At 69.1% G+C, this 100,105-nt stretch carries 85 protein-coding genes and 2 pseudogenes; 49 read left to right on the top strand and 38 right to left on the bottom strand.

Annotation, left to right across the window (positions count from 1 at the left end):
- Positions 1-427 (bottom strand): response regulator (locus AC07YS_RS17070; protein WP_492742477.1); only part of this gene is annotated, 427 nt, incomplete at its 3' end.
- Positions 428-1,047: 620 nt separating this feature from the next.
- Here AC07YS_RS17070 and AC07YS_RS17065 point away from each other — a divergent pair.
- From AC07YS_RS17065 to AC07YS_RS17035, 7 genes are all read left to right on the top strand, one after another.
- Positions 1,048-7,335: a tandem-95 repeat protein gene (locus tag AC07YS_RS17065; RefSeq protein ID WP_495267616.1), complete on the top strand. Its 6,288-nt coding sequence runs from the start codon at positions 1,048-1,050 to the stop codon at positions 7,333-7,335.
- A 61-nt stretch (positions 7,336-7,396) separates the two neighbouring features.
- Entirely contained in the window at positions 7,397-8,731 is a 1,335-nt protein-coding gene (locus AC07YS_RS17060; protein WP_495267615.1) for a TolC family outer membrane protein, read from the top strand.
- Positions 8,728-10,920: a type I secretion system permease/ATPase gene (locus tag AC07YS_RS17055; protein ID WP_495267614.1), complete on the top strand. Its 2,193-nt coding sequence runs from the start codon at positions 8,728-8,730 to the stop codon at positions 10,918-10,920. Before AC07YS_RS17060 ends, AC07YS_RS17055 begins: the two co-directional genes overlap by 4 nt.
- Complete coding sequence (locus AC07YS_RS17050; protein ID WP_390342608.1) at positions 10,917-12,164, top strand: beta-barrel domain-containing protein; 1,248 nt, start codon at positions 10,917-10,919, stop codon at positions 12,162-12,164. The genes AC07YS_RS17055 and AC07YS_RS17050 overlap by 4 nt, the downstream gene beginning before the upstream one ends.
- 66 nt (positions 12,165-12,230) lie before the next feature.
- Positions 12,231-12,674, top strand: a complete 444-nt coding sequence (gene bamE, locus AC07YS_RS17045; RefSeq protein WP_495267613.1) for an outer membrane protein assembly factor BamE domain-containing protein — start codon at positions 12,231-12,233, stop codon at positions 12,672-12,674.
- 23 nt (positions 12,675-12,697) lie between these two features.
- Positions 12,698-13,087, top strand: coding sequence for a hypothetical protein (locus AC07YS_RS17040; protein ID WP_369646371.1), 390 nt, complete (start codon positions 12,698-12,700; stop codon positions 13,085-13,087).
- 105 nt (positions 13,088-13,192) lie between these two features.
- Positions 13,193-13,363: a hypothetical protein gene (locus AC07YS_RS17035; protein WP_495267612.1), complete on the top strand. Its 171-nt coding sequence runs from the start codon at positions 13,193-13,195 to the stop codon at positions 13,361-13,363.
- 612 nt (positions 13,364-13,975) lie between these two features.
- On the opposite strand, the gene AC07YS_RS17030 is transcribed toward AC07YS_RS17035, so the two are convergent.
- From AC07YS_RS17030 to AC07YS_RS17020, 3 genes are read right to left on the bottom strand one after another with little or no spacing between them, the layout of a single operon-like run.
- Entirely contained in the window at positions 13,976-15,307 is a 1,332-nt protein-coding gene (locus AC07YS_RS17030) for a sulfatase family protein (RefSeq protein ID WP_495267611.1), read from the bottom strand.
- 22 nt (positions 15,308-15,329) lie between these two features.
- Positions 15,330-16,358 (bottom strand): Bug family tripartite tricarboxylate transporter substrate binding protein, encoded by a 1,029-nt coding sequence (locus AC07YS_RS17025; protein ID WP_495267610.1) that lies wholly within the window; start codon positions 16,356-16,358, stop codon positions 15,330-15,332.
- A 31-nt stretch (positions 16,359-16,389) separates the two neighbouring features.
- Entirely contained in the window at positions 16,390-17,406 is a 1,017-nt protein-coding gene (locus tag AC07YS_RS17020; protein ID WP_495267609.1) for a Bug family tripartite tricarboxylate transporter substrate binding protein, read from the bottom strand.
- A 153-nt stretch (positions 17,407-17,559) separates the two neighbouring features.
- On the opposite strand from AC07YS_RS17020, the gene AC07YS_RS17015 reads away from it, so the two are divergent.
- A complete protein-coding gene (locus AC07YS_RS17015; RefSeq protein ID WP_495267608.1) occupies positions 17,560-18,156 on the top strand; it encodes a MarR family winged helix-turn-helix transcriptional regulator in 597 nt (198 codons plus the stop codon).
- Here the strand turns inward: AC07YS_RS17015 and AC07YS_RS17010 are convergent.
- A complete protein-coding gene (locus AC07YS_RS17010) occupies positions 18,128-19,141 on the bottom strand; it encodes a tripartite tricarboxylate transporter substrate binding protein (RefSeq protein ID WP_495267607.1) in 1,014 nt (337 codons plus the stop codon). The genes AC07YS_RS17015 and AC07YS_RS17010 overlap by 29 nt on opposite strands.
- 137 nt (positions 19,142-19,278) lie before the next feature.
- Here AC07YS_RS17010 and pcaQ point away from each other — a divergent pair, with 137 nt between their 5' ends.
- The 5 genes from pcaQ (at position 19,279) to AC07YS_RS16985 (ending at position 23,199) form a co-directional block, all read left to right on the top strand.
- On the top strand, positions 19,279-20,208 hold the full coding sequence (gene pcaQ / locus AC07YS_RS17005) for a pca operon transcription factor PcaQ (protein ID WP_062479169.1): 930 nt from the start codon (positions 19,279-19,281) through the stop codon (positions 20,206-20,208).
- Between the two features lie 82 nt (positions 20,209-20,290).
- The gene (locus AC07YS_RS17000) at positions 20,291-20,902 is read left to right on the top strand and encodes a TetR/AcrR family transcriptional regulator (protein WP_307638635.1); all 612 of its coding nucleotides are present in this window, start codon (positions 20,291-20,293) and stop codon (positions 20,900-20,902) included.
- Positions 20,899-22,104, top strand: coding sequence for a DUF418 domain-containing protein (locus tag AC07YS_RS16995; protein ID WP_495267606.1), 1,206 nt, complete (start codon positions 20,899-20,901; stop codon positions 22,102-22,104). Before AC07YS_RS17000 ends, AC07YS_RS16995 begins: the two co-directional genes overlap by 4 nt.
- 40 nt (positions 22,105-22,144) lie before the next feature.
- Positions 22,145-22,807, top strand: a complete 663-nt coding sequence (locus AC07YS_RS16990; protein ID WP_307589002.1) for a suppressor of fused domain protein — start codon at positions 22,145-22,147, stop codon at positions 22,805-22,807.
- Between the two features lie 83 nt (positions 22,808-22,890).
- Complete coding sequence (locus AC07YS_RS16985) at positions 22,891-23,199, top strand: TfoX/Sxy family protein (protein ID WP_495267654.1); 309 nt, start codon at positions 22,891-22,893, stop codon at positions 23,197-23,199.
- Between the two features lie 4 nt (positions 23,200-23,203).
- Here the strand turns inward: AC07YS_RS16985 and AC07YS_RS16980 are convergent, their stop codons facing one another.
- Positions 23,204-23,827, bottom strand: coding sequence for a LysE/ArgO family amino acid transporter (locus AC07YS_RS16980; RefSeq protein WP_307589000.1), 624 nt, complete (start codon positions 23,825-23,827; stop codon positions 23,204-23,206).
- A gap of 107 nt (positions 23,828-23,934) precedes the next feature.
- Between AC07YS_RS16980 and AC07YS_RS16975 the strand changes: the two genes are divergently transcribed.
- The gene (locus tag AC07YS_RS16975) at positions 23,935-24,393 is read left to right on the top strand and encodes an Lrp/AsnC family transcriptional regulator (protein WP_062479155.1); all 459 of its coding nucleotides are present in this window, start codon (positions 23,935-23,937) and stop codon (positions 24,391-24,393) included.
- Positions 24,394-24,551: 158 nt separating this feature from the next.
- Here AC07YS_RS16975 and AC07YS_RS16970 read toward each other — a convergent pair whose 3' ends face one another.
- Positions 24,552-25,808, bottom strand: a complete 1,257-nt coding sequence (locus AC07YS_RS16970; RefSeq protein ID WP_447745919.1) for a porin — start codon at positions 25,806-25,808, stop codon at positions 24,552-24,554.
- 382 nt (positions 25,809-26,190) lie between these two features.
- On the opposite strand from AC07YS_RS16970, the gene AC07YS_RS16965 reads away from it, so the two are divergent.
- Complete coding sequence (locus tag AC07YS_RS16965; protein WP_070063166.1) at positions 26,191-26,577, top strand: hypothetical protein; 387 nt, start codon at positions 26,191-26,193, stop codon at positions 26,575-26,577.
- Positions 26,578-26,606: 29 nt separating this feature from the next.
- Here AC07YS_RS16965 and AC07YS_RS16960 read toward each other — a convergent pair whose 3' ends face one another.
- The 3 genes from AC07YS_RS16960 to AC07YS_RS16950 are packed head-to-tail and all read right to left on the bottom strand — an operon-like array spanning position 26,607 to position 30,987.
- Complete coding sequence (locus AC07YS_RS16960; RefSeq protein ID WP_495267605.1) at positions 26,607-27,692, bottom strand: mechanosensitive ion channel family protein; 1,086 nt, start codon at positions 27,690-27,692, stop codon at positions 26,607-26,609.
- A complete protein-coding gene (locus AC07YS_RS16955) occupies positions 27,692-29,932 on the bottom strand; it encodes an FUSC family protein (protein ID WP_095949132.1) in 2,241 nt (746 codons plus the stop codon). Before AC07YS_RS16955 ends, AC07YS_RS16960 begins: the two co-directional genes overlap by 1 nt.
- Entirely contained in the window at positions 29,932-30,987 is a 1,056-nt protein-coding gene (locus AC07YS_RS16950; RefSeq protein WP_307693475.1) for an inositol monophosphatase family protein, read from the bottom strand. Before AC07YS_RS16950 ends, AC07YS_RS16955 begins: the two co-directional genes overlap by 1 nt.
- A 132-nt stretch (positions 30,988-31,119) precedes the next feature.
- Here AC07YS_RS16950 and AC07YS_RS16945 point away from each other — a divergent pair, with 132 nt between their 5' ends.
- Together AC07YS_RS16945 and cysE are read left to right on the top strand one after the other, a co-directional pair.
- Positions 31,120-31,851, top strand: coding sequence for an RNA methyltransferase (locus AC07YS_RS16945; RefSeq protein WP_492684339.1), 732 nt, complete (start codon positions 31,120-31,122; stop codon positions 31,849-31,851).
- A gap of 67 nt (positions 31,852-31,918) precedes the next feature.
- Positions 31,919-32,710 (top strand): serine O-acetyltransferase, encoded by a 792-nt coding sequence (cysE, locus tag AC07YS_RS16940; RefSeq protein WP_223301446.1) that lies wholly within the window; start codon positions 31,919-31,921, stop codon positions 32,708-32,710.
- Between the two features lie 19 nt (positions 32,711-32,729).
- Here the strand turns inward: cysE and cadR are convergent, their stop codons facing one another.
- Positions 32,730-33,200 (bottom strand): Cd(II)/Pb(II)-responsive transcriptional regulator, encoded by a 471-nt coding sequence (gene cadR / locus AC07YS_RS16935; RefSeq protein ID WP_487848345.1) that lies wholly within the window; start codon positions 33,198-33,200, stop codon positions 32,730-32,732.
- Positions 33,201-33,270: 70 nt separating this feature from the next.
- On the opposite strand from cadR, the gene AC07YS_RS16930 reads away from it, so the two are divergent.
- On the top strand, positions 33,271-35,592 hold the full coding sequence (locus AC07YS_RS16930; RefSeq protein WP_495267604.1) for a heavy metal translocating P-type ATPase: 2,322 nt from the start codon (positions 33,271-33,273) through the stop codon (positions 35,590-35,592).
- 5 nt (positions 35,593-35,597) lie between these two features.
- Here AC07YS_RS16930 and AC07YS_RS16925 read toward each other — a convergent pair whose 3' ends face one another.
- A complete protein-coding gene (locus AC07YS_RS16925) occupies positions 35,598-35,840 on the bottom strand; it encodes a hypothetical protein (RefSeq protein ID WP_495267659.1) in 243 nt (80 codons plus the stop codon).
- A gap of 149 nt (positions 35,841-35,989) precedes the next feature.
- Between AC07YS_RS16925 and AC07YS_RS16920 the strand changes: the two genes are divergently transcribed.
- A complete protein-coding gene (locus AC07YS_RS16920; protein ID WP_070063158.1) occupies positions 35,990-37,243 on the top strand; it encodes a cation:proton antiporter in 1,254 nt (417 codons plus the stop codon).
- A 6-nt stretch (positions 37,244-37,249) separates the two neighbouring features.
- Here AC07YS_RS16920 and AC07YS_RS16915 read toward each other — a convergent pair whose 3' ends face one another.
- Both AC07YS_RS16915 and AC07YS_RS16910 read right to left on the bottom strand, forming a co-directional pair.
- A complete protein-coding gene (locus AC07YS_RS16915) occupies positions 37,250-38,578 on the bottom strand; it encodes a heavy metal sensor histidine kinase (RefSeq protein WP_492727764.1) in 1,329 nt (442 codons plus the stop codon).
- The gene (locus AC07YS_RS16910) at positions 38,575-39,252 is read right to left on the bottom strand and encodes a heavy metal response regulator transcription factor (protein WP_062481258.1); all 678 of its coding nucleotides are present in this window, start codon (positions 39,250-39,252) and stop codon (positions 38,575-38,577) included. The genes AC07YS_RS16915 and AC07YS_RS16910 overlap by 4 nt, the downstream gene beginning before the upstream one ends.
- A gap of 162 nt (positions 39,253-39,414) precedes the next feature.
- On the opposite strand from AC07YS_RS16910, the gene AC07YS_RS16905 reads away from it, so the two are divergent.
- The 5 genes from AC07YS_RS16905 to AC07YS_RS16885 all read left to right on the top strand — a co-directional run bounded on the left by AC07YS_RS16905 (position 39,415) and on the right by AC07YS_RS16885 (position 46,794).
- Complete coding sequence (locus AC07YS_RS16905) at positions 39,415-39,789, top strand: hypothetical protein (protein WP_495267603.1); 375 nt, start codon at positions 39,415-39,417, stop codon at positions 39,787-39,789.
- A gap of 104 nt (positions 39,790-39,893) precedes the next feature.
- Positions 39,894-41,249: a TolC family protein gene (locus AC07YS_RS16900; protein WP_495267602.1), complete on the top strand. Its 1,356-nt coding sequence runs from the start codon at positions 39,894-39,896 to the stop codon at positions 41,247-41,249.
- A 26-nt stretch (positions 41,250-41,275) separates the two neighbouring features.
- Positions 41,276-42,658 (top strand): efflux RND transporter periplasmic adaptor subunit, encoded by a 1,383-nt coding sequence (locus AC07YS_RS16895; protein ID WP_495267601.1) that lies wholly within the window; start codon positions 41,276-41,278, stop codon positions 42,656-42,658.
- 10 nt (positions 42,659-42,668) lie between these two features.
- The gene (locus AC07YS_RS16890) at positions 42,669-45,878 is read left to right on the top strand and encodes a CusA/CzcA family heavy metal efflux RND transporter (protein WP_495267600.1); all 3,210 of its coding nucleotides are present in this window, start codon (positions 42,669-42,671) and stop codon (positions 45,876-45,878) included.
- Entirely contained in the window at positions 45,868-46,794 is a 927-nt protein-coding gene (locus AC07YS_RS16885; RefSeq protein ID WP_495267599.1) for a cation diffusion facilitator family transporter, read from the top strand. Before AC07YS_RS16890 ends, AC07YS_RS16885 begins: the two co-directional genes overlap by 11 nt.
- 100 nt (positions 46,795-46,894) lie before the next feature.
- Here AC07YS_RS16885 and AC07YS_RS16880 read toward each other — a convergent pair whose 3' ends face one another.
- Positions 46,895-48,502, bottom strand: coding sequence for a hypothetical protein (locus tag AC07YS_RS16880; protein WP_495267598.1), 1,608 nt, complete (start codon positions 48,500-48,502; stop codon positions 46,895-46,897).
- 92 nt (positions 48,503-48,594) lie between these two features.
- Here AC07YS_RS16880 and AC07YS_RS16875 point away from each other — a divergent pair, with 92 nt between their 5' ends.
- Positions 48,595-48,846 (top strand): hypothetical protein, encoded by a 252-nt coding sequence (locus AC07YS_RS16875; protein ID WP_495267597.1) that lies wholly within the window; start codon positions 48,595-48,597, stop codon positions 48,844-48,846.
- Here AC07YS_RS16875 and AC07YS_RS16870 read toward each other — a convergent pair.
- The 3 genes and pseudogenes from AC07YS_RS16870 to yjgA all read right to left on the bottom strand — a co-directional run.
- Positions 48,828-49,022: pseudogene (locus AC07YS_RS16870) on the bottom strand (Ig-like domain-containing protein); the annotation flags it as partial. The gene AC07YS_RS16875 and the pseudogene AC07YS_RS16870 sit on opposite strands and share 19 nt — an antisense overlap.
- 377 nt (positions 49,023-49,399) lie before the next feature.
- Complete coding sequence (gene mog / locus AC07YS_RS16865; RefSeq protein WP_495267596.1) at positions 49,400-49,996, bottom strand: molybdopterin adenylyltransferase; 597 nt, start codon at positions 49,994-49,996, stop codon at positions 49,400-49,402.
- Positions 49,993-50,652, bottom strand: coding sequence for a ribosome biogenesis factor YjgA (yjgA, locus tag AC07YS_RS16860; RefSeq protein WP_062476481.1), 660 nt, complete (start codon positions 50,650-50,652; stop codon positions 49,993-49,995). Before yjgA ends, mog begins: the two co-directional genes overlap by 4 nt.
- 98 nt (positions 50,653-50,750) lie before the next feature.
- On the opposite strand from yjgA, the gene pmbA reads away from it, so the two are divergent.
- From pmbA to AC07YS_RS16805, 11 genes are all read left to right on the top strand, one after another.
- Positions 50,751-52,121: a metalloprotease PmbA gene (pmbA, locus tag AC07YS_RS16855; protein ID WP_095746093.1), complete on the top strand. Its 1,371-nt coding sequence runs from the start codon at positions 50,751-50,753 to the stop codon at positions 52,119-52,121.
- Between the two features lie 66 nt (positions 52,122-52,187).
- The gene (locus AC07YS_RS16850) at positions 52,188-53,132 is read left to right on the top strand and encodes a helix-turn-helix domain-containing protein (protein ID WP_062476487.1); all 945 of its coding nucleotides are present in this window, start codon (positions 52,188-52,190) and stop codon (positions 53,130-53,132) included.
- A 174-nt stretch (positions 53,133-53,306) separates the two neighbouring features.
- Positions 53,307-54,578: an ABC transporter substrate-binding protein gene (locus AC07YS_RS16845; RefSeq protein ID WP_307693458.1), complete on the top strand. Its 1,272-nt coding sequence runs from the start codon at positions 53,307-53,309 to the stop codon at positions 54,576-54,578.
- A gap of 2 nt (positions 54,579-54,580) precedes the next feature.
- Complete coding sequence (locus tag AC07YS_RS16840) at positions 54,581-55,450, top strand: carbohydrate ABC transporter permease (protein ID WP_307588960.1); 870 nt, start codon at positions 54,581-54,583, stop codon at positions 55,448-55,450.
- Positions 55,451-55,461: 11 nt separating this feature from the next.
- A complete protein-coding gene (locus tag AC07YS_RS16835) occupies positions 55,462-56,274 on the top strand; it encodes a carbohydrate ABC transporter permease (protein ID WP_307638643.1) in 813 nt (270 codons plus the stop codon).
- Positions 56,275-56,306: 32 nt separating this feature from the next.
- On the top strand, positions 56,307-57,413 hold the full coding sequence (locus tag AC07YS_RS16830) for an ABC transporter ATP-binding protein (protein ID WP_495267595.1): 1,107 nt from the start codon (positions 56,307-56,309) through the stop codon (positions 57,411-57,413).
- Positions 57,414-57,449: 36 nt separating this feature from the next.
- Entirely contained in the window at positions 57,450-58,499 is a 1,050-nt protein-coding gene (locus AC07YS_RS16825; protein WP_495267594.1) for an NAD(P)-dependent alcohol dehydrogenase, read from the top strand.
- Positions 58,500-58,607: 108 nt separating this feature from the next.
- A complete protein-coding gene (locus AC07YS_RS16820) occupies positions 58,608-59,435 on the top strand; it encodes an SDR family oxidoreductase (RefSeq protein ID WP_495267593.1) in 828 nt (275 codons plus the stop codon).
- Positions 59,432-60,763 (top strand): flavin-containing monooxygenase, encoded by a 1,332-nt coding sequence (locus tag AC07YS_RS16815; RefSeq protein WP_495267592.1) that lies wholly within the window; start codon positions 59,432-59,434, stop codon positions 60,761-60,763. The genes AC07YS_RS16820 and AC07YS_RS16815 overlap by 4 nt, the downstream gene beginning before the upstream one ends.
- Positions 60,764-60,789: 26 nt before the next feature.
- The gene (locus AC07YS_RS16810) at positions 60,790-61,692 is read left to right on the top strand and encodes a bile acid:sodium symporter family protein (RefSeq protein ID WP_495267591.1); all 903 of its coding nucleotides are present in this window, start codon (positions 60,790-60,792) and stop codon (positions 61,690-61,692) included.
- 61 nt (positions 61,693-61,753) lie between these two features.
- Positions 61,754-62,752, top strand: a complete 999-nt coding sequence (locus tag AC07YS_RS16805; RefSeq protein ID WP_495267590.1) for an SDR family oxidoreductase — start codon at positions 61,754-61,756, stop codon at positions 62,750-62,752.
- Here the strand turns inward: AC07YS_RS16805 and AC07YS_RS16800 are convergent.
- The gene (locus AC07YS_RS16800) at positions 62,739-63,650 is read right to left on the bottom strand and encodes a LysR family transcriptional regulator (RefSeq protein WP_495267589.1); all 912 of its coding nucleotides are present in this window, start codon (positions 63,648-63,650) and stop codon (positions 62,739-62,741) included. The two genes, AC07YS_RS16805 and AC07YS_RS16800, sit on opposite strands and share 14 nt — an antisense overlap.
- 101 nt (positions 63,651-63,751) lie before the next feature.
- Here AC07YS_RS16800 and AC07YS_RS16795 point away from each other — a divergent pair, with 101 nt between their 5' ends.
- Complete coding sequence (locus tag AC07YS_RS16795) at positions 63,752-64,513, top strand: sulfite exporter TauE/SafE family protein (RefSeq protein WP_495267588.1); 762 nt, start codon at positions 63,752-63,754, stop codon at positions 64,511-64,513.
- Positions 64,514-64,525: 12 nt separating this feature from the next.
- On the opposite strand, the gene AC07YS_RS16790 is transcribed toward AC07YS_RS16795, so the two are convergent.
- From AC07YS_RS16790 to AC07YS_RS16765, 6 genes are all read right to left on the bottom strand, one after another.
- Positions 64,526-65,017, bottom strand: a complete 492-nt coding sequence (locus tag AC07YS_RS16790) for an NUDIX domain-containing protein (protein WP_062476510.1) — start codon at positions 65,015-65,017, stop codon at positions 64,526-64,528.
- Between the two features lie 13 nt (positions 65,018-65,030).
- On the bottom strand, positions 65,031-65,480 hold the full coding sequence (locus AC07YS_RS16785) for a GatB/YqeY domain-containing protein (protein ID WP_062476513.1): 450 nt from the start codon (positions 65,478-65,480) through the stop codon (positions 65,031-65,033).
- A 111-nt stretch (positions 65,481-65,591) separates the two neighbouring features.
- The gene (rpsU, locus tag AC07YS_RS16780) at positions 65,592-65,804 is read right to left on the bottom strand and encodes a 30S ribosomal protein S21 (RefSeq protein WP_007833691.1); all 213 of its coding nucleotides are present in this window, start codon (positions 65,802-65,804) and stop codon (positions 65,592-65,594) included.
- 235 nt (positions 65,805-66,039) lie between these two features.
- On the bottom strand, positions 66,040-67,266 hold the full coding sequence (locus AC07YS_RS16775) for a BaiN/RdsA family NAD(P)/FAD-dependent oxidoreductase (RefSeq protein ID WP_495267587.1): 1,227 nt from the start codon (positions 67,264-67,266) through the stop codon (positions 66,040-66,042).
- On the bottom strand, positions 67,263-68,048 hold the full coding sequence (locus AC07YS_RS16770) for a YaeF family permuted papain-like enzyme (protein WP_495267586.1): 786 nt from the start codon (positions 68,046-68,048) through the stop codon (positions 67,263-67,265). The genes AC07YS_RS16775 and AC07YS_RS16770 overlap by 4 nt, the downstream gene beginning before the upstream one ends.
- A gap of 2 nt (positions 68,049-68,050) precedes the next feature.
- Entirely contained in the window at positions 68,051-69,175 is a 1,125-nt protein-coding gene (locus tag AC07YS_RS16765) for a sterol desaturase family protein (protein WP_070063138.1), read from the bottom strand.
- An 81-nt stretch (positions 69,176-69,256) separates the two neighbouring features.
- Between AC07YS_RS16765 and AC07YS_RS16760 the strand changes: the two genes are divergently transcribed.
- From AC07YS_RS16760 to AC07YS_RS16740, 5 genes are all read left to right on the top strand, one after another.
- A complete protein-coding gene (locus AC07YS_RS16760) occupies positions 69,257-69,643 on the top strand; it encodes a hypothetical protein (RefSeq protein WP_495267585.1) in 387 nt (128 codons plus the stop codon).
- A gap of 76 nt (positions 69,644-69,719) precedes the next feature.
- Positions 69,720-70,952: a TolC family protein gene (locus AC07YS_RS16755; protein WP_495267584.1), complete on the top strand. Its 1,233-nt coding sequence runs from the start codon at positions 69,720-69,722 to the stop codon at positions 70,950-70,952.
- Positions 70,949-72,415 carry an efflux RND transporter periplasmic adaptor subunit gene (locus AC07YS_RS16750; protein ID WP_495267583.1) on the top strand — a complete coding sequence of 489 codons (1,467 nt, stop codon included), beginning with the start codon at positions 70,949-70,951 and terminating at the stop codon, positions 72,413-72,415. The genes AC07YS_RS16755 and AC07YS_RS16750 overlap by 4 nt, the downstream gene beginning before the upstream one ends.
- Positions 72,412-75,579, top strand: coding sequence for an efflux RND transporter permease subunit (locus AC07YS_RS16745; protein ID WP_495267582.1), 3,168 nt, complete (start codon positions 72,412-72,414; stop codon positions 75,577-75,579). The genes AC07YS_RS16750 and AC07YS_RS16745 overlap by 4 nt, the downstream gene beginning before the upstream one ends.
- Positions 75,576-75,908 carry a copper-binding protein gene (locus AC07YS_RS16740; RefSeq protein WP_495267581.1) on the top strand — a complete coding sequence of 111 codons (333 nt, stop codon included), beginning with the start codon at positions 75,576-75,578 and terminating at the stop codon, positions 75,906-75,908. Before AC07YS_RS16745 ends, AC07YS_RS16740 begins: the two co-directional genes overlap by 4 nt.
- Before the next feature lie 11 nt (positions 75,909-75,919).
- On the opposite strand, the gene cobA is transcribed toward AC07YS_RS16740, so the two are convergent.
- The 6 genes from cobA to nirB are packed head-to-tail and all read right to left on the bottom strand — an operon-like array spanning position 75,920 to position 84,159.
- On the bottom strand, positions 75,920-76,726 hold the full coding sequence (gene cobA, locus AC07YS_RS16735; protein WP_495267580.1) for a uroporphyrinogen-III C-methyltransferase: 807 nt from the start codon (positions 76,724-76,726) through the stop codon (positions 75,920-75,922).
- Positions 76,723-77,628: a DNA-binding protein YbiB gene (ybiB, locus tag AC07YS_RS16730; protein ID WP_062476543.1), complete on the bottom strand. Its 906-nt coding sequence runs from the start codon at positions 77,626-77,628 to the stop codon at positions 76,723-76,725. Before ybiB ends, cobA begins: the two co-directional genes overlap by 4 nt.
- Positions 77,629-77,675: 47 nt before the next feature.
- Positions 77,676-80,477 (bottom strand): nitrate reductase, encoded by a 2,802-nt coding sequence (locus AC07YS_RS16725; protein ID WP_495267579.1) that lies wholly within the window; start codon positions 80,475-80,477, stop codon positions 77,676-77,678.
- 7 nt (positions 80,478-80,484) lie between these two features.
- On the bottom strand, positions 80,485-80,889 hold the full coding sequence (gene nirD, locus AC07YS_RS16720; RefSeq protein WP_062475470.1) for a nitrite reductase small subunit NirD: 405 nt from the start codon (positions 80,887-80,889) through the stop codon (positions 80,485-80,487).
- 35 nt (positions 80,890-80,924) lie between these two features.
- Positions 80,925-81,713 carry a type IV pili methyl-accepting chemotaxis transducer N-terminal domain-containing protein gene (locus AC07YS_RS16715; protein WP_495267578.1) on the bottom strand — a complete coding sequence of 263 codons (789 nt, stop codon included), beginning with the start codon at positions 81,711-81,713 and terminating at the stop codon, positions 80,925-80,927.
- A gap of 13 nt (positions 81,714-81,726) precedes the next feature.
- The gene (nirB, locus tag AC07YS_RS16710; protein ID WP_495267577.1) at positions 81,727-84,159 is read right to left on the bottom strand and encodes a nitrite reductase large subunit NirB; all 2,433 of its coding nucleotides are present in this window, start codon (positions 84,157-84,159) and stop codon (positions 81,727-81,729) included.
- 64 nt (positions 84,160-84,223) lie between these two features.
- Here nirB and AC07YS_RS16705 point away from each other — a divergent pair, with 64 nt between their 5' ends.
- Complete coding sequence (locus AC07YS_RS16705) at positions 84,224-85,942, top strand: bifunctional protein-serine/threonine kinase/phosphatase (protein WP_495267576.1); 1,719 nt, start codon at positions 84,224-84,226, stop codon at positions 85,940-85,942.
- A gap of 20 nt (positions 85,943-85,962) precedes the next feature.
- Here the strand turns inward: AC07YS_RS16705 and AC07YS_RS16700 are convergent, their stop codons facing one another.
- Positions 85,963-87,228 carry an MFS transporter gene (locus AC07YS_RS16700; protein ID WP_495267575.1) on the bottom strand — a complete coding sequence of 422 codons (1,266 nt, stop codon included), beginning with the start codon at positions 87,226-87,228 and terminating at the stop codon, positions 85,963-85,965.
- 260 nt (positions 87,229-87,488) lie between these two features.
- On the opposite strand from AC07YS_RS16700, the gene AC07YS_RS16695 reads away from it, so the two are divergent.
- On the top strand, positions 87,489-88,772 hold the full coding sequence (locus tag AC07YS_RS16695) for an ANTAR domain-containing protein (protein ID WP_495267574.1): 1,284 nt from the start codon (positions 87,489-87,491) through the stop codon (positions 88,770-88,772).
- A gap of 25 nt (positions 88,773-88,797) precedes the next feature.
- Here AC07YS_RS16695 and AC07YS_RS16690 read toward each other — a convergent pair whose 3' ends face one another.
- From AC07YS_RS16690 to AC07YS_RS16675, 4 genes are all read right to left on the bottom strand, one after another.
- Positions 88,798-89,607 carry an ABC transporter ATP-binding protein gene (locus AC07YS_RS16690; protein ID WP_319356511.1) on the bottom strand — a complete coding sequence of 270 codons (810 nt, stop codon included), beginning with the start codon at positions 89,605-89,607 and terminating at the stop codon, positions 88,798-88,800.
- A complete protein-coding gene (gene ntrB / locus AC07YS_RS16685; protein WP_495267573.1) occupies positions 89,604-90,527 on the bottom strand; it encodes a nitrate ABC transporter permease in 924 nt (307 codons plus the stop codon). The genes AC07YS_RS16690 and ntrB overlap by 4 nt, the downstream gene beginning before the upstream one ends.
- Before the next feature lie 13 nt (positions 90,528-90,540).
- Positions 90,541-91,788, bottom strand: a complete 1,248-nt coding sequence (locus AC07YS_RS16680) for a CmpA/NrtA family ABC transporter substrate-binding protein (protein WP_062475451.1) — start codon at positions 91,786-91,788, stop codon at positions 90,541-90,543.
- A gap of 320 nt (positions 91,789-92,108) precedes the next feature.
- Positions 92,109-93,374, bottom strand: a complete 1,266-nt coding sequence (locus AC07YS_RS16675; protein WP_062475447.1) for a nitrate regulatory protein — start codon at positions 93,372-93,374, stop codon at positions 92,109-92,111.
- A 100-nt stretch (positions 93,375-93,474) separates the two neighbouring features.
- On the opposite strand from AC07YS_RS16675, the gene tsaD reads away from it, so the two are divergent.
- The gene (gene tsaD / locus AC07YS_RS16670; RefSeq protein WP_492736350.1) at positions 93,475-94,536 is read left to right on the top strand and encodes a tRNA (adenosine(37)-N6)-threonylcarbamoyltransferase complex transferase subunit TsaD; all 1,062 of its coding nucleotides are present in this window, start codon (positions 93,475-93,477) and stop codon (positions 94,534-94,536) included.
- Here tsaD and AC07YS_RS16665 read toward each other — a convergent pair.
- Positions 94,472-95,230, bottom strand: a complete 759-nt coding sequence (locus AC07YS_RS16665) for an alpha/beta hydrolase (RefSeq protein WP_095949087.1) — start codon at positions 95,228-95,230, stop codon at positions 94,472-94,474. The two genes, tsaD and AC07YS_RS16665, sit on opposite strands and share 65 nt — an antisense overlap.
- A gap of 190 nt (positions 95,231-95,420) precedes the next feature.
- Entirely contained in the window at positions 95,421-95,789 is a 369-nt protein-coding gene (locus AC07YS_RS16660) for an Hsp20/alpha crystallin family protein (RefSeq protein ID WP_139702817.1), read from the bottom strand.
- A gap of 127 nt (positions 95,790-95,916) precedes the next feature.
- On the opposite strand from AC07YS_RS16660, the gene AC07YS_RS16655 reads away from it, so the two are divergent.
- The 4 genes and pseudogenes from AC07YS_RS16655 to AC07YS_RS16640 form a co-directional block, all read left to right on the top strand.
- Positions 95,917-97,200: a branched-chain amino acid ABC transporter substrate-binding protein gene (locus tag AC07YS_RS16655; RefSeq protein WP_493193871.1), complete on the top strand. Its 1,284-nt coding sequence runs from the start codon at positions 95,917-95,919 to the stop codon at positions 97,198-97,200.
- A gap of 30 nt (positions 97,201-97,230) precedes the next feature.
- A pseudogene (locus tag AC07YS_RS16650) lies at positions 97,231-98,400 on the top strand (pyridoxal phosphate-dependent aminotransferase); the annotation flags it as partial.
- An 11-nt stretch (positions 98,401-98,411) separates the two neighbouring features.
- Positions 98,412-99,206 (top strand): AraC family transcriptional regulator, encoded by a 795-nt coding sequence (locus AC07YS_RS16645; protein WP_495267572.1) that lies wholly within the window; start codon positions 98,412-98,414, stop codon positions 99,204-99,206.
- Positions 99,207-99,289: 83 nt separating this feature from the next.
- Positions 99,290-100,105: DMT family transporter (locus tag AC07YS_RS16640; RefSeq protein ID WP_492742442.1), on the top strand; the 816-nt coding region annotated here is incomplete at its 3' end.

Below are 100,105 nucleotides of genomic sequence, written 5' to 3'. Positions count from 1 at the left end.
GGGCAGGGGCGGTGCGCGCCCTGCGGGATTCCGCCAGCGCCAGGTGAATCTCGACGCGGGCCATCACCTCGGCCGGGTCGAAGGGCTTCACGATGTAGTCGACCGCGCCGGCCCGCAGGCCTGTCAGGCGCTCTTCCAGGCTGGCCGACGAGGTCACGAAGATCACCGGAATGTCCGCCGTGGCCGGGTCGGCCTTCAGCAGGCGACAGGCGGCAAACCCGTCGGTGCCGCCCAGGCGCACGTCCAGCAGCACCAGGTCCATCTGCAGCGTCGTCGCCCGCCGGTAGCCCTCCATCGCGTCGAAGGCGAGCGTGATGCGGTAGCCGGTGCCCCGCAGCGTTTCCAGCAAGAGCTTGAGTTCGTCAACGTTGTCGTCGACAACCAGCAGATGAGCTCTCCGGGGCTCCGGAGGTGACCAATAGGACATGGAAAGAGGGGGCGCCGGCACCGCGTTGAACGCCCTGTGGCCGAAACAATGTAACCAAGAAATTAATTTGGTAATCATTGTCACAAGAAATGCAAATTCATCCAATGACCGGTCTTCATTCCTGATCGATCCGCCCGCCATTGCCGCCCGAGGCCTTAAAAAAGGTGCCGCGGCGAGGGGGTCTGTCAGAGGGAAAACGGGGGGCTGGACAGGGCCCGTTCGGTATTGCAGGAAATAGCCGGGCCGATTCCGTCCATCAAAAGAATTGGACGCTCCGGCAAAAGCCCGTAAGCCAAAAGACCGCCAGCGCGTGCTTTCCCAACTTGCGAATTGCTGATTTTCTTTCGCCAATCGTGTGAAGTATTCGACATTCACACACGTTTGTGAACAGTTGTACGCCACGGCAAACGCCACGGCCTCTCCGGCAAAAGTCCGGACACCCCCCCGAACCAAGAATCCCGCCCCATGCAAGCGCAAGCCTGCGTGACCCGCACACCGGGTCGCGCCGGCGAGTCCTCGAGAGCCACCCACGGCCTTCGAGATTTCCCAACGTGCGACCCGGGCTGTTCGCTGAAAGCGAGGGCTCGCCCGAGGTCCGGAGTCAAGGAGAAAGACCAATCATGGAAGCTGTTTACAAGTCTGGTGGCGCGTCATCCCGCAAAGCGACGGCGGAAGCCCCTCTGGTTCTGGATCGCCCGTCGATCGTCACGCTGAAGATCGCGCCCGAGAGCGTGCTCAAGTTCGAGCGCCGCGGCGACGACCTCGTGCTCGTGCTGCGCGACGGCCAGGAAGTCGCCGTGCGCGGCTTCTTCGCCGAGTACCCCGACGCCGGCCGCAACGACCTCGTGCTCGAAGACGGCGCCGGCGTGCAGTGGTGGGGCCAGTACACCGCGCCCTGGAAAGACTTCCACTTCACCGAGATCGAATGGAACGACGCCGGCGGCGCCTTGCTGCCCGACGGCGTGCCGGGCTGGCTGCTGGGCGCGCTCGGCGTGCTGGGCGTCGGTGCCGCCGCGAGCGGTGGTGGCGGCGGCGGTGGTGGCCCGGCCTTCATCCCGCCGTTGCTTCCCGCGCAGAACCGTGGCCCCGAAGGCAAGGCCGACCCTGTCGTCACCGATCAGGACAAGCCCGTTAGCGGGCAAGTGCACGCGACCGACCCGGACCGCGACGCGCTGAACTACACCGTCGCCAAGGGCCCCGAGCACGGCACCGTCACCGTCGATCCGACCACGGGCCAGTTCGTCTACACGCCCAAGCCCGGCTATGAAGGGCCCGACAGCTTCGAGGTGACCGTCAGCGACGGCAAGGGCGGCACCACCACCGTCACGGTGCCCGTGACCGTCTCGCCCGTGAACGACGCGCCCACCGCGCCCGACTACACCGAGACCACGACCGAAGACACGCCCGTGAGCGGCCGCGTGACCGGCAGCGACATCGACAGCGGCGACACGCTGACCTACACGAAGGGCAGCGACCCGGCGCATGGCACGGTCACGGTCAACCCGGACGGCACGTACACGTACACGCCGAACCCGGACTTCCATGGGACGGACAGCTTCACAGTGACGGTGAGCGATGGCCATGGCGGTACGACGACGAGCACGGTGACGGTGACGGTCGATCCGGTGAACGATGCGCCGACGGCGCCGAACTACACCGAGACCACGAACGAAGACACGCCGGTCAGCGGCAAGGTTGTTGGTAGTGACGTGGACGGCGACACGCTCACGTACGTGAAGGGCAGCGACCCTGCACATGGCACCGTCACGGTCAACGCGGACGGCACCTACACCTACACCCCGGGTGCCAACTTCCACGGCACGGACAGCTTCACCGTCACGGTGAGCGATGGCCACGGTGGCACCACCATCAGCACCGTCAACGTGACCATCAACCCGGTCAACGACGCACCGACGGCGCCCAACTACACCGAGACCACGAACGAAGACACGCCTGTCAGCGGCCAGGTCGTCGGCAGCGACGTCGATGGCGACGCGCTGACCTATACCAAGGGCAGCGATCCAGCGCACGGCACCATCACGGTCAATCCCGACGGCACCTACACCTACGTCCCTGGAGCCAATTTCAACGGTACCGACAGCTTCACGGTGACGGTGAGCGACGGCAACGGTGGCACGACGACCAGCACCATCACGGTCACCGTCGACCCGGTGAACGACGCCCCCACGGTGCCTAACTACGCTCAGACCACGGACGAAGACACACCCGTCAGCGGTCAAGTGGTTGGCAGCGACGTCGATGGCGACACGCTGACCTACGTGAAGGGCAGCGACCCCGCGAACGGCACGGTCACGGTCAACGCGGACGGCACCTATACCTACACCCCGAACGCCAACTTCAACGGCACCGACAGCTTCACCGTCACGGTCAGCGACGGCCACGGCGGCACGACGACCAGCACCGTTACCGTGACGATCGACCCGGTCAACGACGCACCCACGGCACCCAACTACACCCAGACCACGAACGAAGACACACCGGTCAACGGCAAGGTGACGGGCACTGACGTCGACGGCGACACGCTGACCTACACCAAGGGCAGCGATCCGGCACACGGCACGGTGACCGTCAACGCCGATGGCACCTACACCTACGTCCCCGGCGCGAACTTCAACGGCGCTGACAGCTTCACGGTCACGGTGAGCGACGGTCACGGTGGCACGACCACCAGCACGGTGAACGTGACCGTCAACCCGGTCAACGACGCACCGACAGCGCCCAACTACACCGAGACCACGAACGAAGACACGCCGGTCAACGGCCAGGTCGTCGGCAGCGACGTCGATGGCGACACGTTGACCTACACGAAGGGCAGCGATCCCACGCACGGCACGGTGACCGTCAACGCCGATGGCACCTACACCTACGTCCCTGGCGCCAATTTCAACGGCACCGACAGCTTCACGGTCACGGTGAGCGATGGCCACGGTGGCACGACCACCAGCACCGTGAACGTGACCATCAACCCGGTCAACGACGCACCGACCGCGCCCAACTACACCGAGACCACGAACGAAGACACGCCTGTCAGCGGCCAGGTCGTCGGCAGCGACGTCGACGGCGATACGTTGACCTACACGAAGGGCAGCGATCCAGCGCACGGCGCCGTCACGGTCAATCCCGACGGCACGTACACCTACGTTCCCGGCGCGAACTTCAACGGTACCGACAGCTTCACCGTCACTGTGAGCGATGGCCATGGCGGCACGACCACCAGCACCGTGACGGTCACGATCGACCCGGTGAGCGACGCGCCGACGGTGCCCAACTACACCCAGACCACGGACGAAGACACGCCCGTCAGCGGGCAGGTCGTTGGCAGCGACGTCGACGGCGACACGCTGACCTACGTGAAGGGCAGCGACCCCGCGAACGGCACGGTCACCGTCAACACCGACGGCACCTACATCTACACCCCGAATGCCAACTTCAACGGCACCGACACGTTCACCGTCACGGTGAGCGACGGTCACGGTGGAACGACCACCAGCACTGTGACGGTCACGATCGACCCGGTGAACGACGCACCGACGGTGCCCAACTACGCCCAAACGACGGACGAAGACACACCCGTCAGCGGCCAGGTCGTCGGCAGTGACGTCGATGGCGACACGCTGACCTACGTGAAGGGCAGCGACCCCGCGAACGGCACGGTCACGGTCAACGCGGACGGCACCTATACCTACACCCCGAACGCCAACTTCAACGGCACCGACACGTTCACCGTCACCGTGAGCGACGGCCATGGCGGCACCACCACCAGCACCGTCACCGTGACGATCGACCCCGTCAACGACGCCCCCGTGTTCGTCGACGGCGGCGGCACGCCGGTCGACACGGCCACTGGCTACGTCTTCGGCTACGACGAAAACCGCCCCGCGGGCACCGTGCTCGGCACGGTCCACGCCACCGACATCGACAGCGCGAACGTCACCTACAGCATCCTCTCGGGCAACGACCAGGGCTACTTCGCCATCGACCCGGTCACCGGCGCGATCAACCTCACGCCGGCAGGCGCTGCGGCCTTCGTCAACGACTTCGAAGCAGGCGCCAACGCGCACGCGCTGGTGATCGGCGCGACCGATGGCACGGCCACGACCACCATCCCCGTCACGCTCAACGAGCAGAACATCAACGACGCACCGACGGTGCCCAACTACACGACGACGACGGACGAAGACACGCCCGTCAGCGGTCAAGTGGTCGGCAGCGACGTCGACGGCGACGCGCTGACGTACGCCAAGGGCAGCGATCCGTCGCACGGCACGGTCACGGTCAATCCCGATGGCACGTACACCTACGTCCCCGGCGCGAACTTCAACGGCACCGACAGCTTCACGGTGACGGTGAGCGACGGTCACGGCGGCACGACCACCAGCACGGTGAACGTGACCATCAACCCCGTCAACGACGCCCCGGTGTTCGTCGACGGCGGCGGCACGCCGGTCGACAGCGCCACCGGCTACGTCTTCGGCTACGACGAGAACCGCACTGCGGGCACCGTGCTCGGCACAGTCCGCGCCACCGACATCGACAGCGCAACCGTCACCTACAGCATCCTCTCGGGCAACGACCAGGGCTACTTCGCCATCGATCCGCTCACGGGCGAGATCAGCCTCACGCCGGCAGGCGCTGCAGCCTTCGTCAACGACTACGAAGCGGGCGCCAACGCGCACTCGCTGGTGGTCGGTGCGAGCGACGGCACCGTCACGACGAACATCCCCGTCACGCTCAACGAGCAGAACGTCAACGAGGCCCCAGAGGCTCCCGACTACACCAAGACCACGGACGAAGACACGCCGGTCAGCGGCCAGGTCATCGGCAGCGACGTCGACGGCGACACGCTGACCTACACCAAGGGCAGCAACCCGTCGCACGGCACGGTGACGGTGAACCCCAACGGCACCTACACCTACGTTCCCAACGCCAACTTCAACGGCACCGACAGCTTCACCGTCACGGTGAACGACGGCCACGGCGGCACGACCACCAGCACGGTGACCGTGACCGTCAACCCGGTGAACGACCCGCCGACGGCTACGGCGACCGACGCCGGCATCGTCTCCGAAGGCAGCCTGCCCGGCGGCATTCCGGCGGCGGGCGAGCCGCCGGTGCAATCGACCGGCAAGATCTCCATCGCGGACCCCGACAGCCTGGCGGGCGACCTGTCGGTGTCGCTCAGCGGCCCGGCCGGCGTCACCTCCGGCGGCCAGCCGGTGTCGTGGACCTGGGACGCGGGCACGCACACGCTCACGGGCAGCGTCACCGTCGGCGGCGTCACCACCCAGGTGATGACCGTGGCGGTGGGCAATGTCACCGCCACGGGCGCGGGGCAGTTCGAGGCGGGCTACACCGTCACGCTGAAGGCGCCGATCGACCACCCGGCGGGCAACGGCGAGGGCTTGTCGAACCTGCACTTCGAGGCCGTGGTGAGCGATGGCCAGCTCAGCGGCGCGCCGGTGGGCTTCAACGTGCCCGTCAAGGACGATGCGCCGGTGCTCGTGAACGGCGAGCAGTCCGTCGACGTGGCGCCGATCAACACGAACCTGATGGTGATCCTGGACCTTTCCGGGAGCATGAACGAGGAAACGCCAACGCGGCTCTCCCGTGCGAAGGCGGCCGTCCAGAACCTGATCGACGGCTACGACCTGTACGGCGAAGTCCGGGTGCAGCTTGTCACCTTCAGCACGACCGGGCAGGCGCAGCAGGCCTGGATGACGGCGGCCGAGGCCAAGGCGTTGGTGCAGACCCTGCAGCACGGGGGTAGCACCAACTACGACGCGGCCCTGGCTACGGCGATGAGCGGTTTCTCGGCCGGAGGCAAGCTGCAGGGGGCCCAGAACGTGTCTTACTTCCTCACGGACGGCGAGCCGACGCGGGGCGATGGCGACACAGGGCAGTTGTCGAACAGCAGCAGCAGCGGTTCAGCCGACTACGGTATCCAGGCGGCGGAAGAAGCGATCTGGAAGACCTTCCTCACCAACAACAAGATCAACTCGTTCGCACTGGGTCTCGGGTCCGACCTCTTGCCCGCGGCGCAGGGCATCATCGACCCCATCGCCTACAACGGCAACACCGGCACGAACACCAACGGCAAGATCGTCACCGACACGAGCCAGCTGAACGACATGCTGCAAGGCACGATCAGCGTGCCGCCCACGGTCAGCAACCTGCTGACCGGCGGCCTCGGTGGCTCGTCGGGCTTCGGCGCCGACGGCGGCCATGTGTCCACGCTGACCATCGACGGCACCACCTACACCTTCGACAGCGTAACGGGCGAGATGGCGAAGAGCGGCCCGGCCACCAGCAGCGACTACAGCTACAACCAGGCGACGCACCAGGTCACCATCGCCACCGACAAGGGCGGCAAGCTGGTGGTGGACTTCGACACGGGCGAGTTCAGCTACCAGGTGGCACCGCGCACCACCTCCTCGCACAACTACGACGAGACCCTCAGCTACCAGGTGGTCGACCGCGACGGCGATGCGAGCAACGTGGCCACGCAGACGCTGCACGTCAACTACACGCCTGCAGCGGGGGCGGCAGCGCTCTTCACCTCGGCAGACTCGCTGGGCCTGGCCGGCGTCGATGAAGTGACGGTGTCGATCGAGCAGCAACAGCAACCGCACGATGCGCCGCATTTCCCCTTCGGCGACGGCCCGGCGTGGGGCGGGCTGCAGCTGTCCGACATGCTGCAGGGCTTCGGCGCCGCGGAGTCGCTGCATGCGCTGCTGCAGGCCGCGTTCCCGCCGGCCTTCGGTGGCACGCAGGCGTCTCCTACGGTGCTGTCGCTGGCGTCGTCCGCCGATTCGCTCGCGGCCTACGCACCGCCCGTGGCGCCTTCGCTCGACGACGAGCTCCACATGGGCCTCGCGCTTCACCACTGACCGACCGGCGTGCCGGCGCCGCTTGCGGCGTCGGCACCTGGTGGTCTGCACGTCTTCACGCATGCTTGCTTCCCGTCATCTTTCGTCTGCTGCCGCGGGCCTTTTCTTCCTGTTCGCCGGATCGGCGGCGCTTGCGCAAGCGAGCACCGCCGCCCCGCTGGGCATGGCCGAGGCCGTGCGCCTGGCCGCCACCTCGCACCCGACCGTGCGCAACGCCGTCGGCCAGGCGCTGCAGGCGGGCGAGGGCATTGCGGCCGCGCGCTCGGGCTACTACCCGCAGGTCAGCGCCGGCCTCAGTGCGCGCACGGGCAACCGCCAGCTCCAGGCCGACGGTCGCCGCCAGGTGCACCAGGCCTCGCTGTCGGTGACCCAGCTGCTGTACGACTTCGGCAAGGTGTCGAGTGCCGTGAGCGAAGCCGAAGCCTCGGCCACCGCCGCGCGCGCCAAGCTGCTCGTGGCGGTCGACGACGTGGTGCGCGACACCGCGCAGGCATGGATCGAAGTGCATCGCCAGCAGGCGCTGGGCGAGATCGCGCAGGCCCAGGTGAAGGGCGTGCAGTCGCTGGCAGGCCTCGTGGGCGAGCGCCAGGCCAAGGGCGCCACCAGCCAGTCCGATGTGGCACAGGCGCAGTCGCGCCTGGAGGCCGCGCGCGCCCAGCAACTCAACACCGTGTCGCAGGCCGAGCGCTGGCGCCTGAACCTCATGCACCTGACCCAGGGCCGCGCGCCGGCCGGCATCGCCGGCGAAGCGCCCGCGCCGCTTGCGAGCGCCTGCGCCGCGCTGCCGCAGACGGCCTTGCCCGCGCCGGCCGTGCAGATGGCACAGGCCGAGCGCGACATGGCGCAGGCCGCGCTGCGCGGTGCCGATGCGCAGCTGCTGCCCACGCTGTCGCTCAACGCCGCCGTCAACCGGGGGCTCGAATCGGGCGCGCGGCCCGCCGGCCAGTCCGCCAACGAAAGCACGTTCACCGTCAACTTCACCGCGCCGCTGTACGAAGGCGGGCGCAGCCAGGCCCGCCAACGCGCCGCCGCGCACGCCGTCGAGGCGGCCGAGGCCGCGCTGGGCTATGCAGAACTCAGCGTGCGCCAGCGCCTCGAAGACGCGCGCGTGCAGTCGCAAGGCCACGCGCTGCGCCTGCCCGTGCTCGCCGCGCGCGTGCACAGCACGCAGCGCACGCGCGACCTGTACCGCGAGCAGTACCTGCAACTGGGCACGCGCTCGTTGCTCGACCTGCTCAATGCCGAGCAGGAGTTCCACGGCGCGCGCTTCGAGCAAGCCGAGAGCGCGCACGAAGTGCAGCGGCTCGCGGTCGAGTGCCTGTACCAGTCGGGCCGCCTGCGCGAGGCCTTCGGGCTGGTCGATGCGGGCGAGCTCGTCGCCGGAGGCCAGCCATGACCGCCACCACCGTGCCCGAACTGTCCGCCGCGCGCGGCCCCGAGCTGCTCGCCGGCTGGGTCGATGCGGTGCTCGCCGTGGCCGCCCACTACCACCTCGACACCTCGCGCGAGCGCATCCGCGGCGCCGCCGCGTGGAGCGACCATGAAGACATCGGCGAGCGCGTGCGCCAGATGGCCCGCCAGGCCGGGCTCACCGTGCGCCAGGTCGCGCCGCGCCTGGACGCCCTGAGCCCCTGGCGCCTGCCCGTGGTGCTGCAGCTGCGCGACGGGCAGGTGGCCGTGGTCACCGCCATCTCGGCGCAGGGCCTGCGCGTGATGCTCGGTGGCGACCAGGGCGCGGAAACCGTCTGCACCGTGGACGAGCTGCAACCCGCCCTCGAAGCCATGGCCGTGCTGCGGCCCGCGCAATCGGCACCCGACTCGCGCGTCGACGCCTACATCCGCCCGGTGGAGCCGCACTGGCTGCGCCAGATCGTGCTGGCCGACTGGCGGCCCTACGCGCACATCCTCGTCGCGTCGCTGGCCTACAACCTCATGGCGCTGGCCGGCACGCTGTTCTCCATGCAGGTGTACGACCGCGTCGTGCCCGCGCAGTCGCTGCCCACGCTGCATGTGCTGTTCGGCGGCGTGCTGCTGTCGATCGCGTTCAGCTGGGTCATGCGCGGCGCGCGCATGCGCATCACCGACGTGGTGGGCAAGCGCGCCGACCTGCGCATTTCGGACCGCGTGTTCGGCCACGCGCTGCGCGTGCGCGGCTCGGCACGTCCGCGCGCCACCGGCACCTTCATCTCGCAGCTGCGCGAGCTGGAGCCCGTGCGCGAAATGCTCACGTCGACCACCGTGGCGGCCGTGGCCGACCTGCCGTTCTTCTTCGTGTTCTGCGTGCTGTTCTGGTTCATTGCCGGCTGGCTCGTGCTGGTGCCGCTGGCCGCGTGCGTGCTGCTGATCGTGCCCAGCCTGCTGGCGCAGCCGCGCCTGCGTGCGCTGGCCCAGACGGGCATGCGCGAGTCATCGCTGCGCAACGCCATGCTGGTCGAGGCGGTGCAGGGCATCGACGACATCAAGGGCCTGCAGGCCGAGCCGCGCTTCCAGAACCAGTGGAACCACTACAACGCCGTCAACGCCGACTCGGGCCTGCAACTGCGCGCGCTGCTCAACACCCTGAGCAACTGGACGCAGACCGTGCAGGGCGCCGCCTTCGCCTTCGTCGTGTTCTTCGGCGCGCCGCTCGTGATGGACGGCCACATGAGCACCGGCGTGCTCGTGGCCGCATCGATTTTGTCGACCCGCATGCTCGCGCCGCTGGCCGGCGTGACGCAGGTGCTCAACCGCTGGCAGCAGGCCAAGGTGGCCGGCGAGGCGCTCGACCAGCTCATGAAGCTTCCGGTCGACCATCCGCCGAATGAGACCCGCGTGCACCGGCCCGCCGTGCAGGGCGACTACACGCTGCGCGACGCCGTCTTCAGCCACGACGGCCAGACCACCGCGCTGCACGTGAAGGCGCTGCACATCGGCGCCGGCGAACGCATTGCCGTGCTCGGGCGCAATGGCGCGGGCAAGTCGACGCTGCTGCAGGCGCTGTCGGGCCTCATCGAGCCGCGCGCGGGCAGCGTGCTGCTCGACGGCGTGTCGATGGCCCACATCGACCCCGCCGACGTGCGCCGCGACGTCGGCCTGCTCGCACAGGACGCGGGCCTGTTCCACGGCACCTTGCGCGAAAACCTGCAGATGGGCACGCCCCACGCCACCGACGCCGAACTGGTGGCGGCCCTGCAGGCCACCGGTGCCTGGGCCTTCGTGCGCCGCCTGCCCACCGGGCTGGACCATCCGCTGCTCGAAGGCGGGCGCGGCCTCTCGGGCGGACAGCGCCAGAGCCTGCTGCTCGCGCGGCTCCTGCTGCGCCGCCCCGGCGTGCTGCTGCTCGACGAGCCCACCGCCTCGCTCGACGAAGTGGCCGAACGCGAAGTGATCGAACACCTGCGTGCGCTGCCCGCCGGCCGCACGCTGGTGCTGGCCACGCACCGCCCGGCCGTGCTCGAGGCGGTCGACCGCATCCTCGTGGTGGACGGCGGCGCCGTCGTGCTCGACGGCCCGCGCGACCAGGTGATGGCGCGGCTGCGCCAGGGCGCGGTCGCCTCGCGCGAGGCGATGGCCTCCGCAGGCCGCAGCAAGGAGGGGCAGGCATGAACGCCGTGACATTGACCAAGGCGCAGGTGCAGGCCGCCGCGCAGGCACCGGCCGTATCCACCGCCACCGTGTGGGGCCCCGGCGGCGCCGACGACTTCGACGAAGCCCGCGCCAGCGGCTCCGCGCGTGTCGTGTGGTTCATCGCGCTCTTTCTGCTCGCCTTCTTCGTGTGGGCCTGGGTCTTCGAGATCGACGAGGTGTCCAGCGGCATGGGCAAGGTGATTCCCAGCTCGCGCGAGCAGCGCATCCAGTCGCTCGAAGGCGGCATCCTGGCCGAGCTGCGCGTGCACGAAGGCCAGATCGTCGAGAAGGGCCAGGTGCTCGCGCAGCTCGACCCCACGCGCGGCGAATCGAACGTGGAAGAAACCGCCGCGCGCTACCGCGCCGCCCTGGCCAGCAGCGTGCGCCTGCGCGCCGAGGTGCAAGGGCAGGGCAGCCTGCAGTTCCCCGCCGAGCTGAAGGCCTACGCGCAACTGGTCGATTCCGAAAGCGCGCTCTTCCGCTCGCGCCAGGGCAGCCTGCGCGACACCGTGTCCGGCCTGGGCCAGGCGCTTTCGCTCGTGCGCAAGGAGCTCGACATCACGCGCTCGCTGCAGGTGAGCGGCGCGGCCAGCAACGTCGAGCTCATCCGCCTGCAACGCCAGGCCGCCGACCTGGAGCTGAAGATTGCCGAGGCGCGCGCCAACTACATGGTGCGCAGCCGCGAAGAACTGGCCAAGGCCGATGCCGAGGTCAAGTCTTTGTCGTCCGTGGTGCGCGGGCGCGCCGACTCGCTCGAGCGGCTCACCCTGAACTCGCCCGTGCGCGGCATCGTCAAGAGCCTGCAGGTCACCACCATCGGCGGTGTCGTGCCGCCCAACGGGTCGCTGCTGACGCTTGTGCCGCTGGACGACCAGTTGCTGGTCGAGGCGCGCATCTCGCCGCGCGACATCGCCTTCATGCGGCCCGGGCAGGAGGCGCAGATCAAGATCACCGCCTACGACTACGCCGTGTACGGCGGCCTCAAGGGCCGCGTGGTGACCATCGCGCCCGACACCCAGCGCGACGAGGTCAAGCCCGAGATCGTGTACTACCCCGTGCTCGTGCGCACCGACTCCGACGCACTCACCGACAAGGCCGGCCGCCGCATGCCCATCGTGCCCGGCATGGTGACCACCGCCGACATCCGCACCGGCCGCAAGACCGTGTGGGACTACCTGACCAAGCCGCTGAACAAGGCGCGCGAAGCCATGCGCGAGCGCTGACCCGCGCGCGCCCATCTCTCCCCGCAAACCCATCCGACACCCATCCGACCCAAGAGGACGCTAGCCATGAAAACCACCCCGCACGCATCCCCCGCCGCTGCCGCCTTCGTGCTCGCCGCCGCGCTGCTCGGCGCCGCCGCTCCTGCGGTGGCCCGCGACAACCCCGTGGACCCCGTGAGCAACCCCGACAAGCTGGACTACCGCGACGTCGAGGCGCGCCGCCCCGACTTCAAGGAGCCCTTTCTGCGCGACGGCGTCGTGTCGCGGCCCGAGCGCTTTCGCGAGATCAAGCCCGGGCTCAACCAGGCCCAGGTGCTCGCCGTGCTCGGACTGGCCCTGAAGCAGCAGCGCGGCGCGCTCGGCACTGAGTGGGACTACCACTTCAAGTTCCAGATGCCCCAGTCGGCCAACTACCTCGTGTGCCAGTACAAGGTCGTGTTCGACGACAGTCAGGCCGTGCGCAGCGCCGTGTGGCGCCGCCGCCAATGCCTGGACCTGCTGCCGCGCTGAGCCGCAACGCCGGCCCGCAGCCCATGCCTCGCGATTCCACGCGCGCGCCCCGTCCCTACGAGGCCTTCGTGTACGGCAACTCCGCCGACGAGCCCACGCGGCTGGCCGAGCGTTGCCTGGAGGTGATCGAGGGCACGCTGAAAAGCGTCGACCGCGTCGTGGCCTGCCTGCGCGCGGCCGAGCTGGAACACGGCATCGGCATCGCGGCCATGACGCGCGCACAGATCGCCGACGCCGCCGAATGGCACCGCGCCAAGCTGCAGGGCCTGCTGGCCGTGAAGCTGCAGCTCACCAACCGCGGCGGCGACCTTCATCTGGTGGACGACCTGCACCTGGTCGTGCGGCTCAAGTCGCGCCTCACCGCGCCCGGCGGTTTTCTGCCGGAGCTGTACCACCTCATGCCCCATGGCTGACCTGGACGACGCGGCCCTCGCGGTGGATGCGGTCCGCTGCATGGGGCGTTGTCTTCTTCCTGCGTTGAACGACGACGCCCGCACGGCCGCCCCGGGAGGCGCGCCGTGATCCGCCGCACCAAGCGCTTTCGCAAGAACCTCTACCTGTTGAGCGACGTGGCGCTGTGGCTGCTCCTTGCGCTCTTCCTCGCGCTGGCGGCCGACGCACTGCCGGCGCGAGGTGTCAGCCAGGACCACCACGACAGCGAAGCCGAGCGCGCCACGCACGCGCACTAGCTGGCGGCCGGCCCCGAGCCGAGTCTTGCTTCGCCTCGTCTCGTCTCCGGCGAAGCGGAAAAACCGGGGCACTTCAGATATCTCGTCGATTCGAGAAATCGTCGACGAATTCTTTTCTCTTGCGCGGCTTCGCTTCTCTACAGTGAATGCCCCCGCGCCAAGACGGCCCGCTGTAGCGGCCGACGAACCCCGTGAAAGGAAACGCCTTCATCCCACGCATCCATTGATCGATTGACGAGCGAATGAACCGCTTGGCCTCACGGCGGGTGTCGATGCCTCTTTGCGGCGCAGCGACACGAATGTGAGGCGCAAAAGGCGACGGCCAGGGTGCGTGAACATCGAGATGATCGTTTCGGAGGAGGATGACCCTAAGAAGGCGCTCACGGATTTCCTTCAAAACTTAGTGGCCTGACTTTGAATGGTGCTGAGTAAGCGGAAGTAGCCTTTCGGGCACGGCGTCTCTCAGCCAGAAACTACCGAGGCATATGCAGTCGGCGACCGACAGGAGGCCGCCTGAAGCTGCCGCCTAAGCGCTGCTAGTGGCAGCGCTTAGGGAACGAGAAGTGATCGGAAATCAACGCTTTCTGGCGATGAGTTTCCGGCACTCGCGTTTCACCTCTGCGGCATATCCTTAACCGAATACCCAAGGCTCACAGTCGCATCCTCCGGAATCGCAGGCATCGTCGCATTCCATTCCTGCCACTGCGCCCGCATCGCCTCCAGCCGCTGCGGCTCCTTCTTCCCCAGGTTCGCGCGTTCGCGCTCATCGGCCGGAATGTTGAACAGGTACTCGTTGCCGTCGACCTTCAGGTACTTCCAGTCGCCGTCGCGCATGGCTTCCTGGCCGCGGTGGTTCATGCGCCAGTGCAGGGGGCGGCGGAAGGTGTGGGTGGCGTCTTTCAGCACGGGCATGAGCGACACGCCATCGAGCGGGTACGCCGCGTCGGCCTTCACGCCGGCGGCGTCGAGCATGGTGGCCGACCAGTCCATGGTCATGCACAGCTGGGTGCTCTCGCCGCCCTTGGCGATCACCTTGGGCCAGTGCGCGATCCATGGCACGCGGATGCCGCCTTCGGTCAGGTCCATCTTGCCGCCGACCAGCGGCCAGTTGTCCGAGAAGCGCTCGCCGCCGTTGTCGCTGGTGAACACGACGAGGGTGTTGTCGGCCATGCCGTGCTTTTCGAGCGCGGCCATGATCCAGCCGATGCCCTCGTCCATGTGATGGATCATGCGGCGGTACACGTGGATGTTGCCGCCCGACAGGTCGAACAGGTTGTCCTTCACGAGCGGCGCCTTGTCGGCGTCGTCGCGGGTTTCCCACGGCCAGTGGGGGGCGGTGTAGTGCAGGCTCAGGAAGAAGGGCGCCTCTTGCGTGGCCATGCGCTCGACGTAGTCGACGGCGCGCTTGGAGAGCACGTCGGTCAGGTAGCCCTCGTCGTCCTTGTGCTCTTCTTCGCCGTACCAGAGGTCGTGGCGGCCGGCCGAATCGCAGTGGGTGAAGTAGTCGACACCGCCCGACATGGGGCCGAAGAATTCTTCATACCCCGAGCGCAGCGGGCCGAAGCTGGGCGGGTAGCCCAGGTGCCACTTGCCGATGAGCGCGGTCTTGTAGCCGCTGTCTTTCAGCAGCGACGGCAGGGTGGGGTGCTCGGTGGGCAGGCCCAGCGTGGTGCTGCCGCGGCTTCGGCTGTTGATGGGCTCTTCGGCCGCGCCGCGCAGGCGGTACTGATACCGCGCGGTGATCATCGCGAAGCGCGTGGGCGAGCACACGGGCGAGTTCGAATAACCCTGCGTGAGCTTCAAGCCGTTGGCGGCCAGGCCGTCGAGCACGGGCGACACGCGACCAAAGGGCGCCTCGCGGCCGCCGTAGCAGCCGAGGTCGGCATAGCCGAGGTCGTCGGCCACGATGAAGATGATGTTGGGGCGGGTGCTGCGTGTCGTCATAGGTCGCTGAGAGGTTTTTCGATCAGGGCTGGTAGCCGGATTTCTGCACGACCGGCGCCCACTGCGCCTTGTAGGCCTTGAGCATCGCGGCGGTCTGCGCCTGGGTGCTCACCACCGGCGTCATGCCGGCGTCCTTGAACTTGCGTTGGGTGTCGGGGTCTTGCATCACGGCGTGGATGGTGGTGGCCAGGCGTTCGACTTTCTCCTTGGGCATGCTGGCCGGCGCGAAGAAGGTGTTCCAACCGGTGGCGGCGAGGTCGAGGCCGGCTTCCTTGAATGTCGGAATATTCGGCGCGAAGGGCGAGCGCTTTTCGCCCGACAGCGCCAGGATGCGCAGCTTGCCGGCGGTGTGCTGCGGCAGCACGACGTCTTCGGTGTCGACGGCAATGGGCACCTGGCCGCCGATCAGGTCATTCAGCAGCGGGGCGGAGCCGCGGTAGCCAATCACCTGGGTCTGCACCTTGGCCTTCTCGCCCACCATGAGGCCGAAGAAGTGCGGCAGGCTGCCGGTGGCGGGCACGCCCACGTTGGCCTGCTGCGGGTTGGCGCGCATCCATGCGAGCAGGTGGTTCAGCTCGCGCACGGGCAGGGTGGGCGACACGGCCAGCGCAAAGTCGTAGGCGTTGACGTGCGACACGGGCACGAAGTCGCGCTCGGCGTCGTAGCCGTTGTCCTTGAAGACGAGCGGCGCCACCACCATCACGGCGGGGTTGGCGAGCATCAGCACGTTCTGGTTGGCGGGCGTGGCCTTGGCCTGCTGCGCGGCCAGCCGGCCGCCCGCGCCGGGCTTGTTGTCGACGATGACGGGCACGCCGAGCTGGGCCGCGAGCTTGTCGCCCACGATGCGCGCCACGCGGTCGGTGGCGCCGCCGGGCGCGTAGCCGACGACGATGCGCAGCGGGCTGTCGAGTGCGGTTTGGGCGGCCTGTGCGCGCGCGAGCGTGGGGGCGGCGATGGCCGCCACGAGGCCGGCCATGGCCAGCACGGTGGCAAGGCGACGGCGTGCCGGGTTGAAGGAAGAAGCGAAAGCGGGGAGGGCGCGCGGGATCATGAAGGGTGTGTCCTTGTTGTCGATCGGTCGGTCAGTCGTTGGCCTGGAAGTTCACGGCCTTCATGATGCCGGCCCAGCGGGCAATGTCTTCGCGCATGGTCTTCACGAGCGCCTCGGGGCCGTCGGCCACGGGGTACATGCCGTTCTGCAGCAGCAGCTGGCGCACGTCGCGGCTGTTCACGGCGCGGATGATTTCGCTGCGCAGTTGCTCGGCGGTGGCGGGCGGCGTCTTCAGCGGCGCGTAGTAGGCGAACCAGGCGGTGGCCACCACGTCCTTGTAGCCGCTCTCCACGAAGCTGGGCAGCTGCGGCATGAGCGGCGAGCGCTTGTCGCCGCTGGTGGCCAGCACCTTCACGCGGCCGGTGGGCAGCATCTGCTGCGCGCCGCCGATGGTGTCGAAGTACACGGGCACGGTGCCGCCCATCACGTCCTGGCGTGCGGGCGTGGAGCCGCGGTAGGGCACGTGGACCATCTTCAGGCCGGCCGCGCGGTTGAGCATTTCGCCTAGGAAGTGCGAAGGCGTGCCGGCGCCGTACGAGCCGAAGCTCACCTTGTCGCCCTGCGCCTTGGCCCAGGTGATGAACTCGGCCAGGGTGTTGGCGGGCACGTCCTTGTGCACGGTGAGCGCCAGCTCGAAACGCGCGGCGTTCACCAGCGGCACGAAGTCCTTGATGGGGTCGTACGACAGGTTGCGGTAGGCGCTGGGGAACATGGTCATCATGCTCGCGGTGCCCAGCAGCAGGGTGTGGCCGTCGGGCGGCGCGGTCTTCACGGCGTCCACGGCAATGCGGCCGGCCGCGCCCGAGCGGTTGTCGATGATGAGCGGGCCCAGCGAGTCGCGCACCTGGTGGGCAATGGCGCGGGTCAGTACGTCCTGCGTGCCGCCGGCGGGCACGCCGATGAGCACCTTGATCGGCTGGCCGGGGGTGAAGGCGGCGGGTTGCTGCTGCGCGAACGCAAGCGGTGCGAAGGATGCAAGGGGGGCAAGGGCCAGCCCGCCAAGGGTGGTCAGGGTGCGGCGGCGGGTCGGGTCGGGAAGCTGGGGCATCGTCAATCTCTCCGGGGTCTCGTTCGGCGTTCGGCAGGGTCTGTGCGTGGCCGGGGCGGGTGGCCGCGGCTGCGGACGATTCTGGAGACGCTACATTCGATTGATCAAATCAACCATCGCCCGGATTTACCCGGCCTTTCGAGACCCCGCCCCATGACCGCCGAAGACGTCGCCACCCCGCCGCGCCGCCCGCTGGACGACCTGCTGCTGTACCGGCTGTCGCGCCTGCTCGCGGTGGCGGGCAGCATGGTGATCCGGCTGTGCGAGGGCCGCTTCGGCATCACGCGGCGCGAGTGGCGGCTGATCGCGGTGTTGGCCAGCCGGGGCGAATTGGGCTCGTCGCAACTGGCCGAGCATGCGCAGCTGGACCGGGCGCGCACCTCGAAGGCGGTGGGCTCGCTGGTGGCCAAGCGGCTGGTGTCGCGCACGGCGCTGGCGGGCGACCGGCGGCAGGTGCGGCTGGGCCTCACGGCGACGGGGCAGGCGCTGTACGACGAACTCTTTCCGCTGGTGACGCGCATCAACGCCGAGCTGATGGGCACGCTCGACGCAGACGATGCCGCGCGCTTCGACGACGCGCTGCACCGGCTGCAGGCGCACGCCGAAACCATGGTGGCGCAGGCGGTGCTGCCCAAGGCCGACCGGGGGCGCCATGCGGCGGCGGCTGCTGCGGCAGCAGGCAACGGCAAGAAGAACAGCACGGCGCGCAGCGGCAAGGCCGTCAGTCCACCTTCATCCCGGTCGCCTTGACGATGCGGCCGTAGCGCGCCTGCGCCGTGGCCAGGCGCGCGGTGGCGGCGGCATCGGTTTCGGCCAGCGGCACCATGTCGAGCGAGGCCAGGCGGGCCTTGAGTTCGGGCAGGGCCATCGCTTTGTGCAGCGCCTGGCGCAGGGTCTGCATCACGGGCTCGGGCGTGGCGGCCGGCACCATGGCGAGGTAGAGCACTTCGAACTCCAGGTCTTTCAGGCCCAGCTCGCCGACGGTGGGCACCTCGGGCAGCAGCGGTGCGCGCTGGCGGCCGGTGACGGCCAGGGCGCGCAGCTTGCCGCCCTGGATCTGCGGCAGCACGCCGGGCGTGGCGACGATGCCGGCCTGCACCTCGTTGCCGAGCATGGCCATCACGGCCGGGGCGTTGCCCTTGTAGGGCACGTGCACGATCTTCGCGCCCGTCGCGTTCGCGAAGATCTCGGCGGCGATGTGGCCCGGGCTGCCGTTGCCTGCCGAGCTGAAGGTGGCGGGCTCGGCCTTGGCCTGCGCGATGAAGTCGGGCAGCGTCTTGGCCTTCACCGAGGCGGCGGTGGTGAAGCTCAGGCCCGACGAGCTGAAGATCATCAGCGGCTTGAGGTCCTTGGCCGCGAAGGGCATCGACGCGTACAGGTGCGGGTTGACGGTGAAGGTGCTGTCGATGCCCAGCAGCACGGTGTAGCCGTCGGCCGCGCTCTTGGCCACGGCGTCGGCGCCGATGTTGCCGCCCGCGCCGGGGCGGTTGTCGACCACGAAGGGCTGCTTCAGGTCTTTCTGCAGCGCGTCGGCCAGCGCGCGCCCGAGGATGTCGATGGGGCCGCCGGCCGGGAAGTTGACGAGGAACTTCACGGGCTTGGCGGGGTAGCTCGCCTGGGCTTGCGCGGCCGGCGCGGCGAGGCCGAGGGCCAGCGCGGCGCAGGCGGCGGCGAGCGTGAGGCGGCGGCGCGCGCCAAAGGAAGAGGAAGGCTTCGAGGAAAAAATCGTGGTCATGGGCTGCTTTGTCTGTCTCCGTATCCACGGCACTCTAGAAGGCTGCGCGGCGCGGCACAACTGAAGTCTCTTCCGCCAGCTATTCCCTCTGGTTATATTTGAAAGCACGTCGCCCCACTGGCTTCGAGGAGAACCGCATGTCAGCCATGAACTTTGAGCGCCTGAAGATGCGCCACCTGCAATGCCTCGTCATGGTGGCGCAAGAGCGCAACCTGGTGCGCGCGGCCGAGGCGCTGTCGCTCACGCAGCCGGCGGTGTCGAAGACGGTGGCCGAGCTTGAAGAGATCGTGGGCCGTCAGTTGCTGCTGCGCCGCCGCCGCGGCGTGGAGCTCACGCCGGCCGCCGAGGTGCTGGTGCGCCACGCGGTGTCGGCGCTGCGCGGCCTGCGCGAAGGCCTGGGCCTGGCGATGGACCAGCCCGAGGCCGACCAGCTGCGCGTGGCGGTCGGCGCCTTGCCGAACATGGCGGCGCACCTGCTGCCCGAAGCCGTCGCACGGCTGCATGCGGCGCACCCGGCGATGCGCGTGCGCGTGGTGAGCGGCACCAACGCGCAGCTCATGACGCAGTTGCGCCAGGGCGAAATCGACCTCGTGCTCGGCCGGCTGGCGCAGGCCTCGGCCATGGCCGACTTGGCCTTCGAGCAGCTGTACAGCGAGGTGCTGCTGCTGGTGGTGCGGCCCGGCCACCCGCTGGCGTCGCGGCGCAAGCCCACGCTCGACGCGCTGGCCGCCTACCCGCTGGTCCTGCCGGTGTCGGGCACGCTGATCCGGCACACGGCCGACGCCTTCCTTATTGCGCAGGGGCTGGCGCTGCCGGCGCGGCTGGTGGAGGCGACCGACACCAGCTTTGCCGTGGGCCTGCTGCAGCGCTCCGACGCCGTGTGGTTTGCGCCGCAGGGCGCGGTGGAAGGCTTCGTGGCGCGCGGCGAACTCAAGCGCGTGGCCATCGACACGGCGAGCACCGAAGGCCCGGTGGGCGTGACCGTGCGGCGCGGCAGCGAGACGGGCGAGGGCGCGCGGCTGCTGCTGGACACCATCCGGGGCATTGCGGCCACGCGCGCTGCCTGAAGGGTTTCTTCAGGGTTTCTTCAGAATAGATCGAGCGCTCGGTCTAATAATTCGGGCATGACCGAATTCCGCGAGAACCACCGTGCGCAAAGTTGACCCCGAACGCCAGCAGGCCAAGCGCCGCCAGATCCTGGAGGCCGCGGGCGACTGCTTTGCGCGGCGCGGCTTTCATGCCACCACCACCGCCGAGATCTGCGCCGCCGCGGGCATGAGCCCCGGCAATCTCTTCCATTACTTTCCCAGCAAGAACGCGATCATCGAGGCCCTGGCCGAAGAGGAGTGGCGCGACACGGCCGCGTACTTCGCCGCGATCGACGACGACCCGGCCGACCCGCTGGAGGTGGTGCTGTCTTTCCTCGACGTGGTGATGGTCTTCGCCTCCGACCGCAGCTACTCGCGGCTGGCGCTGGAGGTGGCCGCCGAGACCCTGCGCAACCCGGTGGTCTGCGCCAGCGTGGCCGCGGGCGACACCGAAATGCGCGACGGCCTCGCGGCCCTGCTGCGCAAGGCGGCGGCGCGCGGGCAGATCGACCCCGAGCTCGACCCCGTGCAATCGGCCAACTGGATCGCCGCGCTCATCGACGGCGTGTTCTCGCGCCTGGCGCTCGACACGGGCTTCGACCCCGCGCGCGAGGCGCCGATGCTGCGGCGCGTGGTGGGGCGCTTTCTCGCGAAGCCGGGGCGGGGCGCATGAACCCGACCCCTGTGGCAGTCGAGCGCCAGTCGCTCGTCGATGCGTTGCGCGGCTTTGCGCTCTTGGGCATCCTGGTCGTGAACATCGCGGCCTTTGCCTCGCCGTATTACGGCCAGCCGCTGCCCGACCCGATGATGCGTTCGGGGCTGGACCGCGTGGCGGCCTTTGCCGTCGCCTTCCTGTTCGAGACCAAGTTCTACCTGCTGTTCTCTTTCCTGTTCGGTTACAGCTTCACGCTGCAGATGCAGTCGGCGCAGCGCAGCGGCAAGCCCTTCGTGCCGCGCCTGGCGCGCCGGCTGGTGGCGCTGTGGTGCATCGGCGCGCTGCACGCGGTGCTGCTGTTCCATGGCGACATCCTCACGACCTACGCGGTGCTCGGCGCCGTGCTGCTGGCGCTGCGCCACCAGAGCGACGCTGTGCTCGCGCGCTGGGCGCTGCGGCTGGTGCTGGCGACCGCGATGGTGTGGGGTGCCATCGGCATGCTCGCGATGCTGGGCGGCCCGGCGACCGACGAGGTGCTGCGCACCGCGAAGGCCGACGCGGCCTCGGCGCTCGCGGCCTACCGCGGCACGGCGGCGACGGTCATCCGTCAGCACCTGCGCGAGCTGTCGCAGGTGTGGATCGTGCTCGGGCTGGTCCAGGCGCCGATGGCGCTGGCGATGTTCTTCGCGGGCGTCATCGAGGGCCGGCGCAATCTGTTCGCGCGGGCCGACCGTTACCGCCCGCTGTTCAAGCGCCTGCTGGTGCCCGGCCTGGTGCTGGGGTTGCCGGGCGCGGCGGTGTATGCGTGGACGGCGTCTGTCGTGCCGGGCTCGCGCTGGGATGTGCTCGGCCTGGCGGTCGGCGTCTTCACCTCGCCGTTGCTCACGGCGACGTACGTGGGCGCGATGATGTTGCTGTTCCAGTCGCGCTGGGGCGGCTGGCTGGCGGGCGCGCTCGCGCCGGCGGGGCGCATGGCGCTGTCGAACTACCTGCTGCAGTCGGCGGTGTGCGCGTGGCTCTTCCTGGCGTATGGGCTGCGGCTCATCGGCGAGCTCGGACCGTTCATGAGCCTGATGGTCGCCTTCGGCATCTTCGGCGCGCAGATGCTGGTCAGCCGCTGGTGGCTGGCACGCTTTGCGTACGGCCCGGTGGAGTGGGTGCTGCGCGCCTTCACCAACCTCGAATGGCCCGCCCTGCGGCGTATGCAGCGGTCACGTTGAGCGACGAGAATGCCCTCGTTCCAACGAGGAGGATGCGCCGATGAGTTCCATGGAAGACGTGTGGGCCTACCGCGAAGAGACGCTCTACCCGCGCCTGTTCGGCCCCGAGCGCACCGGCATCTACGTGCTGGATTTCGACGACTTCAAGGCGCTGGGCGCCGAAGACGTCGATCCGCGCTGGCTGCACCTGGGCGTGTTCGAGTTCGCACCCACGCCCGTGCGCAACACCTGGCTGTACGTGACCTCGGGCGGCTCCACGCCCTGGGAAACGGAGCCGGCCGACTACGACCCGGAAGACTATTCGTGGATCGGCTCCGAGCTGGTCATCGAAGTGCCGTCGCAGCCGCAAGACCAATGGGCCATCAAGCTGCTGCGCCGCCTGCTCGCCTACAACGTGCTGCTCGCGCACTCGCACTTCGGTGAAGACAAGCAGCCCTTCGACTACGGCGACCGCATTCCCGTCGGCGAAGCGATCCGCGAGAAGGGCACCGTGGCCCTGCGCCATGTGGTGCTGATGGAGCCGAAGCACTACCCCGCGACGGCGCAGCTCGACTCGGGCCGCTTCGACTTCCTGCACCTCGTCGGCATCAACGATTCCGAACGCGACTGGGCCAAGGCCCACAGCTCCGAGGCGCTGCTGCGTTTGCTTGAAGTGCATGGCGGCGCGCCAGTGACCGACGCGCGGCGCAAGGCGGTCGTTTGAGCCGCGCCAAAGGGGCGGCCGCGGTCGGCGGTGCCGAGCGTTCGCATGGGCGAGCGCTCGAGCTGGCCGAGTCGCTCGGTGCGATGGGTCCCATCGAGGTCAAGCGCTTCTTCGGCGGCTTCGGCCTCGTGCAGGCCGGCGTGCAGTTCGCGTTCGTGATGGGGGGCACGCTGTACCTGCGCGTGGACGACGCCACCCGGCCGGAATTCGAGCGCCTGGGCGCGGTGCCGTTCTCGTACGCGACCAGCGCTTCGACCGTGAAGGTCGCGAGCTACTACGAGGCGCCGGTCGATGCGCTCGAAGACCCGCACGCCTTGCGCGACTGGGCGACGAAGGCGCTGGCGAGCGCGCTGGGTGCCCGGAAGCCTGCGCGCCGCAAGTCGGTCAGTTGATTCGTCAGCGCGACAGCAACGTTGACAGCTGAAACACCGCAAAGCCCAGCAGCAGCGCACCCGACAGCTTGTTGATGCCCTGCAGCACACGCGCGCCGAGCTTGTGCCGCACCATCGACACGATGCTCGACAGCCCCAGCCACCACAGCGCCGAGCCGAGGAACACACCCATCACCATCGTGAGCGCCGCACCGCCGCCGCTGCCCACGTGGCCGCTGCCGAGCGAAGCGAACACCGCGACGAACGACAGGATCGTCATCGGGTTGGCCAGCGTGAGCACGAACACCGACAGCAGCGCCTTCACCGGCGTGGCCGCGTCTTCCGCGGCCCGGGCCTGCGTGGCCGCCGGCGCGCGCAGCAGCTGCACGCCCATCCACGCGAGAAAGGCCGCACCGCCGAGCGCCAGCGGCACACGCGCGGCGACCATCGTCGACACCACGGCCGATACGCCGAACGCGCCGATGGCGCCATAGCAGGCATCGGCCAGCGCGGCGCCGAGTCCGCTGAGAAAACCGATCGTGCGGCCGTGCGCGAGCGTGCGCTGGATGCACAGCAAGCCGATGGGCCCCACCGGGGCGGCGATCGAGAGCCCGATGACGAGGGCCTTGAGAAAGAGAGGGAAGTCCATGCCGTCGATTGTTCGGCGAGGCCCGTATGACGAGAATGGCGAAATTCAGGCGCGCGGCATGCCTTGCCTGAAATCGGAAGCGAAATTCTCAATCGGGCCTGAAATCCATGGAAATCGACGCCAAGAACTGGCAGATCCTCGACGTGCTGCAGCAGGACGCGCGCACCTCGCTCACGGCGCTCGCGCGGCAGGTGGCGCTGTCGGTGCCATCCACCTCCGAGCGCGTGAAGCGCCTCGAAGAGGCCGGCGTCATCGAGGGCTACCGCGCCGTGGTGCCGCCGCGCAAGGCGGGCTACACCGTCACCGCGCTGGTCGGCATCACCACCGCGCAACCCGACAAGGCCCGCCTGCTGAAGCTGCTCGGCAGCCGGCGCGAAGTGCTCGAGTGCTTTCACGTCACGGGGCAGGACTCGTACGTGCTGAAGGTGGTCGCGCGCGACATCGAGCACCTCGAAGCCTTCGTGAGCAGCATCAACCACCTGGGCGAGACGCGCACCTCGATCGTGATGTCGGTGCCGATCGCGGCGCGCGCGGTGGCGGCGCCGGCGGGCACCGTGCCCGACTGAGGCGCGCTTCTCTCGCCCCAAAAAAATGGTCCGCACAAAGGCGGACCGAATGGACCCGCCTGACGGGCTCCTGGAGAAACGGAACATCCGCGGGCGCAGGGCCGCCCGCGGTCATTCACTCACTTGCTTGCTTCTTTGCGCGTGACAGTCTTCCCTGATCAGAACGAGTGGCGCAGGCCGACGTCGTAGCCCGTCGAGGTCTTGGGCACGAACACCCCGGTGTTCACGAAGGCGGGGCCGCCGACCGTGAGCGCCGCGCCGTTCTTGTTGCTGATGCGCGCAACGGTGGCGTACAGGGCGGTGCGCTTGGACAGGTTGTGGATGTAGCCGATGGCCAGCTTGTTGGCCTTGGGGTCGGCGACCGACGGCGTGAACGGCAGGTTGACGGTGTTGAGGTCGTACTTGACCTGCGAGTACGAGGCGCGGATCAGGCCCGGGCCGACCGGCGCGGTCACGCCGATCAGGTAGCCCGTGAGGTCGACGTCCGGCGCGCCGCCGACCAGGGGCGTGACGGCGTAATCGCGCGTTTTCTTGATTCGCGACAATTCGCCGAACAGCTTGACCACGCCGAAATCGTAGGAGCTGCCGAGATTGAAGGTCTTGACGTTGTCGGTGGTGCCCGCATAGAAATTGTCGGCCGCCGTGCTGTTGCCATAAGACACGGCCACGTCGAACGGGCCATTGGCATAACCGACACGCCCGCCCAGGTAGCGCCCCGCACGCGATGCGGCCGAATTTCCCGAATTGAGCGCACCCGCCGCATTGACGCCGGGCGGCGTTGCCGTGCCGGGGTCGTATTTGGTGTTTTCATGCAGCGCGTACATGAATTGGCCATAAAAGCCGCCCAGATTCTTCGGCAGGAAATAACCGATCGAATTGCTGGCGCGGTTGTAATTGAGGTCACCGCCGAAGCCGCCCGAGCCGCCGCCGGCATTCGTGTTGGCGGCGGTGAAGATCAGGCTGCGGCCCACGCCGACGATGCCGAAGGGGTCGAACACGATGTCGTTCCAGGCCGTGGGCACGTAGTCGCGGCCCAGGCGCAATTCACCGAAACCGCCCGACAGGCTGACCGTGGAACGGCGCTGGAAGGTGGTGATGCCGGTCTTGCCGTCGTCTGGGCTGATCGGCGCCTCGAGCCAGAAGCTGGCCGCGAGCCCGCCGCCCAGGTCCTCGGTGCCGCGAAAGCCCAGCCGGCTCGTGGAATAGCCGCCCGAGCTCAGCGCGGTCTGGCTCGCGGTGCGCGTGCCCTGGTTCACGTAGAACGGGTTGAACAGCGTGGCGCCGTTCATGTCCTGCGATTTGGACGAGTAATTGCTGATGCCCGTGTCCACCACGCCGAACAGCGTGACGGAAGACTGCGCATTGGCGAACCCGACACCGAACAGTGCGGCGGCCGTGAGGAATTGTCTTTTCATTGTTGCCCTTGAATTGAATATGAAATTCATCGCTCCCACGCACCGCGTTGGAGCTCCGGTTCGGCGTGCGGAAATAAATTCAATTGATTTCGTCTGCCTTCCGCATGGTTCATGCGTCTGGGCAAATCATATCGATCGATTGCGACAGGAAAAGACCGAAACCGCCTTTTTCAATTACGTTTTCCGTGCAGCCGGGTTACGAATTGGAAAGCTCCGCTTGCCCCTTGCAGAGAATTGATGAATTGGTCTTCATCCTGTCGTTTTTGTAATTGAACCGTTCGCGCGGCGACGGTCCGAATTCCTAGCGTGTCGGCATGGCGAAGCAAAACCGCCATCGCCGAAGCGGGTGGTCCTCTTCGGCGTTCAACGAAGGAGATGACACATGACGAACAGGAAGATGGCCTTTGCGCTGGCGGCGATGGCCGCCGCAGCGCTCCCGCTGGTGGCTGGCGCACAAACCAGCCAGCAGCACGTCGAGGGGCCCGCGCATTTCGCGGCGACCGAAGCCGGCATCAAGGAGCACCCCGAAAACGCCGGCCCGGGCAAGACCGACGCCCAGGTGGTGGCCGAACTGCGCGCCGCGCAGCAAAGCCCCGAGTGGGCCGGCGTGCTGCGCTGGGGCGCCCCGATCCCCGTGAAGGCCACGCAACCCCGCACGCGTGCCGAGGTGGTGGCCGAGCTGGAGCGCGCGCAGTCGCAACCGGGCTGGGAGCGCGCCTCGCGACTGGGGGCGCCGATGGTGCTGCCGGCGGCGGCGCCTGCGCGGTAGGGGGAAGAAAGAAGGCGGCGGCGGGAGCTTCAGCCCGCCGTCGCGCCCTGCATCACCGCCGGCTGCCCCATCGCCGGATCGTTGCCCTCGAAGCGCATCTTCGGCAGGAATTGCGGGTACTCGCGCTGCATGAAGTCGATGACGCCTTCGCGCACGTAGCAGCGCAGGTCGAAGGCCAGGCCCGAGGTCGCTGCGGTGCAGAGCACGCGGACCTGCATGGTGCGTTCGGTGGCGTCGGTCACACGCAGGTTGAAGAAGCGGCCGTCCCACTCGGGCGCGGCCTTCACGAGGCGCTCGACCTCGGCGCGCAGCGGCGCCAGCGGCGTGCCGTAGTCCAGGTAGAAGAAGACCGAGCCGAGCAGTTCGGCCGAGTGGCGGGTCCAGTTCTGGAACGGCTTCTCGATGAAGTAGGTGAGCGGCAGGATCAGGCGCCGGTCGTCCCAGATGCGCACGACCACGAAGGTGCCGGTGATCTCCTCGACGCGGCCCCATTCGCCCTCGACCACGAGCACGTCGTCGATGCGGATCGGCTGCGACAGCGCGATCTGCAAGCCCGCGATGAGGTTGCTGAAGACGGGCTTGGCCGCCAGACCCGCCACGATGCCGATCACGCCGGCCGAGGCCAGCAGGCTGGCGCCGACCTGGCGCGCGCCCGGAAAGGTCATGAGCATCATGGCGCCGCCGGCCACGACGACGACCGACATGGCGGTGCGCGCCAGCACGCGGGTCTGCGTGAGCACGCGGCGCGCCTGCAGGTTGTCGGAGATGTCCGAAGGGTGCTGCGCGAGCACGCCGTCGGCGAAGCCGCTGATGGCCTTGAGCACGAACCAGGTGCTGGCCGCGATGAGCAGCAGCCCCGTGAGATGCCGAACGCTGCCGATGAAGCGCAGGTCGTCCGGCGCCGCCTGCCACACCATCATGAGCGCCGCCAGCGGCAGCACCAGCCGCGCGGGGGCGGTGCAGTTGAGCACCATCGCATGCACGGCGGGCGCCGGGCGGGTGATCCGCCTGAGGACCATGCCCCCGATGCGGTGGGCGAGAAGGGCGAGGGGCGCGGCGATCAGGGCGGCAATCCAGGTGCCGAACCAGGGGTGTGCGAGGAGCTCTTGGGTCATCAGGCGGGGGTGGTCTTTGCTTCTGGGGTGTTGTCGTTCAGTGGTTGAAGAATGCGCGCTGCGTCGTCGCGCAGCTGCGTGGCGAGCGCCGTGGCCAGGTCGAGCCGGCGCACCAGCCAGGGGCTGATGTCGTTGTCGAACGGGTCAGGCAGTGGAATGGGGCCGCCGACGGTGGTGGCCCCTGTGCTCTCGGGGTGAGAGGGCCCTGCGATCGGAATGGTTCCCAGGGCGGCCTCGATGCGTTGCGCGGTGCGTACGAGCGGGCCTTCGATGTCGCCCGGCGTGAGGCGGTCGCGCCGCAGCACGAGCATCGACTTCACGGCGCTGAGCTGCGCGAGCAGCTGGTAGCTGTGGGCCTGCAGATGCTCCAGCGGTTCGAGCGGCGGCTGCACGGCGCGAGGTTCGGAGAGCGAACGCTGCGTGGCCTGCACGAGCGCCGAGAGGCTGTCGTAGGCCTCGCGGCGCGCGAGCCGCCATTCGAGCTCGGGGCTGCTCTGGATGGCCTGCAGCTGGCCCAGGCCGAGCGCGAGCCGCGCATGGCGTGCCTGCGCTGTGAGCACGCGCGCCACCAGCGCCGGAATCTGCGTGCGCTCCCACGAGGGCAGCACGTAGCAGAAGCCCCAGGCCAGCGCGGCGCCGATGAGTGTGTCGGCGATGCGCTCGAACAGCGCAAAGATGGGCGCCGTGCCGGTGTTCAGCATGTGGGCCTGCAGCAGGCCCAGCACGGTGGCGGCCACGGCGGTGACGAGGTAGCGCCGCACCGCGAAGCTGTGGGCGATGGCCTGCGCGATGGTCACGGTCACGAGCAGCATCAGCGGCGACGGGTGCGCCGACAGCAGGCCCACCGCGAGCACGCAACCCAGCAGCGTGCCGGCGACGCGGCTGTTGCGCCGCTCCAGCGTCTGCGAGAGGCTGCCGCGCAGCACGACCACGATGGTCAGCAATATCCAGTAGTCGTGCGAGCCCCAGGGCATCGACACGGCAATGCCGTAGCCGGCCGCGATGGCCAGCGCCGCGCGAATGGCGTGACGCAGCGGCGGCGCGTCCCAGCGCCACAGCGCGAGGAAGGGGCGCAGCGACCAGTCGGTCGGGCTCACGAAGAGCTGCCAGTTGGCGCGCACCACGGCCAGGTTGGGCTCGGCGTCGCCGCGTGCCATGGCCGCCAGGCGCAGCACCTCGTCGTTGATGTGGCCGATGCGGCTGGCCAGCCCGCGCGCGAGCATGGCGGCCGAGGGGCCCATCTGGCCGTGCGTGTCTTCGTCGTCCGCCGTCACATGGATCGCGGCCAGGCGCGGCCGGCGGTCGGCCACGGCGGCGGGGTGGCGGCGCATGAGCAGCGCATCGGCCAGGCCGGTCGTTTCGTCGGCCAGCTCTTCGAGGATGCGGCGCATCTCGACCAGCGCCTGCGCATGCGACGGATGGGCGCGCAGGGCGTCGAGGTCGAGCTCGCTGGCGAGCAGCTGGTCGCGCATCTCGAGCACGATGACGAGCATGCCGGCCAGGCGCTGGCGGCGCGGCGTGCGCGGCGATTCGAGCACGATGTCACGCGTGGCCTGCAGCTGGTCGGCCAGCGCGGCCTGCTCACGCAGCAGCTGGCCCAGCAGCGAGGCAGGGGTGTCGCGGATGTCGCGGGTTTCGTCCTGCGGCGTGAACTGGCTGGCCTCGGTGCGCATGAGCGCGGCCAGCGAAAACAGCACGTCGGCGATCGACTGGGTGCGAAAGCGCCCGTTGAGCAGCAGGTTGGCCAGCGTGGCCCACACCACGTACAAGCCGGCGCCCAGACCGAACTCGGTGGTGCGCGCGATGGCGTCGGACAGCCCGGCGGGCGCGGGCGTGGCCATGGAGAAGACCATCGAGAACATCACCGCGATGGCGATGGGAATGCCGCGCTTGCCCCAGGCCATGGCCACGAAGGCCATGAAGGTGGCGGGCACCAGCAGCAGCCCGAGGCGGATCGGTGCGCCGTGCAGCATCTGCACCGCGAAGAACAGCGGCAGGCCGATGAGCGGCGCCGGCAGCATCTGCAAAAACTTGCCGCGGCGCGGGCCGGGCAGGTCGGGCGGCGCCGTGACGATCACGCCGGTGGCGGCGGCCGAGGCGGCCAGGGTGCCCAGCCACAGGTGCACCCCGCCCGAGATCACGAGCAGGCCGAGCGCGACGGTGAGCCCGCTCGCGACGTAGTGGCTCAGCGCAATGCGCAACGCCGCACGAACCCGCGCGGCGGCGCCCGGCCCCGTCATCACTTGGCGGAGGCGTCGCCCTCGGCGGGCGCCTCGCGCTTGATGCGGGTGAGCTTGCGCGGGGCGGCCGGCGCGGCGGGGGCTGCGGCGGCCGGGGCTTCGGCGCTGCCGTCGAGCGGGGCGGCCGTGGCTTCGGTCACGGTGCTGCGGGCGTACAGGTCGACCGAGGCGTCGGCGGGGCTCGACTTGGTCGAGGCCGAGACGGCGCGCACGCGGTCGCTGGCGCGCAGCTTGTCGTCCACGTTGGCGAACTTGGAGTACTTGGCGAGCAGCGGCACCAGCTGGCCGTACACGCGCGGGGCGCCGGCCAGGCATTCGCGCTGGTCGAGGAACTCGGGCTCGCCCGTGAAGTTGCCGATGAGGCCGCCGGCCTCGGTCACCAGCAGCGAGCCGGCGGCCACGTCCCAGGGGTTCAGGCCGGTCTCGAAGAAGCCGTCGGTGAAGCCCGCGGCCACGTAGGCCAGGTCGAGCGCGGCGGCGCCGGGGCGGCGCAGGCCGGCCATGCGGGGCATCATGTCCGCCATGATGGCCAGGTACTGCTTGAAGTTGTCGCCGGTGCGGAACGGGAAGCCGGTGGAAATGAGGCACTCGCTGAGCTTCACGCGCTTGGACACGCGGATGCGGCGCTCGTTCATGTAGGCGCCGCGGCCCTTGGTGGCCGTGAACAGGTCGTTGCGCGACGGGTCGAAGACGACCGCCTGCTCGATCTTGCCGCGCACCGACAGCGCGATCGACACGCAGTAGACCGGGAAGCCGTGGATGAAGTTGGTGGTGCCGTCGAGCGGATCGATGATCCAGACGAATTCGGAGTCCTTGGCGCCGTATTCGGTGCCCGATTCTTCGGCCAGGATGCCGTGCCCCGGGTACGCGCCCAGCAAGGTCTCGATGATGACCTTCTCGCTGGCGTGATCGACTTCGGTGACGAAGTCGTTGACCTGCTTCTGGGAGATGCGCACGGCCTCGACGTCGAGGGCGGCGCGATTGATGATGGCGCCGGCGGCGCGTGCGGCCTTGACGGCCACATTGAGCATGGGATGCAGGTTGGGGGACGACATTCTGGATTGTGAGAAGAACGGGTGGGAGAGGTCCCCAAGAATGCAATCTGGGCGACCCTGCGGTCCGGCGATGCGGGCGGCGAGAATCGGGCATTTTACCGGCTCAGCCCGTTTGTGTCTTCCCCACCCGTCATGCGCACCCGTTTCATCCTCATCCAGACCAGCCACGCCGGCAATGTGGGCGCCGCCGCCCGCGCCATGAAGACCATGGGTTTCGACGACCTGGTGCTGGTGGCGCCCCGGTGGGCCAACGTGCTGCGGCGCGAGGAAACCATCCAGCGCGCCAGCGGCGCCCTGGACGTGCTGAACAACGCCCGCATCGTCGAAACGCTCGATGAAGCCCTCGACGGCGTGACCCACCTGTGCGCCACGGCCATGATCCCGCGCGACTTCGGCCCGCCCACGCGCACGCCGCGCGAGCACCTGGAGCCGCTGGCCACGCAGGGCGACCAGCACGTGGCCTTCCTGTTCGGCTCCGAGCGCTTCGGCATGCGCAACGAGGACGTCTACCGCTGCAACGTGGCCCTGAGCATCCCGACCGACCCGAAGTTCGGCTCGCTGAACCTGGGCGCGGCGATCCAGGTGGTGGCCTACGAATGGCGCCTGGCGCTGGGCGGCTATGGCGTGCGCGAGGCCATCGCCCCGGTGCAGGCGGCCGACGCGCAGGCCGTGGCCGGCATGCTCGACCACTGGGAGCGCTCGCTGGTGGACATCGGCTTTCTCGACCCGGCGGCGCCCAAGAAGCTCATGCCGCGGTTGCAGCAGTTGTTCAATCGCGCGCAGCCCACGCCCGAGGAAATCCACATCCTGCGCGGCATCGCCAAGGCCATGAGCGACGCGACCCGGCCGCCGCGCGACAGCTGAACCGTCACAAAACCCCATCGCGCGTAAGCGAAGACGCCCGGCTTTAGACTGCCCGGCCCCTATCGATATAACGACAACAAAGGCAGCGATGTTCTCTCGACTGCGCGCCGACATCCGGTGCATCCTCGAACGCGACCCGGCCGCCCGCAGCGCCTGGGAAGTGATCACGGTCTACCCCGGCTTCCATGCCGTGGTGCTGCACCGCTGGGCGCACGCCTGTTGGACCCACGGTTTCAAGTGGCCGGCCCGCTTCATCGCGCACTGCGCGCGCGCGTTCACGGGCATCGAGATCCACCCGGCCGCCAAGATCGGCGAGCGCGTGTTCTTCGATCACGCCATGGGCGTGGTGGTGGGCGAAACCGCCGAGATCGGCGACGGCTGCACCATCTACCAGGGCGTGACCTTGGGCGGCACCTCGCTCTACAAGGGCACCAAGCGCCATCCGACGCTGGGCAAGAACGTGGTGGTGAGCGCGGGCGCCAAGGTGCTGGGCGGCTTCGTCGTGGGCGACGGCGCCAAGATCGGCTCCAACGCGGTGGTCATCAAGCCGGTGCCCGCGGGGGCGACCGCGGTGGGCATTCCGGCGCGCATCATCCCGTCGAAAGAGGGCGAGAGCGCCGACGTGGCCGCGCCGCAGAAGTTCTCGGCCTACGGCATCACGCAGGACGACGACCCGCTGAGCCAGGCCATGCGCGGCCTGATCGACAACGCCTCGAGCCAGGAGCACCAGATCGCGCTCCTCTGGCAGGCCATCGAGAAGCTGTCGGCGCAGCCGGGCACCAAGGACTGCGTGCCGGGCGACGCGGCGCGCGGCGAGTCGTTCGAGGCCGACAAGCTGACGCAGCTGATCGGCAAGTAAGAGGCGATCGACCGGCGCCTCAGCCGGCCCGCTTGCCCGGCGCGTGCAGCGTGCCGTGCACGTGCCCCGCGTGCTGGCCGAAGGTCTCGGGTGCGAGCGCGGCGGTGTCCAGCTCCTGCAGGATGCCGCAGGCGCTCGCCGATTCGGGGCCGCCGCACTGCAGGCGCAAGGCCTTCAGCTGCTTTTCGAGCGTCTTCAGCTCGGCGATGCGCGAGGCCACGTGGCCGATGTGGTCGTCCAGCAGCTGGTTCACCTCGCCGCAGTCGTCCTGCGGCGCATCGCGGAATTTCAGCAGGCTGCGGATCTCGTCGAGCGTCATGTCCAGCGAGCGGCAGCGGCGGATGAAGCCCAGGCGCTGCGTGTGCTCGTCGTCGTAGATGCGGTAGTTGCCGTCGGTGCGCGCGGGCGCGGGCAGCAGCTGTTCGCGCTCGTAGTACCGGATGGTTTCGACCGGCGTGTTCGTGGCCTTGGCCAGTTCACCGATTTTCATGATGCGGCATCTCAAGGAAGTGGCAATCAACGGTTGACTCTACACCTGCTTCAGGGTTTCCAATGAATGCATGACGAATCAGAACACCCTGAATCAGCCGGTGCCGCGTGCAGCGCCGCATGACCACGACCATGACCACGGGCACAGCCATGGACATGACCATGGGCACGACCATTCGCACGATCACGCCCCCGCCGCGCCGGCAACGGCCTGCTGCGGCAGCCCCGTATGCGGCAGCACCCCGGCATCGACCGAGCCGGCCGACCTGCCGAAGGGCGCCGTGCTGTTTCGCATTCCCACCATGGACTGCGCGGTGGAAGAGTCCGAGATCCGCCGCGCCCTCGAGCCCGTCGCGGGTGTGAAGGCCCTGCGCTTTCGTTTAAGCGAACGCACGCTGGCCCTCACCACCGAAGACGGCGCGCTGCCCGCCGCGCTCGACGCCATCCGCCAGGCGGGCTTCAAGCCCGAGCCGGTGGCGTCGTCGACGGGGCAGAAGGCCGAGCCCGCGCGCTTCGCCGGCATGTCGACCGGCCTCGCGCGCCTCGTCGCCGCGCTGGTGCTGGCCATCGCGGCCGAGACCGTGTCGTTCCTTGCGCTCGACGGCGTGGGCTTCATGGCCGCCGAGATGGGGCTCGCGCTCGCGGCCATCGCGCTGGCCGGCCTGGACACCTACAAGAAGGGCTTCGCCGCGCTGGTGCGCGGGCGCCTCAACATCAACGCGCTGATGGCCGTCGCCGTCACGGGCGCCTTCATCATCGGCCAGTGGCCCGAGGCCGCGATGGTGATGGCGCTGTACGCCATCGCCGAGCTCATCGAGGCCCGCGCCGTCGACCGCGCGCGCAACGCCATCCAGAGCCTGCTCGCGCTCGCGCCCGAGCAGGCCGAGGTGCGGCAGCCCGACGGCAGCTGGCAGACCGTGCGCGCCGACGCGGTGGCGCTCGATGCCGTGGCCCGCATCCGCCCCGGCGAGCGCGTGCCGCTGGACGGCGTGGTGCTCGAAGGCACCAGCGCCATCGACCAGGCCCCGGTCACGGGCGAGAGCATCCCGGTCGACAAGGCCGCGGGCGACGCGGTGTTTGCCGGCACCATCAACCAGACCGGCGCGCTGGTGTTCCGCGTGACGGCCGTGGCGGCCAACACCACGCTCGCGCGCATCATCCACGCGGTCGAAGAGGCGCAGGGTTCGCGCGCGCCCACGCAGCGTTTCGTCGACCGGTTCGCCGCCATCTACACGCCCACCGTCTTCGTGCTGGCGCTGGCCATCGCGGTGCTCACGCCGTGGCTGCTGGGCTGGACCTGGGTGCAGGCCGTCTACAAGGCGCTGGTGCTGCTGGTCATCGCCTGCCCGTGCGCGCTGGTCATCTCCACGCCCGTGACGGTCGTGAGCGCGCTGGCCTCGGCCGCGCGGCGCGGCATCCTGATCAAGGGCGGCACCTACCTCGAAGAGGCGCGCAAGCTCAAGGCCGTGGCGCTCGACAAGACCGGCACCATCACCGAGGGCAAGCCCAAGCTGGTCGAGTCGGTGTTGATCGACAAGGCGGGCGGCGACGAAGGCGCGGCCTACGCACTGGCCGCCAACATTGCGGGCCGCTCCGACCACCCGGTGTCGAAGGCCATCGCCCAAGGCCTGGGCGGGCCGGTCGAAGAGGTCGGCGACTTCACCGCGCTGCCCGGACGCGGCGTGCAGGCCACGCACGCCGGCCAGACCTACGTGCTGGGCAACCACCGCTTGATCGAGGAGCGCGGCCTGTGCTCGCCGGAACTCGAAGCCGAGCTGAAGCGGCACGAAGAGGCCGGCCGCACCGTGACGCTGCTCGCATCGGACACCTCGGTGCTGGCGCTGTTCGCGGTGGCCGACACCATCAAGCCTTCGTCGCAGGCCGCCGTGGCCGAGCTGCGCGCGCTGGGCGTGACGCCCGTCATGCTCACCGGCGACAACACCGCCACCGCGAAGACCATCGGTGCGCACGCCGGCATCGACGACGTGCGCGGCAACCTGCTGCCCGAAGAAAAGCTCGATGCCATCCAGGCGATGCAGCAACGCTACGGCGCCGTCGCGATGACCGGCGACGGCATCAACGACGCCCCCGCGCTCGCCAGGGCCGACATCGGCTTCGCCATGGGCGGCGCCGGCACCGACACCGCAATGGAAGCGGCCGACGTGGTCATCATGAACGACGACCTGCGCCGCATCCCCGAGACCATCCGCCTGTCGCGCCGCGCGCACGCGGTGCTGTGGCAGAACATCACCCTCGCACTCGGCATCAAGGGCGTGTTCTTCGTGCTCGCGGTGTTCGGCAGCGCGACCATGTGGATGGCGGTGTTCGCCGACATGGGGGCGAGCCTGCTGGTGGTGGCGAACGGGTTGCGGTTGATGCGGACCGAAAAGTGAGCGCGCTACGTCCCGTTGCTTGAGGACGTGTCAGGCGGGGCCTGGCGGGCCTCGAGCGCGGCGGCGATGCGTTCGAGGTTGGCGTTCATGCGCCGCGTTTCGACGATGTGATCCGACAGATAGTGGCGCACCTCTTCGATGTACTGGCCTTGTTTCAGGCCGCCGCTGCGGCGCATGAAGAAAATCCAGACACCGATGAGCAGCAGCATGGGGCCCCAGCTGATGACGAGTTCGACAAAGGTTCGCATGGTTCTCCCGAAGGCGTGAGAGGTGATGAAAGGGAAGTCGGCGCACAGCCGCGACGCAGGTTAGCGCAAGGTGGTCGGTCGCCGGCATCAGCGGCGCGCAGAACTCACTAACATCGGGCGACTTTTCCGTCTTCACGACTTCCCCGCCCATGTCCGTCACCACCCTCCTGCTGCAACTCGTCGTCATCCTCACCACCGCGCGCCTGTGCGGCTGGGTGCTGCGCCATGTGGGGCAGCCGAGCGTGGTGGGGGAGATGGCGGCGGGGCTGATGCTCGGGCCGGCGGTCATGGGGCTGCTGTTCCCGTCGCTGCATGCGCAGCTGTTCGCCAAGGAGTCGCTGCAGGGGCTGTCGTCGCTGGCGACGGTGGGGCTGGTGCTGTTCATGTTCGTGGTGGGCCTGGAGCTGCGGGCCACGCGCAACATGCGCGCGCAGCTGCAGGCGGCCGGCGCGGTGGGCGTGCTCAGCGTGCTGGTGCCGCTGGTGCTGGGCCTGGCGATCTCGCCGGCGCTGCATCCCACGCTCGCGCCGGCCGGCGTGGGCTTCTGGCCCTTCGCGCTGTTCATGGCGGCGGCGCTGTCAATCACGGCCTTCCCGGTGATGGCGCGCATCCTGAAAGACCGCGGCATGACGCGCACGCCCTTCGGCCAGCTCTCGCTGAGCGCGGCGGCGGTGGTCGACGTGTTCGCGTGGATCCTGCTGGCCTTCGTGGTCGCGCTGGTGGGCACCAGTGACGGCTATGCGGGCCTGATCAAGATCACGGTCGGCGTGGTGGTGATGCTCACGGTGCTGTTCCTCGGGCTGAAGCCGGCCTTTGCGTGGCTGCTGCGCGTGAAGGCGCCCGACGGCGAGCCGTCGACCACGCTGATGGCCGCGCTGATGATCGGCCTGCTGGTCACGGCGCTGCTGACCGAGTGGCTGCACCTGCACGCGGTGTTCGGCGCCTTCCTGTTCGGCGCCTGCCTGCCGCGCGACGACCGCCTGCTGCGCTCGCTGAGCGAGCGCATCGAGCCGATTTCCATCGTGGTGCTGATGCCGCTGTTCTTCGCGCTCGCGGGGCTGGGCACCACGGCCAACGCGTTCTCGGGCGCCAGCCTGGGCGCGATGCTGCTGATCGTGGGCGTGGCCACCGTGGGCAAGATCGCGGGCGGCGCGGCCGGCGCGCGCATCGCCGGCTACAGCTGGCGCGACAGCCTGGCCACCGGCTCGCTCATGAACGCGCGCGGGCTGATGGAGCTCATCGTCATCAAGATCGGCCTGGACGTCGGCCTGATCGGCCCCGAGCTCTTCACGATGCTGCTGGTGATGGCGCTGGCCACCACCGCGATGACCGGGCCGCTGATGACGCTGTGCGTCGGCCGCAAGCCGAAGCCCGCCGAGACGGCGGCGCACGCCGAACCCTGAACCCCTTCAGCCGCCGCGGCGCACGCTGAACCCGATGCGCGTCTCGCCGCCCTGGCTCGACGCGAACACCTGTCCGCCGTGCATGCGCGCGATCGCCTCGACGATCGACAGCCCCAGCCCGTGGTGGCGCGTGGAGCCGTCGCGCGCCTGGGCCGCGCGGTAGAAGCGCTCGAACAGGCGTGGCAGGGCCTCCGGGTCGATCGGCGCGCCGCGGTTGATCACGGCGATGGTGTGGTGTTCCCCGCCAGGGGCGGCCGCGATCTCGATGCGCAGCGTCGAGGCCGGTTCGGCAAAGCGGATCGCGTTGCCCAGCAGGTTGAAGAGGGCGCGTCGGATCAACCCCGCGTCCACCTCGGCCACGGCCTCGCCATGCACTTCGGCGCGCAGGCCGGCCTCGTCGAGCATGGCGTCGTAGAAGTCGATCACGTCGCGCGCTTGCTCCGCCAGGCTCACCGGGGCCATCGAGCGTGCCGAGGTGCCGCGGTCGGCCTTGGAGAGAAACAGCATGTCGGTCACGATGCCCGACAGCCGACCCATCTCCTCGAGGTTGGAGGCCAGCACGGCCTGCAGCTCCTCGTTGCTGCGCGGGCGCGTGAGCGCCACCTCGGTCGAGCCGAGCAGGTTGGCCAGCGGCGTGCGCAGCTCGTGCGCCACGTCGGCGTTGAACGACTCCAGCTGCACGTAGGCGCGCTGCACCCGTGCCAGCAGCGCGTTGAACTGCGTGATCCAGGGCCGCAGCTCCTGCGCGAAGGCGCCGGGGTCGATCGACTGGTGGACGTGGTCGGGCGTGATGGCCGCGGTGCGCTCGGCCAGCGCCTTCAGCGGCCGCAGCCCGCGCCGCACCAGCCACATGCCGGTGAGCGACACCAGCGCCGTGCCCAGCACCACCGCGCCCAGCAGCGTCCAGGCCAGGCGTTCGAGCAGCCGCGAGTCCTGCGCGATGTTCACGCCGACCTGCACCGACAGGTCGGTGTGGAAGTCGCCGTTCTGCCAGGGCACGACGATGGCGCGCCGCAGCCAGCGGCCCTGCGGCGGCGGCGTGGACTGGAACAGCGGCTTGCCGGCGTTGGCGATCGACAGGGTCACGTCGTCCTGCATCGAGAAGAAGTCGTCGAGCTTGTGGCGCAGAAAGACGAGGTCGCCGCCTTTCTCGGCCTCCTTGAGCAGGTGCTCGACGAGCACCGTCTTCTGGTCGAGCGCATCGCGCTGCTTGGCGCCGAAGCTCCAGGCGGTCACGAGGTAGATCGCCAGGCAGATGATGCTCAGGCCGGACAGCGTCTGCGCGGCGAACCAGAACGAGAGCCGGCTCTGGATCGAATGCGGCTTCGGGCTCATGCCCAGGAGCGGTCTTCGAGTACGTAGCCCATGCCGCGAACGGTGTGCAGCAGCTTCACGTCGAAGGGATCGTCGATCTTGCTGCGCAGGCGGCGGATCGCCACCTCGACCACGTTGGTGTCGCTGTCGAAGTTCATGTCCCACACCTGCTCGGCGAGCGTGGAGCGCGACAAAATCTGCCCGCGCCGGCGCAGCAGCACCACCAGCAGCGTGAACTCCTTGGCCGTGAGGTCCAGCCGCGTGCGGTTGCGCATGCACTTGCGGCTCACCAGGTCCAGCTCCAGGTCGGCCAGTCGCAGCACCGTGGGCTCCTGCGTCTTGCCGCGCCGCAGCAGCGCCTGCACGCGCGCCAGCAGCTCCGAGAAGGAGAAGGGCTTCACCAGGTAGTCGTCGGCGCCTTGCTGCAGGCCCTGCACGCGGTCTTCGACCTTGTCGCGCGCGGTGAGCACCAGCACGGGCACGTTCTTCGTGCGGCGAATGGCCTGCAGCACGGCAAAGCCGTCGATGCCCGGCAGCATCACGTCCAGCAGCACGAGCGCGTAGTCGCCCTCGGTGGCGAGGTAGCGGCCTTCGATGCCATCGCGGGCGATGTCAACCACGTAGCCGTTCTCTTCCAGCCCCTTTTTCAGGTAATCGCCCAGTTTGGGTTCGTCTTCGATGACAAGAATTCGCATGGTACGGATCGTACCCAAGGCCTTTCGAGACGCTGGTTACGATTTAGTAATCCTATTGAAGGACAAAGCGCCGACACGCTGTCGTACAGTGGGCCGGGCCCTCGGTTCGCAGGGCTTTTCATGGTCGGCGCGCCACGCCCCGTCGATATACTTTTGTCAACAATGCGCCGCTGGCTCCTGATTTTCCTGCTGTTTCTCTTGCCTTTCCAGTACAGCTGGGCGGTGTCGGCCGCCTATTGCCTGCACGAAGGCGACAAGAGCAACGGCCACTGGGGCCACCACGAGGACGAGCCGCGCGGCACCGATCGCACCCACGCGGGCGACGGCGCCAAGAAAGACAGCACCCGCCAGCCCAACGCGGCGGTCGGCCATTGCATCGTTGCCCACTTCGGGCAGGCCCAGCACGCGGACACCGCCGCCGCGCTGCCGGTCGAATCGCCCATCGCCTCGCAGGCGCTGCGCGCCGCTTCCACCGAACGCTTCGCCTCGCACATCGCCGAAGTGCCGGTGCGCCCCGACTGGTTGCTCTCCGCCTGATTCGGCGAGAGCACAGCCCCTTTTTCTTTTTCTGATCTCACTCATCAGCTGAGCGCTCCTCGCCGAATTCGTCCGTCCGTTGTTTCGCAACCCAGGAGAATTCGATGCGCACGCTTTTCGTGCCGCTGGCCGTGTTGGCCTTGGCGGTACCCCCGGCCTTTTCACAGCAGATCCCGCAGGCGGCCGGTCCCTCGTCGTCCCTGTCGGCACCCGCCCGCACGCTGGAGCCCGAAGGCCCGCTGACCCTGCGCGCCGCCGTGGCGCTGGCGCTGCAGGCCAACCCGGGCCTGTCGGCCGCGCGCCATGAGCAGGCCGCCGCCGACGGCGCCGTGGTGCAGGCCGGCGCCTGGCCCAACCCCACGCTCGACACGCAGCTGGAAGACCTGCGCCGCAACAACCGCACGACCACGCTGCAGCTGAGCCAGCCCCTGGAGCTGGGCGGCAAGCGCGCCGCGCGCGTCACGGCGGCCGAGCGTGCGCGCGACCAGGCGGCGTCGGCGCTGTCGGCGCGGCGCGCCGAACTGCGCGCCGCGGCCGTCACCGCCTTCTTCGACGTACTGACCGCGCAGGAGCGCCTGCGCCTGGCGCAAGACTCGGTGGGGCTCGCGCAGATCGCCACCCGCGCCGCGGCCAACCGCGTGGCGGCCGGCAAGGTGTCGCCGCTCGAAGAAACCAAGGCGCGCGTGGCCGAGGCCGGCATCCGCGTCGAACTGCTGCAGGCCGAAGGCACGCTGCGCGCGTCGCGCCAGCTGCTGGCCGCGCTGTGGGGCAACCCGGCGCCGCGCTTCACGCAGGTGGACGGCGCGGTCGACCAACTGCCCGCCCAGGCCGCCGCGCCCGAGGTGGCGCGCCGCCTGCCCGATGCGCCCGTGCTGCGCCAGGCCCGGCTCGAGGTCGAGCGCCGCCGCGCGCTGAGCGACCTGGAGCAGGCCAAGCGCATTCCCGACGTGACCGTGTCGCTCGGCGTCAAGCGCGTGCCGGCATCGGAAGGCGAGGGCGGCGAGGCCGTGAGCAGCAGCCGGCGCAACCAGGTGGTGGTGGGCCTGTCGGTGCCGCTGCCGATCTTCGACACCAACCGCGGCAACATCGCCGAAGCGCTGAGCCGCGAAGACAAGGCGCGCGACGAACTCGCCGCCGCCGAGCTGCAACTGGGCGCCGACGTGGCCCAGGCCAGCGAGCGCCTGCGCTCGGCGCGCGCCACCGCCGAGACGCTGCAGCGCGACGCACTGCCCGGTGCCGAGACCGCCTACCGCGCCGCCACCAAGGGCTTCGAGCTGGGCAAGTTCAGCTTTCTCGAAGCGCTCGACGCACAGCGCACGCTGTTCCAGGTGCGCAACCAGTACCTCGTCGCGCTGGCCGAAGCACACCGCGCGGCCGGCGAGCTCGACCGCCTGCTGGGCACGGAGGGCGATGACATCGCCTCGAACGCGACGCCGAACGTGCCGCCGATCGCGCGCTGAAGAAGAACACCGAACCGATTCCGACCATGACCACACCACACAACCGCACCACGTCCTCCGGCCGCAAGCAGTGGATCGCCATTGCCGCCGTTTTGCTCGCCGGCCTCGTTGCCGGCGCGCTCATCCTGCGCACCGCGCCGTCCAAGCCCGAGGCGGGCGGCCACTCGGAGTCCGCCGGCCATGCCGACGGCGAGCACCACGAGGAAGACAAGGGCCACGCCAAGGGCAAGGAAGATGACCACGGCCATTCGCATGACGAAGGCCATGGCGACAAGGAACACCACGCGGAAGAAGGCAAGGATGCCGGCAAGGACGCAGGCAAGGAAACGCCTGCATCGGCAGAGCCGCAGAAGGCCGCCGCCAACGCCCACAAGGAAGACGAAGAAAAGATCCCCTTCACCGACGAACAGGTCAAGGCCGCCGGCATCGCGATCGACAGCGTCGGTCCGGCGCGCATCAAGACGTCGCTGCAGCTGCCCGGCGAGATCAAGTTCAACGAAGACCGCACGGCCCACGTGGTGCCGCGCGTGGCGGGCGTGGTCGACAGCGTGTCGGCCAACCTGGGCCAGGAGGTCAAGCGCGGCCAGGTGCTGGCCGTGATCTCCAGCCCCGCGCTGTCGGAGCAGCGCAGCGAGCTGCAGACGGCGCAGCGCCGGCTGGCGCTGGCACGCACGACGCACGACCGCGAGAAGAAGCTGTGGGAAGAAAAGATCTCCCCGCAGCAGGACTACCTGCAGGCCGAGCAGGCCATGCAGGAGGCGCAGATCGCCGTGGCCAACGCCAACCAGAAGCTGCTGGCGCTGGGCGCCACGCCCGGCTCGTCGGCGCTGGGCCGCTACGAGCTGCGCGCACCCTTCGACGGCATGGTGGTCGAAAAGCACATCTCGCTGGGCGAATCGGTGGGCGAGGCGGTCAACGTGTTCACCATTTCCGACCTGTCCACCGTGTGGGCCGAGATCAGCGTGCCCGCCAGCAACCTGAACCTGGTGCGCATCGGCGAGGCCGTGACCATCCGCGCCGGCGCCTTCGACCAGGCCGCGCGCGGCACCGTGTCGTACGTGGGCTCGCTGCTGGGCGCACAGACACGCACCGCCACCGCGCGCGTCACGCTCACCAACCCGCAGCGCACCTGGCGCCCGGGCCTGTTCGTGAACGTGGAGCTGGTGGCATCGGAGGCCGATGCACCCGTCACCGTGTCGGCCGAAGCCGTGCAGACCGTGGACGACCAGCCCACCGTGTTCCTGCGCGTGCCCGGCGGCTTTGTGCCGCAGCACGTGAAGACCGGCCGCAGCGACGGCCAGCGCATCGAGATCGTGGGCGGCCTGAAGCCCGGCGCGGCCTATGCGGCCAGCGGCAGCTTCGTCGTGAAGTCGCAGCAGGGCAAGAGCTCGGCCACGCACACCCACTGAGGACGACCGCATGTTCGAACGCATCATCCGCTTCTCGATCGAGCAGCGCTGGCTGATCCTGCTGGCCGTGCTCGGCATGGCGGCGCTCGGCGTCTTCAGCTACCAGAAGCTGCCCATCGACGCCGTGCCCGACATCACCAACGTGCAGGTGCAGATCAACACGTCCGCGCCCGGCTACTCGCCGCTCGAAGCCGAGCAGCGCGTAACGTACCCCATCGAGACCGTCATGGCCGGCCTGCCGGGCCTGCAGCAGACCCGCTCGCTGTCGCGCTATGGCCTGTCGCAGGTCACGGTGATCTTCAAGGACGGCACCGACATCTACTTTGCGCGCCAGCTCGTCAACGAGCGCATCCAGTCGGCGCGCGAGAGCATGCCGCCCGGCGTGTCGCCGGTGATCGGGCCCATCTCGACCGGCCTGGGCGAGATCTACCTATGGACCGTCGAGACGGAAGAGGGCGCGAAAAAGGCCGACGGCAAGCCCTACACGCCGACCGACCTGCGAGAGATCCAGGACTGGATCATCAAGCCGCAGCTGCGCAACGTGCCCGGCGTGACCGAGATCAACTCCATCGGCGGCTACGCCAAGGAGTTCCAGATCGCACCCGACCCCGCCAAGCTCCTGGCGCACGGCCTCACGATGACCGACCTGGTCACCGCGCTGGAGCGCAACAACGCCAACGTGGGCGCGGGCTACATCGAGAAGCGCGGCGAGCAGTACCTCATTCGCGCGCCCGGGCAGGTGAAGTCGGTGGAAGACATCGGCAACGTGATCCTGGGCAATGCCGGCGGCATTCCGCTGCGCGTGTCCGACGTGGCCGAGGTCGGCATCGGCCAGGAGCTGCGCACCGGCGCCGCCACCGACAACGGCCGCGAGGTGGTGCTGGGCACAGTGTTCATGCTCATCGGCGAGAACAGCCGCACCGTCTCGCAGGCGGTCGACAAGAAGATGCAGGAGATCAACCGCACGCTGCCCGCGGGCGTGAAGGCCGTGACGGTGTACGACCGCACGGTGCTGGTCGACAAGGCCATCGCCACCGTGAAGAAGAACCTCTTCGAGGGCGCGGTGCTGGTGGTGGCGATCCTGTTCCTGTTCTTGGGCAACATCCGCGCGGCCATCATCACCGCGACGGTGATCCCGCTGTCGATGCTCTTCACCTTCACCGGCATGGTGAACCAGAAGGTCAGCGCCAACCTCATGAGCCTGGGCGCGCTCGACTTCGGCATCATCATCGACGGCGCCGTGGTGATCGTGGAGAACTGCGTGCGGCGCCTGGCGCATGCGCAGGAGAAACACGGCAGGGCGCTCACGCGCAGCGAGCGTTTTCATGAAGTGTTCGCGGCCTCGCAGGAGGCGCGCCGGCCGCTGCTGTTCGGCCAGCTCATCATCATGATCGTGTACCTGCCGATCTTTGCGCTCACCGGCGTCGAGGGCAAGCTGTTTCACCCGATGGCCTTCACCGTGGTGATTGCGCTGCTGGGCGCAATGATTTTGTCGATCACCTTCATCCCGGCCGCCGTGGCGCTGTTCATCGGCAACAAGGTCGCCGAGAAGGAAAACCGTCTCATGCTGTGGGCCAAGCGCGGCTACGCGCCGCTGCTGTCGCGCGCGATGAATGCCAAGCCGCTGGTCATCACCACGGCGGTGGTGGCCGTGGTGCTGTCGGGCCTGCTGGCCACGCGCCTGGGCACCGAGTTCGTGCCCAGCCTGAGCGAAGGCGACTTCGCTATCCAGGCGCTGCGCATCCCGGGCACCAGCCTCACGCAGTCGGTCGAGATGCAAAAGCAGCTCGAGCGCACGCTGAAAGACAAGTTCCCCGAGATCGAGCGCGTGTTCGCGCGCACCGGCACGGCCGAGATCGCGTCCGACCCGATGCCACCGAACATCTCCGACGGCTACATCATGCTCAAGCCCGAGAGCGAATGGCCCAAGCCGAAGCGCACGCGGCCCGAGCTGCTGGCCGCCGTGCAGGAAGAGGTCGAGAAGCTGCCGGGCAACAACTACGAGTTCTCGCAACCGATCCAGCTGCGCTTCAACGAGCTGATCTCGGGCGTGCGCAGCGACGTGGCCGTGAAGATCTTCGGCGACGACATGGACGTGCTCAACCAGACGGCCGCGCAGGTGTCGAACGCGCTGGGCAAGGTGCCCGGCGCCGCCGAGGTGAAGGTGGAGCAGACCACCGGCCTGCCCATGCTCACCGTGAACATCGACCGCCAGAAGACCGCGCGCTACGGCCTGAACGTGGGCGACGTGCAGGACGCTATCTCGACCGCCGTGGGCGGGCGCGAGGCCGGCACGCTCTTCGACGGCGACCGCCGCTTCGACATCCTCGTGCGCCTGCCCGAGACCCTGCGCACCGACCTGGACGCCATCCGCCGGCTGCCGATCGCGCTGCCCAAGGGTGCGGGCGGCGAAGGCCTGCGCACCAGCTTCATCCCGCTGGGCGAGGTGGCCACGCTCGACCTCGCGCCCGGCCCCAACCAGGTCAGCCGCGAAGACGGCAAGCGCCGCATCGTGGTGAGCGCCAACGTGCGCGGGCGCGACCTCGGCTCCTTCGTGGCCGAGGCCGAGGAGGCCATGCGCGCCGTGCGCATTCCGCCGGGCTACTGGACCGTGTGGGGCGGCCAGTACGAGAACCTGGCCTCGGCCACGCAGCGGCTGCAGGTGGTGGTGCCCGTGTCGCTGCTGCTGGTGTTCACGCTGCTGTTCGCGATGTTCGGCAACCTGAAGGACGGGCTGCTGGTGTTCACCGGCATTCCGTTCGCGCTCACGGGCGGCATCGTCGCGCTGTGGCTGCGCGGCATTCCGCTGTCGATCTCGGCGGCCGTGGGCTTCATTGCGCTGTCGGGCGTGGCCGTGCTCAACGGGCTGGTGATGATCTCGTTCATCCGCAACCTGCGCGAAGGCGGCCTGCCGCTGGACGAAGCAATTCGCGAAGGCGCGCTCACGCGGCTGCGCCCCGTGCTCATGACCGCGCTGGTGGCCTCGCTGGGCTTCGTGCCCATGGCCATCGCCACCGGCACGGGCGCGGAAGTGCAGCGCCCGCTGGCCACCGTGGTCATCGGCGGTATCCTGTCGTCGACCGCGCTGACGCTGCTGGTGTTGCCGCTGCTGTACCGCATCGCGCACCGGCGCGATGAAGACGAGGTGCAGGAAGCCAATGCAGAGCAGCAACACGGCGCGCCCCTCGATCCCGCACTGCAAGGTTCCCATGGCCCATGAGCATTCACACGCCACAGCCGTTGCTGGTGGCAACGAGAAGGCGCTGCGCTGGGCGCTGGCGCTGACCTCGACCTACCTCGTCGCCGAGGTGATCGGCGGGCTGGTGTCGGGCAGCCTGGCGCTGCTGTCCGACGCGGCCCACATGGCCACCGACACCGTGGCGCTGGCCATCTCGCTGGCCGCCATCTGGCTGGGCAAGCGGCCGGCGGACAAGCGCCGCACCTTCGGCTACTACCGCTTCGAGATCCTGGCGGCCGTGGTCAATGCGGTGCTGCTGTTCTTCGTGGCGATCTACGTGCTCTACGAGGCGTACCGGCGCATCTCGCAGCCGGCCGAGATCCAGTCGACCATGATGCTGCTCGTGGCCATCGGCGGCCTGGTGGTCAACCTCATCGGCATGCGCCTGCTGGCCAGCGGCAAGGACGAGAGCCTCAATGTGAAGGGCGCCTACCTCGAGGTGTGGGCCGACATGCTGGGCTCCGTCGGCGTGATCGCGGGCGCGCTCGTCATCCGTTTCACGGGCTGGGCCTGGGTCGACTCGGTGATCGCCGTCGCCATCGGCCTGTGGGTGCTGCCGCGCACCTGGCGCCTCTTGCGCGAGAGCCTCAACGTGCTGCTCGAAGGCGTGCCCGACGAGATCGACCTGCCCGAGGTCGAGCGCGCGCTGCAGGCGCAACCGGGCGTGGCCGGCCTGCACGACCTGCATGTGTGGGCGCTGTCCAGCGGCAAGGTGAGCCTGAGCGTGCACGTGGTGTGCACGCCCGACGTGGTCGACCTGGCACCGCTGATGCTGCAGCTGCGCGGCCTGCTGGCCGAGACGTTCGACATTCACCACTCGACCGTGCAGGTGGAGCGGGTGCCTTGCGAGCAGGCGGGGGAGATCCATGGGTTCGGGCCTGCGGTGACGGCGGGCTGACGCAAGGGCAGGCACAACAACAAAAAACGCGACAGTCGCACGGGGCAACTGTCGCGTTGGGGGCGGCGCCGATGGGGCGCCGCGTGGCCTGCCTGCAGGCTTAGAGGATGGTCACGTGGACCTTGTCCTCGACCAGCAGCTCGGCGGTGCCGGCGAGGTTGGTGTAGACGCTGTAGGTCACGCCGCCGACCGTGGCTGCATTGCCCAGGGTCCAGCCGTCGTCGCCGCCGAGCAGGTTCACATCGCCGTTGGCGCCGTTGACCAACATCTGCACCTTGCCGTCAGCCGTGACCATGTCGCGTGCGCCACCGGCCAGCAGGTCTTGCGCGCTCAGCGCGAGGGTGTTGCCGCCTGCGCCCAGGTCGAACTTCTCGAAGCCCTGGAGCTTTGCGCCGAGCGCCGACAGGTCGATGTGCATGGCCTTGCCGTCCATCACCAGGGTGTCGATGCCAAGACCGCCTTCAACGCGCTCGAAGTCGCCGCTGTTGATGCGGACCGTGTCGTCGCCCGAGCCACCGTGCACCGTGTCGCCCGTGCCGACGTTGGTGAAGGTGTCGTTGCCGGCGCCGCCGCTCAGGCGATCGGCGAAGCCGAGCCTGGCGATGAGCGTGTCGTCGCCGTGGGTGTAGCCCTGGGTCGAGTGGCTCAGCACCTCGTCATCGGGGAGTGCGTCCGGCATGGCATCCGACGGTGCTTCGAACGCGCCGACCGCACCGACCAGCGTCGAGTTGGTGACCTTGACGGTCACGCCTTGCTGCACCAGCAGCTCGGCGCCGAGCGACGAGTGCTGGTAGCCGTCGTACACGACGCCGCCCAGCGTGATCACGCCGACCTTCTTTACCCAGTCGCCCTGGTCGATGCCGCCGGCCAGCAGGTCGCTCAGGTTCACGATGTCGTCGGAACTGCCCTTGATCATCATCTGCACGCGGCTCTTGTCTCCCTTGTAGAACAGGTCGACGCCGCCGTTGTTCAGCACCTCGGCCAGCGACAGCGTCAGCGTGTTGTAGTAGCTGCCCGTGATGTCGATGACCTCGATGGAGCTGAGTTTGCCTCCCACCTTGGTCAGGTCGAGAACGTGCGCGTAGCCCTCGAGCTTCAGCGTGTCGATGCCGCTGCCGCCATGGATACCCGCCGTGGCCTGGTTGAAGTAGGTCGTGGCGCTGACCGACAGCGACACCACGTCGTTGCCTGTGCCGCCGTGGAAGGTCTCGGGTGCGTACTCGATCAGGTTCGGGTCGCGCGTTTCCGCCACGTGGTTCACCACCTGCTGGCTGAACGCATCGAGCGTCACGCTCGGGCTCAGCGAGATGACCTTGAACGAGCCGATGTCCACCAGTTCGGCCGAGGTGTAGGTGAACACCTTGGTATGGCGCGCGTCGGTGCCGCCGATGAAGTTCTCGGTATGAATCAGATTGCCCTTGACGTCGAACACCTGGATCTGCGCGCCCATGGCGTTGTCGATGCCGGTCAGGCGCAGCGTGAAGTAGTTGGCCGGCTTGTCCAGCGTGAACACCGCGTTGGCCTGCGTGGCGTCGCTCAGGGTCAGACCGGCCAGCGTCGTCGTCGTCGCGGCCTTGTAGCTCAGGCTGCCGGTGGTCGTGACCTTGAAGCCGGTGCCGGTGTACACGTCGCCCACCGGTGCCTTCTGCAAGGTGTCGCCCACTGTCGAGGTGGTGAACGTCCCCACGACCTGGTACGGGTTCGACACGGCACCGATGGCGCCAGCGTGACCTCGCGCTCGACCACCGGGCTGCTGTGCCCCTGTCGCCGACGACGGCTTCACCCAGCGCATGGGTGCCGGTGCTGTCCCGGACCATCACCGTGACGGTGTGGCCGGGCTGGCCGGTGCTCGTGCCGGTGAGCAGCGGGCGGGTGTCGTCGGTGGTCTTGCCGGCGGCCACGTTGCCGGTGATGCCGCCCGCGGTGTCGAGGACGCCGGTGATGGACAGCTTGCTGGCGTTGGGTGGCGTGACGTCGATCTCGAAATTGAACGGGCCCGAAGGTTCGCTCTCGTTGCCAGCGGGGTCGCGCGCCACGATGGTGATGGCGTGATGGCCTTCGCTCATGTCGGTCGACGGCGTGAAGGCCCATTGGCCGTCGTCGTCCACGACGGTCTGGCCGATCTCGACGCCGTGGTTCCTGATGAGGATGGTGTCGCCCGGCGTGCCTTGGCCCTGGAACTCGGGTTGGCGATCGTCCGTGACGCCGCCGGAGGCGAGGGTGCCCATGATGTCGCCTGCGTCGTCGATGACGCTGTCCATGGTGGGAGGCTGTGGTGCGAAGACCTGTGCGCGTGCTGTCTGGTCGATGCTCGGGTTGTCGACGAAGACGTTTGCCTTTTTGGATGCCATGCAGTTCCTATGCTCTGAAAGGGGAAGAAAGATCGGATCGGGCAGCGAATTCACGCTGTTCGATCCGGCGGCCCGGGCGTCAGGAACTCTAGGAAGGACAGGGGAGCGGAACCATCGGACGGGTCCGATAAAAGCCAAGGCGAGCGATGCGGGCGCGAGCGCACCCCTCGCGCATCGGCGAAGCAAGATGTGTCTTCGGTGGTGAATGCCGCCGCGCGAGAACCGGCGGCAGGCAGGCCCGTGGGGCCTGCGCCTCAGCGTGCGGCGCGAACGGCCGACTTGGGCCGGAAGGCCTTGCAGACCGTGTCGTCGGTCTCGAGGTACGGCCCGCCGATCAGGTCGATGCAGTAGGGCACGGCGGCGAAGATGCCGGGCACGAGCTGCGTGCCGTCGGCGTCCTTCAGCCCTTCGAGCGTCTCGGCGATCGACTTGGGCTGGCCCGGCAGGTTGATGATGAGGCTCTGGTCGCGGATGACGGCCACCTGCCGCGAGAGGATGGCGGTCGGCACGAAGCGCAGGCTGATCTGGCGCATCTGTTCGCCGAAGCCGGGCATTTCCTTGTGGGCCACGGCCAGCGTGGCCTCGGGCGTCACGTCGCGCAGCGCGGGGCCGGTGCCGCCGGTGGTGAGCACGAGCGAGCAGCCGGCATCGACCAGCTCGATGAGCGTGGCGCTGATGCGGTCGGCCTCGTCGGGGATCAGGCGGGCTTCAAATTCGAGGGGGTTCTTCAGCGCGCGGCCCAGCCAGTCCTTGAGCGCGGGCAGGCCCTTGTCTTCGTAGGTGCCGCTGGAGGCGCGGTCGCTGATGGAGACGATGCCGATGCGGACCGCGTCGAAGCCACTTTCGCTCATGCGTCTTCTTCCCGGTCTTGCGCCGCAGCCGCTTCGGCGTGATCGTCGCCGCCGTGCACCGCGAGTTGCGCGCGCACGAGCTGGAAGATCTCGCGGTAGGCCTTGCCCTGGCGCGGTGCTTCGCCGGCGGGGCCGGACTTCAGGTCCTTGCGGGCCTGGCGCACGAGGGCGCGCAGCTGCTGGGAGTCGGTGGCGGGGTGGGTTTCGATCCAGCCGCCGAGGGCGTCGTCGTCGGCAATCAGGCGTTCGCGCCAGCGTTCGGCCTCGTGCAGCGCGGCGGCTTCGGCGGCCGGCACGGTGTTCTGCTCGGTCAGCGCCTGCTTCACGGCCTCGAGCACCTCGGGGTCGAGGGCGCGCATGAGCTTGCCGATGAACTGCATCTGGCGGCGCTTGCCCTCGAAATTGGTGATGCGTTTCGCCTCGGCGATGGCATCGACCAGTTTCTCGCTCAGCGGGAGGGCGTCGAACAGGCCGGCACGCAGGGTGAGCAATTCTTCGCCCAGTTTCTGCAGTTCGGCGCTCTCGCGCTTGAGTTCGGTGCGGCTGGCTTCGTCGGTGCCGCCCTTGAGCTCGCGCTTGAGCTCCAGGTCGAGTTCGCTGCCTTCGGCAACGAAGTGGCCACGGACGAAATAGCCTTTTTTGGGTTTGCGGGACATGGGGTGGATTCTGGGCCGCGCCGTGCGGCGCTGCAACGCGCACAGGGGGCGCGGAAGGGAAAACGTGAAACAGGGGGCGCAAGTATCATAGCCACCACATGACGACATCCTCCTCGCGCGCCGATTCCGGCTTCGCCTACAGCCGCTCCTTCTTCGAAAACCTGGTCGATTCGGCCCTGGCCCACGCCAAAAAGCTCGGGGCCACCGACGCCGGCGCCGAGGCCTCCGAGGGCTGCGGCCTGAGCGTCTCGGTGCGCAAGGGCGAGCTCGAGAACGTTGAGCGCAACCGCGACAAGTCGCTGGGCATCACGGTCTACGTGGGCCACCGCCGCGGCAACGCCAGCACCTCCGACTTTTCCGAGGCGGCCATCCAGCAGACCGCCGCAGCCGCCTACGACATCGCCCGCTTCACGGCCGAAGACCCGGTGAGCGGCCTGCCCGACGAGGCAGACATTTCCAAGGACCACCCCGAGCTCGACCTGTTCCACCCCTGGGACGTGACCAGCGAACAGGCCGCGGCCATGGCGCTGGAGTGCGAGGCGGCGGCGCTGTCGACCGACAAGCGCATCACCAACAGCGAAGGCGCCGGCGTCTCGGCGCAGCAGAGCCATTTCTTCAGCGCCCACACGCACGGCTTCCGCGGCGGCTACGCCAGCTCGCGGCACTCGATTTCGGTGGCGCCCATCGCCGGCAAGGGCGACGGCATGCAGCGCGACGCCTGGTACAGCTCGATGCGCTCGGCCGACGAACTGGCCAGCCCGCAGGCCGTGGGCCGCTACGCCGCCGAACGCGCGCTCAGCCGCCTGAAGTCGCGCAAGATCAAGACCACCGAATGCCCGGTGCTGTTCGAGTCGCCGCTGGCCGTGGGCCTGCTGGGCGGGCTGGTGCAGGCCGTGAGCGGCGGGGCGCTGTACCGCAAGAGCACCTTCCTGCTCGACTCGCTGGGCAAGCCGGTGCTGCCCAAGCACGTCGACGTGGCCGAAGACCCGCACGTGCTGCGCGGCAAGGGCAGCTCGCCCTTCGACGACGAAGGCGTGATCACCCGCGCCCGCAAGGTGGTCGATGCCGGCCGCCTCGAAGGCTACTTTCTGTCGACCTACTCGGCGCGCAAGCTGGGCATGAAGACCACCGGCAACGCTGGCGGCTCGCACAACCTGACGCTGAGTTCGCGCCTCACGAAGCACGGCGACGACCTCGACGCCATGCTCGCCAAGCTCGGCACCGGCCTGTTCGTGATCGAGCTGATGGGGCAGGGCGTCAACTACGTGACAGGCGACTATTCGCGCGGCGCCAGCGGTTTCTGGGTGGAAAACGGCCGCATCGCCTATCCGGTGCAGGAAATCACGATTGCCGGCAATTTGCGTCAGATGTTGATGGGAATTGAAGCGATTGGCGCAGATGCTTACACTTTCGGCGCAAAAACCACGGGGTCGATCCTGGTCAACCGCATGAAGGTGGCGGGCGCCTGACAGGCCCTGCCGCTCGCAACGGCGCTGGCTCGACGACCCCTCCATTCAAGGACAGGGGGACAGGACATGAGCAAACACAGCGCCGTACGCAAGCCGGCCCTCGAACACGAACTGCTGCGTGACCCGCGCCTGGGCTTCGAGCCGGCGGGCAGCAGCTCGGTGCGCTGCCTGCAGCACGGCGTGCCCTGGCCCTTCGACTGCTGGCACTACCACGACGAGTACGAGCTGCAGTGCATCAACCGCACCAGCGGCGACGCCTTCGTCGGCAACCACATCGGCCGTTTCGAGCCCGGCTATGTCGCCCTGGTGGGCGCGCGACTGCCCCACACCTGGATCTCGCACGACGTGCCGCCCGAGGGCGTGGCCGACCGCAGCATGGTGATCCATTTCCGCGACGCGCCCCTGCGCCAGGGCGTCGACCTGTTCCCCGAGCTGGAAACCGTGCTGCCGATGCTCGACCGCGCCAAGCTGGGCATCGAGTTCTTCGGCATCGGCGATCTCGTGCGCGAGCGCTTCGTGCGCGTGCAGAAGCAAAAGGGCATGGCGCGGCTGTCGGAGTTCATCGGCCTGCTGCACGAGCTCGCGAGCTGGAGCGACTGGCGCCAGATCTCGAGCAACGCCGACCCGAGCGACGAGGACCCCACGGCCAACACCCGCATGCGCCGCGTGCTCGACTACCTGCACGCCCACCTGGCCGAAGAGCTCTCGCTGCCCACCGTGTGCGGCGTCGCCAACATGGCCGAGAGCAGCTTCTCGCGCTACTTCCACAAGCACATGGGCAGCACCTTCACCGACTTCGTCACGCGGCTGCGCATCACCAAGGCCTGCGAGATGCTGCAGGTGTCCGACCGGCTGGTGAGCGACATCTGCTACGAGGTCGGTTTCTCGAACCTCGCGAACTTCAACCGCCGCTTCCTGCAGCTCAAGGGCATGACGCCCTCGGCCTACCGGCAGCAGGCGCAGGAGCGTTTCGGCCTGCGCAGCGCGCAGCACACGCCACTCGCCGCCTGATGGCCGACTGATACGTACTTGCCTCTTGGGCTAAACCCCGAGACGGCTTGGCAGCAAAGTATCAGGTGCCCGGTGGGCATGTAGGAGGCCCTTCGGATCGGCCTCCTAACCTTCGTCTCGTTGCATTTGCCGGCATTTCGCCGGCAATTTGCACGAACAACGAAGGAGACAAGCATGCCGATTCCGCATTCCCACCGTCTGGCCGGCCTCGCGCTCGCGCTGGCCACGCTGGCGCCCGCCGCGCTGGCGCAGGTCTGCAAGGAGGACGTGCGCGTCCTGTCGCAGCCGCGCGAAGGCCTGACGTTGCTCGAAAAATCCAAGGACGAGTTCAAGCGCCTCAGCGGTGCCTCGTTCAGCATCGACAACCTCAACGAGAACGACCGCCGCGCCAAGTCGCGCGCCGATGCGTCCACGGTCGGCAAGTACCACGTGTACTACGTCGACGAAGCCAACGTCGCCCAGTTCGTGCAGTCCAAGTGGATCGTGCCGCTCACGCCGTACTACCCGGCCAGCTACGACTACGCCGACTTCGACGCCGGCCGCCAGAAGGTCGCGACCTTCGCCGGCCAGGCCTGGTTCGCGCCCCTCACCGGCGGCGGCGACCTCATGGTCTACCGCAAGGACCTGCTCGAGAAGGCGGGCATCAAGCCGCCGGCCACGCTCGACGAGTTCGTGGCGGCCGTGAAGAAGCTCAACGACCCGGCCAACGGCGTCTACGGCGTGGCGCTGCGCGGCCAGCGCGGCTCGGGCGCCAACGTGTGGCGCTGGATGCCGTTCTTCCGCGGTTACGGGGGCCAGTGGTTCGACGGCGACAAGCCGGTCTTCAACTCGCCCGCCGCCGTGAAGGCGACCCAGACCTACCTCGACCTCTTCAAGTACTCCGCGCCCGGCACCAAGACGGGTGGATGGGACGAATCCACCGGCGCCTTCCTGGCCGGCAAGGTCGCGATCCTGGTCGAGTCGACACCGCTCGCGGGCAACGCGCTCGACCCGAAGATGTCGACGGTGGTCGGCAAGATCGCCTACGCCGTGCCCCCCACGCCGCTCACCGGCGGCGGCTACGGCCACGGGCTGGCCATCGGCGCGCGCGCCAACAAGACCGAAGAGGCCAAGAAGTGCGCGGGCCTGTTCATCGCCTGGGCCACGTCCAAGGAGAACGAGCAGCGCCGCCTCGCGCAAGGCCAGTTCGGCGAACTCAACCGCACCAGCGTGCTCGGCAGCCCCGAGTTCGCCAAGCGCTACGGCGCCGACCTGGGCAAGGCGCTGGCCGACACCGGCAAGGTCACGGCCGTGAACTTCTGGCAAGACCCGGCCTGGCCCGACCTGGGCGACCGCTGGGGGATCATTCTGGAAGAGCTGATCACCGGCTCGCGCACCGACATCCAGGGCGGGCTCGACGAGCTCGACGCCTACGCCAAGCAGCTGATCGCGCGTCGCAAGAAGTGAGCATGCGTTCCCACACCACACGGCTGCCGGCCGTGTTCATCGGGCCGGGGCTGCTCGTGCTGGCGGTCCTGGCACTGGTGCCGACGGTGTTCGCCATCGCCATCTCGCTGCAGGACCGCGAGCTGGGCCAGGCCGACACGGCTTGGGTCTGGTTCAGCAACTACGTGCAGCTGTTCTCCGACCGGCGCTTCCTGAACTCGGTGCGCGTGTCGCTGGTGTGGGAGGTGCTGACCGTCAGCGCCACCATGGCCCTGGCCGTGCTCATGGGCACGCTGATGCACCGCTGCGCCACGCCGCGCTGGCGCCAGGTGCTGTCGATGCTGTTCATCGTGCCGGTGCTGCTGCCGCGCGTGTCGGCCGCCTTCGTCTGGAAGTTCGCCTTCCATCCGCTGTTCGGCCTCATCACGTGGCCGTACAAGGCGATCACCGGCGAGCCGCTGGACCTGTTCGCCGACCCGGTGCTGGCGCTGCTCACGGTGGCCTTCGTCGACGTGTGGCAGTGGGGGCTGTTCTTCGGGGTCATCGTGCTGAAGCTGCTCGAGACCCTGCCGCCGCAGCCCTTCGAGGCCGCGCGGCTCGACCACGCGAAGACCTGGGAGGTGTATGCCTACGTGGCGCTGCCGATGCTGAAGGCGCCGCTCATCAGCCTGGCCTTCGTGAAGATGGTGGAGTCGCTGCGCGCCTTCGACCTCATCTACGTCATGACGCGCGGCGGCCCCGGCATCTCGACCGAGACGCTGGACATGTACGCCTTCTCGCAGGGCTTCATCGAGTCGGGCCGCATCTCATACGCGTCGAGCATGGCGGTGCTGATGATGGTCGCTTCCACGGTCGCGTTCACCTACATCTGGAAATGGACCAAGCCATCATGAAGAAGCTTGCCATCGGAACGCTGCTGGCGCGGCTGGCGCTCATCGCGGCCGGGCTCTCGGCGCTCGTGCCCGTGCTGTGGACCTTTCTGAACTCGTTCAAGAACCGGGTCGACATCGTCTCGGCCGTGCCGAAGTTCTTCTTCACGCCCACGCTGGACAACTACCTCTACGTGCTGAACCGCGAGGCCGTGGCCGCCGGGCTGGTCAACTCGATCGTGGTGGCCGGCGCGGCGGTGATCATCGGCGCGGTGCTGGGCCTGCCGGCCGCCTATGCGTTGGCGCGCTACCCGCTGCGCTGGGGCAACGACATCCAGTTCTTCGTGCTGTCGATGCGCTTCCTGCCGCCGGTGGCCGTGGCCATTCCGCTCATGGTGATCTGGCTGCAACTGGAGCTGTACGACTCGCGCATCGCGCTCATCGCCACCTACACGCTGCTCACGCTCTCGACCGTGATCTGGCTCGCCATTCCGGCCTTCAAGGCGGTGCCGAAGGAAGTGGAAGAAGCCGGCCGCGTCGACGGCTACGGGCCCTACGCGATCTTCTTTCGCATCGCGCTGCCGATTGCCGCGCGCTCGCTGGTGGGCGCCATCGCCTTCGGCTTCGTGCTGGTGTGGAACGAGTTCCTCATCGCGCTGATGCTCACCACCTCCGAGGCCAAGACGCTGCCCATCGTGGCCTCGGAGCTCAGCCAGCTCGGGCGCGATGTGCCGTGGGGCATCTTGAATGCCTCGGTCATCCTGCTGTCGCTGCCGCCGCTGCTCATGGTGGGCGTGCTCAGCGGTTTTCTCAATGCCGCGTTCAAGCGCAAGCGGGAGGCCGCATGAGCGCCACCACCTCTCTTTCTTCAGAACAAAAAATGTCTGCCATCCGCTGTCACCACCTCATCAAGCGCTACGGGGAAACGCAGGTCGTCCACGCCTTCGATCTCGACGTGGCCGACAACGAGTTCGTCGTGTTCCTCGGCCCCTCGGGCTGCGGCAAGTCGACCATCCTGCGCATGCTCGCGGGCCTGGAAGACATCAGCGGCGGCGACCTGCACATCGGCGGCCAGCGCGTGAACGACCTGCCGCCGCAGGAGCGCGGCATCGCGATGGTGTTCCAGAACTACGCGCTGTACCCGCACATGACGGTGCGCGACAACATCGCGTTCGGGCTCAAGCGCCTGAAGGTGCCCAAGGCCGAGATCGACAGCCGCATCAAGGAGGTGTCGGACACGCTGGGCCTGGAGCGCTACCTGCAGCGCAAGCCCACCGAGCTGTCGGGCGGCCAGCAGCAGCGCGTGGCGATTGCGCGGGCCATAATCAAGACGCCGAAGGTGTTCCTGTTCGACGAACCGCTGTCGAACCTCGATGCCAAGCTGCGCAACCACATGCGCATCGAGATCGCGAAACTGCACCAGACGCTGAAGACCACCACCGTGTACGTCACGCACGACCAGCACGAGGCCATGACGTTGGCCGACCGCATCGTGCTGCTGCGCGACGGGCGCATCGAGCAGGTCGGCACGCCGCAGGAAATCTTCGAACGCCCGCGCTCGGCCTTCGTGGCCGGCTTCATCGGCACGCCGCCGATGAACCTGATGGAGATGGCGGTGCACAGCCTGGACGGCGGGCAGTGCGAGCTGCGCGGAGGCGGCGGTTCGGTGCGCGTCGATGCGCGTCGCTTCGCGCTCGAAGGCCGCGCGCGCGTGACGCTGGGCGTGCGCCCGGCGCACCTGCACCTCGACACCGCCGGGGCGAACGGCGAAGGCTTTGCCGGCGAGGTCCAGCTCATCGAATACCTCGGCAACGAAGTGCTGGTGAGCGTGGGGCAGGGCGGCGAAGAGATCGCCGTGCTCCTGCCGTCCGCGGCGGGCCCCCGGCTCGGCGAGCCGCTGCGCTTCGTGGCCGATGCACAGCAGGTGCATTTGTTCGACGTCGCGACGGGCGCTTCGCTGCTGCGCCCGGACTCCGTGCTGCACTGAGTGGCAGCCCCGTTTCAACCCTCTGAGAAAGATGCAATGAAAGCACTGGTTCTGGAAAAGGCGCACGAGATCACGCTGCGCGATGTCGAGCTGCCGCTGCACGTCGGCCCGCGCGACGTGAAGATCCGCATGCACACCGTGGGCGTGTGCGGCAGCGATGTTCATTACTACCAGCACGGCGGCATCGGCCCGTACGTCGTCGATGCGCCGATGATCCTCGGCCACGAGGCCTCGGGCGTGGTGGCCGAGGTGGGTGCCGAAGTCACGCACCTGAAGCCCGGCGACCGCGTCTGCATGGAGCCCGGCATTCCCGACATGGACTCGCGCGCCGTGCGCGAAGGCTTCTACAACCTCGACCCTGCCGTGCGCTTCTGGGCCACGCCGCCGATCCACGGCTGCCTCACGCCCTACGTGGTGCACCCGGCGGCCTTCACCTTCCGCCTGCCCGACAACGTGAGCTTCGGCGAAGGCGCCATCGTCGAGCCGTTGGCCATCGGCCTGCAGGCCGCGAAGAAGGCGGCGCTGAAGCCGGGCGACGTGGCGGTGGTCATCGGCGCCGGCACCATCGGCGCGATGACGGCGCTGGCCGCGCTCGCGGGCGGCGCGGCGCGTGTGATCCTGGCCGACCTCGTGCCCGAGAAGCTGGCGCTGTTCGCCGACAACCCGGCGGTGACGACGGTCGACGTGCGCAGCACGAGCCTCGCCGACACCGTGCGGGCCCTCACCGACGGCTGGGGCGCGAACGTGGTCTTCGAAGCCAGCGGCAGCGCGCGCGCCTTCGACAACGTGTTCGACCTGCTGTGCCCCGGCGGCTGCCTCGTGCTGGTGGGCATACCCGCTGCGAAGGTGCCTTTCGACATCGTCGCGATCCAGGCCAAGGAGGCGCGCATCGAGTCGGTGTTCCGCTACGCCAACATCTTCCCGCGCGCGCTGGCGCTCATCGCGTCGGGGCAGGTCGACGTGAAGCCCTTCATCTCGCGCACCTTCGCGTTCGAGGACGGCATCGCCGCGTTCGAGGAGGCTGCGGCCGGGCGCGTCACGGATGTGAAGATCCAGATCGAATTTCCCGCCGCCGAAGCCGCCTGAACGCCCCGCAAGGGCGCGGGACAAGGGGAAACGCTGGGGAGTGCGCTGGCAGGGCGCGGCTACAGTGGCTGCGTTTTGCCACTCGCAGCCTTGCGCGCTTTCCTGCCCATGCTCTTGCCGTTTCGCAATGTCGTTCTCACCGGTGCCTGCGGCGGCCTGGGGCAGGCGCTGGCGCGTGCGCTGATCGACGGCGGCGCGCGCGTGGCGCTGGTGGGGCTCGACACCGACCGCCTCGCGGCACTCGCAGCCCCAGCCGAAGGGCGCTGCAAGGCCTACACGCCCGACGTGTCCGACAGCCCCGCCATGCAGGCGATGGCGGCCGACTGGATGCAGCGCTTCGGCCCGCCGGACCTCGTGATCGCCAACGCGGGCGTGGCCGGCGGCTACGACACCGCCGAGGCCGATGACCTGGCCGTGTTCCGCCGCATGCTCGAGATCAACCTGCTCGGCGCGGCCACCACTTTCCAGCCCTTCTTGCAGCCGATGCGCGACCAGGGCCGCGGCGCGCTTGTCGGCGTGGCCAGCATCGCGGGCTGGCACGGCATGCCGGGCAACGGCGCCTACTGCGCGAGCAAGGGCGGCCTGATCCGTTATCTCGAAAGCCTGCGCGCCGAGCTGCGCGGCACGGGGCTCACGGTGCACACGGTGAGCCCGGGCTACATCCGCACCGCGCTCACGGCCGGCAACCGCTTCGCGATGCCGGGGCTGCTCGAGGCCGACGCGGCGGCGCGCCAGCTGCTGGCGGGCCTAGCCGCACGGCGCGAAAAGATCGTGCTGCCGCGGCGCATCGGCTGGCTGTCGAAAGCACTGGGCCTGTTGCCCGCGCCGTTGCATGACCGTCTCTTGCGCGGCCAGCCGCGCAAGCCGCGCGTGGGCGAGGCCGGCGCCACCGTCATCCCCGGCCTGAATTCCCAGAAAGAACCTCCCCGCCGATGACGCCTTCTGCCACTGCCGTTCCGACCCACGAACAGATCGCGCTCATCGGCGCCGGCCCCTCGGGCCTGGCGGGCGCGCGCAATCTCCAGAAGCTCGGCGTTCCGTTCCAGGGCTTCGAGGCGCACAGCGACGTGGGCGGCCTCTGGGACATCGACAACCCGCGCTCCACGGTCTACCACTCGGCGCACCTGATCTCGAGCAAGCGCACGACCGAGTTCGCAGAGTTCCCGATGGCCGACACCGTGGCCGACTACCCGAGCCACCGCGAGCTGCGCCGCTACTTCAGCGACTTCGCCGACCGCTTCGGCCTGCGCGCGCACTTCCGCTTCGGCACCCGCGTGCTGCGCGTGGAGCCGGTGAGCGACGCACCCGACACGCGCTGGCGCATCAGCGTCGAGGCGCCCGACGGCACGGTCGAGACCGACGAGTACAAGGGCGTGGTGATCGCCAACGGCACGCTGTCGGAGCCCAAGCATCCGCAGTTCGAAGGCCACTTCGACGGCGAGCTGCTGCACACCAGCAGCTACAAGCACGCGGAACTGTTCAAGGACAAGCGCGTGCTGATCGTCGGCGCCGGCAACTCGGGCTGCGACATCGCGGTCGACGCGGTGCACTACGCGCACAGCGTCGACATCTCGGTGCGGCGCGGCTACTACTTCGTGCCCAAGTACGTGTTCGGCAAGCCGGCCGACACGCTGGGCGGCAAGCGCCCGCTGCCGCCGTGGCTCAAGCAGAAGGTCGATGCCACCGTGCTGCAGTGGTTCACCGGCGACCCCGTGCGCTTCGGCTTTCCCAAGCCCGACTACAAGATGTACGAGTCGCACCCGGTGGTGAACTCGCTGGTGCTGCACCACGTGGGCCATGGCGACATCGGCGTGCGCGCCGACATCGCGCGGCTCGTAGGGCGCACCGTCCATTTCAAGGACGGCAGCGCGCGCGACTACGACCTGATCCTCACGGCCACGGGCTATGCGCTGCACTACCCGTTCATCGACCGCGAGCTGCTCAACTGGCAGGGCATGGCGCCGCGCCTGTACCTGAACATCTTCTCGCCGCGCTTCGAGACGCTGGGCGTGCTCGGCATGATCGAGGCCAGCGGCATCGGCTGGCAGGGGCGCTACGAGCAGGCCGAGCTGCTGGCGCGCTACTTCCGTGCGCAGGCGGCGGGCTCGCCCAAAGCTACGGCCCTGCGTACAGCAGTGCAGGGGCCGCCGCCCGACCTGTCGGGCGGCTTCAAGTACCTGCAGCTGGAGCGCATGGCGTACTACGTCCACAAGGACACCTACCGCGCGGCCGTGCGCCAGGCCGCTGCCGCACTGGCAGACTGATCGTCTTTCTACAAGGGGTTCCGCGCATGCTGCCTGTCGACGAGATCCGCCTGCACTTCAACCCGGCCTCGCTGGTGCTTCTCAACGTGGTGCTGGGCTTCCTGATGTTCGGCATTGCGCTGGACACGCGCATCGACGACTTCAAGCGCGTGGCACGCATGCCCGGTGCGATGGCGGTGGGCATCGGCGCGCAGTTCGTGGTGCTGCCGGCCGTGACCTTCGTGCTCACGCTGATCCTGCAGCCGGGCCCGAGCATCGCTCTGGGCATGATCCTCGTGGCCTGCTGCCCGCCGGGCAACATCTCGCAGATCCTCACGCACCGCGCGGGCGGCAACGTGGCGCTGTCGGTGTCGATGACGGCCATCTCGAACGCGCTGTCGATCGTGGTGATGCCGCTGAACTTCGCGTTCTGGGGCGGCCTGCATCCCACGGCCTCGGTGCTGCTCAAGACCATCGCGCTCGACCCCTTCGACATGCTGGGCCACATCGTGATGATCATCGGCATTCCCTTCGTGCTGGGCGTGGCCTGCGCGCACAAGCTGCCGCGGCTCACGGCGCGCATCAAGAAGCCGGCGCGCATCCTGAGCTTCCTGGCGCTGATCGCGTTCATCGTCGGCGCCATCGCGGGCAACTGGCGCTACTTCCTCGACTACGTGGGACTGGTGCTGATGGCCGTGGTGATCCACGACGCGCTGGCCTTCGGCACGGGCTACCTGTGCGCGCGACTCTCGGGGCTGGGCGACTACGACCGGCGCGCGGTGTCCATCGAAGTGGGCATCCGCAACGCGGGGCTCGGGCTGGTGCTGATCTTCAGCTTCTTCGGCGGGCTCGGCGGCATGGCCGTGGTGGCCGGCGTGTGGGGCTTCTGGGACATCATCGCGGGTCTGGCGCTGGCGAGCTGGTGGGGGCGCAAGCCTGCGACGCCATGAGCGCCGCGCCGGGCCGCCCCAAGCAAGCTCGCACCGCAGTGCGAAGCACGAAGGTATACCAATGAGCGACACCTGGAAGGCGTCCGCGCGGCGCGTGCTGGTGACGGGCGGCGACGGCTTTCTGGGGCGCAGCGTGCTCGCTGCATTGGCCGCGCAAGGCACCTTTGAAGCCCTGGTGGCACTCGACGTGCGCGAGGTGCCTCCCGCGCGGCGGCTGCCCGGCGTGGCCTACCTGCAGCAGGACGTGCGCGACGACGGCATCGCCGACGTGCTCGCCGAACATGCGATCGACACGGTGGTGCACCTCGCGTCGATCGTCACGCCCGGCAAGGACTCGAACCGTGCCTTCGAGCATTCGGTGGACGTGGGCGGCACGCGCAACGTGCTCGACGCCTGCGTGGCGCGCGGCGTGGGGCACATCGTGGTGTCGTCCAGCGGCGCGGCCTACGGCTACCACGCGGACAACCCGGCCTGGATCACCGAGTCGCAGCCGCTGCGCGGCAACCCGGTGTTCGCCTATGCCGACCACAAGCGGCAGGTGGAAGAGATGCTGGCCGACTGCCGCGTGCAACATCCCGCGCTGGCGCAGACGGTGCTGCGCATCGGCACCATCCTCGGCGAGCGCGTCGACAACCAGATCACGGCGCTGTTCGAGAAGAAGCGGCTGATCGCCATCCGCGGCAGCGACAGCCCCTTCGTGTTCGTGTGGGACGAGGACGTGACCGGCGCCATCGCCCACGCGCTCGGCGGCGCGCCGCCCGGCTGCTACAACCTCGCGGGCGACGGCGCGCTCACCATCCACGAGATCGCCGCGCGCCTGGGCAAGCGCGCCATCGCCTGGCCGGCCGGCGTGCTGCAGGCGGCGCTGGCCGCCGGCTCGGCATTGGGCGTGAGCCGCTACGGGCCCGAGCAGCTCGACTTCCTGCGCTACCGGCCGGTGCTGCTGAACACCGCGCTGAAGACCCAGTTCGGCTACGTGCCGCGCAAGACCAGTCGCGAAGCCTTCGAGGCTTTCGTTGCGGCGCGTGCGCAGCAGGGAAGGCCGGTCACTTCCGCGTAGCGTCCGCCGCTGGCGGTGGCGCGATCAGGTAATCGAGCATGCGCCGCGCATTGAGCGGCAGGTCTTGCGACGAGCGCACGCAGGCCATCAGCGTGCGCTCGGCCCAGGGGTCGGCGAGCGAGGCGCGCGCGATCTTCATCGAACGGGCGCAGCGCTCGGCCGCGGTCTGCGGCACGATGCCCACGCCGATGCCGTACTCGACCATGCGGCACACGGCCTCGAAGTTGCGCACGCGCACGCGGTAGGCCAGGTGCCTGGCGAGCGCGCGCACGTGCCCGGTGATCAGCTGCTGCAGCGCGCTGTCGGCGGGCAGGCCGACGAACTCGCTGTCGACCACCTCGGCCAGGTGCACGCGCCGCCGGCCGGACAGCGAGTGGCCGCGCGGCATCACGAGCACGAGGTCGTCGCGGCGGAAGGGGTGGCATTCGAGGCCGTCGCTGTCGATGGCGTCGGAGACGATGCCGATGTCGCACAGGCCGCTGCGCAGGGCCTCCACGGTGTCGGGGCTGGCGCGCTCCTCGAGGTCGACCGAGATGCGCGGATGCTCGGCCAGGAAGCGGCTCAGCACCTCGGGCAGGTGCTCGGTGAGCGCCGAGGTGCCGCACATGAAGCGCACGTGGCCCTTCAGGCCCTGGCCGTACTCGCCGAGTTCGCCGCGCAGCCGCTCCATCTGCTGCAGCACGACGCGCGCATGGTGCAGCAGCGTGCGGCCGGCCTCGGTGGGGCGCACGCCCTGTGCGTGGCGGGTGAGCAGCGGGGTGCCGAGCGCGTCTTCCATGCCGCGCACGCGCTGGCTGGCCGAGGCCAGCGTCATGTGCGAGCGGCCGGCGCCGGCCGTGAGGCTGCCGGCTTCGACGACGTGGAGAAAGAGCCGCAGGTCGGTCAGATCGAATCGCATGATGGGCCGCAAGGTAGCACGCCAGCCTCAGCCTGTGCCTGAGGCTGGCTGCGCGAAAGCCGCATTTCCAGTGAAGGCGCCGGTCGGCAGACTCCGCGGCGATGACGATCTCCAATGAAGCGATGGGCCTGTGGGCGGCGGCCGCCGCGGTCTTCCTGCTGGCCGGCCTGATCAAGGGTGTGATCGGCCTCGGGCTGCCGACCGTGGCGATGGCGCTGCTCGCGCTGTGGATGTCGCCCGCGCAGGCGGCGGCGCTGCTGATCGTGCCCTCGCTGGTCACCAACCTCTGGCAGACCGGGCCGCGCGCGAGCTTCGGCGCCATGTTCCGCCGCATCGGTCGCATGCAGGCCGGCGTCGTGGTGGGCACGCTCGCCGGGGCGTGGTGGCTGGGCGTACCGGCCGGGGCCTGGGCCTCGCTGGCGCTCGGCGTGGCGCTGGTGATCTATGCGCTGTGGGGGTTGACGGGGCGGCAGCTGCATGTGAGCGACCCGCAGGCGCGCTGGCTGGGCCCCGTGGTGGGCGCCGCGACGGGGCTGGTGACGTCCGTGACCGGCGTGTTCGCGGTGCCGGCCGTGCCGTACCTGCAGGCGCTGGGTTTCCAGCGCGATGCGTTGATCCAGGCCATGGGCATCTCGTTCACCACCTCGACCGTGGTGCTGGCCCTGGGGCTGGCGGCCAACGGAAGCTACCCGGCGGCGGTGCTGGGCGGGTCGCTGGCGATGCTGGTGCCGGCGGTCGGCGGCATGGTGCTGGGCACCTGGCTGCGGCAGCGGTTGCCGGTGGCCGTGTTCCGGCGCTGCTTCCTGATCGGGCTGGCGCTGCTGGGGGCGTACATGGCGCTGCGCGCCGTCATGTCCGCCTGATCCCGTGATCGGTCAGCTGGCGGCCAGCAGGGCCGCGCGCACGCGCTCGATGGTCTGGCGGTAGGGCAGGGCGAAGTCCTCGATGGCCGCGTCGGCCTCGAGCCAGCGGAACGAGAACACCAGGCCTTCTTCTTCGGGGCTGCCCGTGGCCATGTGCTCGAAGGTCTCGGGCAGGGCGCGGTGGTCGCGCATCAGGAAGATGTGCCAGCGCTGCGGGTGGCGGTGCGTGTTGCCTTCGACGCCGGCTTCGCATTCGCGCTCCAGCGTGCCCAGCGACTCCAGCCGGCCGGCGAACACCAGGCCCGACTCTTCGAGCAGCTCGCGCCGCACGGCCGCCTCGGGCGACTCGCCGGGCTCGATGGTGCCCTTGGGCAGCTGCATGTTGCCGTCTTCGGGATGACGGAACACCAGCAGCCGGCCCTGCGCATCGACCAGGCAGGCGCAGGCCTTCGGGATCGTCGCGACGGGGGCGGCGCCGAGCGGGCTGCTGCTGCCGTTCTTCATGGCGGTGGCCGCCTCAGGCGCCCGTGAGGGCGGCCTTGACCGCGGCGCTGACCTGGCCCATGTCGGCCTTGCCGGCCAGGCGCGTCTTGACCACGCCCATCACCTTGCCCATGTCGCCGGGGCCCGAGGCGCCCAGCTCGGCCACGATGGCCTTCACCGCGGCGGCCGTTTCATCGGCGCTCATGCGCTGGGGCAGGTAGACCTCGAGCACCTTGATCTCGGCGGCTTCCTTGTCGGCCAGGTCGGCGCGGCCACCCGTGGTGAACGCGGCGATCGAGTCCTTGCGCTGCTTGACCATCTTGTCGACGATGGCCACGACCATGGCGTCGTCCAGCTCCACGCGCTCGTCGACTTCCTTCTGCTTCATGGCGGCGAGCAGCAGGCGGATGGTGGCCAGGCGCTCCGAGTCCTTGGCGCGCATCGCCGTCTTCATGTCTTCGGTGATTTGTTCTTTGAGAGTCATTCTTCGCAACCTTTCGGAAAAAACAAAAGCCGCGGCAGGTTTCCCTGGCGCGGCTGGTGCAACGGGGCGCTGGCGGGGACTTTCGTCGGGGCCAGCCACCCTGGGCGTTGCTTAGTACAGCTTCTTGGGGAGCTGCATGCTGCGCACGCGCTTGTAGTGGCGCTTGACCGCAGCTGCCTTCTTGCGCTTGCGCTCGGCCGTCGGCTTCTCGTAGAACTCGCGGGCGCGCAGGTCGGTCAGCAGGCCGAGCTTTTCGATGGTGCGCTTGAAGCGGCGCAGGGCGACGTCGAAGGGCTCGTTTTCTTTAACGCGGATGGTGGTCATTGATGAATCGTTGAAATGGATTTGGCCGGGGGAGATCGAGGCCCCAAGCCGGGGTTCCTCAACTGAAAAATTTTGTGGCCGTTGAGGGAAGGCCAAAAGTTAGCCCGCGAGTATAGCACTCCCCCAGGCTGCGCGCACTTCGTGTCGCTTCCCCAACCCCCTCGCCGGGGGCGACACCTGAGGCCCGGCAAAGCCGGTTCCTCGGTGTCCTGGAAAAAACCTCAAGAGTGCGCCTTCAGAGCGCCTGTGCGCACGCATGGGCGCTCGCCCACGCCCACTGGAAGTTGTATCCGCCCAACCAGCCCGTCACATCGACCACTTCGCCGATGAAATACAGGCCCGGCTGCTTCGATTCCATCGTTTGCGACGACAGATCGCGGGTGTCGACGCCGCCCGCCGTCACCTCGGCTTTCTTGTAGCCCTCGGTGCCGCTGGGGGTGATCTGCCAGCGGGCGATGCGCTCGGACAGCGCCGCCAGCGCCTTGTCGGTGGCCTCGTTGACCGGGCGCTGCAGAGCCGGGTCTTCGCCGACCCAGGCGTCGGCCAGCCGCGAGGGCACCAGCGTGGCCAGCTCGTTGGCGATGCGTTTCTTGGAGCGCCGCTTGGCGTCGGACAGCGACTCGGCCACGTCCATGCCGGGCGCGAAGTCGAGCGTCAGCGGGGCGCCGGGCTTCCAGTAGCTCGAAATCTGCAGCACCGCCGGGCCCGACAGGCCGCGGTGGGTGAACAGCAGGTCTTCCAGGAAGGCCATCTTGTCCTTCTTGCCGCCGGTCTCGATGCGCACCGGCAGCGCCAGCCCGGCCAGGCCGGCGTAGGGCGCCCAGGCGTCGCCGCCGAAGGTCAGCGGCACGAGCGCCGGACGCGGCGTGACCAGGCGCAGGCCGAACTGCTCGGCGAGCCGGTAGCCGAAGTCGCTCGCACCAATCTGGGGAATCGACAGGCCGCCGGTGGCCACCACGAGCTTGGGCGTGTCGATCGGACCGCGCGTGCTACTGATTTGGTAGCGCCCGTCGACAAAGGCAATGTCGCCGAGCTTGCACGGCTGCCAGCGTTCGACGTTGCCGGCGGCGCACTCGGCCAGCAGCATGTCGACGATCTGCTGCGAGGAGCCGTCGCAGAACAGCTGGCCCTTGTGCTTCTCGTGGTACGCGATGCCGTGGCGCTGCACCATGTCGATGAACTGCTGCGGCGCGTAGCGCGAGAGCGCCGAACGGCAGAAATTCGGGTTGTCGCCGACGAAATGGCGCTGCGGGGCGCGCACGTCGAGGTCGCGGTTGGTGAAGTTGGCGCGGCCGCCGCCCGAGATGCGGATCTTTTCGCCGACCTTCTCGCTGTGGTCGACCAGCAGCACGCGCAGCCCGCGCTGGCCTGCCAGCGCGGCACACAAGAGACCGGCGGCGCCGGCACCGACGACAACGACGTCAAAGGAAGAAGAAGGAGGGGAAGAAGAAGGAGAGCTCAAGCGGGTCCGTCCGCCGCCAGCACCGGCGGCGGGTTGTATTTGAGGTGGCCCACGTAGCGCAACGGCTGCGTGGCGGCGATCGAGGGCACGTCGCCCTCGCGCATGTGGAGCAGGTCGGCCGGGCTCACCCAGCGCGGGTCGGCGTCGGTGATCGGCACGCCGGCCTGGCGGTAGGCCTCCAGCACGAACTGGGAGCAGAAGAACTGGTCGTTGCGGCTGGCACCCAGCTGCACCGTGGCCAGGCCGCTGATGCAGTACGCGCTGACGGCCGAGGGAATCAGCGGCAGCTCGCACAGCCGGCGGTTCAGCACGAAGGGCGCGTTCAGCAGCACGCCGGCGGTGTTGTAGCGGGTGCCGACCTGCGAGTGCGCCCATTCGCGCATCTTCTCGACGTCGGCCTCGACGAGGCCCGGCACGCGAAAGGCGACGACCATCTGCTCTTCGTCGACCACCTCGGCCAGCGGCCGCGCGCGCACGCCGGTGCCCACGGCCTCGGCGATCTGGCCGTCGCCCAGGTACAGCACGGCATGGCTCACGGGCGAGAAGGTGCCCAGGCGGATGCCGAACGAGTTCACCGTGGCGATCGAGGTCAGCAGGATGTCGCCGGGCGCCAGCACGTCGGCGCCGATCAGCTCGCCGCCGTTGCCGGGGGCGATCACCGAGCTCTGCACGCGCAGGCGCAGGCCGGAGGTTTCGGAAGGCATCTCGATGCGCGTGGCGCAGGCCGAGAGTAGGAGCGGCAGCGCCGCGGCGAGCGCCACGGCGCGAAGAAGGGAAGCCATGCTCATCCCTTCCAGACGAACGGGAACTTCAGCTGCTTGAAGAAGCCGTTGGGCACGTAGTCGCCCAGCACGCCGTACTTCTCGGGCCAGAGCTTGGTGCTCTTCACGGCCGTGCCGAAGAGGTAGTCGAGGAAGGCGTAGTGCGCCGCGTAGTTCTTGTCGAGCGCCTCGATGTCCTGGCTGTGGTGCCAGTGGTGGAAGTTGGGCGTCACGATCAGGTAGCGCAGCGGGCCCAGGCGCACGCTCACGTTGCAGTGGTTGAACACCGCCTGGAAGCCGACCACCACGATGTAGGCGTCGATCACGTCCTTGCTGAAGCCCAGCACGTAGATGGGCGCGAGCACCAGCGTGCGCGTGATCAGCAGCTCCAGGATGTGCTGGCGCGAGCCCGCCATCCAGTCCATGCTCTTCACGCTGTGGTGCACCGCGTGCAGGCGCCACAGCACCGGCACCTCGTGGTACGCGCGGTGCGTCCAGTACTGCACGAGGTCGGCCACCAGGATGATCAGCAGGATGCCGGCCCAGAACGGCAGGTTGCTCACCCAGCCGCGGATGCCGTCGTTGGCGGCCCAGCCGAAGAGCTTGTGCACCATGAGGTTGGTGGCCAGCAGCACGAAGCCCACGATCATGTGGTTCACCACGAAGTGATGGAAGTCGGTCTGCCACTCTTCGCGGAACACGGGTTGATCTTTGCGCAGCGCAAAGAGCTTCTCGATGAAGATGAAGATCAGCGACGAGCCCAGGAGGTCGAGGATGAACCAATCGAGCCCGATGTAAGGCGTGTGGTCCGCGAAGTCGTGCACCGGCACCTTGTGCCCGCCCAGCAGCGCCGACACCGCCACCAGCAGGAACGCGGCCGACGAGAGCCAGCGCGAGCGGTTGAAGATGATGTTGACCAGCGAGAGCCCGCCCGCAATGACCAGCGCGGTGAGCAGGATGACGCGCATCACGTCGACGTTGTAGCTCTTGCGCAGCTCGGGCGTCGTCAGGTACTGCGGAAAGTGGAAGGCCAGCACGCCCAGAAAGCACAGGGCGGCGAGGCTGAAGGCGATGGTGCCTGTGACCAGCCCGCGCCCGCGGCGCAGCTCGCCGTGGCTTTCGGTGAATTCGTTGAGTTTGTCGAGCATCCCTGCCTCTTCCTTCTTGTTCGTTGGGCCGGGCGGGATTTTAGGCGGCGCCCGGACGGCGGCGCTACACTGCGCCTCCTCATGGCCCGCCGCTCTCTCCGTCGCTGCACGACCGCGATTTTCGTGGTCCTGTCGCTGCTGTTCTCGCAGCTGGCGCTGGCAGGCTATGTCTGCCCCGGCGCCCCGGAAAGCCCGGGTTCGATGGCCGACATGATGGCGTCGGGCGAGCCCTGCGAAGGCATGGACATGGCCCAGCCGGTGCTGTGCTTCCAGCACGCCGCCGACCTGTCGCTGTCCTTCGAGCCGGTGAAGCTGACCACGCCCTCGCTGCCGGCCATCGTGCAGCTCGTAGTGATGCCGCTGGTGCTGGTGTCGGAAGGCCATGTCCTTCCGCCGCAGGCCGTGCCGGAGCGGCAGCATCCACCGCCCGATCCCGTTTTTCTCACCACGCGCAGACTGCGCGTCTGACATCTCCGTCGACTGACCGGTGCTGGTGCGGCGCGTCCGCCTGCCAGCGATTCGCTCGTTCGTTTGCGGAGTTTTCATGTCCCTTCCTTTTTCGCGCGCGGCCGTCTGGGCCGTCGCGTTGCTGCCGTCCTTAGCGGCGGCGGCCCCCTTATCTCTTGATGCAGCGCTGGAGCTTGCGGCCCGGCGTTCCGAAGCCACCCGCGCCGCCCGTGCCGGCGTCGCCAGCGCCACGGCGGCGGCCTCCGCGGCCCCGCAGCTTCCCGACCCCACGCTGCGCATCGGCGTCGACAACCTGCCCGCGACGGGCGCGGACCGTTTCCACACCACGCGCGATTCGATGACGATGAAGCGCATCGGCCTCAGCCAGGAATGGCTGTCCGCCGACAAGCGCGCCGCGCGGCAGGCCGCCGCCGAGGCGTCGGTCGGGGTGGAAGCGGTGCGGGTGCAGGCCGCCGTGGCCGACACCCGCCGGCAGGCCGCGCTCGCGTATGTGGACGCCTTCTACGCCGGCGAGAGCGTCAAGCTCGCACGGCGCATGGAGCACCACGCGCACGAAGAACTGGAGGCCTCGCGCGCACGCCTGTCGTCGGCCGCGGGGAGCAGCCAGGACGTGCTGGCGCTGGCCGGCGCCAGAGGCATCGCGGAAGACGAGACGGCCGACCTCCTGCAGCAGCAGGAAGCCGCGGGCGCCGCCTTCCAGCGCTGGGTCGGCGTGCCGCCCGACGAACTGCGGCCCCCGGGCGCCATCGCCGTGCCGTCCGAAGCGGCCTACGTGGCCGCGCACCCCACGGTCGCGGCCCTGCAGCGCGATGTCGACGTGGCTAGGCAGACGGCGGCCGTCACCGCCTCCAACCGCAAGCCGAACTGGACCTGGGAGCTCGCCTATGGCCAGCGCACCGGCTACGCCGACATGGTGTCGGTGGGCCTGAGCATTCCCCTGCCCGTGGCGCCCGGCGAGCGGCAGGACCGGGACACCGCCGCCAAGCTCGCCTTAGTCGAGAAAGCCGAGGCCGACCTGGCCGAAGCCACCCGGGCCGCGACCGCCGAGTACCAGGCGCTGCGCAGCGATGCGCAACGCCTGCAGCAACGCATCGACCGCTACCGCACCGGCGTGGTCGTTCCGGCCGGCCAGAGAACGGCGGCCGCAACGGCGGCCTACCGCTCCAACCAGGGCAGCCTCGTCACGTTGTTCGCGGCGCGGCATGCCGAAGTCGAAGCGCAGCGCAAGCTGCTGACGCTGCAGCGCGACCTGGCCAGAACCCACGTCCAACTGGCCTTCCGGCCGCTCACCACCGAGGGGGCCCCATGAACCGCACACGCACGATCGGAGCTTCGCTGCTGGCCGCCCTGTTGCTCGCAGCAGGCGCCTTCTACCTGGGGCGCACGACAGCCCCGTCCACCTCGGACGGCCGCAAGGTCCTCTACTGGCACGACCCCATGGTGCCGGGCCCGCGCTTCGACAAGCCCGGCAAGTCGCCGTTCATGGACATGCAGCTGGTGCCCATGTACGCCGACAGCGCCACCGGCACGGGCCGCGAAGGCGGCGTGCAGGTGAGCCCCACGGTCCAGCAGAACCTCGGCATCCGGTATGCCGGCGTGCGGCGGGCGCAAACCGCCGCGTCCTTCGATGCCGTCGGCGCCGTGCAGTTCGACGAGCGGCTCAACGTCGTCGTGCAGACGCGCGTGGCGGGCTACGTCGAGCGCCTGTCGGTCCGCGCGCCGATGGAGCGCGTGCGCAAGGGGCAGGCGTTGGCGACGGTCTTCGCGCCTGAATGGCTCGGGCCGCAGAACGAATGGCTGGCCCTCAAGCGATCGGGCGTTTCCGCCGACCTCGTCGCGGCGGCGCGTGATCGCATGCGGGCCCTGTCCATCCCCGCCGAACTCATCCGCCGCAGCGAGGAGACCGGCACGGCGCAGGCGCGCTACGTGATCACTGCACCCTCCGACGGCGTGGTGGCCGAGCTGGGCGTGCGCGAAGGCGTCGCGGTCACGCCCGGCACGACGTTGTTCCGCATCGCGGGCCTTGAGAAGGTCTGGGCGGTCGTCGAGATCCCGGAAGCGCAGGCCGTGCGGCTCGCGCGCGGCCAGAAGGTCAAGGCGGTCCTCCAGGCCGACGCCGCCCAGTCGTTCGACGGCACGCTCGACGAGATCCTGCCCGAGGTCAACGCCGCCACCCGCACCCTGAAGGCCCGCTTCGAGGTCGACAACAAGAACGGGAAGCTCACGCCCGGCATGCTGCTGCGCCTGAAGGTGACGGGGCCCGCCAGCACCCGGCTGGTCGTGCCGTCCGAAGCCGTGATCCGCACCGGCAAGCGCGCGGTCGTCATCGTGCGCAAGGCCGACGGCGCGTTCGAGCCGCGCGACGTGTCGACTGGCGCGGACCTCGGCGACGACACCGAAGTCATCTCCGGTCTGAATGAAGGCGAGCAGGTCGTGGCCAGCGGCCAGTTTCTCATCGACTCGGAGGCCCGGCTGCGTTCGGTACTGGGCAGCATGGCGTCGCCCGCGGCCACGGCCGCAGCGCCGGCTGCCGTGCTGCACCAGGCCGAAGGCAAGGTGGAAAGCGTGGCGCCCGACGGCCTCACGATCTCGCACGGCCCTGTCGCCACGCTCAAATGGCCGTCGATGACGATGGGCTTTGCGAAGGCGTCGCCCGAGGCGTTCCCGGACGTCCAGCCCGGCGACCTGGTCCGCTTCGAATTCAAGGAAGGCGGCCCCACGGGCTACGAGCTGGTCTCCGTGCAGCGCATGCCACAGGGCGCCAAGCGATGATCGCCGCCGTCATCCGCTGGTCGATCGGCAACCGCTTCCTGGTGCTGATCGCGACCTTGTTCCTGGTGGCCGCGGGGTGGTGGTCGGTGGTGCGCACGCCGCTCGATGCACTGCCCGACCTGTCCGACACACAGGTCATCATCCGCACGCCTTTCCCCGGCAAGGCGCCCCAGGTGGTCGAAGACCTCGTCACCTACCCGCTGACCACCACCATGCTCAGCGTGCCCGGTGCCAAGACGGTGCGCGGCTATTCGTTCTTCGGCGACTCCTTCGTCTACGTGCTGTTCGACGACAAGACCGATCCGTACTGGGCGCGCTCGCGCGTCGTCGAGTACCTGAACCAGGTGCAGGGCAGGCTGCCCGCGGGCGCGAACGCCTCGCTGGGCCCCGATGCCACGGGCGTGGGCTGGGTCTACGAGTACGCGCTGGTCGACCGCACGGGCACGCGCGATATCGGGCAGCTGCGCGCGCTGAACGACTGGTTCCTCAAGTTCGAACTGAAGACCGTGCCCGACGTGGCCGAGGTCGCCAGCATCGGCGGCATGGTGCGCCAGTACCAGGTGGTGCTCGATCCCGACCGCATGCGCGCGCTGGGCATCACACAGCAGGCGGTCGTGGCGGCGCTGCAGAAGGCCAACCAGGCCTCGGGCGGCTCGGTCGTCGAACTCGCCGAGGCCGAGTACATGGTGCGTTCGCGCGGCTACCTGCGTTCGCTGGACGACTTCCGCACCATCCCGCTGGCTGTGACAGGCGCCACGCCGGTGCTGCTGCGCGATGTGGCCACCGTGCAGATCGGCCCCGAGATGCGCCGCGGCATCGCCGAGCTCGACGGCGAGGGCGAAGTGGCCGGCGGCGTGATCGTCATGCGCTCGGGCAAGAACGCGCGCTCGACCATCGAGGCCGTCAAGGCCAAGCTCGATGCCCTCCAACCCGGCCTCCCGCCGGGCGTCGAGATCGTGCCCACCTACGACCGTTCGCTGCTGATCGACCGCGCCGTCGACAACCTGCGCGGCAAGCTGATCGAGGAGTTCATCGTGGTGGCGCTGGTCTGCGCGGTCTTCCTGTTTCACCTGCGCTCGGCGCTGGTGGCCGTGGTGGCCTTGCCGATCGGCGTGCTCGCGGCCTTCATCGTCATGCACTGGCAGGGCGTCAACGCCAACATCATGTCGCTGGGCGGCATCGCGATCGCGATCGGGGCGATGGTGGACGGCGCCATCGTGATGGTCGAGAACGTGCACAAGCACATCGAGGTCTTCGAGACGGCGCAGGGCCGGCAGCCGACGGTGGTCGAGCAATGGCGGCTCGTGGCCGATGCGTCGGTGGAGGTCGGGCCGGCGCTGTTCTTCTCGCTGCTGGTGATCACGCTGTCCTTCGTGCCCGTGTTCTCGCTCGAGGCGCAGGAGGGGCGGCTGTTCTCGCCGCTGGCCTTCACCAAGACCTATGCGATGGCCGCTGCGGCGGGCCTGTCGGTGACGCTGATCCCGGTGCTCATGGGCTACCTGGTGCGCGGGCGCATTCCGCACGAAGGCGCCAACCCCGTGAACCGCTGCCTGATGGCCGTCTACCGGCCCGCGCTGGAGCTGGTGCTGCGCTTTCCCAAGGGAACGCTGGCCGTCGCCGCGGTGCTGCTGGCGCTCACCGTGGTGCCGCTGATGCGGCTGGGCGGCGAGTTCATGCCGCCGCTGGATGAAGGCGACCTGCTCTACATGCCGTCGGCGCTGCCGGGGCTGTCGGTGTCGAAGGCGGCAGAACTGCTGCAGCAGACCGACCGCCTCATCAAGACCGTGCCCGAGGTCGCGCGCGTGTTCGGCAAGGCAGGCCGTGCCGACACCGCGACCGACCCCGCGCCGCTCGAGATGTTCGAGACCACCGTCCAGTTCAAGCCGAAGCGCGAGTGGCGCGCCGGCATGACACCCGACCGGCTGGTCGAGGAACTGGACCGCGCCGTCAAGGTGCCGGGCCTGACCAACGTGTGGGTGCCGCCCATCCGCAACCGTATCGACATGCTGGCCACGGGCATCAAGAGCCCGGTCGGCATCAAGGTGGCGGGGGCGGACCTGGCCACCATCGATGCGCTCACCACGCAGATCGAGGCGGCGGTGAAGGGCGTGCCCGGCGTGTCGTCGGCGCTGGCGGAGCGGCTCACCGGCGGGCGCTACATCGACGTCGATGTCGACCGGCTCGCGGCCGCGCGCTACGGCCTCTCGGTGGCCGATGTGCAGGCCGTGGTGTCGACGGCCATCGGCGGCGAGAACGTGGGCGAAGTGATCCAGGGCCGCGAGCGCTATCCGATCAACGTGCGCTACCCGCGCGAGATCCGCGATTCGCTGGAACGGCTGCGGCAGCTGCCCTTCGTGACGGAAAAGGGCGCGCAACTGCTGCTCGGCGATGTCGCGCGCATCGCGATCGAAGACGGCCCGCCGATGCTGCGCAGCGAGAACGCGCGGCTCTCGGGCTGGGTCTACGTCGACGTGCGTGGGCGCGACCTGCGCTCCGCCGTCCACGACATGCAGGCGGCGGTCGACCAGGCCGTGAAGATGCCCGCGGGCTACGCGGTGTCATGGTCCGGCCAGTTCGAGTACCTGGCGCGCGCGACCGAGCGGCTGAAGCTGGTCGTGCCGGCCACGCTGGCGGTCATCTTCGTGCTGCTGTACCTGCTGTTCCGCTCGTTCGCCGATGCGGCCCTCGTGATGGCGGCGGTGCCGTTCTCGCTCGTCGGCGGCTTCTGGCTCATCTGGGCGCTGGGCCATTCGATTTCGGTGGCGACGGCGGTCGGCTTCATCGCGCTGGCCGGCGTGGCGGCCGAGTTCGGCGTGGTGATGCTGGTCTATCTGAAGAACGCGCTGGCGCGGCGCCTCGACGCCGGCGAGCCGTTGAACGACGAGACGCTCCTGGCCGCGATCCGCGAAGGCGCCGTGCTGCGCGTGCGGCCCAAGGCCATGACCGTGGCCGTCGTGATGGCCGGCCTGCTGCCCATCCTGTGGGGCAGCGGCACCGGCTCGGAGGTCATGACCCGTATTGCCGCGCCCATGGTGGGCGGCATGGTCACCGCGCCGCTGCTGAGCATGCTGGTCGTGCCCGCGGCCTGGTATCTGCTGCGCCGCCGCGCCCCTTTGTCGTCTGCCGTTTCCAACCCCTCATCTCATCAAGGAGCCACTTCATGAACATCCTCCATCCCCTTGCCTTCGCGCTGCTCGCCGGCCTGGCCGGTGCCGCCCAGGCCCAGGCGCCGAAGAGCGAGCCACCGCCCGCGAAGGCGTCCACGCCGGGCATGCTGACCGATGCGGTGGTCCAGAAGATCGATCCGGCCCGCGGCCTGATCGTGTTGAAGCACGACGACATCCCCAACCTGGCGATGCCGCCGATGACGATGGGTTTCGATGTGGCCGAGAAGCAGATGCTTGAACAGGTCAAGCCCGGCGACAAGGTCCGGTTCCATGTCGAGGTGGTGAAGGGCAAGCCGACCGTCACGCACCTCGAATCTGTGCGCTGAGAGGCGCTTGGCTAGGTACCGAACCGACCGGTGTCGCCCGGCTGCAGTGCCGCTGCGGCCAGCCCCTGCAGCACATCGCCCACCACGATCACCGCCGGGCTGGCCAGCCCGGCCTCGGCGATGCGGGCCTGCAGGCCCTGCAGCGTGGTCACGAGGTGGCGCTGGTGCGGCAGGCTCGCGTGCTGCACCACGGCCACGGGCGTGTCGCCCGGCAGGCCGTGCAGCAGCTCGCGCTCGATGTGGCTGGCGCCCGAGACGCCCATGTAGATCACGAGCGTCAGGCGTGCGTTGTGCGCGGTGGCGGCCAGCGCGCGCCAGTCGGTCGGGTCTTCGGCCGCGCCGGCGCCGGTCTTGGCGTGGCCGGTGACGAAGACCACGCCCTGCGCATGGTCGCGGTGGGTGAGCGGGACGCCCAGCGAGGTCACGGCGGCCAGGCCGGCGGTGATGCCGTTGACCACCGCGCATTCGATGCCGGCCTCGCGCAGGTGTTCCACCTCTTCGCCGCCGCGCCCGAAGATGAACGGGTCGCCGCCCTTGAGGCGCACCACGGTTTCGCCTTCGCGCACGGCGGTGATCATGAGCCGCTCGATGAAGGCCTGCGGCGTGCTCTTGCAGCCGCCGCGCTTGCCCACGTGCACGATGCGCGCGCCGGGGCGGGCGTAGGCCTGGAGCACGGCGTCGTTCACGAGGTCGTCGACCAGCAGCACCGTGGCGGCCTGGATTGCCTTGACGGCCTTGACGGTCAGCAGCTCGGGGTCGCCGGGGCCGGCGCCCACCAGCGTGCAGCGGCCGGTGATGAGGGTGGAGGGGGTGTTCATGCGTGGGAGGCCAGTTCGGTGATGTGCCTGACTTGCGTCGCGATGGCTTCGGGCACGGGAAGCTCGCCGGCCAGCACGCGTCGCGTGTAGGCGGCCGTGGTGGCGACGTCGATTTCTTTCGGCAACCCGGGCACGTCGGCGGCGGTGCCGGCGGCCTGGGCCTGGAGTTCGCTGCGCACGCCGCGCACGAAGCCGTCGATCTGCGCGGTGCGGCGCGGGTCGGACACCACTTCGCCTTCGAGGCCGCGCGAGAGCAGGGCGGTCATGCCCGTGAGCTCGAAGGTCTCGCCCATGGTGCGGGCGTATTCGGGGTGCGTGTAGCTGGCCACCACCACGCAGGGGCCGGTGGTCGGGCGCATCAGCTTGACCACGCTGTGGCCGGGGTTGCGCAGGCCCACCACGCGGCGCACGTCGAGCAGCCGCTTGAGCGCGGGGTTCAGCAACTCGGTCGGGGCAAAGCCCACCTGGCCGGCGGCCAAAGGGGTGAGCGTGGTCATCGGGGGCATGTCCAGGGCTGAAAGCACGTTCGATGCCAGTACGCGCGAGGTTTCGCTCGCGCTGCCGTGCACCAGCACCGCCAGGCCTTCGCGCGCCAGCAGCAGCGCCAGGAGCGGCGTGAGCACCGGCAGCTTGCGCGCCCCGTTGTAGCTGGGCAGCACGATCAGCGGGCCGCCGCGGGTCGTCACGGGGTTCAGCCGCGCATGCGTGGCGTCGAGAAAACCGGCCATCTCCTCGGGCGTCTCGCCCTTGATGCGCATGGCCAGGCAGAAGCCGCCGATCTCCAGGTCGGTGACCGTGCCGTCCAGCACCTGGCCGAACAGGTCGCAGGCCTGCTCGCGCGTGAGCGGACGGGCGCCCCGCGCGCCGCGGCCGATTTCCTTGATGTAGTGGCTGATTCCCATGGGTAGGCGGATTGTCCCGCAACGCTTATGCCGGAATGTGAGTCGGCTTATGCCCCCACGGCCAGTGCTTCGGCCCGGGTGGCCCGCACCATGCGCTTGAGCTCCGGCACACACGAGCCGCAGTTGGTGCCGCATTTCAGCGCCCCCTGCAGCGCCGCCAGCCGCTCGTCGGCGCTGCCGGTGCAGCGCAGCAGCTCGGCCTCGATGGCGCGGTCGGTCACGTTGAAGCAGGCGCACACCGGCTTGCCGCGCGACTGCACGGCCACCGGTGCGCGGGCGCCCGGCGACAGCAGCAGGCGGCCGTAGCTCTGGGCCGGCAGCTCCTCGCGCAGCAGGGTGGCGATCCAGGCTTCGGCGCTGGTGTCGCCGCCCAGCAAAAAGGCTTCGAGCCCGGCGCTGCCGTCGGCGCGGCGCACCAGCCGCGCGGCGCGGCGCTGGCCGCGGCGGTGGTCGGCGTAGCGCAGGGTGTCGGCGGTCTGCAGGCCCAGCAGGGCTTCGATTTTTTCGACCAGCGCGGCGTCGGGCGCGTCGTGCGCGGCGGCGCGAAAAAGGACGCCGCTGCGTTCTGCTTCGCCGGGCGCGTTGCCCGCGAACGGCACGCAGGTGGCGAAGGGGAACAGCGCCATCAGCGGCTGCAGCGCGCGCTGCGCCGTGAGCGCGTCGCCGGCGGGCAGCCAGGCCATGGCCAGCAGCGACCACGGCAGCTCGGCCTTGAGGATCTTCACGGGCGTGTGCTTGAGCTCGGGCTGCTTCGAGGTCGGGCAGTAGGCCGGCGTGGTGAGCGCGTTGATGCCCGCGAGCCGCACGCCGGTCGACGAGCAGCCGCTCAGGTACTCCTCGCCCCAGTGCATGGCGACGAAAGCCTGGCTCATGCCGATCTCGGCGCTGGCGCGCGCCGGCAGCAGGATCGAGCCGCGTTTCGATGTGAGGTGCACCAGGTCGCCCTCGGCGATCTGGCGGCGCGCCATGTCCTGCGCGTTCATCTGCACCATGGGCTCGGCCACGTGGCCGAACAGCTTGCCGACCGTGCCGGTGCGGCTCATGCCGTGCCACTGGTCGCGCAGCCGGCCAGTGTTCAGCGAGAAGGGAAAGCGTGCCTCGCGCGCCTCGGCCACGGGCTTGTAGGGCGTGTCGACAAAGCGCGCGCGGCCGTCGGGCGTGGGGAACACGCCGTCTTCGTACAGGCGCACGCGGCCGGTGTGCTCGCCTTCCTTCAGCGGCCATTGCTGCGGGCCGGCGTTCTCGAGCATCGCGTAGCTCAGGCCGGTGATGTCCAGGTCGCGCCCGCGCGTGGATTCGCGGTGCTCGTTCCAGACCGATTCGGCGCTCTCGTACGGGAACAGCGTGAAGGTGCGGCCCAGCTGTTCTTCGAGCCGGCGCGCGAAGGCCACGCCGATCGACCAGTCGTTGCGCGCCTGGCCCGGTGCGGGCACGGCCGGGCGCACGCGCGAGATGCGGCGCTCGCTGTTGGTCACGGTGCCTTCCTTCTCGCCCCAGGTGGTGGCCGGCAGCAGCAGGTCGGCGAAGGCGCAGGTGGCGGTGGTGGCGAAGGCTTCCTGCACCACGACGAACTCGGCGCGTTCGAGCGCGCGGCGCACCGTGGCCTGGTCGGGCATCGATTGCGCGGGGTTGGTGCAGGCGATCCACAGCGCGCGAATCTCGCCGTCGGCCGCGGCCTGGAACATCTCCACGGCCGTCTTGCCGGGCTTCTCGGGCACCGAGGGCACGCCCCACAGCGCGGCCACTTCGGCGCGGTGCTCTGGGTTGGCCAGGTCGCGGTGCGCGCTCAGCAGGTTGGCCAGGCCGCCCACCTCGCGCCCGCCCATCGCATTGGGCTGGCCCGTGAGCGAGAACGGACCGGCGCCGGGCTTGCCGATCTGGCCCGTGGCCAGGTGCAGGTTGATGAGCGCCGCGTTCTTCGCCGTGCCGCTGGACGACTGGTTCAGGCCCTGGCAGTACAGGCTCAGCGTGGCGGGCGAGGTGGCGAACAGCCGCGCCGCCGCGAGCAGGTCGTCCTTCGGGATGCCGCACACCTGCGCCACGGTATCGGGCGTGCAGTCGCGCACCGTGGCCTTGAGCGCGTCGAAGCCGTTGGTGCGGGCCGCGATGTAGGCGGTGTCGGTCCAGCCTTCCCACAGCATCAGGTGCAGCATGCCGTGGAACAGCATGACGTCGGTGCCGGGCTGGATGGGCAGGAACAGGTCGGCGATCTCGACCGTGTCGGTGCGGCGCGGGTCGGCCACGACGATCTTCAGCGCCGGGTTCGCGGCCTTCGCGTCCTCGATGCGGCGAAACAGAATGGGGTGCGCCCATGCCGTGTTGCTGCCCACGATGAACAGGCACTCGGCATGCTTCAGGTCGTCGTAGCAGGCCGGCGGCGCGTCGGCGCCCAACGTCTGCTTGTAGCCGGCCACCGCGCTGCTCATGCACAGGCGCGAGTTGGTGTCGATGTTGTTGGTGCCGACCAGGCCCTTGGCCAGCTTGTTGAAGACGTAGTAGTCCTCGGTGAGCAGCTGGCCCGACACGTAGAAGCCGACCGCGTCGGGGCCGTGGTCGCGCACCACCTGCGCGAACTTGCCGGCGGCGAGGTCGAGCGCGTGGTCCCATGCCACGGGCGCGGGCGCCTCCTTGCGCGCGAGGCGCTGCAGGGGCTGCAACAGCCGCGTCTGGCGCGTGACGGTCGCGCTGGCCGTGAGGTGCAAGGTCGAGCCCTTGGTGCACAGGCGGCCGAAGTTCGCGGGGTGGTCGGGGTCGCCGCGCACGCCGGTGATCTGGTCGCCCTGCGATTCGATGATGACGCCGCAGCCGACGCCGCAGTACGGGCAGGTGGAGCGCGTCTCCTGGGTCATGCGGGCCTCAACCTTCTTCCGGGGACAGGACCGTCACGGCGGCCAGGCGCTGCGGCCCGGCGACCGGTCGCTCCAGGTCGAGCGCGTGCGTGGCCAGCTCGCCGGCGTCCAGGTGCACCACGCCGTCTTCCAGCTTCACCGCGAACTTCGGCGTACAGCCTTCGTCGGGCGAGCGGGCACAGCCGTCGTCCAGGCCGATGGCCCAGTTGTGCAGCGGGCAGGCCACGCTGGTGCCGAACACGATGCCCTGGCTCAGCGGGCCGCCCTTGTGCGGGCAGCGGTCGAGCAGGGCGAAGACCTGGTCCTCGGCATTGCGGAACACGGCCACGTCCAGGCCGGCGGGCCGCATCACGCGGCGGGCGCCGAGCACGGGGATGTCGTCGAGGCGGCAGATGGCTTTCCAATCGCTCATGGTGGGGCTCTCTTGTCTTTGGGGTCGGGCGCGGATCAGGTCTTGATCTCGGCGTACAGGCCGGTCACGCGGTCCATGATCGCGAGCAGGTTCTCGCTGCTCACGAACACGTCGGACATCAGCGCGGGCGAGGCGCCCGCACCGTCCAGGCGCTGCAGGCCGCGGTTGAAGAACATCCATTGCGCATCGGCCAGCACCAACTCCTGGCGGATCTGTGCGGTGGCCTCGGGCGCGTTGCGCAACAGCTCGAGCGCGGCCAGGAATTCGGTGCGCGCCTTGGCGATCTCGGCGGTGCTGCCGGCCGGGTCGATCTGCATGGCCGCGGCCAGGTAGCACTTGGCCATGCGCTGCGACAGCATGCGCTGGCGCCCCGCGATGTTGACCAGCCGCCCGACCGGCCTGCCCGAGGCGGCCTCGTACTGCGCCGTGCCCTGGTGGGCCAGCGCGAGCACGGCGGCGTCGAGTGCCACGACCCGCGCGGCGGCTTCACGGCCGGGCGCCGCATCGGCCAGCTCGGTGCGGAACGCACGCCAGGCGCCGTCCAGGCCATCGTAGGTGGCGCGCAGCGCCGGCGTCGGTGCGAAGGCCTTGAGCTCGCCGAGCTGGCGCTCGAACAGCGCCACCGAGCGGTCGAGCACCTGCTGCGCGCTGCGCGGCTCCACCTTCTGCACCAGCGCCAGGTAGGCCTTGCTCGCGCGCTGCGACAGCATGCGCTGGCGGCCAGCCTTGTTGATGGCGTCGTTGAGGTCGGCCACCTGCGCGCGGGCGCCCACCGGGGCGAGTGCGGCGAGGGCGGAAGATGCGATGAAGAGTCGTCGTTTCAAGCGGTCGCTCCGATCACACGCTCAGCGGCGCAAACTGCCGCACATCCACCGAGGCTTGCACCGATTCGAACCACGGGTCGGGCTCGCCGTCGAGCGCGAACTGCAGCCGCTCCCACAGTGCCTTGCGGCCCTCGGCGTCTTCGAGGATCTTCTTCTTCACGTAGTCCAGCCCGACGCGGCCGATGTAGTGCACGGTGCGCTCCAGGTACCAGCCTTCCTCGCGGTACAGCTGCAGGAAGGCGCCGGCGTGTTCCATCACTTCCTCGGCGGTCTTCACCTTCACGAGGAACTGCGCCACCTCGGTCTTGATGCCGCCGTTACCGCCCACGTACAGCTCCCAGCCCGAGTCGACGCCGATCACGCCCACGTCCTTGATGCCGGCCTCGGCGCAGTTGCGCGGGCAGCCCGACACGGCCAGCTTGACCTTGTGCGGCGAGTACATGGCCCACAGCGCGCGCTCCAGGTCCTTGCCCATCTGCGTGCTGTCCTGCGTGCCGAAGCGGCACCACTCGCTGCCCACGCAGGTCTTCACCGTGCGCAGCGACTTGGCATAGGCAAAGCCCGAGGGCATGCCGATGTCCTTCCACACGCCTTCCAGGTCTTCCTTCTTCACGCCCAAGAGGTCGATGCGCTGGCCGCCCGTGACCTTGACGGTCGGGATCTTGTACTTGTCGGCCGCGTCGGCAATGCGACGCAACTCGTCGGGCGTGGTGTGGCCGCCCCACATGCGCGGAATGACGGAGTAGGTGCCGTCCTTCTGGATGTTGGCGTGGCTGCGCTCGTTGATGAAGCGGCTCTGCGGATCGTCCTTCGCCTCCTTCGGCCAGGTGCTGATCAGGTAGTAGTTGACCGCCGGGCGGCAGGTGGCGCAGCCGTTGGGCGTGCGCCAGCCCATGCCGCGGTAGACCGCGTCGTGCGTGAGCCAGTGCTCCTTGCGGATCGCGTCGCGCACGTCCTGGTGGCTCATTTCGGTGCAGCCGCAGACCGCCTTCTTCTTCGGCGTGGCCGAGTAGTCGCCGCCGGCCGTGAACATCAGGATCTGCTCGACCAGCCCGGTGCACGAGCCGCAGCTGGCGCTGGCCTTGGTGTGCTTCTTCACCTCGTCGAGCGTGAACAGGCCCTTCTCCTTGATGGCCTTGCAGATGGTGCCCTTGTTCACGCCGTTGCATCCGCACACCTCGGCGTCGTCGGGCATGCTCGCGGCCTTGCTGTGGCCCTCGTGGCCGGTGTCGCCGATGTTCGATTCGCCGAACATCAGCTTGTCGCGGATGTCGTGCACGCTGCGCCCGTCGCGCAACAGCTTGAAGTACCAGCTGCCGTCCACCGTGTCGCCGTACAGGCAGGCGCCGATGAGCTTGTCGTCCTTGAGCACCAGCTTCTTGTAGACGCCGCCGAAGGGGTCGCTCATGACGATCTCTTCGGTGCCTTCACCGCCCATGAACTCGCCGGCGCTGAACAGGTCGATGCCCGTCACCTTGAGCTTGGTGGAGGTGAGCGAGCCGAGGTAGCGGCCGATGCCGAACTGCGCCAGATGGTTGGCCGCGACCTTGGCCTGCTCGAACAGCGGCGCGACCAGGCCGTAGGCGATGCCGCGGTGCGCCGCGCATTCGCCGACCGAGTAGATGCGCGCGTCGGTCACCGTCTGCATCGTGTCGGTCACCACGATGCCGCGGTTGCAGTGCAGGCGCATCTTCTCGGCCAGCTCGACATTGGGGCGGATGCCCACGGCCATCACCACGAGGTCGGCCGAGACCTCGGTGCCGTCCTTGAAGCGGATGGCTTTCACGCGGCCATCGTCACCCCCCACCAGGTCCTGCGTCTGCGCGCCCATGAGGAACTTCAGGCCGCGGTCTTCGAGCGACTTCTGCAGCAGCTTGCCCGCCACGTCGTCCAGCTGGCGCTCCATGAGCCAGGGCATGACGTGCACCACCGTCACGGTCATGCCGCGCAGCATCAGGCCGTTGGCCGCTTCCAGGCCCAGCAGGCCGCCGCCGATGACCACCGCGTTCTTGTGCGTGCGCGCGGTCTCGATCATGTAGTCGGTGTCGGCGATGTCGCGGTAGGCGATCACGCCCTTCAGGTCCTTGCCGGGCACGGGCAGCATGAAGGGGTTGGAGCCGGTGCACATCAGCAGGCGGTCGTAGGGCGCTTCGGTGCCATCTTCCGCGCGCACGATGCGGTTCACGCGGTCGACCTCGACCACCTTCTTGCCGGCATGCAGCGTGATGTGGTTGTCGCTGTACCACTCCCAGCTGTTGAGCACGATCTCGTCCACCGTCTGCTCGCCCGCGAGCACCGGCGACAGCAGGATGCGGTTGTAGTTGGGGTGCGGCTCGGCGCCGAAGACGGTGATGTCGTACAGGTCGGGTGCGATCTTCAGCAGCTCTTCGAGCGTGCGCACGCCGGCCATGCCGTTGCCGACCATCACGAGTTTCATTTTCTTCATGGGGCGGGACCTTTCAGGGAAATCAACCGAACGACGGCCCGCGGCGCGCGGTCAGAATCGCGCCATGAGCTTTGAAGTGGACATCGGCTACAGCAGCCAGCGCGGGCCGCGCGACGCGAACGAGGACTTCGCTGGCACGGTGCATGCGCCGGCCGGCGACGAGGCACGCGGGCTCATCGCGGCCATTGCCGATGGGGTCTCGAGCGGCGGACGCGGCCGCGAGGCGGCGCAGACCACGGTGATGGGTTTGCTGGCCGACTACTTCGCCACGCCCGCGACCTGGGAGCCGACCGCCGCGCTCGACCGCCTGATCGGCGCGCAGAACGGCTGGCTGGCCGACCACAACCGCCGGCGCCAGGGCAAGCAGGAGGGCGCCGGCACGGCGCTCACCACGCTCACCGCGCTGGTGCTGCACGGCCAGAGCTACACGCTGGCCCACGTGGGCGACACGCGTGCCTGGCGCGTGCGCGCCGACGGCGAGCCCGCGCAGCTGCTCACGCAGGACCACGCCTTCGACCACCCCGACATGCGCAGCCGGCTCACGCGCGCCATCGGCCTGGACGACCAGGTGCGCGTCGACTACCTGCAGGGCGACGTGCGCGTGGGCGACTGCTTCGTGCTCAGCACCGACGGCGTGCACGGCGTGCTCAAGCCGCAGCAGGTGGCCGCGCTCGCGCTGCAGGGAGATGCCGAGGCCGCGAGCGAGGCGCTGGTGCAGGCGGCGCTGGACGCCGGCACGCGCGACAACGCGACCGCGCTGGTGATCCGCGTGGTGGGGCTCGACGCGCGCCAGCTCGACGACGAACTCGGTGACGGCCGCCGGCTGGCGCCGCCGCCGTGGCTCAAGGTGGGCGACGTGCTCGACGGCTACGTCGTCACCGGCCTGGTGGCCGACACCGGCGTGCACCTGCTGTACCAGGCGCGCCATCCGGTCACGCGCGAACTGGTCGCGCTCAAGACCCTGCACCCGTCGCGCGCCGGCGACCCGCAGGAGCGCGCGATGCTGGCGCACGAGGCCTGGCTGGGTCAGCGCGTGGGGCAGGGCGGCGGCTTCGTGCGCGTGCACGAGCGCGCGCCGGACGCCAGCGCGCTGTACATCGTGTTCGACTGGCACGGCGGGCGCACGCTCGAGCAGATGCGCAAGGACGGCACGCGCGGCGCCGTGGCCGAGGTGGTCGCCGCGGCCATCGAGGTGAGCCGCGCACTCGGCCGGCTGCACCGCCACGGCGTGGTCCACCGCGACATCAAGCCCGGCAACCTGCACCGGGGCGACGACGGGCGCTGGCGCATCCTCGACCTGGGCGTGGCGATCTCGGGCCGCGAAGGCGCGGCGCAGCGCGAGCTGCACGCGGGCACGCCGAGCTACATCAACCCCGAGCAGTGGGAAGAGGGCGGCGTGGCCGACGCGGGCAGCGACCTGTTCGCGCTCGGTGCCACGCTCTACCAATGGCTCGGCGGGCACCTGCCCTACGGCGAGATCGAGCCCTACCAGGTGGCGCGCTACCGGCGCGATCCGGTCGCGCTCTCGCGCCTGCGGCCCGACGTGCCCGTGTGGCTCGACCACCTCGTGCGCAAGGCCGTGGCCCGCGATCCGCGCGAACGCTTCGAGACCGCCGAGGAGATGCTGCTCGCGCTGGAGCGCGGTGCTTCGCGCCCCGTGAACGCGCCCGCCGCCACGCCGCTGATCCGCCGCGATCCGCTCGCGCTGTACAAGCTCGCGCTCGGCGTGTCGGTGCTGTTCAACGTGCTGCTCATCGTGTGGCTTCTCTTCCTGCCACGTTGAGCGGGGGCGGGCGAAGAGGCTCATGAACGGGCGGCCTTGCGAACGGGCGAGGGCTTGGCAACCACAGGGGCCGGCGTGACGCGCGCGCGCCCGCCTTTTTCGGCCCAGGTGCGCGTCCAGCGGATCTGCATCACGCGCATCACGCCCAGCATCGCCAGCGAGAGCGCACCGAAGAACACGAAGCCCCAGGCATAGCTGCCCAGGTACTGCTTCGACAGGCCCATGGCGTTGGGCACCAGGCCGCCGCCGAGGGCGCCGATCTCTCCGATCATCGAGCCGGCCACGGCCGTGCTCGTGGGCCAGCGCAGCGGCACCAGCTGGAACAGTGCGCCGTTGCCCGCGCCCAGCGCGGCGAAGCACACGATCAGCAGCAGCGTGGTGAGCGCCAGCGAGCCCGACGAGAAACCCACCAGCACGAGGCCCACGGCCACCACCAGCAGCACCACCGTGAGCGTGTTCACGCCGCCCCAGCGGTCGGACAACCAGCCGCCCACGATGCGCACCGCCGCGCCCATGAAGGCCGCGAGCATCGTCAGCTGGCCGGCCTGCACCTTGCTCACGCCGAACTGGTCGTAGTAGTACGAGGGCAGGAAGGTCGTGAGGCCGATGAAGCCGCCGAAGGTCACGCCGTAGATGAGGCTGAACACCCAGCCGTCTTTCTCGAACAGGCAAGCGATGTGGGCGCGGAAGCTGCCGTGCGGGTCCACGTCCGGCGGCTCCTTGGCGAAGAACACCATCACGACCATCGGGATGAGGATCGCGACCGCGGCCACGCCGTACACCGCCTGCCAGCCCAGCCAGTTGGCCAGCGGCGGTGCCACCAGCACCGACACGGCCGTGCCCACGTTGCCCGCGCCCACCAGGCCCATGGCCAGGCCCTTGTGCTGCGGCGGGAACCAGCCCGAGCCCAGCGACAGCGCCACGCCGAAGCTTGCGCCGGCGATGCCCAGCAGCACGCCCATGGCGAGCAGGTCGTTGAAGCTCTTCACGAAGAAGAAGCCGAACAGCATCGCCACGGCGATGAGGCCCATCTCGACCAGCGTGGCCTTCTTGCGGCCGATGTACTGCGACAGCAGGCCCAGCGGAAAGCGCATGAGCGCGCCCGCGATGATCGGCACCGACAGCATCAGGCCCTTCTGCGCGGGCGAGAGGTTGAAGGTCTCGCCGATGAAGGGCGCCATGGCGCCGTTGAGCACCCAGATGCAGCAGGAGAACGAGAAGTACAGGAAGGCCGCGAACAGGGTCGGACTGTGGCCTGACTGCAAGAAATTCCTGAAACCGGACATGGTGTTCAAAGGTGCAAAAAGCCGCGGCGCGACCGGGAAGCGGCCGTGTCGACGGACAGGGGTGGAGTCGGGAGGCCGGCGGCGAATACCGTCGGCATGGGGGTGAGCCCGGCCTGAGGAGGGCCGGGTTGGATGCAGGAACCTGCAGCCTCACCAAAGCGGTGCTTCGTTACACCGTGCCCCCTTCGATGCAAGAGGCGTGCCTGCGAATGCAGGCTGGCGTGGCCTATGCTTCCCGGGCCTTGCCACACCTTGCCGCCATGTCCCTTCTCGTCGTCCTTTCCCCTGAACCCGCTGAAGGCGAGCCCTTGCCGGCGCCGCTGCAGCAGTCGATCGATGCCGCGGGCGTCGCGGTGCTCGGGCGCGCGGGCTGCCACACGCTGGTGCAGCGCACGCAGGCGCTTGCACCGTCGATGGTCCTGGTGCATCTGGATGAAACAGAGCCGCAGCTCGACGCGTTGCTCGAAGCGCTGGCCCCCTGGGGCGGCGCGCCGCCGTGCGCCCTGGGCGTGATGAGCGCGCCGCTGGACGGCGCGCAGCACGCGGCGCTCGTGGCCGCGGGCGTGCACGGGTGGGTACCCATCGATGGCGCCGATGCGCTCGCCGCACTGATCGCGCAGGCGCAGGCCCGCTGGACCCGCGAGGCCGCGCTGCGCACCGAACTCGACGCCCTGCGCACCCGCATGGACGAGCGCAAGTGGGTCGACCGTGCCAAGGGCCTGTTGATGTCCGCGCGCGGCATCGGCGAGGACGAGGCCTTCGGCCTGCTGCGCGGCGCCGCGATGCACGCCAACCTGCGGCTGGGCGAGGTGTCGCGCTCGGTCATCGAGGCCGCGCAGTGGGCCGAGGCGATCAACCGCGCGGGCCAGCTGCGCATGCTCTCGCAGCGGCTGGTGCGCGTGGCGGCGCAGCTCGCGGCCGGCATCGACGCGCAGCGCGCGCGCGTGCTGCGCACGCAGTCGACCGAGCGGGTGCAGCAGACGCTGGATCATCTGACGGCCCTCGAGCTGGGCCCGGCCGGCGTGCAGGCGCTCGGCGAGGTGCAGGCCGCGTGGCTCGCGCTGGCCGCACTGCTGGCGGCCAAGCCCGCGTCGCAGGGGCTGGCTGCGATCGATGCACGCGGCGAGGCCTTGCTGTCGGCGGCCGAGTCGCTGACGGATGCGCTGGAGGCCTCGGGTGCGCGGCGCGCGCTGCGCATCGTCAACATCTGCGGACGGCAACGCATGCGCGCGCAGCGGCTGGCCAAGGACGCGCTGCTGGCCTCGACACTCGCAGCCGGCGCCTCGCGCGAGCGGCTGCTGCCGACCATGAACGAATTCGAAGCCGCGCTGCTGGAGCTGGAGCGCGCGCCGCTCAGCTCGCCCGAGATCCGCGCCGGGCTGGCGAGCGCGCGCGACGAGTGGCTGCGCCTCGTCGGCGGCGTGCAGGCGCTCGACAGCCCCGAAGGGCGCGCCACGCTGGTGCGTTCCAGCGAGGCGCTCGTGGACACCTTCGAGCGCCTCACGGGGTGGTACGAGCACAGCCTGCAGGTCATCATGTCTTGATGCCCGTCGTGCCGCGCCTGCCGGGTCAGGCCGCGGCCTTCTCCACATGCGCCTGGCGCGTGTAGAGAAAATCGATCACCGCCTTGCGCGCATGCACATAGGCCGGGTCTTCGGCCAGTGCGACGCGGTTGCGCGGGCGCGCGATGTCCACCGCCAGCACCTCGCCGATGGTGGCGGCCGGGCCGTTGGTGAGCATCACGATGCGGTCGCTGAGCAGCACGGCCTCGTCGACATCGTGCGTGACCATGACGACCGTGCTGCGCGTCTTCTGCACGATGGCGAGCAGCTCGTCCTGCAGCTTGGCGCGGGTGAGGGCGTCGAGCGCGCCGAAGGGCTCGTCCATCAGCAGCACCTTGGGCTCCATCGACAGCGCACGGGCGATGCCCACGCGCTGCTTCATGCCGCCCGAGATTTCGCCGGGGCGCTTCTGCGCCGCGGGCGTGAGGCCCACCAGCGCAAGCGCTGCGTCGGTGCGTTCGCGCAGCTGCGCCTTGCTTTCGGTGGCCGCGAACACGCGTTCGACCGCGAGGTACACGTTCTCGAAGCAGGTGAGCCAGGGCAGCAGCGAGTGGTTCTGGAACACCACGGCGCGCTCGGGCCCCGGGCCCTTGATCTCCTTGTTGGCGCACAACAGCACGCCCTGTGTGGGCGTGGTCAGCCCGGCGATCAGGTTCAGCAGCGTCGACTTGCCGCAGCCCGAGTGGCCGATGAGCGTGACGAACTCGCCCTTGGCCACGTTCAGGTTCACGTCGCGCAACGCGACGAAGCGGCCCTTGGGCGTCTTGAACGCCTGTTCGACGTTGTGGATCTCGATGTACTTGCTGTCGTCGTTCATGACTTCACCTCTTCGAACGTGAATGCGGTAGCTAGCTTGATGAGCGCGAACTCCAGCACCAGGCCGACGATGCCGATCACGAAGATCGCGATGATGATGTTGGCGACGTTGAGGTTGTTCCACTCGTCCCACACCCAGAAGCCGATGCCGACGCCGCCCGTGAGCATCTCGGCTGCGACGATCACCAGCCACGCGGTGCCCACGGCCAGCCGCACGCCCGTGAGCATGTAGGGCAGCACGGCGGGAAAGAGGATCTTGGTGAGGATCTTCCATTCACTGAGGTTGAGCACCTTGGCCACGTTCATGTAGTCGCTGGGCACGCGCTGCACGCCCACGGCGGTGTTGATGACCATCGGCCAGATCGAGCAGATGAAGATGGTCCAGATCGCGGCCGGGTTGGCGCCCTTGAACACCAGCAGGCCGATGGGCAGCCACGCGAGCGGCGACACCGGGCGCAGCAGGCTGATGAGCGGGTTGAACATGCGCGAGAGGAACTCGAAGCGCCCGATGGCGAAGCCGGCCGGAATGCCGACCGCTGCGGCGAGGCCGAAGCCCAGCGCCACGCGCTGCAGCGACGACAGCACGTTCCAGCCCACGCCCTGGTCGTTCGGCCCCTTGCTGTAGAACGGGTCGCTGAACACCGTGAGCGCCTGTTGCCAGGTGGCCAGCGGCGAAGGGAAGCCGGTGGTGCTCTTCATGGCGACGATCTCCCACACCAGCACCAGCAGGCCGAAGCCCAGGAACGGCGGGAGCACGCGCATCCAGAAGGCGCGCAGATCGAGGGGCGTGCGGGTGCGGGGCACGGGTGCCGCCGCAGCGACTGCAACGGCGGGGGCGGGTGCCAGGGGCCTGGACACCACGGGCGCGGTGACCTGCGAGGCCACGGCGTCGAGCGGGGAATGGAAGACAGCGCTGACCATGGTGCGTTTCTCCTCAGACATGGAGCTTGAAAGACTCGGCGTACTTCTTCGGGTCCTTGCCGTCCCAGACGGTGCCGTCGAAGAGCTTGCTGGTGCGCAGCACGTCCTTGGGCACGGGCGTCTGCGTAGCGGCGGCGGCCTGCTTGTAGATGTCGATGCGGTTGATCTCGGTGGCCACCTTCAGGTAGTCGGGGTGCTCCTTCAGCAGGCCCCAGCGCTTGTGCTGCGTGAGGAACCACATGCCGTCCGACAGGTACGGGAAGTTCACGGCGCCGCCGTTGTAGAACTTCATGTGGTTGGGGTCGTCCCAGCTCTTGCCCAGGCCGTTGGTGTAGCGGCCCAGGATGCGCTGGTTGATGGCGTCCACGCTGGTGTTGACGTAGCTCTTGTCGGCGATGGTTTCGGCCATCTTGTTCTTGTTCTGCAGGCCGGTGTCGATCCACTTGCCGGCCTCGAGGATCGCGGCCGTGACGGCGCGCGCGGTGTTCGGGTACTTCTTCGTGAACTCCGCGGTGCAGCCCAGCACCTTCTCGGGGTGGTCCTTCCAGATGTCCTGCGTCGTGATGCCGGTGAAGCCGATGCCGTCCATGATCGCGCGCTGGCCCCAGGGCTCGCCCACGCAGTAGCCGTCCATGTTGCCCACGCGCATGTTGGCCACCATCTGCGGGGGCGGCACGGTGATGTTCTTCACGTCCTTGAACGGGTCGATGCCGGCCGAGGCGAGCCAGTAGTACAGCCACATGGCGTGGGTGCCGGTGGGGAAGGTGTGGGCGAAGGTGTACTCGCCCTTTTCCTTGGCGATGAGCTTGGCGAGCGAGGCCGCATCGACCGCGCCCTTGTCGGCCAGCTTCTTCGAGAGCGTGATGGCCTGGCCGTTGTTGTTCAGGGTCATGAGCACGGCCATGTCCTTCTTCGGGCCGCTCACGCCCAGGTGCATGCCGTAGACCAGGCCGTAGAGCACGTGCGCCATGTCGAGGTCGCCGTTCACGAGCTTGTCGCGCACGCCGGCCCAGCTGGCTTCCTTGCTCGGCACGATCTTCACGCCGTACTTCTTGTCGATGCCCAGCACCGAGGCCATCACCACGCTGGCGCAATCGGTCAGCGGGATGAAGCCGATCTTCACTTCTTCTTTTTCGGGCTTGTCCGAGCCCTGGGCCCAGACGGCGGCGCGCAGCGCGGGGTCGATGCCCACGGCGCCGAGGGCGGCGGCCTGCAGCACGCGGCGCCGGCTCAGTTTGGTTTTCAGCAGCAGATCGGACATGGGCGGGGCTCCAGAAGTGAAAGACAAAAACGAAAAGGCGTCCGCACCGCGCAGGGGCTGCTCGTGAACGAGCCCTTGCGGGATGGGGACGCCTTTGTCCGGTTCGGTGGGCCGCACCCGCCGTTGGGTGCAACCTGCCTTTGAGACCTTGCGGTCCCGTGCCAAGGACTACGCAAGCGACGTGCCAGCTCGAACCCGCCGTTGGGAGCTATGGAAAAGATAGCTGGCAGGGCGCGCCGGTGCAGGAGAAAGTTCCTGCTGGCTCGCTAACCCGGGCGACGCACAGTTGTTGTGCGCTGCACCAATCCAAGCGGCCCGGGTCAGCGCCGCGGTGCAGGCTCGAGCGGCAGGTAGTCGGCCATGGCCAGCATCGACTCGGCCACGTCGACGAGGCGGCGCTTCTGGTTCATGGCGGTCTGGCGCAGCATCTTGTGCGCCTCGGCCTCGCTCAGGCGCCGGTGCGCCATCAGCAGGCCCTTGGCGCGCTCGACGATCTTGCGTTCGTTGAGCGAGGCACGCACGGTGTCGAGCTCGTCGCTCATGGCCTGCAGGCGCTGCGACTGCTCCTGGACCATGTCGAGCACCGAGCGTTCGAGGTGGCGCCCGAGCTGCGCCGGCGTGGCGTCCTGCGCCTGCTGGGCATCGTCGAAGAAGAGGGCGCCGCCGGCCTGCGGGGCCAGCGTGCCGAGCAGCTGCCGATAGGCCGCCAGCTCGCTGCGCGCCTGGGCGGTCTTGTGGTCGCACAGCGCGCGCAGGTCGGCCGAGAGGCGGTTCTCGACCGTCTGCATGGCGTCGATGCGCCGCGTGCAGCAGTCGAACCAGGCCTGGCTCAGCAGCGCGTCGGCCGGCACCGAGGTGGCGCCCTTGCGGCGCAGGCGCTCGAGTTCGGCGAGCACGGCGTCCGACTGGCTGTCGTGCCACAGCGTGCGCACCGCGTCGCCCGAGAAATCGATGAACACCTGGAAGCAGCGCTCCTGCGACTCGATGAGGTGGCGCCACTGCTGGCGCTGCGCATCGTCGCCCCGGCCCAGCGCGAGTGCGGCGGCGCCGAAGGCGCGCTCCTGGCCGGCGAACTCCTTGCCCTGCATGAAGTTGAACATCGCCACCAGCAGGCGCGAGATCTCGGGGTCGGTGGCGCCGTCGGCCGCCTCGAACACCACCGCCAGCAGGCCGGCCACCAGCTTGGCGAAGGCGGCCACGGCCTGCGCGGGCTGGAGTTCGAGCGCGTCGATGCGCCGGCGCAGCGCGGGCAGGGCGTCCAGGCCGGGCAGCACCCAGGCGATGCGGCTGAACAGGCGCGCGCCATGGCCGGCGCCCACCGCGCGGTGGTGCTCGGCCTCGAGCCGGTCGAAGCCGGCGCGCACCTGCTGCTCGAGCGCCAGGCATTCGGCGATCTGCGGGCCGCGCTGGTCGGCAAAGCGCCCGCCGTGCGAGGCCAGGAATACGTTCGACATGCCGCGCTCGCGCTGCAGCGCATGCACGAGCCGCCCGATCGCGCCGACCAGCTCGCTGGTGCGCGCGAGCTGGTCCAGCGCGTCGATCTCGCATCGGCGCGCGGCGATCAGGAAGCTCAGGCCGGAAGTCATTCGTGGGGGCGCGGAAGGGGCGCCTTCCGCTCGTGCAACTTCCGTGCCTCGCTTGTCCCTTCGCGGGCGCCGCCGGCGGGCGGCCCCTACACTCGGCGCCATGCTCTTGTTGGGAATCGAATCATCCTGCGACGAGACCGGCGTGGCGCTGGTCGAGTCGCACGGCGACGCGCTGCCGCTGCTGCGTTCGCACGCGCTGCACAGCCAGATCGCCATGCACCAGGCCTACGGCGGCGTGGTGCCCGAGCTGGCCAGCCGCGACCACATCCGCCGCGTGCTGCCGCTCACCGAAGCCGTCATGGCCGAAGCCGGACGCTCGCTGGCCGAGATCGACGTGGTGGCCTACACGCGCGGCCCGGGCCTGGCCGGCGCGCTGCTCGTGGGCGCGGGCGTGGCCTGCGCGCTCGGCGTGGCGCTGGGCAAGCCGGTGCTGGGGGTGCATCACCTCGAAGGGCATCTGCTGTCGCCGTTCCTGAGCGCCGACCCGCCCGAATTTCCGTTCGTGGCGCTGCTGGTGTCGGGCGGCCACACGCAGCTGATGCGGGTCGACGGCGTGGGCCGCTACGAACTGCTCGGCGAAACCATCGACGACGCGGCGGGCGAGGCCTTCGACAAGAGCGCCAAGCTCATGGGCCTGCCGTACCCCGGCGGCCCCTGGCTGGCGAAGCTGGCCGAAGAGGGCGACGCCGCGGCCTTCAAGCTGCCGCGCCCGCTGCTGCACAGCGGCGATCTCGACTTTTCGTTTGCCGGACTGAAGACGGCCGTGCTCACGCAGGCCAAGAAGCTCGGCGACCAGCTCGAGGCGCGCAAGGCCGACCTGGCGGCGTCCACGCAGGCGGCCATCGTCGAGGTGCTGCTGAAGAAGTCGCTCGCGGCGCTGGACCAGACCGGCCTGAAGCGGCTGGTGGTGGCGGGTGGCGTGGGGGCCAACAAGAACCTGCGCGAGCAACTGAACGCGGCCTGCGCGAAGCGCAAGGTGCGCGTGCACTACCCCGAGCTGCACCTGTGCACCGACAACGGCGCCATGATCGCCATGGCGGCGGCGATGCGGCTGCAATCAGGCCTGTCGCAGGCCTCGGAGCGCTATGCCTTCGACGTCAAGCCGCGATGGCCGATGGCATCGCTGATGACGCCCGAGACGCCGCTGCCGGAAACCGTGTAGCCGGCTGCGGCCGTGCACGCCCCAGCGAGGGCAGCGGCAGCACGTCGAGCACGTTGCGCCACAGCTGGCGCCACTCGGGCCAGTCGTGGCCGCCTTCGGTGGTGAACACGCGCCCCGGGGGCAGGGCGTCGGCCAGCAGCTTGTGGTTGCTGGCAAAGCGGTCGGCCAGGCCGAAACCCAGGTACAGCGGCGGCAGGTCCTGGGAAGGCTTCGGCGCCAGGTACTGCTGGAAGAAGGGCCAGAGCTTGCGGTCGGGTTCCTCGTCGGGCTGCGGCCCGGTGGGCGCCTGCCAGGCGCGCAGGCCGCCGGCCTTCTTGATCTCGGCGCCGAGCACGCGGCGCCCCAGGTAGGGTGCCAGCGCCACGATGCCGTCCACCGAGCCTGGCCGCGCCAGTTCGTGGATCAGCGCGCCGAACCCGCCGATGGAAATGCCGACCAGCCAGATCGAGGTGTAGCCCTTGGCCCGCTGGGGCTCGATGACGTCGGCGTGCAGCCGCTCGCTCAGGGTCTGGTCGTAGTAGTAGGAGACGTCCGCATCGACCAGCAGTGCGTCGGCTGCGAGGTGCCGCTCGCGCACGGCGCTGATGAAACCCTCGCGCTCGAACTCTTCGGGTTTGAGGTAGGCCCCTGGCAGGAAGATCAGGAGCGTGTCGGACCGTTCGTTGTCATTGGCTGACTGCAGGTGCGTTTTCATGGTGCCTTGAGGCACACCCGCTGTCCGCACCGCCCGGGAACTCGATGCGTTTACGAGATGCCCACGAAGAAGAAAGTACTAATAAATCGTCACATCATGTGACGTTATCCGGCACTATTGTGAATACGGCGCTTGTTTAAAGTCAAAACAAGCTGTCACTAACATTTTCTTCGTGGGGGCATCGCCCGGACTAGTTGATCTGCAAGTGCGAAACCTGGCTTGCGGGCACCAGCTTGCCGAGCTTCAGGGTCAGCACGCCGTTCTCCAGCTTGGCTTCGCTGGTGGCCAGGTCGATGGCTTGCGGCAGCTCGTAGGCGAGCTTGATCTGGCGCTTGGCTTCGGCCTTGCTTTCGATGCGGACCACGGCGCCTTCGATGGCCACCGACAGGTCTTCACGCGACAGGCCGGGCACGTCCAGCGACAGGGTCCAGCTCTTGTCGTCCTGCTCGACCAGGGGCGAGCGGCGGGCGCCGGCAAAAGCCTCGTTCACGAAGCGCTCGAAAGCGCGGTCGTGGGCACGGGGAGCGAAATGCGCGCGGTGGGTGGGGGTGAAGAACATGGCGAAAACTCCTGGGTGAATGAACACAATGGGGACATGGAATGTGTGTCCCTTACACTGCGCGGCCTTTCCATCGTGAGTGCCGCTTGACACCTCATCTAGGCGCATCGGCACGCGTTTCAAGACAATGAAAACCCCCTTTATTTGGCGCCGCCAGGCCTTGAAATTCGCAGCGGCGGCGCTATGCGCGACCCCGTTCGCTGGCCTGGCCCAGGCCCCGCAACCCGCCCCCATCCGGCTGGCGCTGATCGAGAGCATGAGCGGCCCGTTTGCCAACACCGGCGAGGCCGTGTTCCGCAACCTGCTGTGGGCCGTGGAGCGTGTGAATGCACGCGGCGGCGTGAAGCTGCCGGGCGGCGCGCGGCCGCTGCAACTGGACCGCTACGACAGCAAGGGCCAGAACGAAGAGGCGCTGTCGGCGCTGCGCGCGGCCATGGACGACGGCACCCGCATCGTGCTGCAGGGCAACTCGTCGGTGACGGCCGCGGCGCTGATCGATGCCATCGACAAGAACAACGAGCGCGACCCCTCGCGCCGCGCGATCTTCCTGAACTACTCGGCCGTCGATCCGGTGCTGACCAACGAGCGCTGCAGCTTCTGGCACTTCCGCTTCGACGCCCATGCCGACATGCGCGTGGCCGCGCTGATGGACGTGGTCAAGGACGACGCGGCGCTCAAGCGCGTCTACCTGATCGGCCAGGACTACAGCTTCGGCCAGGCCGTGCTGCGCGAGTCGCGCCGCCAGTTGGGCGTGCAGCGCCCCGACGTGGAAATCGTCGGCGACGAGCTGCACCCCATGGGCAAGGTGAAGGACTTCGCGCCCTACGCCACCAAGATCCTCGCCAGCGGCGCGCAGGCGGTGGTCACTGGCAACTGGGGCAACGACCTCACCCTGCTCGTGAAGGCCGCGCGCGAAGCCGGCTTCAACGGCAGCTTCTACACCTTCTACGGCAATGCGCTGGGCGCGCCGGCCGCCATCGGCGACGCGGGCATCGGCCGCGTGGTCGCCGTGGCCGACTGGCTGCCGAACGTGCAGACGCCGCAGTCCGAAGCCTTCTACCGGGCCTTTCGCACGCGCTTTCCGCGCCCGGCCGACGACTACGTGCACATGCGCATGCAGCTCTTGGTCGAGTCGCTCGCGCAGGCGCTGGAACGCGCGGGCAGCACCGAGGCCGTGCCGCTGGCGCGCGCGCTGGAGCAGGCCGACGTGAGCCTGTACGGCCAGCGCGGGCGCATGCGCGCGGCCGACCACCAGTTCCAGCAGCAGCTCGTGGTGGGCGTGATGGACAAGCAGGGCAAGCCCGGCGTGCAGTTCGACGTCGAGGGCTCGGGCTACGGCTTTCGCGTGATCAAGACGATTGCGCCCGAGCGCGCCGAGCAGCCCACGTCCTGCAAGATGAAGCGCCCTTGAGGCAGACGACACCCGACAGCACAGGAACCCCCAGACATGCGTGAAGCCATCCACCACCTCGAAGCCTCGAAGATCCGCGAAGTCGCCAATGCCGGCATGGGCCGCGACGACGTGCTCGCCTTCTGGTTCGGCGAGAGCGACGAGGTCACTCCCGAGGTGATCCGCCAGGCGGCCATCGAGTCGCTGCAGCGCGGCGAAACCTTCTACGCGCACAACCTCGGCCTGCCCGAGCTGCGCGAAGCCATCGCGCGCTACACCAGCCGCCTGCACCCGACGGTCGACGCCTCGCGCATCGCCGTCACCTCGGGCGGCGTGAGCGCGCTGATGCTCGCGGTGCAGGCGCTGGTCGATGCGGGCGACGACGTGGTCGCCGTCACGCCCGTGTGGCCCAACCTCACGGCGCAGCCGGCGATCATGGGCGCGCAGGTGCGCACCGTGCCGCTGGTGCCGGTGAACGGCCAGTGGACGCTCGACCTGCCCGCATTGCGCGCGGCGGTCACGCCGAAGACGAAGCTGCTGATCGTCAACGCGCCGAACAACCCCACGGGCTGGACGATGACGCGCGACGAGCAGCAGGCCGTGCTCGACCATTGCCGCGAGACCGGCACCTGGATCCTGGCGGACGAGGTGTACGAGCGCCTGTACTTCGAGCCCACTCCGAACGGCTGCGCGCCGAGCTTCCTCGACATCTCGACGCCGGACGACCGCCTCGTCGTCACGCACAGCTTCTCGAAGAGCTTCCTCATGACCGGCTGGCGTCTCGGCTGGCTGGTGCTGCCGCCGGCGATGGTCGACGGCATCGGCAAGCTGATCGAGTTCAACACCTCGTGCGCCAGCGTGTTCACGCAGCGCGCCGCCATCGCGGCGCTGGAGCACACGGCCGACATCACGCCGCGCGTGGTCGCGCACCTGAAGCAATGCCGCGATACGCTGGTGCCGTTGCTGGCGGCGGTGCCGGGCGTGCAGGTGGCGCCGGCCAAGGGCGGCATGTATGCCTTCTTCCGGCTCGAAGGTTTCGGCGATTCGCTCGAGCTCGCCAAGCGCCTGGTCGCCGAAGCGGGCCTGGGACTCGCGCCGGGCAACGCCTTCGCGCCCGAGGCGCAGGGCTGGCTGCGCTGGTGCTTCGCGTCGAAAGACCCGCAGCGGCTGGTGCAGGGCGTCGAGCGGCTGCGCGGCTGGCTGGCGAAGCAGGCGCGCTGAGGCTTTCCGGCATGGCATCGAGGTCCGCGCCTGTCGATGCCGTGCGCATCCGCGGCTCGGCGCTGCCGGGCCTGCAGGCGATCGCGGCTGAATCGAAGCGCAGCTTTCCGCGCCACATGCACGATGTGTTCGGCATCGGCGTGATGGACCGCGGCGGACAGCGCTCGGCCAGCGGGCGTGGCGCGGTCGAGGCGGTGCGCGGCGATGTCATCACGGTCAATCCGGGCGAGGTGCACGACGGTGTCGCGATGCACGGCGAAGCGCGGGCCTGGCGGATGCTGCATCTGGCGCCTGCGCTGCTGTCGGATGGTGTGCCGCCGGGATTCGAGCTGACGCAGCCGGTGCTGAGCGATCCGGCGCTGCGGCAGGGCTTCGACCGGCTGTTCGTGGCCGTCGTCGAAGGCGACGACGCGCTGGCGCTGGAGCAGGGCGTGCTGCAACTGCTGCGCGATGCCCCCGGCGCGCGGGCTCCTGAGTCGCCGCGCCGTGTGGCGCCGGCAGCGATGGAACGTGCACGTGCACGCATCGCCGACGACTGCATCCACGCGCCCACGCTCGCCGAACTGGCGCGCGAGGCGGGCCTGAGCCGCTACCAGTTGTTGCGTGGCTTTGCAGCTGCCTTCGGCTTGCCGCCGCATGCCTGGCTGCAGCAATGCCGGCTGTCGCGCGCCCGCCGACTGATCGCGCAGGGCAGGGCGCTGGCCGATGCCGCGGCCGGCGCGGGCTTTGCCGATCAGAGCCACATGACCCGGGCCTTCGTGCGCTTCCTGGGCTTCACGCCCGGCGCGTATGCGGCGGCGCGCTAGCTCGATTCCTGCAATTTCGTTCAAGACTGCTGCGCCCCTGGCGGGAGACGCTCGCGCTTTCTGCAGAACGGAAGGCGATCAGCATGTCGGAACGAAGCAAGGGAATGTGGCTGTGCGCGCTCGCGATGGTCACGGTCGGCAGCACGGTGGTCGCGAGCAAGCTCATCGCCAGCGGCCTGCCGCCGTTCACGGCCACCGCGCTGCGCTTTGCGCTGGCGCTGCCCGTGTTCGTGGCGCTGATGGGGTTCCTGCGCGTGCGCTGGCCGCGCCCGGACCGCCACGACGCCGTGCTGCTGCTGTGCCAGGCGGCGGCGGGCAGCGTCGGCTACACGGTGCTGCTGATCCTGGGTGTGCGCTGGGCGCCGGCCGCCGATGCGGGCGTGGTGACCGGCACGCTGCCGGCCATGGCCGCGCTGGTGGCCGTGCTGGCGCTGCGCGAGCGGCCGGGGCGCTATCTGGTGGGCGGGATCGTGCTCGCGAGCCTGGGCGTGCTGGCGATCACGCTGCGTCCGGGCGATGGGGGCGGCGAGCGCACGTCGACCGCGCTGCTCGGCAACCTGCTGGTGTTGGGGGCGGTGGCGCTCGAGTCGCTGTTCATCCTGCTCAACAAGCGGCTGCGCGTGCCGCTGGCGCCGCTCGTGCAATCGACCGCGATGGTCGCGCTGGGGCTGCTGCTGTCCGTCGTTCCCGCGCTGCTGGAGCGCGCCTGGCTTCAGCCGGTGCCGGCCGAGGCGCTGGCCGGGGTGGCCTACTACGCGCTGGTGCCGACGGTGGCGGGTTTCCTGCTCTGGTACGCGGGCGCCGCCCGGCTGCGGGGCGCCGAGGCGGCGCTGTTCACGGCGCTGATGCCGGTGTCGGCGCTGGTCCTGGCCGCGTGGTGGCTGGGGGAGGCGGTGGGA

The organism is Variovorax sp. GW458-11-26-14-LB1 (assembly GCF_059423965.1).
The sequence above is the reverse complement of the archived record's forward strand: the minus strand, read 5'-3'. Positions and strand labels throughout refer to the sequence as shown.

Coding starts and splice junctions, on each gene's coding strand:
- AC07YS_RS17065 (WP_495267616.1), top strand. CDS start 1,048: ATGGAAGCTGTTTACAAGTCTGGTGGCGCGTCATCCCGCAAAGCGACG.
- AC07YS_RS17060 (WP_495267615.1), top strand. CDS start 7,397: ATGCTTGCTTCCCGTCATCTTTCGTCTGCTGCCGCGGGCCTTTTCTTC.
- AC07YS_RS17055 (WP_495267614.1), top strand. CDS start 8,728: ATGACCGCCACCACCGTGCCCGAACTGTCCGCCGCGCGCGGCCCCGAG.
- AC07YS_RS17050 (WP_390342608.1), top strand. CDS start 10,917: ATGAACGCCGTGACATTGACCAAGGCGCAGGTGCAGGCCGCCGCGCAG.
- bamE (WP_495267613.1), top strand. CDS start 12,231: ATGAAAACCACCCCGCACGCATCCCCCGCCGCTGCCGCCTTCGTGCTC.
- AC07YS_RS17040 (WP_369646371.1), top strand. CDS start 12,698: ATGCCTCGCGATTCCACGCGCGCGCCCCGTCCCTACGAGGCCTTCGTG.
- AC07YS_RS17030 (WP_495267611.1), bottom strand. CDS start 15,307: ATGACGACACGCAGCACCCGCCCCAACATCATCTTCATCGTGGCCGAC.
- AC07YS_RS17025 (WP_495267610.1), bottom strand. CDS start 16,358: ATGATCCCGCGCGCCCTCCCCGCTTTCGCTTCTTCCTTCAACCCGGCA.
- AC07YS_RS17020 (WP_495267609.1), bottom strand. CDS start 17,406: ATGCCCCAGCTTCCCGACCCGACCCGCCGCCGCACCCTGACCACCCTT.
- AC07YS_RS17015 (WP_495267608.1), top strand. CDS start 17,560: ATGACCGCCGAAGACGTCGCCACCCCGCCGCGCCGCCCGCTGGACGAC.
- AC07YS_RS17010 (WP_495267607.1), bottom strand. CDS start 19,141: ATGACCACGATTTTTTCCTCGAAGCCTTCCTCTTCCTTTGGCGCGCGC.
- pcaQ (WP_062479169.1), top strand. CDS start 19,279: ATGTCAGCCATGAACTTTGAGCGCCTGAAGATGCGCCACCTGCAATGC.
- AC07YS_RS16995 (WP_495267606.1), top strand. CDS start 20,899: ATGAACCCGACCCCTGTGGCAGTCGAGCGCCAGTCGCTCGTCGATGCG.
- AC07YS_RS16990 (WP_307589002.1), top strand. CDS start 22,145: ATGAGTTCCATGGAAGACGTGTGGGCCTACCGCGAAGAGACGCTCTAC.
- AC07YS_RS16985 (WP_495267654.1), top strand. CDS start 22,891: ATGGGTCCCATCGAGGTCAAGCGCTTCTTCGGCGGCTTCGGCCTCGTG.
- AC07YS_RS16980 (WP_307589000.1), bottom strand. CDS start 23,827: ATGGACTTCCCTCTCTTTCTCAAGGCCCTCGTCATCGGGCTCTCGATC.
- AC07YS_RS16975 (WP_062479155.1), top strand. CDS start 23,935: ATGGAAATCGACGCCAAGAACTGGCAGATCCTCGACGTGCTGCAGCAG.
- AC07YS_RS16970 (WP_447745919.1), bottom strand. CDS start 25,808: ATGAAAAGACAATTCCTCACGGCCGCCGCACTGTTCGGTGTCGGGTTC.
- AC07YS_RS16965 (WP_070063166.1), top strand. CDS start 26,191: ATGACGAACAGGAAGATGGCCTTTGCGCTGGCGGCGATGGCCGCCGCA.
- AC07YS_RS16960 (WP_495267605.1), bottom strand. CDS start 27,692: ATGACCCAAGAGCTCCTCGCACACCCCTGGTTCGGCACCTGGATTGCC.
- AC07YS_RS16955 (WP_095949132.1), bottom strand. CDS start 29,932: ATGACGGGGCCGGGCGCCGCCGCGCGGGTTCGTGCGGCGTTGCGCATT.
- AC07YS_RS16950 (WP_307693475.1), bottom strand. CDS start 30,987: ATGTCGTCCCCCAACCTGCATCCCATGCTCAATGTGGCCGTCAAGGCC.
- AC07YS_RS16945 (WP_492684339.1), top strand. CDS start 31,120: ATGCGCACCCGTTTCATCCTCATCCAGACCAGCCACGCCGGCAATGTG.
- cadR (WP_487848345.1), bottom strand. CDS start 33,200: ATGAAAATCGGTGAACTGGCCAAGGCCACGAACACGCCGGTCGAAACC.
- AC07YS_RS16930 (WP_495267604.1), top strand. CDS start 33,271: ATGACGAATCAGAACACCCTGAATCAGCCGGTGCCGCGTGCAGCGCCG.
- AC07YS_RS16925 (WP_495267659.1), bottom strand. CDS start 35,840: ATGCGAACCTTTGTCGAACTCGTCATCAGCTGGGGCCCCATGCTGCTG.
- AC07YS_RS16920 (WP_070063158.1), top strand. CDS start 35,990: ATGTCCGTCACCACCCTCCTGCTGCAACTCGTCGTCATCCTCACCACC.
- AC07YS_RS16915 (WP_492727764.1), bottom strand. CDS start 38,578: ATGAGCCCGAAGCCGCATTCGATCCAGAGCCGGCTCTCGTTCTGGTTC.
- AC07YS_RS16910 (WP_062481258.1), bottom strand. CDS start 39,252: ATGCGAATTCTTGTCATCGAAGACGAACCCAAACTGGGCGATTACCTG.
- AC07YS_RS16905 (WP_495267603.1), top strand. CDS start 39,415: ATGCGCCGCTGGCTCCTGATTTTCCTGCTGTTTCTCTTGCCTTTCCAG.
- AC07YS_RS16900 (WP_495267602.1), top strand. CDS start 39,894: ATGCGCACGCTTTTCGTGCCGCTGGCCGTGTTGGCCTTGGCGGTACCC.
- AC07YS_RS16895 (WP_495267601.1), top strand. CDS start 41,276: ATGACCACACCACACAACCGCACCACGTCCTCCGGCCGCAAGCAGTGG.
- AC07YS_RS16890 (WP_495267600.1), top strand. CDS start 42,669: ATGTTCGAACGCATCATCCGCTTCTCGATCGAGCAGCGCTGGCTGATC.
- AC07YS_RS16885 (WP_495267599.1), top strand. CDS start 45,868: ATGGCCCATGAGCATTCACACGCCACAGCCGTTGCTGGTGGCAACGAG.
- mog (WP_495267596.1), bottom strand. CDS start 49,996: ATGAGCGAAAGTGGCTTCGACGCGGTCCGCATCGGCATCGTCTCCATC.
- yjgA (WP_062476481.1), bottom strand. CDS start 50,652: ATGTCCCGCAAACCCAAAAAAGGCTATTTCGTCCGTGGCCACTTCGTT.
- pmbA (WP_095746093.1), top strand. CDS start 50,751: ATGACGACATCCTCCTCGCGCGCCGATTCCGGCTTCGCCTACAGCCGC.
- AC07YS_RS16850 (WP_062476487.1), top strand. CDS start 52,188: ATGAGCAAACACAGCGCCGTACGCAAGCCGGCCCTCGAACACGAACTG.
- AC07YS_RS16845 (WP_307693458.1), top strand. CDS start 53,307: ATGCCGATTCCGCATTCCCACCGTCTGGCCGGCCTCGCGCTCGCGCTG.
- AC07YS_RS16840 (WP_307588960.1), top strand. CDS start 54,581: ATGCGTTCCCACACCACACGGCTGCCGGCCGTGTTCATCGGGCCGGGG.
- AC07YS_RS16830 (WP_495267595.1), top strand. CDS start 56,307: ATGTCTGCCATCCGCTGTCACCACCTCATCAAGCGCTACGGGGAAACG.
- AC07YS_RS16825 (WP_495267594.1), top strand. CDS start 57,450: ATGAAAGCACTGGTTCTGGAAAAGGCGCACGAGATCACGCTGCGCGAT.
- AC07YS_RS16820 (WP_495267593.1), top strand. CDS start 58,608: ATGCTCTTGCCGTTTCGCAATGTCGTTCTCACCGGTGCCTGCGGCGGC.
- AC07YS_RS16815 (WP_495267592.1), top strand. CDS start 59,432: ATGACGCCTTCTGCCACTGCCGTTCCGACCCACGAACAGATCGCGCTC.
- AC07YS_RS16810 (WP_495267591.1), top strand. CDS start 60,790: ATGCTGCCTGTCGACGAGATCCGCCTGCACTTCAACCCGGCCTCGCTG.
- AC07YS_RS16805 (WP_495267590.1), top strand. CDS start 61,754: ATGAGCGACACCTGGAAGGCGTCCGCGCGGCGCGTGCTGGTGACGGGC.
- AC07YS_RS16800 (WP_495267589.1), bottom strand. CDS start 63,650: ATGCGATTCGATCTGACCGACCTGCGGCTCTTTCTCCACGTCGTCGAA.
- AC07YS_RS16795 (WP_495267588.1), top strand. CDS start 63,752: ATGACGATCTCCAATGAAGCGATGGGCCTGTGGGCGGCGGCCGCCGCG.
- AC07YS_RS16790 (WP_062476510.1), bottom strand. CDS start 65,017: ATGAAGAACGGCAGCAGCAGCCCGCTCGGCGCCGCCCCCGTCGCGACG.
- AC07YS_RS16785 (WP_062476513.1), bottom strand. CDS start 65,480: ATGACTCTCAAAGAACAAATCACCGAAGACATGAAGACGGCGATGCGC.
- rpsU (WP_007833691.1), bottom strand. CDS start 65,804: ATGACCACCATCCGCGTTAAAGAAAACGAGCCCTTCGACGTCGCCCTG.
- AC07YS_RS16770 (WP_495267586.1), bottom strand. CDS start 68,048: ATGGCTTCCCTTCTTCGCGCCGTGGCGCTCGCCGCGGCGCTGCCGCTC.
- AC07YS_RS16765 (WP_070063138.1), bottom strand. CDS start 69,175: ATGCTCGACAAACTCAACGAATTCACCGAAAGCCACGGCGAGCTGCGC.
- AC07YS_RS16760 (WP_495267585.1), top strand. CDS start 69,257: ATGGCCCGCCGCTCTCTCCGTCGCTGCACGACCGCGATTTTCGTGGTC.
- AC07YS_RS16755 (WP_495267584.1), top strand. CDS start 69,720: ATGTCCCTTCCTTTTTCGCGCGCGGCCGTCTGGGCCGTCGCGTTGCTG.
- AC07YS_RS16750 (WP_495267583.1), top strand. CDS start 70,949: ATGAACCGCACACGCACGATCGGAGCTTCGCTGCTGGCCGCCCTGTTG.
- AC07YS_RS16745 (WP_495267582.1), top strand. CDS start 72,412: ATGATCGCCGCCGTCATCCGCTGGTCGATCGGCAACCGCTTCCTGGTG.
- AC07YS_RS16740 (WP_495267581.1), top strand. CDS start 75,576: ATGAACATCCTCCATCCCCTTGCCTTCGCGCTGCTCGCCGGCCTGGCC.
- cobA (WP_495267580.1), bottom strand. CDS start 76,726: ATGAACACCCCCTCCACCCTCATCACCGGCCGCTGCACGCTGGTGGGC.
- ybiB (WP_062476543.1), bottom strand. CDS start 77,628: ATGGGAATCAGCCACTACATCAAGGAAATCGGCCGCGGCGCGCGGGGC.
- AC07YS_RS16725 (WP_495267579.1), bottom strand. CDS start 80,477: ATGACCCAGGAGACGCGCTCCACCTGCCCGTACTGCGGCGTCGGCTGC.
- nirD (WP_062475470.1), bottom strand. CDS start 80,889: ATGAGCGATTGGAAAGCCATCTGCCGCCTCGACGACATCCCCGTGCTC.
- nirB (WP_495267577.1), bottom strand. CDS start 84,159: ATGAAGAAAATGAAACTCGTGATGGTCGGCAACGGCATGGCCGGCGTG.
- AC07YS_RS16705 (WP_495267576.1), top strand. CDS start 84,224: ATGAGCTTTGAAGTGGACATCGGCTACAGCAGCCAGCGCGGGCCGCGC.
- AC07YS_RS16700 (WP_495267575.1), bottom strand. CDS start 87,228: ATGTCCGGTTTCAGGAATTTCTTGCAGTCAGGCCACAGTCCGACCCTG.
- AC07YS_RS16695 (WP_495267574.1), top strand. CDS start 87,489: ATGTCCCTTCTCGTCGTCCTTTCCCCTGAACCCGCTGAAGGCGAGCCC.
- AC07YS_RS16690 (WP_319356511.1), bottom strand. CDS start 89,607: ATGAACGACGACAGCAAGTACATCGAGATCCACAACGTCGAACAGGCG.
- ntrB (WP_495267573.1), bottom strand. CDS start 90,527: ATGGTCAGCGCTGTCTTCCATTCCCCGCTCGACGCCGTGGCCTCGCAG.
- AC07YS_RS16680 (WP_062475451.1), bottom strand. CDS start 91,788: ATGTCCGATCTGCTGCTGAAAACCAAACTGAGCCGGCGCCGCGTGCTG.
- AC07YS_RS16675 (WP_062475447.1), bottom strand. CDS start 93,374: ATGACTTCCGGCCTGAGCTTCCTGATCGCCGCGCGCCGATGCGAGATC.
- tsaD (WP_492736350.1), top strand. CDS start 93,475: ATGCTCTTGTTGGGAATCGAATCATCCTGCGACGAGACCGGCGTGGCG.
- AC07YS_RS16665 (WP_095949087.1), bottom strand. CDS start 95,230: ATGAAAACGCACCTGCAGTCAGCCAATGACAACGAACGGTCCGACACG.
- AC07YS_RS16660 (WP_139702817.1), bottom strand. CDS start 95,789: ATGTTCTTCACCCCCACCCACCGCGCGCATTTCGCTCCCCGTGCCCAC.
- AC07YS_RS16655 (WP_493193871.1), top strand. CDS start 95,917: ATGAAAACCCCCTTTATTTGGCGCCGCCAGGCCTTGAAATTCGCAGCG.
- AC07YS_RS16645 (WP_495267572.1), top strand. CDS start 98,412: ATGGCATCGAGGTCCGCGCCTGTCGATGCCGTGCGCATCCGCGGCTCG.